Genomic DNA, 111,252 nt, shown 5'->3' with positions numbered 1-111,252 from the left:
GCCACGCTGCCGCCGCGCGAACTGGCGTCAGGTCTGGCGGAAGTTATTAAATACGGCATCATTCTTGATGGTGATTTTTTCCAGTGGCTGGAGCAAAATCTTGATGCTCTGCTGGCCCTGGATGAAAAAGCCATGGCTTACTGTATTCGCCGCTGCTGCGAGCTGAAAGCTGAAGTGGTGGCAGCCGATGAACGTGAAACCGGTCTGCGTGCCCTGCTGAATCTCGGCCATACTTTTGGTCATGCCATCGAAGCCCATATGGGGTATGGCAACTGGCTGCACGGTGAAGCGGTGGCGGCTGGCATGGTCATGGCGGCACGTACCGCTGAACGTCTTGGTCAGTTCAGTGCGGCGGATACCGATCGCATCATTGCATTGCTGTTGCGGGCCGGTTTACCGGTGCATGGCCCGGAAAGCATGGCGGCAGAAGCGTATTTGCCGCATATGATGCGTGATAAAAAAGTACTGGCGGGCGAACTGCGTCTGGTGCTACCTCTCGCTATCGGTCGCTCTGAAGTGCGTGCAGGCGTGGCACATGATATGGTGCTGGCTGCAATTAACGATTGTCAGAAATCATTATAATACCCAACGGGTAGAGAAAAGAGTGGTGATGCGGTGCGTCGGATGCGTACCGTTTTACGGAGGAGGCTAAATGGATGAGTTTAAACCGGAAGACGAGTTAAAACCTGATGCCAGTGACCGTCGTCCCACGCGGCCCCGCAAATCGTCGTCTGCGCCAAAAGTAAAAGTACCGGTTTCCCGTCAGCATATGATGATGGGTATCGGGATTCTGGTTCTGTTATTGCTGGTTCTGGGGATTGGCTCGGCGCTGAACGGCCCGGATGAAAGCAAACCCGCGAATACCGCAGGAAATAACAGCGCGGCCCCCGCTTCTGGTGGCGCGGAAAAGAATATTGACCTCTCCGGTTCCACCTCCATGAGTGGCCAGCAGAACGCGACGCCAGCGCCGGAAGGCAGTGCAGCGCAGACTGCCGCGAATACGCCAGCCACTGACAATGGTTCACAATCCATTTCCATGCCCCCTGTGTCCTCAACGCCAACCCAGGCGGCACCAGTGGACACACCGCCAAATCAGCAACGCGTGACCTTACCGGGTGATCTCAACACCGCACTGAATAATCAGCAGGGCCAGGTTGATAACGCCGCACAAGGTGCGCAGGGCAGCAGTTCATTGCCTACGGCACCGGCGACGGTCAGCGGCAGCGGTAAAGCCATTGCTCCGCCGATCGCGCGTGAAGAAAAAACGCGTGCCAGCAGCCCGCGTGAAACGCATCCGACCACGCATAAAACGCCTGCGGCCACCAAACCCGCCGTGCGGGAGAGCAAACCGCAGTCGACGGTCGCGCACAGCGCAGCACCGGTCAGCAGTGGTGCCAGCAAGTCGCTGCCTGCGGGTAATTATACGTTGCAGTTAAGCGGGGCATCGAAAGCGGAAAGCCTGAATGCCTGGGCGAAGAAACAGAATTTGAGCGGCTATCACGTGTATAAAACTACCCGTAATGGTCAGCCCTGGTATGTGCTGGTAAGCGGCTCCTACGCCACACCGGCAGATGCCAAACGCGCGGTCTCTTCGCTGCCAGCCGAAGTGCGGGCGCAGAACCCGTGGGTGAAACCCCTGAGCCAGGTGAAAAAAGAGAGCGAGTAATCATTGTGGGGCCGCGTCACTGTGGCCCCGTTGTAAGCGCAAAGCTGCTGTCGGTATCGCCACAGCCAATAATTAAGATGTAATAACCACGACAGCATGAAAAAAAATCGCGCTTTCCTGAAATGGGCCGGAGGGAAATACCCGCTCCTTGATGACATTCGTCGTCACTTGCCGCAAGGCGACTGCCTGATTGAGCCCTTTGTTGGTGCCGGTTCTGTGTTTCTCAACACGGATTACGACCGCTATCATCTGGCGGATATCAATAGTGACCTGATCAACCTTTACAACATCGTCAAAACGCGCACGACCGAATTTATTGACGATGCGCGTAAGTTATTCACGCCGGAAGTGAACAACGCTGAGTTCTATTACGCGCAGCGGGTGGCTTTTAACGCCAGCCGTGATGTGTATCAGCGGGCTGTGCTGTTTCTGTATCTCAATCGTCACGGTTATAACGGCCTGTGCCGCTACAATTTGCGTGGTGAATTCAATGTGCCTTTTGGCCGTTATCGCAAACCTTATTTTCCTGAAGCGGAACTGCTGTGGTTTGCTGAGCGGGCGCAAAAAGCCACCTTTGTCTGCGAATCTTACGATGTTACTCTGAACCGCGCGCACAAAGGCTCGGTGGTGTATTGCGATCCGCCATATGCACCTTTGTCGGCGACGGCCAATTTTACTGCCTACCACACCAACAGTTTCAGCATGCGTGAGCAGCAGCATCTGGCGGAACTGGCGGCGCAGTTGGCTAACGAGAATCAGATCCCGGTATTGATTTCCAACCACGATACCCTGCTGACGCGTGAGTGGTATCGGAATGCGGTATTACACGTTGTCAAAGCCCGGCGTTCCATCAGCCGAAGCATAAGTGGTCGCACTCAGGTTGACGAACTGCTGGCGCTTTTCCGCTAGCCTGTTTCGTCCGCGACCAACGCATTACGCCAGCTCGCGCTGGTGCACAAAATTGGGAGAATCGGATGAAACAATTTTTACTGGCCCCTTCAATCCTGTCTGCTGACTTCGCCCGTCTGGGAGAAGACACCGCCAAAGCGCTGGCGGCAGGCGGCGATGTGGTGCATTTCGATGTGATGGATAACCACTATGTTCCCAATCTGACGATGGGGCCGATGGTGCTGAAAGCATTGCGCGATTACGGCATCACCGCACCGATCGATGTGCACCTGATGGTAAAACCGGTCGATGAACTGATCCCAGCCTTTGCCAAAGCCGGTGCCAGCTACATTACCTTTCACCCCGAAGCCAGCCAGCATGTTGACCGCACGCTGCAACTGATCAAAGAGCACGGCTGTAAAGCGGGCCTGGTGTTTAACCCGGCAACACCGCTCAGCTATCTCGATTATGTGATGGATAAGCTGGATATCATTCTGCTGATGTCGGTTAACCCGGGCTTTGGCGGTCAGTCTTTCATTCCCGGTACGCTGGATAAACTGCGTCAGGCGCGTCGTCTCATTGATCAGAGCGGCTACGATATCCGTCTGGAAGTGGATGGCGGCGTGAAAATTGACAATATCGGCCAGATCGCCGCTGCCGGTGCAGATATGTTTGTCGCCGGTTCGGCCATTTTTGGTCACCCCGATTACAAAAAAGTGATCGATGCGATGCGTGGCGAACTGGAGAAAGTTAATGGCTCATTTCACTGATATTCGTGCGCTGGCGTTTGATCTGGATGGCACGTTGGTGGACAGTGCGCCGGGTCTGGCGCAAGCCATTGATCATGCCCTGGCTGATTTGCAATTACCGCCAGCGGGCGTAGCCCGTGCCTCAACCTGGATTGGTAACGGTGCCGATGTGATGATGACACGCGCGCTGACCTGGGCGTTGGGGCGCGAACCGCAGGAAAATGAGCAGCGGGATGCACGCACGCTGTTCGACAAGTATTATGCCGAAACTGTGGAAGCGGGCAGTACGCTGTTCCCTCAGGTCAAAGTCACGCTGGCGAAATTAGCGGAAAAGGGCTTGCCGCTGGCGATTGTCACGAATAAGCCGACGCCGTTTGTTGCTCCGCTGTTGGCTTCATTGGGTATTGCCGATTACTTTTCTCTGATTATCGGCGGTGATGATGTGGTAGTGAAAAAACCGCATCCGGCGGCGATTTTCCTCGTACTGGGACGATTTGGTGTGTTACCACAGCAATTGCTGTTTGTTGGTGATTCACGCAATGATATCCTCGCAGCCCAGGCAGCAGGCGTACCGAACATTGGCATGACCTTTGGCTACAACTACGGTGAACCTATCGCCAGCAGCCAACCCGATTTAACACTCGACTCTTTTGACGAACTTTTGCCCGTTCTCGGGCTGTGATTATCAGGACATAAGCATGAGCAAACCCATCGTTTTCAGCGGCGCCCAGCCTTCCGGTGAACTGACCATTGGCAACTACATGGGTGCGCTGCGTCAGTGGGTGCAGATGCAGGATGATTTCCACTGCATTTACTGCATCGTCGATCTGCACGCCATTACCGTGCGCCAGGACCCCGTCGCGCTGCGTAAAGCAACGCTCGATACCCTGGCGTTGTATCTTGCCTGCGGTATCGACCCGAACAAAAGCACCATCTTTGTTCAGTCGCATGTGCCGGAGCACGCGCAGCTAAGCTGGATCCTCAACTGTTACGCCTACTTCGGCGAGTTGAGCCGTATGACGCAGTTCAAAGACAAATCTGCGCGTTATGAAGAAAACATCAACGCCGGTCTGTTCGACTACCCGGTGCTGATGGCGGCCGACATCCTGCTGTATCAGACCAATCAGGTGCCGGTGGGCGAAGATCAGAAGCAGCATCTGGAGCTGAGCCGCGATATCGCCCAGCGTTTCAATGCGCTGTACGGCGACATCTTCAAAGTGCCGGAACCCTTCATTCCGAAATCAGGTGCACGCGTGATGTCACTGCTGGAGCCGACCAAGAAGATGTCGAAGTCCGATGACAACCGCAACAACGTGATCGGCCTGCTGGAAGACCCGAAATCGGTGGTGAAGAAAATTAAGCGTGCGGTCACCGACTCTGAAGAGCCGCCAGTCGTGCGTTACGATATCAAAGAGAAAGCCGGGGTATCGAACCTGCTGGATATCCTCTCGGGCGTGACAGGCAAAACCGTCACTGAGCTTGAGCAGGAGTTTGAAGGCAAGATGTACGGCCACCTGAAAGGTGCCGTTGCAGATGCGGTTTCTGGCATGCTGACCGAATTGCAGGAGCGTTACAACCGCTACCGCAATGATGAAGACTTCCTCAATCAGGTGATGCGTGATGGTGCGGCCAAAGCCCGTGCGCATGCGCAGGAAACGCTGAAGAAGGTGTACGAAGCGGTTGGCTTTGTTGCTCAGCCTTAAGCGCTGGTGTGGTTAAAGTGAAACGGCGGGCCAGATGGTCCGCCGTTGTTGTTTATCAGAACCAGCGTAACTGATCGCGCAATCCCACCACACGGCCCACAATGATCAGCGCCGGGCTGGCGAACTGCTGTGCCAGCGAAGCCAGTTCACCCAGCGTGCCGGTGGCGACGCGCTGTTGCGGGGTGGTGCCGTTTTGCACCAACGCTACCGGCATCTTCGTATCCATGCCATGCGACATCAGTTGGTGCTGAATCTCCGCTGCCTGCGTCAGGCCCATATAAAACACCAACGTCTGCTGCTCAGCAGCCAGTTTTTGCCATTCAATTTCGCCATGTTGCTGCAAATGGCCGGTGACAAAACGCACGCTCTGCGCATGGTCGCGGTGGGTGAGCGGGATGCCACTGTAGGCCGCACAGCCGGAGGCGGCGGTAATTCCCGGCACCACGCTAAACGGGATCTGATGCTGTGCCAGCACTTCCAGTTCCTCCCCCCCACGACCAAAAATAAAGGGATCACCACCTTTGAGGCGCACGACGCGTTTGCCACGCTGTGCCTGCTCCAGCAGCAACTGATTGATCTCCGATTGCGGAACGCAATGGTGTCCGGCGCGTTTGCCGACAAAGATACGCTCGGCATCACGGCGTACCAGGTTAAGGATCGGGTCGGATATCAGGCGGTCATATACCACCACATCCGCCTGCTGGAGATGTTGTAAGCCTTTGAGCGTCAGCAGCCCCGCATCGCCAGGCCCGGCACCAACCAATACCACTTCACCTTGTTGCGACAGCGGCGCATCAAATAGCGTCTCGACCAGCGCCTCCGCGCGGGGATGATCGCCGTTCACCAGTGTTTGCGCCAGGCGGTCGCTGGCAAAGAAACGTTCCCAAAAATGGCGACGCTGGGCCATGCTATGAAAACGCGTTTTCACCCGCTCACGCAGTGAACCGGCCAGGGTGGCTAACTGGCCAAGATGCTGCGGTAACATCGCTTCCAGTTTCTCACGTAGCAGGCGGGCCAGCACCGGTGCGCGACCGCCGCTCGATACGGCGATCATCAACGGCGAACGGTCGACGATAGAGGGCATGATGGCGCTGGCCTGTTCAGGCGCATCAACCAGATTACAAAAAATACGCCGTGCTTCAGCGGCTGCGCCCACCTGTTGATTTACAGCGTCATCATTGGTGGCGGCAATGACCAGCCAACAGTTTGCCAGCCACTCTTCACTGAAGACGCCGGGTAGCAGCACGACTTTCCCTTGTTGCTCCCATTGCTGAAAAGCGGGGGAGAAATCCAGCGCACCAACGTGCAGGTCAGCACCGGCCTCCAACAGCAAGCGCGCTTTGCGTTCCGCGACATCACCGCCGCCGACTAATAAACAGCGTTTGCCCTGAAGACGGCAAAACAGGGGAAAGTAATCCATAGCTCATCCTAAAAAATGACGGCAATAACCCGTAGCAGCGCGATTTATCGCGCAATCCCGTGCGCCGTGCGGGAAATACGCGCGATAAATCGCGCCGCTACGTACCTTGGTGTGCAAAATATTATGCGGATTTCAGTTCGCTGGTCTGGGATGCTGTCCGTGGACGCTGTCCCTGCGGCGTGGCATACCAGTAGCCGAGGCCCATCAGTACCATGCCGGAGAACATATTACCCAGCGTCACCCACAGCAGGTTATGACCGATGCCGGCTAACGTCAGGTCGGCATTATGCTGACCAAACCACGACAACGCAAAGAGTGTCATATTCGCGACAGAGTGTTCATAGCCAGAGGCGATAAACGCCAGCAGGCACCACCAGATAGCAAGGAATTTTGCGCTTCCTTCGGTACGTACCGCCATCCAAATCGCCAGACAAACCAGCCAGTTACACAATGCGCCTTTAAAAAACAATGCGCTGGCTGTTTGCGTGGTTTTCGCCAGCGCGGCGCTGTGCACGAGTGAGCCAGCATTCGGCAGCAATGCGCCAGCGGCGTAGTAATAAATCAGCGCCACGGCCACGGAGCCGATGAAGTTACCCAGCCAGGTTTGTGGCAGTACGCACCACATCTGGCTGGTACGAATGCTGCCCGCTTTGACGCCAATGGTGAGGAACATGGTATGACCGGTAAACAACTCTGAACCGGCGATGATCACCAGCGTCAGTGCCAGTCCAAAGGTCGAACCCATAATCAGCGGACGGTATGCCGGGTCGGCGAGGTTGCCCAGGGTGAAGATCAGGATAATCGCCAGGCCAACGTAGGCACCGGCCATCGCCGAACTGATCCAAAAAGACAATGGGTTGTGTTGAGCGGTACGAGTGATGCGCGCCGCATTGGCGGCGCATTTTTCCAGGGTATCAGTAAACATAAGTATTTCTCAGAAAGTTAGATAATTTTTTCAAATGCAGATTTCGACCTGGCCACGGCTGACGCGCACCGGATAGCTCGCCACCGATCGGCTGTCATCTTCAAGGCAATGGCCATCGCTCAGGCGAAAACGTTGCTTTTTCAGCGGACTGGCAACCCATAGCGCCTGCTGGTGTTCGGCAATGATGCCGCGTGATAGCACGCTGGCTTCGGCGAAGGGATCGATATTGCTCAGGGCGAACAGTTGCTCATCAGCCCGGGGACGGAAGATCGCGATTTGCTGTCCTTGTACCAGCGCACACACGCCAGTGGCGGGCAGGATCTGGTGTAATTCACATACGGCATGCCACTGACTCATACGTCGGCCTCCTCAATCAGGGTGACGGCAATACGCTCAGCGGGACGTGCCGGGCGATGTTGTTCGCGCAGGTTGATGTTTTGTACCAACGGGTCGCGCTGGTGGCTGTTGATAAAGGTAGCGAAGTGCGCCTGCTGGTGCGGGTCGTTGACCGTTGCCGCCCATTCACATTCCGCCAGACCGCGCAGACGCGTCAGTTCATGCTCCAGTTGGTTGTTCAGACCGAGTTTGTCGTCGACGATGACGCTGCGCAGATAATCAATGCCGCCTGCCATATTTTCCAGCCAGACGGAGGTACGTTGCAGGCGGTCACCGGTGCGGATGTAGAACATCATGAAGCGGTCCAGATAGCGCAGCAGCGTATCATTATCGAGGTCAGCAGCCAGTAGGTCGGCATGGCGTGGTTTCATACCACCATTGCCGCACACGTAAAGGTTCCAGCCCTTTTCCGTGGCGATGACCCCCACGTCCTTGCCCTGCGCTTCAGCGCACTCGCGCGTACAGCCGGAGACACCAAACTTCATCTTGTGCGGGGTACGGATGCCTTTGTAGCGGTTCTCCAGCTCAATGCCGAAGCCAAGGCTGTCTCCGACGCCATAGCGGCACCAGGTACTGCCGACGCAGGTTTTCGCCATACGCAGTGCTTTGGCGTAGGCTTGCCCGGTTTCAAACCCTGCGGCGATCAGCTGTGTCCAGATGGCGGGCAGATCGTCGCGCTGTGCGCCGAACAGACCAATACGCTGCGAGCCGGTGATCTTCGTATAGAGACGGTACTGGTGTGCCACTTTGCCAATCGCCATCAACCCTGCGGGGCTAATCTCACCCCCCGGGGAACGCGGGATCACCGAGTAAGTACCATCTTTCTGGATATTGCCGAGGAACAGGTCGTTGCTGTCCTGCAATGGGGTCAGTTGTGGCTTAAGGATGTGTTCATTCCAGCACGAGGCCAGCAATGAACCGACAGTGGGTTTACACACCTCACAACCGTAACCCTGGCCATACTTCGCCAGTAGCGCGTCGAACGAGGTTATCTCTTCCACGCGGATCAGGTGGTACAACTCCTGACGTGACCACGGGAAGTGGGCACACAGGTGATTATTCACCTCGATACCCTGACGGCTCAGCTCGGCGTTTAACACCTGGGTGATCAGCGGAATACAGCCACCGCAGCCGGTGCCCGCACGGGTTTCCGTCTTCAGCGCCGCCACAGTGTGACAGCCATTTTTCACGGCGCTGACGATATCGCCTTTACTGACGTCAAAGCAGGAACAGATCTGCGCGCTGTCCGGCAGCGCATCGACACCGATCGCCGGCTTTTCACCGCTTCCCGCAGGCAGGATCAGCAACTCCGGGCGTTCTGGCAGCGTGATGTTATTTAACGCCAGTTGTAGCAGGTTGCCGTAGTCGCTGGTGTCACCTACCAGCACCGCGCCGAGCAGCGTTTTGTTATCTTCGCTGACGACCAGGCGTTTGTAGATGGATTGCTGCTCGTCGAGCCAGACATAGCTGCGTGCGCCTGGCGTGCGGCCATGCGCATCGCCAATGCCGCCGACATCCACGCCCAGCAGCTTGAGCTTGGCGCTCATATCGGCACCGGTAAAGGTATTGTCGCGGCCCAGTAAGGTGTCGCTGGCAACCTGCGCCATTTTGTAGCCCGGTGCCACCAGGCCAAATATCCGATTCTGCCATGCCGCGCATTCGCCGATGGCGAAGATGGCGGGGTCGCTGGTCCGGCAGCGATCGTCAATGGCGATACCGCCGCGCGGGCCGAGTTGCAGGCCGCACTGCTTCGCCAGCTGATCCTGCGGACGAATACCGGTGGAGAACACAATAAAATCGACGTCCAGCGCGCTGTGATCCTTGAAGTGCAGCGTTTTACCACCGTCGTTGTGGTGGACAATTTCGTGCGTATTCTTACCGGTGTGCACCTGTACGCCCATCTGCTCAATCTTACGGCGCAGCTGTTCGCCACCCTGGCGATCCAGTTGTTCTGCCATCAGCACCGGCGCAAACTCAATGACATGGGTTTCAATGCCAAGGCTTTGTAATGCGCCTGCTGCTTCCAGTCCGAGCAGGCCACCGCCAATCACGGCCCCGCGTTGACTGCGCTGTGCACAGGCTGCAATGGCGTCGAGGTCTTCGATGGTGCGATAAACAAAGCAGTCGCTGCCATCTGCTCCCTGAATCGGTGGGATCCACGGGTAAGAACCGGTGGCGAAGATCAGCGTGTCATAGGGCACAACACGGCCAGTACTGGAATGAATCCGTTGCTTGTCGCGGTCAACCGCAATGGCGCGTTCACCCAGCAGCAGGTTGATCTGATGTTCTTCGTAGTAGCCTGCACTGACCAGCGAAAGCGCTTGCGCGCTATGGTGGGTGAAATAAGCGGATAAGTGGACGCGATCATAGGCGACCCTCGGCTCTTCACAAAAAACGGTGATGGCAAATTGGTTGGGTTCGGCCTTATCAATTAATTCTTCTATGTAGCGGTGGCCGACCATGCCGTTGCCAATAATGACGACCTGATGTTTGCTCATATTTTCCCCAAAATGAAGGTGTATGCGGCTACCTTAGCCGTTACAAGAATGGGGTTATTGATGCATATCAAATACCCTTTTATATACTCATTTCGAGGTATGTTGCTGATATTAAAAACATTCGCTTCTGAGCGGTAAATCGTGCGGCTAAGGGATGTGCAAGGGACAGGTATTGACGCTATTTTAAGATGTCGCGTTTCTACAGGAGAAGGGCATGGCTAAGACGTCGCTGCAATGGATCAACAATCTGCGTTTACCCGGCCAGCAGGGGTTGTGGCAAATCGAAATCGGGCAGGGGAAAATTTCCCGTATTGTGCCCCAGTCAGCCGAGTGCAGCGCCCAGGAAGGTGTACTGGACGCCGAAGGCGGTCTGGCGAGCGCCCCCTTTATTGAACCGCATATTCACCTTGATACCACGCAAACTGCGGGTGAACCGGCATGGAATCAATCCGGCACGCTGTTCGAAGGCATTGAACGCTGGGCCGAGCGTAAGGCGCTGCTCAGCCATGATGATGTGAAACAGCGCGCGAAGCAGACGCTAAAGTGGCAAATCGCCAACGGTATCCAGCATGTGCGTACCCATGTGGATGTCTCGGATCCGACGCTGACCGCGCTGCAAGCCATGCTGGAAGTAAAAGCGGAGATGGCACCCTGGATTGATATCCAGATTGTCGCTTTTCCGCAGGAGGGCATTCTCTCTTATCCCAATGGTGAAGCGCTGCTGGAAGAGGCGCTGCGCCTCGGTGCAGATGTGGTGGGCGCGATACCCCATTACGAATTTACCCGTGAATATGGCGTCGAGTCATTACACAAGGCCTTCGCGCTGGCGAATCGCTATGACCGCCTGGTGGATGTGCATTGTGATGAAATCGATGATGAGCAGTCGCGTTTTGTGGAAACCGTTGCGGCGCTGGCTCATCGCGATGGCATGGGTGGCAGAGTGACCGCCAGCCATACCACGGCGATGCATTCCTATAACAATGCTTACACCTCACGCCTGTTCCGTCTGCTGCGCCTGTCCGGTATCAACTTTGTCGCCAACCCGTTGGTGAATATTCATTTGCAGGGCCGTTTTGACAGCTACCCCAAACGGCGCGGCATTACCCGGGTGAAGGAGCTGCTGGAAGCGAATATCAACGTCTGTTTTGGTCATGATGACGTATTTGATCCCTGGTATCCGCTCGGTACCGCCAGCATGTTGCAGGTGCTGCATATGGGGCTGCATGTCTGCCAGTTAATGGGCTATGAACAGATTGATGCGGGGTTGCAGCTAATCACCACCCATAGCGCCAAAACCATGCAATTGACCGGCTATGGTCTGGAGCCGGGTAATGATGCCAGCCTGATTATCCTGCCAGCAGAAAGCGGATTCGATGCCGTGCGGCGTCAGGTGCCGGTGCGCTATTCGTTGCGTAAAGGTGAGCTGGTGGCGGCAACACAGCCGGCAAGCAGTGAGATCTATCTGGGGGAAGCGGAAGCGGTGACCTTTCGGCGCTGAGAAGCAGGGCGGACTGGCGTCCGCCCATGCAGGTTAGTGCGTAATATGGCCGTGCTGGCGATGTTTGGTGACAAAGCCGAGCAGGACACACATGACAAACACCACAGCATACAAGCCGTTGGCGGTCGCCAGTGCGGCATGCGCACCGCCTTTCGCCACAATCGGACCCGTGACCACAAAGGTCAGCATGGTGCCCACGGTGCCGCAAGTCAGGATAAAGTTGACCAGTTTCGGCGATGAGGCTTTGGTTTGCAGTGAACCCAGGGTGATGATGGTGGTGTAAATGGCGCTGGAGCTGAAGCCGAGGGTCATGATGATCCAGTGCAGCATCGTGGCGTCACTGGTGCTGACAAACCAGTACATCAGCACGGTGGCAATGGCCGCCAGCACCATCAGGATGCGTTGCAGATCGAAGAAGCGCAGCAGGAAGCTGAACACCCACATGCCGACCATATAGGCCGTCCAGAAGTTCCCCACTAACTGACCGGCAGCAGCGATATCCATCCCCATGGTTTTGGTGGCATATTCCGGCACCCAGGAGATAAATCCAAGCTGACCGAGGATGTAGCACAGCGCCGCAATTGACAGGAACAGCACGCCAATGCCCCATTTCTCTTTTTCCGCCGCCTGCGTTTCGGTGTTGTTTTTCAGCACCGGGAACTCAACGCACAGCGCCAGCACAAAGATGGCGATATAAATAACGCCAATGCAGGCGTAGACCCAGTACCACGGCAGGGCGCGTGCCAGCAGGATACCGGCGATGATCGGGAACAGCGTACCGGCCATGCTGAAGAAGGAGTCGGTAAACAGCAGACGTGAACCGCGTTGGCGACCATCATACAAATGGGTGATCAGGAAGGTACCGATCGACATGGTAATGCCGCTCACCACGCCGAGCACAAACATGCACAGCGAGAAGACTGACAGATTATGGCTGGTCATCAGACCAAATACCGCCAGTACCATCAGCACGAAGCCAAAGATCAACTGACGTTTTAACGGCACAATGACCATCAGCCAGGCGTTCAGGAATACCGCGACCAGAATACCGGTATTGAGAAAGGTGAAGGTGTTACTCATTTCTGAGATCGGCAGCTGGAAATACTGTGCAATATTGTCCAGAACCATCCCGGTCACAATCACCAATGCGCCGGTCAGCGCATAAGAGAAAAAGCTGATCCAGGTAAGGCCAATACGATTACGGTTTGTCATGTGGGGGACCTGTTTTGAGCACCGAAGTTGGCAAAAAGTGTCATGAATTGTAAATGCAACTGTGATCTTAATAAACAAAGAGTGAAATATGGTTATCAGATTTCATTAATAGTGTGATTTACATCACGCAAATGATTGCGCAGCGCCGATTCGCGGCGATTTCCCGCTGGCACGTAAATATAGGTAAAACGCTGGCTCTTGTATTACATGCTCTTTACAATCAATCTCGTTTTGAGCTTGCACTTCATGGTAAGGAATCTTTCATGTTTAAACGTACTTTGACAGCGGCGGTTGCCCTGTTAGCGCTCTCATCTGTTTCCGCCTCTGCCCTGGCGGCCAAAGGCGATACTCACGTTCTGCTCACCACCTCTGCGGGTAATATCGAACTCGAACTGAATAATCAGAAAGCCCCGGTGTCGGTGAAAAACTTTGTTGATTACGTCAACAACGGTTTCTACAACAACACCATTTTCCATCGTGTGATCCCTGGCTTCATGGTGCAGGGTGGTGGTTTCACTGCGGATATGCAGCAGAAACAAACCAACGCGCCGATCAAAAACGAGGCAGACAACGGCCTGCGTAACCTGCGCGGCACCATCGCCATGGCGCGTACTGCCGAGAAAGATAGCGCGACCAGCCAATTCTTTATTAACGTCACCGACAATGCCTTCCTCGACCACGGCCAGCGTGATTTCGGTTATGCGGTATTTGGTAAAGTTGTGAAAGGAATGGATGTGGCGGATAAGATTGCTCAGGTACCGACCAAAGATGTGGGTCCGTACCAGAATGTGCCGTCAAAACCGATTGTTATCCTCTCCGCTAAAGTTCTGCCCTGATTTTTCTGCGCGCCATTGCACGATGGCGCCACCTGCCGCTCTCCGGCAAAGCGAATATTTGCTGCTTATACTTAGGGCAAATTGCTTGCCGGAGGCTCTATGACCAGCAAACTGACCGACAAACAGAAAGCCACGCTGTGGCAACAGCGCCGTGCTGCCAGCTATCAAGCCAGCTGCCGTCTGGCGGGCTATACGCTGAGCGAACCGGCTATCACGCTTGAACAGGCCGACGAACGGCTGACCTCGTTGAGGAGGCAATATGGCGGATAACACTTTGGCGGTACGCGATCCCTACCTTTGGCACAACGACAGCGTGCTGAAGAATCGCCTGAACATTCACGATAGCGCCCAACTGCGTAAAGCTGAGCTGGCGTTCAGTGCGGCGCGGCTTGCCACGCTGGATCTGGGGCCGCAGCGCACCGGGATGCCATGGCTGTGTCATATTCATCGCACCCTGTTCCAGGATCTGTATAGCTGGGCCGGTGAGCTGCGCACGGTAGACATCTGGAGCGATGAGACACCCTATTGCCACTGTGCCTACATCGAGAAAGAAGGCAATAACCTGATGAGCGCGCTGGCGGATGAAGAGGGGCTGGCCCATCTGGCGCAGGATGAATTTATCGCACGTCTGGCACATTACTATTGCGAGATTTATGTGCTGCATCCGTTCCGGGCCGGGAATGGCCGTGCACAACGCATCTTCTTCGAGCAACTGGCGTTGCATGCCGGCTATTTGCTGACGTGGGATAAACTGGATCGCGATAACTGGCGTGCGGCGATCCGCGAAGCGGTGGGTGGCGATTTAACCCTGCTGAGTGCGCAGTTTGCAAAAGTGGTAAGTCCTGCCCGGTAAAATGCGTAGAATAGCGGCGGTTTACCGGCCTGAGGGCGCTATGCTGCTGTTAATCGATAATTACGACTCCTTCACCTGGAATCTCTACCAATACTTTTGCCAATTGGGCGCTGACGTCAGGGTGGTGCGCAACGATGCCATCACCCTCGACGAAATGGAGGCGCTGCCGCTTACACATCTGGTAATTTCGCCCGGCCCCTGTACCCCGGATCAGTCCGGCATCTCGCTGGCCGCTATCCGCCACTTTGCGGGCCGTGTGCCGATTCTTGGCGTCTGCCTCGGCCACCAGGCGATTGCTCAGGCCTATGGCGCACAGGTGGTGCGTGCGCGTCAGGTGATGCATGGCAAAACGTCGGCGATTCAGCATAACGACCGCGGCGTATTTCGTGGACTGCATAATCCGCTCAACGTCACCCGCTACCATTCGCTGATTGTGGCACGCGCGACCCTGCCTGCAGAGTTCGAAATCACCGCCTGGAGCCTGCGTGATGGTGAGCCGGATGAGATCATGGGATTTCGTCATAAAACGCTGCCACTCGAAGGGGTACAATTTCACCCGGAAAGTATCCTCAGCGAGCAGGGGCATCAACTGCTGGCGAATTTCCTTAACGGCTAAGTTGTGTTTGCCTTTGTGTGATTTTTTATGCATATTTTGTGATTATAATTTCACGTCAGCTCAACAAATAATCCGATGAGGTAGGCAATGGCAGCAGAAAAGCTAGCGGTAACCCGGGAAACGTTCGATAACGTTATTTTGCCTGTTTATGCACCAGCGCAGTTTGTGCCGGTTAAAGGCAAGGGCAGCCGAGTCTGGGATCAGCAGGGCAAAGAATATATCGATTTCTCCGGCGGCATCGCGGTGACTGCGCTGGGCCATTGTCACCCGGCGCTGGTGGAGACACTGAAAACTCAGGGCGAAACCCTGTGGCACACCAGCAACGTGTTTACCAATGAACCGGCACTGCGTCTGGCGAGCAAGCTGATTGCCGCGACCTTTGCCGAGCGCGTGTTCTTTGGTAACTCCGGTGCCGAAGCCAACGAAGCCGCGTTTAAGCTGGCACGTTACTACGCCTGCAAAAAACACAGCCCGTTCAAAAGCAAAATTATCGCCTTCCACAACGCTTTCCACGGACGCACGTTGTTTACCGTGTCAGTGGGTGGCCAGCCGAAATACTCCGACGGTTTTGGCCCGAAACCGGCTGATATCGTCCACGTCCCTTTCAACGACCTGGCGGCAGTGAAAGCGGTGATCGACGATCACACCTGCGCCATCGTGGTTGAGCCGATTCAGGGCGAGGGCGGTGTTATGCCAGCCACGCCAGAGTTTATGCAGGGTCTGCGCGCCTTATGTGATGAGCACAACGCGCTGCTGGTGCTGGACGAAGTGCAGAGCGGCATGGGGCGTAGCGGTAAGCTGTTCGCTTACGAACATTACGGCATCACCCCAGATATCATCACCACCGCGAAAGCGCTGGGCGGTGGTTTCCCGGTGAGCGCGATGCTGACCACCAATGAAATCGCCTCGGTGATGGCACCCGGCGTGCATGGCACCACCTACGGCGGTAACCCGCTGGCCTGCGCGATTGCTGAAACGGCGCTCGACATCATCAACACCCCTGACGTGCTGGAAGGTGTTGAATCACGTCGTCAGCAGTTTGTTGCAGCCTTGCAAGCGTTGGACAGTAAATTTGACCTGTTCACGGATATTCGTGGTAAAGGTCTGCTGATTGGCGCAGCGCTGAAGCCACAACACGCCAGCAAAGCGCGTGACATTCTGCATGCCGCCGCCGCCGAAGGTCTGATGATTCTGACCGCTGGCAATGATGTGATCCGTTTTGTGCCGTCACTGGTGATTGAACCGACCGATATCGAAGAAGGCATGGCGCGCTTCGCGGTGGCTATCGAGAAGGTGCTGGCGGCGTAATCAGTTTTTCACCCGTAGCCCGGTCAGCCAGCGGCCATGATGTGGTCGCTGGCTCCATGCCAGCGAAGAGATGGTGTGCATCACGTTCAGGTGTTGCAGAATGCGCTTCACATGCTGCTCGACAATCGTTACCGCCCCCTCATTGATGTTTTCCGGCGCTTCCAGAATATTGCTGTCGTTACCGGGGCCATCATGCTCCAGCCGCTGCTGACAGCGTTGTAGCGCGATTTCACAGGATTGCAGATAGCGTTCCGCCAGCTTTGGCGTCAGCATCGTATGCTCGCGTGCCAGGATGGTCATCGCGTTGATGTGTTCGACGATAAACTGGCTGTGCGTCACCCACAGCCGCATATCTTTCAGATACTGGGAATTAAAGCCTGGCTCGGTCATCGCCTGATTCAGCGAGTTAAACATCGCGTTGTGCGCCTGATTGACCTTGATGCGTTGATAAGCCAGTTTCTCCGGTGACTGCTCCGGTCCGAGCAACAGCTGCATGGCTTCCTGATCGGCTTCCAGCGCATCGTGCGCGTTCTTCCGCAACAAGCCGCTCTGCCACTGCGGCCACAGCCAAATCATGCCGCCAAAGGCAATCAGACACCCCATCAGCGTATCCATCATGCGTGGCAGCAGAAACTGTGCGCCATTCAGCGACAGCAATTGCAGCGAATACACCGCTGTCACCGTGAAACCAATCATCGACCAGCCGTAATATTTACGCGTCACCAGATAGCTGGCGAGGGTGATCGCCAGCATAAATAACAGGGTGATGGATTCCGGTACGGCAAAACGCAATGAGGCGGCAGCAATCAACAACCCGGCAAAGGTGCCGAGCGCACGGTGTTGAATCCTCACCCGCGTGGCGCTGTAGCCATTCTGGCTGACGAACATGGTGGTCATCAGAATCCAGTAAGGTTTGGGGATGTTAAAGAACAGCGCCAGCGCGCTGCCAAACATCAGCATCACGGCAAAGCGGGCCGCGGTACGCAAGGCGGGCGATTTCAGCGACAGATAGCTGCGCAGCGCCGGAAAAAACGGCAGGCGGCGTTGGCGATCGGCCATCAGGTCACGGGTATACAGCGGTTTCTGGGTACGCAACACGCGCGCAATGCGGCTGAAATGATACAGACAGAAGTTACCCACCGGATTGTCCGGGTGCTGACGGGCAATTTTTTCCAGCGCACCCAGTTGCTTATCCATTTGAAAACGGTCCGGCAACTGGTGATACAGAATGGCATCGGCCAGCAGACGCAGGCGGGCGGAGATGGTTTTGGCATTCCAGCGAATCACCGCCTCGGCATGGCTTTGCTCCACCAGCTTTTGCACTTCTTCCGGCTGATGCAGGCTAACGGAGATGTGTTCCTGCAAATCCAGCGCCACCTGAAAAGCGCGCGTCAGGCGTTTATGGCTGTTATCCCGGCTGGCCGACAGCATGTGCATTTGCTGATAGCAGGTGGTGATCAGATCCACCGCTTTCTGTTGGCGTGCCAGCAACGGAGGCAGCGCTTTCTCCGGGTCGGTCAACTGGGTCAGCAGGGTATATTTGGCATCGCAATAATCCGCCAGCTCACGGTACAACAGGCTCAGCGACTCGCGCATCGGCTGCTCTTTCCACAGCCAGAACCAGAACCAGTTAAACAGCCCGTACCACAAGGTGCCGCCAATGTAGAGCAGCGGTGGTACCCAGATAGGCATGCGGCCTACCAGGCTCAGGGTAAAGATGGAGGCGATCAGCGTGGCGGGCAGCAAGCGGCCATGCAACGGGCTGATCTCGCCGGTCACACCGACTAATAACGGCAGCACCAGCAGAATCAGCGGCAAGGGGACGTGATAATCCGTCAGCCATTGAATCAGGAAGCTGCCGGTCGCAAACAGGGAACCGCCAATAACCAGGCGTTTGAAGAAACGTTTATGCGGCGTATCAAGACCGGCGATGTTGCAGCAGGCCGGCACTAAGGAAAACAGCAAGCCTTTTTGCAGATCGCCAAACAGCCAGCCGAGAGCCACGGGCAGGCACAGCACCAGCGTTTGCCGCAGGGCGTAGTTAACCTCGGGATGATAGATGATTCGACGCCACATCAGCTCATCGCAGACAAAAACGGCGCGATGCTGCCATCACGCCGTGGGTGAGAAGAAATTAGCGGGTGCCGTAAACGACGATGGTTTTACCATGTGCGGAGATCAGGTTTTGATCTTCCAGCATTTTCAGAATACGGCCAACTGTCTCGCGTGAGCAGCCGACGATCTGACCAATTTCCTGACGGGTGATTTTGATCTGCATCCCGTCCGGGTGGGTCATGGCATCAGGCTGCTTGGCCAGATTGAGCAGCGTCTGCGCAATGCGGCCGGTCACATCAAGGAAGGCAAGGTTGCCTACTTTTTCTGATGTCACCTGCAGGCGACGCGCCATCTGCGCCGAAAGACGCATTAAAATATCCGGGTTTACCTGAATCAGCTGACGGAATTTTTTGTAGGAAATTTCAGCCACTTCGCAGGCAGTTTTCGCTCTAACCCAGGCACTGCGTTCCTGACCTTCTTCAAACAGGCCAAGCTCGCCGATGAAATCCCCCTGATTGAGGTAGGAGAGGATCATCTCTTTGCCTTCTTCATCTTTAATCAGCACCGCAACGGCACCTTTCACGATGTAGTAGAGCGTTTCCGCTTTCTCACCCTGATGAATCAGGGTGCTTTTGGATGGATATTTGTGAATATGGCAATGGGACAGGAACCATTCGAGTGTAGGGTCTGTTTGCGGTTTGCCGAGAACCATTCGCTATTATCCTCTGTTGTAATCGTGCCCAAAACACAGGGGGCAGTTTTCCCTGTCAGGCGGTGAAATCGTAGAGCGCTTCCTGTAAAGGAAAATTATTCGGGTGGACTCTTAAGCCAGGCTTCTGATTCTTCCCGCCTTCGTCTATTGCGACGAAAATATTTTCAGCACTGTTTGTAGCACAGCTTTTGCTAGCTGTCTTCTGTTGTCTCGCTTCAGCAAAAGGGCGATTAGTCTGGATTGCTGTTTCTCAGGTGAAAGCGTACTCTGGCGGCAAATCAGCCGATTCAGGAGAAAGAATAATGCAGGCACGGGTCAAATGGGTGGAAGGGCTTACCTTTCTCGGAGAATCCTCATCAGGTCATCAGATATTAATGGATGGCAATTCGGGCGACAAAGCACCGAGTCCGATGGAGATGGTGCTGATGGCTGCGGGCGGTTGCAGCGCGATTGATGTGGTGTCGATCCTGCAAAAAGGGCGCAATGACGTGGCGGATTGTGAGGTAAAACTGACCTCGGAACGTCGTGAAGAAGCACCACGCATTTTCACACATATCAACCTGCATTTTATTGTCAGCGGCAAAGCGCTGGGCGACAAAGCGGTGGCGCGGGCGGTTGATCTGTCGGCGGAGAAGTATTGCTCGGTGGCGATTATGCTGGGCAAAGGGGTAGAAATTACCCACAGCTATGAGGTGGTTGAACTTTAGCACGAACGTAGCGGCGCGATTTATCGCGCGGATTTTTTCGTGCAGCATGCACGGTCAGGCGATTTATCGCGCCGATTTTTCCCGCAGCGATTCCGGGATCGCGTGATAAATCGCGCCGCTACGAAAAATTTGGCTTACTTGATGCGTTTGCCTTCAATCAGGCGTTGCACCAGCGGCGTCATAATCAGCTCCATCGCCAGCCCCATTTTGCCGCCGGGCACCACCAGGGTGTTCATATGCGAGATAAAGGAATCCTGAATCATCGCCAGCAGGTAAGGGAAGGCAATGCCTTCCAGTCCACGGAAATGGATCACCACAAAGCTTTCATCCAGGGACGGAATTTCACGCGCGGCAAACGGGTTCGACGTGTCGACGGTCGGCACGCGCTGGAAGTTGATGTGGGTACGCGAGAACTGTGGGGTGATGAAGTTGATGTAATCCTCCATCGAACGTACCACCGAATCCATCACCGCTTCGCGTGAATGGCCGCGTTCACTGGTATCGCGCACCAGCTTTTGAATCCACTCAAGGTTAACGATCGGTACCACACCCACCAGTAAATCGACATGCTCAGCCACGTTGTGCTGCTGCGTCACCACGCCGCCATGCAAACCTTCATAGAACAACACATCGGTGTTTTCCGGCAGCGGCTGCCACGGCGTGAAAGTACCGGGCACCTGGTTCCACGGCACGGCTTCGTCATAGGTATGCAGATATTTGCGCGACTGGCCGAGGCCGGTTTTACCGTACTGCTCAAACGTCTGCTCCAGCAGACCAAAATCGTTCGCTTCTGGCCCGAAATAGCTGATATGACGGCCCAGATCGCGCGCTTTGCGGATCGCCATGTCCATTTCCGGGCGCGTATAGCGATGGAAACTGTCACCTTCCAATTCAGCGGCATGCAGATTCAGCTGCTGAAATATTTTGCGGAAGGCGAGGCTGGTGGTGGTGGTTCCGGCACCGCTGGAACCGGTAACGGCAATGATCGGATGCCTGGCTGACATAACAAAGCTCCCTGTGAAATCCGGCGATGAGCATTGTTAGCACGAAAAGCCGGGATGTGCATTAGCCGCGAAATTCACCGCGCGCCATGATATTGACGGTTTCGTGCAGTTCTGACCACACCAGCACCGCGTCACCGCGTTCCAGCTGGCGACGCACATCAGCGACTTTTTGCGCCAGACTGCGCTCCTGTTCACCGTAGTCGGTGCCTTCGCGTAATACAAAGGCTTCAATCAGGTTTTCCAGCGTTTCAGGGTCGAGTTGTTGCCACGGAATAATCACGATCATACATCCAGATAAGTTGATAACCACTGCGGCACACGTTGTTCCAGCCACATTTGCGGTCGCAGCAGCGTTCCGCCGACAAAACCGACATGGCCGCCTTGTTGCGTGAGCTGATATTGAATCGAGGGCGACAGTTGCTCCGGCTGCGGTATCACCGCGTCGGTCATAAAGGGATCGTCTTTGGCGTGAATGATCAGCAGCGGCTTACGCACCCCGGTCAACAGCGGCATGGCGCTGGCCCGATGATAATAGTCACCGGCATCCACGAAACCGTGCGCCCGTGAGGTGACCGCATCGTCAAAGTCACGCAACCGGCGCAGGGCGCGCAGTTCACGTAAATCCACCGGCAGCGTGCCGGGCCAGGCTTTCAGCTTCCGTTTGGCGTTCTTCTTCAGTTGCGTCAGCAGGTAGTGCTGATAAAAACGTGAGAAGCCGTTCTCCAGCTTCTGGCTACAGGGTTCCAGCAGCAGCGGGGCTGAGATGGCAACCGCCGCATCGAGCGGCGCATCACTCCCCTCCAGACCGGTCAGACACGCCAGCATATTACCGCCCAGCGATACGCCGACCGCCGTGGTTGGCACATCCCCCCATTCGCGCTTGAGCCAGCGCAGAAAGTAGCTGGCATCCTCTGTTTCGCCGGAGTGGTAAATCCGATGCAGACGATTCGGTTCGCCGCTACAGCCGCGAAAATGCATCACTACGGCCAGCCAGCCGCGCGCCTGACATGCCTGCATCAGACCGTGAGCATAGGGGCTGTGGAAGCTGCCTTCTAAACCATGGAACAGCACCATGCGGGGTTTATGCGCCGCCTGAGCGGGATTTTCACTCCACGCAAGATCGACAAAATCACCGTCCGGCAAATCGAGTCGCTGCCAGTGTGGGCGCAGGGTGACACGCCGCCTGAGCAGACGCGGCAGCAGAGTTTGCAGGTGCGGATTACGAAAACCGCTAAGAGGAACGAAGTCCTCACTGGGCGGTAAGTCAAAATTACTGTGGTAAACGCTTGTCTGATGCATATCTCGCTGATAGTTTCGATGGGTTTTTTGGCTGTCCTGGGTGAGGAGCACCCTAATCAACATGGAACTGAGTCTGTTTTTGTCAATGCTGGGCTTTCTCTGGGTCGCTGCGATCACGCCAGGGCCTAATAATATGTTACTTACCGCCTCCGCTGCCAACTTTGGCTTTCTGCGCACCTTTCCGTTGTTAATCGGCATCATGATCGGTATGCAGGCGATGCTGCTGATGGTGGCCTTTGGCGTGGGTGGCCTTATCCTACTCTATCCTGCCTTACATCTGGTTCTTAAAATCGCCGGTAGCCTGTATCTGTTGTGGCTGGCGTGGAAAATCGCCACTGCCGAGTATGAGCAACTGGACACCGATTCGGCCCCGCCGGTGCCCACGCCATTCTGGCAGGGTGGCTTATTGCAACTGATCAACCCGAAGGCGTGGCTGATGGCGCTGGGTGCGGTTGCCAGCTTTAGCCTGGCGGGTGCGGCGTATCTGCACTCCGTGGTGGCCATCAGTATTGGTATGGCGCTGGTGAATGTGGTCTCCGGGGTGATCTGGATGGGCTTCGGCTCGTTGATTGGCCGTCTGCTGCGCAGCCCGCGCGCGTGGAAAATCTTTAACCTGGCGATGGGGCTGCTGACCGCCGCCTGCGTGCTGTTGATTTGGCACTGAGTTAACCCGAGGCGCGTGTAACGCGCCTTTTTTCTATTTGCGTATTTTGCATAGTCTTGCCCGATGATTGCCTAAGAACCGATTTTCATTAGGGATAATTTTTAATTCCTTTATGAAACCATTACTGCTGGCGACACTGCACCCAACATAAAAACATTGGGGTGTACGATGATGGCAGTAAAAAAAACCATAACCACATTGGCAGCAGCGCTGGCGTTACTGACCTTCCAGGCGGAGGCGGTTAACGTCACCGTGGCGTACCAGACCTCGGCAGAACCGGCCAAAGTGGCGCAGGCTGATAACACCTTCGCCAAAGAGAGTGGCGCGACCGTAGACTGGCGTAAGTTTGATAGCGGAGCCAGCGTGTTGCGCGCGTTGGCTTCCGGCGATGTTCAGATTGGCAACATCGGTTCCAGCCCACTGGCGGTAGCGGCCACGCAGCAGTTGCCGATCGAGGCTTTCCTGCTGGCTTCGCAACTCGGCAACTCCGAAGCGCTGGTGGTGAAAAAATCCATCAACAACCCCAAAGATCTGATCGGCAAACGTATCGCCGTCCCTTTTATCTCCACTACGCATTACAGCCTGCTGGCAGCGCTTAAGCATTGGGGGATCAAACCCACAGACGTGCAACTGGTGAACCTGCAACCACCGGCGATCATTGCTGCCTGGCAACGGGGTGATATTGATGGCGCTTATGTCTGGGCACCGGCGGTCAACGAACTGGAGAAAGACGGCAAGGTGCTGACTGACTCCTCGCAGGTGGGTAAATGGGGTGCACCGACGCTGGATGTCTGGGTGGTGCGTAAAGATTTTGCCCAGCAGCATCCGGAAATTGTCACCGCCTTTGCCCGCAGCGCGCTGGACGCGCAGAAAGCCTATATCGACAACCCGCAGCAGTGGCTGAAGCAGCCGGATAACCTGAGCAAGCTGTCGCGTCTGAGCGGCGTGCCGGAAGCGCAGGTGCCGGGGCTGGTGGAGGGCAATACCTACCTGACCGCACAGCAGCAGCTGGAGCAGCTCGGCCAGCCGGTGAATAAGGCGATTGTCGATACCGCACACTTCCTGAAAGAGCAGGGCAAGGTACCGGATGCTGCCAGTGATTACAGCAGCTTCGTGACCACCCGCTTCGTTGCCCCCTTAGTGAAATAACCGGAGGTCCTATGCTCAGCATCGCCCATCTGAATGCACGTTACGCCGGACAACCGGCGTTGCAGGATATCAATCTGCAACTGGATCAGCGTGAACTGCTGGTGGTGCTGGGACCGTCGGGCTGTGGCAAAACCACGCTGCTGAACTTAATTGCCGGTTTTTTGCCGCTGGAGTCGGGCAGCATTACGCTGGATGGCAAGCCGGTGAACGGGCCGGGCGCTGAACGTGGCGTGGTGTTTCAGAACGAAGGGCTGTTGCCGTGGCGCAATGTGATCGACAACGTGGCCTTTGGTTTGCAACTGGCGGGAATGGCAAAAGCAGAGCGCCATGCCATCGCCCGTCGCCTGATTCGCAAAGTTGGGCTGGAAGGAGCGGAAAAGCGTTTTATCTGGCAGCTCTCTGGGGGTCAACGTCAGCGCGTGGGGATTGCCCGTGCGCTGGCGGCTGACCCTCAGCTGCTGCTGTTAGATGAACCCTTTGGTGCGCTTGATGCCTTTACCCGTGAGCAGATGCAAACCCTGTTGCTGACGCTGTGGCGTGATACCGGTAAGCAGATCCTGTTGATTACTCACGACATTGAGGAAGCGGTTTTTCTTGCCAGCGAGTTGGTACTGCTGTCACCAGGGCCTGGACGCGTGGTCGAACGGTTGAAACTCGATTTTGGTCAGCGCTTTGCTGATGGTGAGCCTTGCCGCAGCATCAAATCCGACCCGGCGTTTATTGAACGCCGCGAATACGTATTGAATCAGGTATTTGCCCAGCGGGAGGCGTTTGCATGAGCGCATTGATTGATGACAAAGCACGTGCGGCAGGCCGCCGTCGTGGCTTGCGTTGGCCGTTCTCCCGTCAGCTGTCGCTCAGTCTGCTGAGCGTCGCGCTGTTGCTGCTGGTGTGGTGGGGCGTGACGGCGTTGGGCTTGATCGCGCCGCTGTTTCTGCCCGCGCCGCAGCAGGTACTGAAAAAGCTGCTGTTGATTGCCAGCCCGCAGGGCTTTATGGATGCCACATTGTGGCAGCATCTCGGTGCCAGCCTGGCACGCATGCTGGTGGCATTGTTCTTTGCGGCACTGATCGGCATTCCGGTCGGCATTGCGATGGGACTGAGCCCGGCGATCCGTGGGCTGCTTGATCCCTTGATTGAACTCTATCGTCCGGTGCCGCCGCTGGCTTATCTGCCATTGATGGTGATTTGGTTTGGCATTGGTGAAACCTCGAAAATCTTACTGATTTACCTGGCGATTTTCGCGCCAGTCACCTTATCGACGTTGGCAGGGGTGAAAAATGCGCAACAGGTGCGTATCCGTGCTGCGCAGGCGCTGGGTGCGACGCGCTGGCAACTGCTGCGCTGGGTGATTTTGCCGGGTGCGTTGCCGGAAATTCTGACCGGGTTGCGTATTGGTCTTGGCGTGGGGTGGTCAACGCTGGTGGCCGCCGAGCTGATTGCCGCCACCCGTGGCCTCGGTTTTATGGTGCAGTCGGCGGGAGAGTTTCTGGCGACCGATGTGGTGCTGGCGGGCATCCTGGTGATTGCCTTGATCGCTTTTAGTTTAGAACTGGGTCTGCGCGCCTTGCAGCGCCGCCTGACGCCGTGGAATGGAGAACAGCAATGAACGAACGTGTGACTTTTACCGCGCTGGGGCCGAATATCGGTGCGCAGGTAAGCGATGTGGATCTCAGCCGTCCGCTGAGCGATGCGCAATTTGAACAGCTTTATCATGGTCTGCTGCGCCATCAGGTGTTGTTTCTGCGTAATCAGGTGATTACGCCTGAGCAGCAACGTGCGCTGGCGGTGCGTTTCGGCGATCTACATATCCACCCGGTTTACCCTCATGCGCCGGGCGTGGAGGAAATTATCGTGCTGGATACCCATCAGGACAATCCGCCGGATAATGACAACTGGCACACCGATGTCACCTTTATCACCACGCCCCCGGCGATTGCCATTCTGGCGTCGAAACTGCTGCCGGAAAGCGGTGGTGATACCTTATGGGCCAGCGGCATTGCGGCGTATGAGGCGTTATCTGAGCCCTTTAAAACCTTGTTGAGCGGCTTACAGGCCGAGCACGATTTTAAAAAGTCATTCCAGGAGTTCAAATATCGCAAAACCGAGGAAGAGCATCAGCGCTGGCAGCAGGCGGTGGCGAAGCATCCGCCGGTGACGCATCCGGTAATCCGCACCCATCCGGTCAGCGGCCGTAAGGCGCTGTTCGTCAATGAAGGGTTCACCACGCGGTTGATTGGGTTGCAGGAGAAGGAGAGCGATGCGCTATTGAACTTCCTGTTTGCCCACATTACCAAGCCGGAGTTTCAGGTGCGCTGGCGCTGGCAGGAGAATGATGTGGCGATCTGGGATAACCGCGTGACGCAGCATTATGCCAATGCGGATTATTATCCGGCGCGCCGGGTGATGCATCGCGCCACCGTTTTAGGGGATGTCCCGGTTTAACCGATTGTAGCGGCGCGATTTATCGCGCGGTCTTTGCCAGAGTATAAGGTCAAAAGAGCGCGATAAATCGCGCCGCTACGAAATGTGTTCTTAATCAGCAGCCAGCATCTGCTCCAGCTGTTCCTGAGCATCCAGCCACGCCATTTCTACCTCTTCCAGCGCTGATTTACTCTCTGCCTGGCGCTGGAGCGCAGCGGTCAGATCCGCTTTGCGGCTCTGATCATAAATAGCGCTGTCGGACAGCAGTTGCTCAGCTTCACTCAACTGGCTCTGCCACTTCGCCATCTGCTTTTCGAGTTTCTCAATCTCTTTGCGCAGCGGTTGGGTCTGGGCGCGTAGCTCCGCGTCACGGCGTTTCTGATCTTTACGTGCCTGGGCGCTGTTGCCGCTGTCCTGCTTCGGGGCAGCATCCTGTTGTGCCTGCTGTTTTTGCAGATCGCTCAGCCACTGCTGGTAATCTTCGAGATCGCCTTCGAAGATATCCACTTTACGATCGTGCACCAGATAGAGGTCGTCGGTGGTGGCGCGCAGCAGATGACGGTCATGCGAGACCACCACCAGCGCACCTTCAAAATCAATCAGCGCTTCGGTCAGTGCCTGACGCATGTCGAGATCGAGGTGGTTAGTGGGTTCGTCAAGCAGCAGCAGGTTGGGGCGTTGCCAGACGATTAACGCCAGCACCAGACGGGCTTTCTCACCGCCGGAGAAGCGCTCGGTGACTTCACTGACTTTATCGCCCTGGAAGCCAAATCCACCCAGATAATCGCGTAGTTGCTGCTCCAGGGTTTTCGGCGCGATACGTGCCAGATGCTGCAACGGCGACTCATCGGCACGTAAAAATTCCAGCTGATGCTGGGCGAAATAACCCAGCTTGATGCCTTTCGCCAGACCAATTTCACCATCAATCGGGGAAAGCTCACCGGCCAGCAGCTTGATCAGCGTCGATTTACCTGCGCCATTCCGCCCCAGCAGGCCAATACGCGAACCCGGCACCAGGTTAAGTTTGATGGCATCCAGAATGATGCGATCGCCGTAGCCTGCAGTGACTTTTTCCATTTTCAGCAAGGGATTGGGCAGGCTCTCCGGCGGGCGGAAGCTAAAGCTGAACGGGTTATCAACGTGTGCCGGGGCAATCAGTTCCATGCGCTCCAGCATTTTGATCCGGCTCTGCGCCTGTTTGGCTTTGGTGGCCTGCGCGCGGAAACGATCGATATAACTTTGCAGGTGCGCCACTTTTTCCTGCTGGCTCTGATACAGCGCCTGTTGTTGTGCCAGTTTGGCGACGCGCTGGCGTTCAAACGAGCTGTAGTTACCGGTGTACTCAAACATCGTTTGCTGTTCGATGTGGATGATCTTATCCACCACCGGATCGAGGAAGTCGCGGTCATGCGAAATCAGGATCAGCGTGCCTTCGTAACTTTTCAGCCAGCGCTCCAGCCAGATCACCGCATCAAGATCGAGGTGGTTGGTGGGTTCATCGAGCAGCAGCAAGTCGGAACGGCACACCAGCGCCTGGGCCAGGTTAAGACGCATACGCCAGCCACCGGAGAAGTCACTCACCGGGCGCTGGAGTTGCTCCTGACTGAAACCCAGACCGTGCAACAGACTGGAGGCGCGGGCGTGGATACTCCAGGCCTGCACGGCATCGAGCTTGCCATGTAACAACGCGATGGCATTGCCATCATTGCGTGCATTGGCATCGGCTAATTCGGATTCCAGCTGACGATATTCGCGGTTGCCGTCGATAACATATTCCAGCGCGGCTTTACTCAACGCCGGGGTTTCCTGATTGACCCATGCCAACGCCCAGTTGCCCGGGAAGGTGGCGCTACCGGCATCACTGCTCATTTCACCTTTGAGCAGAGATAACAGCGTGGATTTCCCGCAGCCGTTTTTGCCCACCAGGCCGACTTTCTGGCCGGGGTTAATGGTCGCGGTTGCGTTATCCAGCAGCACGTTGGTGCCGCGGCGAATTTGTAACGAGGAGAAGACAATCATAAGCGCCGTATCGTCAGAATATGTTAATTTACTGGCAACATAATTAGATGAACTGTTAGTTGCGTCGAGCATGGTAGCGGAATTCCTGCACGATGACGACGCTTTGGAGGGGAACGATGTCGCAGCCACCCAAAATCCTGCTGCTTTACGCCCATCCGGAATCACAGGATTCGATTGCTAATCGGGTTTTGCTGCAGTCGGCTATGGAACTGGACCACGTCACGGTGCACGATTTATACGCCCACTATCCGGATTTTTTTATCGATATTCACTATGAACAGCAGCTGCTGCGTGAACATCAAATCGTGGTTTTCCAGCATCCGCTTTATACCTACAGCTGCCCGGCGTTGCTGAAGGAGTGGCTGGACCGCGTGTTGTCGCGTGGCTTTGCCAGCGGCGTGGATGGCAATGCGCTGGAAGGCAAGTACTGGCGCAGTGTGGTCACTACCGGTGAGCCGGAAACGGCCTATTCACAGCAGGGACTGAATCGTTACCCGATGAGTGACATTATGCGGCCGTTTGAGCTGACGGCACAGATGTGCCGCATGCACTGGATGACGCCGATGGTGATCTACTGGGCGCGACGCCAGACGCCAGCCGTGCTACGCAATTTTGCCCAGGCTTACAGCGACTGGCTCTCTTCGCCGTTGCCGCAGGGAGGTGCGTAATGGAAGGACAAACGCTGCTTACCGCTGGCGTCATCTATCTGGTGGCGGCGGTGCTGATTGTGCCGATCGCTGCACGCCTAGGGATCGGTGCGGTGCTGGGCTACCTGTTGGCAGGTATCGCCATTGGCCCCTGGGGGCTGGGTTTCATCAGCGATGTGGATGAGATTCTGCACTTCTCCGAACTGGGCGTGGTGTTCCTGATGTTTATCATCGGCCTGGAGCTGAACCCGGCAAAACTCTGGGCGCTGCGGCGGTCGATTTTTGGCGTGGGCGCGGCTCAGGTGCTGATTTCCGCCGCGATTCTCGGTGTTTTGTTGTGGCTGACCGATTTCTCCTGGCAGGCCGCGGTGATTGGCGGTATTGGTCTGGCGATGTCATCCACGGCGATGGCGTTGCAGTTGATGCGTGATAAAGGCATGAACCGCAGCGAGGCCGGGCAGCTCGGCTTCTCGGTATTGCTGTTCCAGGATCTGGCGGTGATCCCGGCACTGGCGCTGGTGCCCTTGCTGGCCGGTGGCGACAGCGGTCATGTGGACTGGTTAAAAGTCGGGATGAAGGTGCTGGCGTTTGCCGGGATGCTGGTTGGCGGCCGTTTTCTGTTGCGTCCGATTTTCCGCTTTATTGCGGCGTCTGGCGTCCGGGAAGTCTTTACGGCGGCATCGCTGTTGTTGGTGCTCGGTTCGGCGCTGTTTATGGATGCTCTGGGCCTGTCGATGGCGCTGGGCACGTTTATTGCCGGTATCCTGCTGGCGGAAAGTGAGTATCGTCATGAACTCGAAGTAGCAATCGAACCGTTTAAAGGTTTGTTGCTGGGGCTGTTCTTTATCTCCGTCGGCATGGCGCTTAATCTCGGCGTGCTCTACACCCACATCGTCGAAATTTTACTTGGCGTGGTGATTCTGGTGGTGGTGAAAATCCTGGTGCTGTACGTGCTGGCGCGGGTGTATGGCCTGCGCAGCTCGGAGCGTCAGCAGTTCGCCGGGGTGCTGAGTCAGGGCGGTGAATTTGCCTTTGTGTTGTTCTCTGCGGCGGCGTCGGCGAAGCTGTTCAGTGGCGACCAGCTACCGTTGCTGCTGGTGACGGTGACCTTGTCGATGATGACCACGCCATTGCTGATGCAGGGGGTTGATCGCCTGCTGGCGCATCGCTTTAATGAGCCGGAAGACGATAGCGAGAAGCCGTTTGTTGAAGATGATCAGCCGCAGGTGATTGTGGTCGGCTTTGGTCGTTTTGGTCAGGTAGTGGGACGTTTGTTGATGGCGAATAACAAACGCATCACGGTGCTGGAACGCGATATCTCGGCCGTCAGCCTGATGCGCAAATATGGCTACAAGGTTTATTATGGTGATGCGACCGAACTGGAGCTGCTGCGTGCGGCGGGGGCCGCGACGGCACAATCGATCGTTATCACCTGTAATGAACCGGAAGATGCCATGACCATTGTGCATCTCTGCCAGCAGCATTTCCCACAGCTGAAGATTCTGGCGCGGGCGCGTGGTCGTGTGGAAGCGCACGAGCTGTTGCAGGCAGGCGTGACGCTGTTCTCGCGTGAAACCTTCTCCAGTGCGCTGGAATTGGGGCGCAAGGCGCTGATTTCTCTGGGTATGCATCCGCATCAGGCGCAGCGCGCGCAACATCATTTCCGCCGTCTGGATATGCGTATGCTGCGCGAACTGGTGCCAAACCAGAGCGACAGCGCGACCGTTTCCCGCGTGCGGGAGGCGCGGCGCGAGCTGGAGGATATCTTCCAGCGCGAAATGCAGCATGAAAAACGTCAGTTTGATGGCTGGGATGATGAGTAACTACACTTACCTTATCCGTTTTTGACGGGCAGGAATCAGAATGCGTAAACGTTTTATTGCCGGTGCGGTATGCCCGCACTGTCAGCAGAAGGACACGCTGGCGATGTGGCGTGAAAACAATGTGGATGTGGTGGAATGCGTGAAATGCGGGCACCAGATGCGTGAAGCTGATAAGCAGGTGCGCGATCAGGTGCGGAGTCAGGAGCAGGTGATCGGCATTTTTCATCCCGAGTAGCGTGATGGCGCAGCTTTTTTTAAGCTTAAACTTACAGCGGGATTGAATTCCGCTACAATCGGCGCCATTAACGCTGAGCAGTATGCGGCATTGCGTTGTCAGCATCCTCAGTCTTGAACCTTTCTGGTTGGTGTTTTTGCTCGCAAAAATGGACCAATGAGACGGGATTCGCAGTTCTCAACGGTTAGGAGATATCATGAAAGTAGCAAAAGACCTGGTGGTGAGCCTGGCGTATCAGGTTCGTACCGAAGACGGTGTGTTGGTTGACGAGTCACCGGTGAGTGCACCGTTGGATTATCTGCACGGTCATGGTTCCCTGATTTCTGGTCTGGAAAAAGCGCTGGAAAATCATGAGCCAGGCGACAAGTTTGACGTGCATATCCCGGCAAACGACGCTTACGGTCAGTATGATGACAACCTGGTACAACGCGTACCGAAAGACGTGTTCATGGGCGTGGACGAGCTGCAGGTAGGTATGCGCTTCCTGGCGGAAACCGATCAGGGTCCGGTACCGGTTGAAATCACTGAAGTTGAAGACGAGCACGTGGTGGTTGATGGTAACCACATGCTGGCCGGTCAGAACCTGAACTTCAACGTTGAAGTGGTGGCGATTCGTGAAGCGACGCCGGAAGAGCTGGCGCACGGCCACGTTCACGGTGAGCACGGTCATCACCACGATCATGATCATGATCACGACCACGATCATGATCACGGCCATGGCGGCTGCGGCGGCCACGGCGGTTGCGGTTGCAACCACTAAGCATTGCAGGGCCACCTTCGCGGTGGCCTTTTCTTTAGTAGTGCGGCGGCGGGGTTTCTTCTGATTGCGAGGCAATCATGGACGGCGCAGCAGCCTTGACCTTATCCACCAGCAAACGCACCTGTTCGCGCAGTTTGCTCATTTCCAGCTCATGCTGAACCACCGTCTGATTGAGTTGATCAATGGTGTGTTCCTGAAAAGCCAGCTTGCTCTCCAGCGCCTCAAGGCGTTGCTCCCATTCTGCTTGTTCCATCATCTCTCCTCATAGAACGGTGCTTGCGTATTGCGGGCGAGATTCTACGGTGTTTTGCTTTAGAATCGTCTGGTTTTTTGCGGAAATCCGCCAGGGTGCTTGAATATGGACATTATGCCACCATCTCTGATGAAACTTCCTGATGCAAAAAAGGTCAGAGGTTGACCGGATAATTACGTTGTGGGAGTGTTCGCCGCTGCCACGTAAAGTTATAGTGTGGGCCACAGTCCGCAATGATTCCCGGGGCGAGAGGCTTCGGTTTTGGAGAAAGGATGAAATCACTGTTTAAAGTCACATTGTTAGCTACCACCATGGCCATCGCACTGAATGCACCGCTGGCTATGGCAGCAGAAGCGACCACTGCGCCGACCGATGCTGCTCAGGCAGCGCCGCAGGCACCGAAAAATGCTGCCTTCAAAAATGAAGATCAGCAATCAGCCTATGCGCTGGGCGCCTCTCTGGGTCGCTACATGGACAACTCTCTGAAGGAACAAGAGAAACTTGGCATCAAGCTGGACAAACAGCAGCTGATTGCGGGTGTTCAGGACGCATTCGGCGGCAAGAGCAAACTCTCTGACGAAGAGATCGAGCAAACCCTGCAGGCTTTCGAAGGCCGTGTGAAGGGCGCTGCTCAGGCGAAGATGGAAAAAGACGCGAAAGAGAATGCGGATAAAGGCACCGCTTTTGCTGACAAATTTGCCAAAGAGAAGGGCGTGAAGAAAACCGAATCCGGCCTGCTGTATCAGGTTGAGAAAGAAGGTACTGGCGACGCACCGAAAGACAGCGACACCGTTGTCGTGAACTACAAAGGCACCCTGATTGACGGTACGGAGTTCGATAACTCCTATACCCGTGGCGAGCCGCTGTCATTCCGTCTGGACGGCGTTATTCCGGGCTGGACCGAAGGTCTGAAGCACGTGAAGAAAGGCGGTAAGATCAAGCTGGTCATCCCACCGCAGTTGGCCTACGGTAAAAACGGCGTGCCGGGTATTCCGGCGAACTCAACGCTGGTGTTTGATGTCGAGCTGCTTGATATCAAACCGGCGCCGAAAGCCGATGACAAAGCACAGGCTCCGGCCGCTGCTGATAAGAAAGCGCAGTAATCTGCCTACCGCCGCCTTAGTGCGGCGGTTTCATTTCTGATGGATGACAAAGCTCTGGCATAACCCGACGACATTTGCCAGACTAACGCCTGCACAACTACTACTATCAAAATGAGTCTGCCCCAGAGCTGCCGACAGGCTCCAGCCATTTAGGGTGATGTCTTCGATGTCTAATCCATTCAATCCCGGTGAACTGACTGACTTCGATTTACTGGAGCAACGTCCGTTTGAGCAAGCAGACTACGATATCCTGAAATCCTATGAGGCTGTCGTTGATGGCCTGGCGATGCTGATTGGCTCGCACTGTGAAATCGTGTTGCATTCACTGGAAGATTTAAAATGCTCTGCGGTGCGCATTGCCAATGGTGAGCATACCGGACGTAAAGTCGGATCGCCGATTACCGATCTGGCGCTGCGCATGCTGCACGATATGCACGGCGCGGACAGCAACGTCTCGAAAGCCTACTTTACCCGCGCCAAAAGTGGCGTGCTGATGAAGTCGGTGACGATTGCAATTCGTAATCGCCAACAGCGGGTTATTGGCCTGCTGTGTATCAACATGAATCTTGATGTGCCTTTCTCGCAGATTATGTCGACCTTTATGCCGCCGGAGATGCAGCAGGTTGACTCCAACGTGAACTTTGCCAGCTCGGTAGAAGACCTGGTGATGCAAACGCTGGAGTTCACCATTGAGGAAGTGAGCGCCGATCGCAACGTCTCCAACAATGCCAAAAATCGTCAGATTGTGCTCAACATGTACGAGAAGGGTATTTTCGATATTAAAGACGCGATTAACCAGGTGGCCGATCGCCTCAATATCTCTAAGCACACGGTGTATCTCTACATTCGTCAGTTTAAGAGCGGCGATTTTCAGGGACAGGATCGTTAATGCGCTACACCCTGCTGGTTACCGGCCCGGCTTACGGCACCCAACATGCCAGCAGCGCGTTGCTGTTCGCCCGTGCGTTGTTACAAGCCGGGCATCAGCTGGAAAGTGTGTTTTTCTATCGTGAAGGCGTGCTGAACGCCAACCAGTTGACGGCACCGGCCAGTGATGAAGTGGATGTGGTGCGTGAGTGGCAGCAACTCCAGCAGACGCATGGTGTGGCGTTGAATATTTGCGTGGCAGCAGCGCTACGACGTGGTGTCGTTGACGCACAGGAAGCCGCGCGCTTACAACTGGCAGGCAGCAATCTGCAACCGGGGTTCGTTTTAAGCGGTCTGGGTGCGTTGGCGGAAGCCTCACTCACCTGTGACCGTCTGGTGCAATTCTGATGAACCGTGTGGCTTTTCTTTTTACTCAGTCTCCCCATGGCAGCAGTGCTGGCAGGGAAGGGCTGGATGCGGTACTGGCAACCGCTGCGCTCAGCGAAGATATTGCGCTGTTTTTCATTGGCGACGGGGTACTGCAACTGAATTGCGACCAGCAGCCCGAACCGATTCTGGCGCGCAACTATATTGCCACCTTTGGGGTGCTGGCGCTTTACGATATTGACCAGTGTTTTATCTGTGAGGCGTCACTGCGTACCCGTGGACTGACCGCGACGTCACCCCGGGTGATGAATGCCGAAGTGCTGGACGCCGTAACGCTGCGCCAGAAACTGGCGACGTATCACCGCATCATTCGTTTCTGAGACTTCATCATGCTGTACACCCTTATGCACTCACCCTGGCAATGCGATATCGATACCTTACTGCTGCTATTGGCGGATCAGGACGACTTGCTGCTGCTCCAGGATGGTGTGACGGCCGCGTTGTCCGATAGTGCCATGCTGCAAAAGTTGCAAAATACCCCGGCAAAACTCTGGGTGTTGCAGGAAGATGTGGTGGCACGCGGGCTGTCTGCACAAATTTCGACCAGCGTAACCTGTGTGGACTATACTGAATTCGTTGCTTTAACGGCGAAGCACCAGCAGCAAATAGCCTGGTAGTACGCTAAAACCTGGTTATTTCTTGACACCCTTTTGACACAGCCCTAAAATTCTGCCTCCTCGTAGTAATACGAGGCGATTTATTACGTGTTTACGAAGCAAAAGCTAAAGCAAATCCAGGAGCTATTTAATGGCAACAGTTAACCAGCTGGTTCGCAAACCACGCGTCCGCAAAGTTGCAAAGAGCAACGTGCCGGCGCTGGAAGCTTGCCCGCAAAAACGTGGTGTTTGTACTCGTGTGTACACCACTACCCCGAAAAAACCTAACTCAGCGCTGCGTAAAGTTTGCCGTGTGCGTCTGACCAACGGTTTCGAAGTGACTTCCTACATCGGTGGTGAAGGTCACAACCTGCAGGAGCACTCCGTGATCCTGATCCGTGGCGGTCGTGTTAAAGACCTGCCAGGTGTGCGTTACCACACCGTTCGTGGCGCGCTGGACTGCTCAGGTGTTAAAGACCGTAAGCAGGCTCGCTCCAAGTATGGCGTGAAGAAGCCAAAGGCTTAATGGTTCTCCGTTAAGTAAGGCCAAACGTTTTAACTTAAATGTCAAACTAAACTCGTAGAGTTTTGGACAATCCTGAATTAACAACGGAGTATTTCCATGCCACGTCGTCGCGTCATTGGTCAGCGTAAAATTCTGCCGGATCCTAAGTTCGGATCAGAGCTGCTGGCTAAATTTGTAAATATCCTGATGGTAGATGGTAAAAAATCTACCGCTGAATCAATCGTTTATACCGCTCTTGAGACCCTGGCTCAGCGTTCTGGTAAAAACGAGCTGGAAGCCTTTGAAGTAGCCCTCGAAAACGTACGTCCGACTGTCGAAGTTAAGTCACGTCGCGTTGGTGGTTCTACCTATCAGGTACCAGTAGAAGTCCGTCCGGTTCGTCGTAATGCTCTGGCAATGCGTTGGATCGTAGAAGCTGCTCGTAAACGCGGTGATAAATCTATGGCTCTGCGCCTGGCGAACGAACTTTCTGATGCTGCAGAAAACAAAGGTACTGCAGTTAAGAAACGTGAAGACGTTCACCGCATGGCAGAAGCCAACAAGGCGTTCGCTCACTACCGCTGGTAACAGCCACGTAGTTGTTGTTAAACCAGCGGGCGCTCAAACGGCCAACCCGCTGGGGTCGACTAACTTTGAACGTCCGAAAAACCGAGGAATAAAATGGCTCGTACAACACCCATTGCGCGCTACCGTAACATCGGTATCAGTGCACACATCGACGCCGGTAAGACTACTACTACCGAGCGTATCCTGTTCTACACCGGTGTTAACCACAAAATCGGTGAAGTACACGATGGCGCAGCAACAATGGACTGGATGGCACAGGAGCAGGAGCGTGGTATTACCATCACCTCCGCAGCGACTACTGCGTTCTGGTCAGGTATGGCTAAGCAGTTTGAGCCGCACCGCATCAACATCATCGACACCCCGGGACACGTTGACTTCACCATCGAAGTAGAACGTTCCATGCGTGTGCTCGACGGCGCAGTAATGGTTTACTGTGCAGTAGGTGGCGTGCAGCCGCAGTCTGAAACCGTATGGCGTCAGGCTAACAAATACAAAGTTCCGCGTATTGCGTTCGTTAACAAAATGGACCGCATGGGTGCGAACTTCCTGAAAGTTGTAGGTCAGATCAAAACCCGTCTGGGCGCGAACCCGGTTCCGCTGCAGCTGGCTATCGGTGCAGAAGAGAACTTCACCGGTGTTGTTGACCTGATCAAAATGAAAGCTATCAACTGGAACGATGCTGACCAGGGTACTACCTTCGTTTACGAAGATATCCCGGCTGACATGCAGGACCTGGCTGAAGAATGGCGTTCAAACCTGATCGATTCTGCTGCCGAAGCTTCTGAAGAGCTGATGGACAAGTACCTGGGCGGCGAAGAGCTGACCGAAGAAGAGATCAAAGGCGCTCTGCGTCAGCGCGTACTGAACAACGAGATCATCCTCGTGACCTGTGGTTCTGCATTTAAGAACAAAGGTGTTCAGGCGATGCTGGATGCGGTTGTTGAGTTCCTGCCAGCTCCGACCGACGTACCGGCAATTAACGGTATGCTGGACGATGGTAAAGATACTCCGGCTGAGCGTCACGCTAGCGATGATGAGCCTTTCTCTGCACTGGCGTTCAAAATCGCAACTGACCCGTTCGTGGGTAACCTGACGTTCTTCCGCGTGTACTCTGGTGTAGTTAACTCCGGTGACACCGTACTGAACTCAGTAAAATCTGCGCGCGAGCGTTTTGGCCGTATCGTTCAGATGCACGCCAACAAGCGTGAAGAGATCAAAGAAGTTCGTGCGGGCGACATCGCTGCAGCAATCGGTCTGAAAGACGTGATCACCGGTGATACCCTGTGTGATCCGAACGCGCCGATCATCCTGGAGCGTATGGAGTTCCCTGAGCCGGTAATCTCTATCGCCGTTGAGCCGAAAACCAAAGCTGACCAGGAAAAAATGGGTCTGGCTCTGGGTCGTCTGGCGAAAGAAGACCCGTCATTCCGCGTATGGACTGACGAAGAGTCTAACCAGACCATCATCGCTGGTATGGGTGAGCTGCACCTCGACATCATCGTTGACCGCATGAAGCGTGAATTCAACGTTGAAGCGAACGTGGGCAAACCGCAGGTTGCTTACCGCGAAGCGATTCGCGCCAAAGTTACCGATATCGAAGGTAAACACGCCAAGCAGTCTGGTGGTCGTGGTCAGTACGGTCATGTCATCATCGACATGTACCCGCTGGAGCCGGGCTCAAACCCGAAAGGCTACGAGTTTGTCAACGATATCAAAGGTGGTGTGATTCCTGGCGAATACATCCCTGCGGTTGACAAAGGTATCCAGGAACAGCTGAAATCAGGTCCGCTGGCTGGTTATCCGGTAGTTGATCTGGGTGTTCGTCTGCACTTCGGTTCATACCACGATGTTGACTCCTCAGAACTGGCATTTAAACTCGCAGCTTCTATTGCCTTTAAAGATGGCTTTAAGAAAGCGAAGCCGGTACTGCTTGAGCCGATCATGAAGGTTGAAGTTGAGACGCCGGAAGAGAACACTGGTGACGTCATCGGTGACTTGAGCAGCCGTCGTGGTATTCTGCGCGGTCAGGAATCCAACGTAACTGGCGTTGTGATTCACGCTGAGGTTCCGCTGTCTGAAATGTTCGGATACGCGACTCAGTTGCGTTCTCTGACCAAAGGCCGTGCTTCTTACTCCATGGAGTTCCTGAAGTACGATGATGCGCCGAACAACGTCGCTCAGGCCGTTATTGAAGCTCGTGGCAAATAAGGCTACGGTTTAAAAATTGTGAACTGATGCCTTCATCACTGATGAAGGCATAACGTAAGGATTATCGCCATGGCGAAAGAGCAATTTCAACGTAACAAACTGCACGTAAACGTGGGCACCATCGGTCACGTTGACCACGGTAAAACCACCCTGACTGCTGCAATCACCACCGTACTGGCTAAAACCTACGGCGGCCAGGCTCGTGCATTCGACCAGATCGACAACGCGCCGGAAGAGAAAGCTCGTGGTATCACCATCAACACTTCTCACGTTGAATACGAAACCCCGACTCGCCACTACGCGCACGTTGACTGCCCGGGCCACGCCGACTACGTGAAAAACATGATCACCGGTGCTGCTCAGATGGACGGCGCAATCCTGGTTGTTGCTGCGACTGACGGCCCGATGCCGCAGACCCGTGAGCACATCCTGCTGGGTCGTCAGGTAGGCGTTCCGTACATCATCGTGTTCCTGAACAAATGTGACATGGTTGATGACGAAGAGCTGCTGGAACTGGTTGAGATGGAAGTTCGTGACCTGCTGTCACAGTACGACTTCCCGGGCGACGACACGCCGATCGTGCGTGGTTCAGCTCTGAAAGCGCTGGAAGGCGACGCAGAGTGGGAAGCGAAGATCGTTGAGCTGGCTGGTCACCTGGATACTTACATCCCGGATCCGGTTCGTGCAATCGACCTGCCGTTCCTGCTGCCGATCGAAGACGTATTCTCAATCTCTGGCCGTGGTACTGTAGTAACCGGTCGTGTAGAGCGCGGTATCGTTAAAGTTGGCGACGAAGTAGAAATCGTTGGTATCAAAGCGACTGCGAAATCAACCTGTACTGGCGTTGAAATGTTCCGCAAACTGCTGGATCAGGGTCAGGCGGGTGAAAACTGTGGTGTTCTGCTGCGTGGTATCAAGCGTGAAGACATCCAGCGTGGTCAGGTACTGGCTAAGCCGGGCACCATCAAGCCGCACACTCAGTTCGAATCAGAAGTGTACGTACTGTCTAAAGACGAAGGCGGCCGTCATACTCCGTTCTTCAAAGGCTACCGTCCTCAGTTCTACTTCCGTACTACTGACGTAACTGGTTCAGTAGAACTGCCGGAAGGCGTAGAGATGGTAATGCCGGGCGACAACATCAAAATGGTTGTAACCCTGATTCACCCGATCGCCATGGACGAAGGTCTGCGCTTCGCAATCCGCGAAGGCGGCCGTACCGTTGGTGCGGGCGTTGTTGCTAAAGTTATCGCTTAATTGCGCTGACGCAGAGGGCTACCCCGGTAGTCCTCTGAGCACGAAAAGAAGAGCACTTCGGTGCTCTTTTTTTTTGTTCCCATTTTCCCATTTGGCTGCGTAATCCCACACAAACTCCAGGTTTGAAATAAAAACCATTCTCATTTACACTTTGATCAGAAAATGTACCGGAGCCTGTAGTAAATGTACGTCTGCCTGTGTAATGCCGTGAGTGATAAAACCCTCCGCGAAGTAGTCCGCCGCTATCAGCCCAAATCTATTCAGCATTTGCGCCAACTGGTTCCTATTGGTAAACAGTGTGGCAAATGTATCCGTGCCGCACGTGAAATCATGGATGACGAGCTCCAGCAGGTGCCGCTGTATAAAGAGATCGCCTGATTCACCGCCTGGCAATGGAATAACCACAAAAACTGTCGCGTTTTTTTGACTTCTTTTTATCCGCATCTACGCTCTTATTAACTGGAAGCGGAGGAAGCGAAATGAAGGGCGACACTAAAATCATAAATCATCTCAACAAATTGCTGGGGAATGAGCTGGTTGCTATCAACCAGTACTTTCTTCATGCACGTATGTTCAAAAACTGGGGTCTGATACGCCTCAATGATGTGGAGTATCACGAGTCCATTGATGAAATGAAACATGCGGACAAGTACATTGAACGCATTCTGTTTCTTGAAGGGATTCCCAACTTACAGGATCTTGGCCGGTTACGGATTGGTGAGGATGTGCCGGAAATGCTGCAATCTGACCTGACGCTGGAGCTGGAAGGGGCGAAGGATTTGCGCGAAGCCATCGCCTATGCTGACAAAGTCCACGATTACGTCAGCCGCGATATGATGATTGAAATTCTTGCCGACGAAGAACACCACATTGACTACCTGGAGACCGAGCTGGAACTGATCAACAAAATCGGGATTCAGAATTACCTACAGGCACAAATCAAAGAAGAGGGTGACAGCTAAGCAGATTCCTTCCCAGGTTATGCCCGGCCCGCCGCGTTCTGTGATCGCTGCGGGCTTTTCTTTTCCTGCCAACTCCTTTTCTGGTTAAAAACGCATCATGGGTTGCTTCCTGAACAGATTTGCGTATAATGCGCGGGCCTGCCGATATTGGTTGGCGCGATTCGAGCAGAATCGCAGGTGGTTGTAAGCTAGGCCGCCTGACAATACTCCCAATTGGGGAGTTATATGCTGAACGATTACACTCCTCCATCAATCGTAATGGGTGTGGGTAGTAATTTTTTTCGTTTATAAAATGTTTGGAGCCTTGGTCTCATGTCGAACCAAAGAATCCGTATCCGTCTTAAAGCGTTTGATCATCGCCTGATCGATCAATCAACCGCGGAAATCGTTGAGACTGCCAAGCGCACTGGTGCGCAGGTACGTGGTCCGATCCCGCTGCCGACTCGCAAAGAGCGCTTCACCGTTCTGATCTCTCCGCACGTTAACAAAGATGCGCGTGATCAGTACGAAATCCGCACTCACAAGCGTCTGGTAGACATCGTTGAGCCAACTGAAAAAACCGTTGATGCTCTGATGCGTCTGGATCTGGCTGCCGGTGTTGACGTGCAGATCAGCCTGGGTTAATCAGGTCATCGAGCGATTGAGAGGTTGATACAATGAGTGGTTTAGTCGGTAAAAAAGTGGGCATGACCCGCATCTTCACTGAAGATGGCGTTTCAATCCCAGTAACCGTTATTGAAGTTGAAGCAAACCGCGTTACCCAGGTGAAAACTCTGGAGAACGATGGTTACCAGGCGATCCAGGTTACCACCGGTGCTAAAAAAGCTAACCGTGTGACCAAACCTGAAGCTGGTCATTTTGCTAAAGCTGGCGTTGAAGCTGGTCGTGGCCTGTGGGAATTCCGCACCGAAGGTGAAGAATACTCTGTTGGTCAGAACATCAGTGTTGAAATCTTCGCTGAAGTGAAAAAAGTAGACGTAACCGGCACCTCTAAAGGTAAAGGTTTCGCAGGTACCGTTAAGCGCTGGAACTTCCGTACCCAGGACGCGACACACGGTAACTCCTTGTCTCACCGCGTACCGGGTTCTATCGGTCAGAACCAGACTCCGGGCAAAGTGTTCAAAGGCAAGAAAATGGCTGGTCAGCTGGGTAATGAGCGCGTAACCGTTCAGAGCCTGGAAGTAGTACGTGTTGACGCTGAGCGCAACCTGCTGCTGGTGAAAGGTGCAGTTCCGGGTGCGACCGGTAGCGACCTGATCGTTAAACCGGCTGTGAAGGCGTAAGGGGATAGCAATGGAATTAGTATTGAAAGACGCGCAGAGCGCGCTGACTGTTTCCGAAACTACCTTCGGTCGTGATTTCAACGAAGCGCTGGTTCACCAGGTTGTTGTTGCCTACGCTGCTGGTGCTCGTCAGGGTACTCGTGCGCAGAAAACTCGTGCTGAAGTAACGGGTTCAGGCAAAAAGCCTTGGCGTCAGAAAGGCACCGGCCGTGCGCGTTCAGGTTCTATCAAGAGCCCGATCTGGCGTTCAGGTGGCGTGACCTTCGCTGCGCGTCCGCAGGACCACAGTCAAAAAGTTAACAAAAAGATGTACCGCGGCGCGCTGAAAAGCATCCTGTCCGAGCTGGTACGTCAGGACCGTCTGATCGTTGTCGAATCATTCTCTGTTGAAGCACCGAAAACCAAGCTGCTGGCACAGAAACTGAAAGACATGGCGCTGGAAGACGTGCTGATCATCACCGGCGAACTGGATGAGAATCTGTTCCTGGCTGCGCGTAACCTGTACAAGGTTGACGTGCGCGATGCAGCAGGTATCGACCCAGTTAGCCTGATCGCCTTCGACAAAGTCGTTATGACTGCTGAAGCAGTTAAGCAAGTTGAGGAGATGCTGGCATGATCCGTGAAGAACGTCTGCTGAAAGTACTGCGCGCGCCGCACGTATCTGAAAAAGCATCTACCGCGATGGAAAAAACCAATACCATCGTTCTCAAAGTTGCTAAAGACGCGACCAAAGCAGAGATCGTTGCTGCTGTTGAGAAACTGTTCGAAGTAGAAGTTAAAGACGTAAACACCCTGGTTGTTAAGGGTAAAGTTAAGCGTCACGGACAGCGTATCGGTCGTCGTAGCGACTGGAAAAAAGCTTACGTCACCCTGAAAGAAGGCCAGAACCTGGACTTCGTCGGCGGCGCTGAGTAAGTCGGAGGAGAAAGACAATGGCAGTTGTTAAATGTAAACCGACATCTCCGGGTCGTCGTCACGTAGTTAAAGTGGTCAACCCTGAGCTGCACAAGGGCAAACCTTTTGCTCCGTTGCTGGAAAAAAACAGCAAATCCGGTGGTCGTAACAACAATGGTCGTATCACTACCCGTCATATCGGTGGTGGTCACAAGCAGGCTTACCGTATTGTTGACTTCAAACGCAACAAAGATGGTATCCCGGCAGTTGTTGAGCGTCTTGAGTACGATCCGAACCGTTCTGCGAACATCGCACTGGTTCTGTACAAAGATGGCGAGCGCCGTTACATCCTGGCCCCTAAAGGCCTGAAAGCTGGCGACCAGATTCAGTCTGGCGTTGATGCTGCGATCAAAGCGGGTAACACCCTGCCGATGCGTAACATCCCAGTGGGTTCTACCGTTCACAACGTAGAAATGAAACCAGGCAAAGGCGGTCAGATTGCTCGCTCAGCTGGTGCTTACGTGCAGATCGTTGCGCGTGAAGGTTCCTACGTTACCCTGCGTCTGCGTTCAGGTGAAATGCGTAAAGTCGAAGCTGACTGCCGCGCAACTCTGGGCGAAGTCGGTAACGCTGAGCACATGCTGCGCGTTCTGGGTAAAGCCGGTGCAACTCGTTGGCGCGGTGTTCGTCCTACCGTTCGCGGTACTGCGATGAACCCAGTCGATCACCCGCACGGTGGTGGTGAAGGTCGTAACTTTGGTAAGCACCCGGTAACTCCGTGGGGCGTTCAGACCAAAGGTAAGAAGACCCGTAGCAACAAGCGTACTGATAAATTTATCGTACGTCGCCGTAGCAAATAATTTTAGAGGATAAGCCATGCCACGTTCTCTCAAGAAAGGTCCTTTTATTGACCTGCACTTGCTGAAGAAGGTAGAGAAAGCGGTGGAAAGCGGAGACAAGAAGCCCCTGCGCACCTGGTCCCGTCGTTCAACGATCTTCCCTAACATGATCGGTTTGACCATCGCTGTCCATAATGGTCGTCAGCACGTTCCTGTCTTTGTTTCCGACGAAATGGTCGGCCACAAGCTGGGTGAATTTGCACCGACACGTACTTATCGCGGCCACGCTGCTGATAAGAAAGCCAAGAAGAAATAAGTAGGAGGAAGAGATGGAAACTATTGCTCAACATCGCCATGCTCGTTCTTCTGCTCAGAAGGTTCGCCTCGTTGCTGACCTGATTCGCGGTAAGAAAGTGTCGCAGGCTCTGGATATTCTGACTTACACCAACAAGAAAGCGGCTGTACTGGTTAAGAAAGTCCTGGAATCTGCCATTGCTAACGCCGAACACAACGATGGCGCTGATATCGACGATCTGAAAGTTGCGAAAATTTTCGTAGATGAAGGCCCAAGCATGAAGCGCATTATGCCTCGTGCAAAAGGTCGTGCAGATCGCATCCTGAAGCGCACCAGCCACATTACTGTGGTTGTGTCCGATCGCTGAGACTCTGGAGACTAGCAATGGGTCAGAAAGTACATCCTAATGGTATTCGCCTGGGTATTGTAAAACCATGGAACTCTACCTGGTTTGCGAACACCAAAGAATTCGCTGACAACCTGGACAGCGATTTTAAAGTACGTCAGTTCCTGACTAAAGAACTGGCAAAAGCGTCTGTATCACGCATCGTTATCGAGCGTCCGGCTAAGAGCATCCGTGTGACCATTCACACCGCTCGTCCGGGTATCGTTATCGGTAAGAAAGGTGAAGACGTTGAGAAACTGCGTACGGTCGTCGCGAATATCGCTGGCGTTCCTGCACAGATCAACATCGCTGAAGTCCGTAAACCGGAACTGGACGCGAAACTGGTAGCTGACAGCATCACTTCACAGCTGGAGCGTCGTGTGATGTTCCGTCGTGCTATGAAGCGTGCAGTTCAGAACGCCATGCGTCTGGGCGCGAAGGGTATTAAAGTTGAAGTTAGCGGCCGTCTGGGCGGCGCGGAAATCGCACGTACCGAATGGTACCGCGAAGGTCGCGTACCGTTGCACACTCTGCGTGCTGACATTGACTACAACACCTCTGAAGCGCACACCACTTATGGTGTAATCGGCGTTAAGGTATGGATCTTCAAAGGTGAGATCCTGGGTGGTATGGCTGCTGTTGAACAACCGGAACCGGCTGCTCAACCTAAAAAGCAGCAGCGTAAAGGCCGTAAGTAAGGAGAGTCGCTGATGTTACAACCAAAGCGTACGAAATTCCGTAAAGTGCACAAAGGCCGTAACCGCGGTCTGGCGCAGGGTACGGATGTTAGCTTCGGTACTTTCGGTCTGAAAGCTGTTGGCCGTGGTCGTCTGACTGCACGTCAGATCGAAGCAGCACGTCGTGCTATGACCCGTGCAGTTAAGCGTCAAGGTAAGATCTGGATCCGTGTATTCCCGGACAAACCGATCACCGAGAAGCCGCTGGAAGTGCGTATGGGTAAAGGTAAGGGTAACGTGGAGTATTGGGTTGCCCTGATCCAGCCTGGTAAAGTCCTGTATGAAATGGACGGCGTACCGGAAGAGCTGGCCCGTGAAGCATTCAAGCTGGCAGCAGCAAAACTGCCTATCAAAACCACCTTTGTAACTAAGACGGTGATGTAATGAAAGCAACTGAGCTGCGTGAAAAAAGCGTTGAAGAGCTGAACGCTGAGCTGCTTAACCTGCTGCGTGAGCAGTTTAACCTGCGCATGCAGGCAGCATCTGGCCAACTGCAGCAGACCCATCTGCTGAAGAATGTGCGCCGTGATGTTGCACGTGTTAAGACTTTACTGACTGAGAAGGCGGGTTCGTAATGACCGATAAAATCCGTACTCTGCAAGGTCGTGTTGTTAGTGACAAAATGCAGAAATCTGCAGTTGTTGCTATCGAGCGTTTCGTGAAGCACCCGATCTACGGTAAATTCATTAAACGTACGACTAAGCTGCACATCCACGACGAGAACAACGAATGCGGTATCGGTGACGTGGTTGAAATCCGCGAATGCCGTCCGCTGTCCAAGACTAAGTCCTGGACTCTGGTTCGCGTTGTAGAGAAAGCGGTTCTGTAATAGAATCCTCTTCCTCTAAAAAATAAGATGAACGGCTCTCGCGAGCCGTTCATTTTTTCTACCCATATGCAGGAACCGGTGTTATAATGCCGCGCCCTCAATTATGGGGCTTTTTAACGACCTGAGGTTTTGGGTCCCGAAGTAGTAGTTGACATTAGCGGAGCACTAAAATGATCCAAGAACAGACTATGCTGAACGTCGCCGACAACTCCGGTGCACGTCGCGTAATGTGTATCAAGGTTCTGGGTGGCTCGCACCGTCGCTACGCAGGCGTCGGCGATATCATCAAAGTTACCATCAAGGAAGCAATTCCTCGTGGTAAGGTGAAAAAAGGTGATGTCCTGAAGGCGGTAGTGGTGCGCACCAAGAAGGGTGTTCGTCGCCCGGACGGTTCTGTCATTCGCTTCGATGGCAACTCATGCGTTATTTTAAACAATAACTCTGAGCAGCCTATCGGAACGCGTATTTTTGGGCCGGTAACTCGTGAACTTCGTACTGAAAAGTTCATGAAAATTATCTCTCTGGCACCAGAAGTACTCTAAGGAGCGAACAATGGCAGCGAAAATCCGTCGTAACGACGAAGTTATCGTGCTTACCGGCAAAGACAAAGGTAAGCGCGGTAAAGTAAAGAACGTCCTGACTTCTGGTAAAGTCATCGTTGAAGGTATCAACCTGGTTAAGAAACACTCTAAGCCGGTACCGGCTCTGAACCAACCAGGTGGCATCGTTGAAAAAGAAGCCGCTATTCAGGTTTCTAACGTTGCAATCTTCAATGCGGCAACCGGCAAGGCTGACCGTGTAGGCTTTAGATTCGAAGACGGCAAAAAAGTCCGTTTCTTCAAGTCTAACAGCGAAACTATCAAGTAATTTGGAGTAGTACGATGGCGAAACTGCATGATTACTACAAAGACGAAGTAGTCCAGAAACTCATGACTGAGTTCGGCTACAATTCTGTCATGCAAGTCCCTCGGGTCGAGAAGATCACCCTGAACATGGGTGTTGGTGAAGCGATCGCTGACAAGAAACTGCTGGATAACGCAGCAGCTGACCTGGCAGCAATCTCCGGTCAAAAACCGCTGATCACCAAAGCACGCAAATCAGTTGCAGGCTTCAAAATCCGTCAGGGCTATCCGATCGGCTGTAAAGTAACTCTGCGCGGCGAGCGCATGTGGGAGTTCTTTGAGCGCCTGATCACTATTGCTGTACCGCGTATCCGTGACTTCCGTGGCTTGTCTGCGAAGTCTTTCGACGGTCGTGGTAACTACAGCATGGGCGTTCGTGAGCAGATCATCTTCCCAGAAATCGACTACGACAAAGTCGATCGCGTTCGTGGTTTGGATATTACCATTACCACTACTGCGAAATCTGATGATGAAGGCCGTGCTCTGCTGGCTGCCTTTGACTTCCCGTTCCGCAAGTAAGGTAGGGTTACTTCATGGCTAAGCAATCTATGAAAGCACGCGAAGTTAAGCGTGTGAAATTAGCAGACAAGTTCTTCGCAAAACGCGCTGAACTGAAAGCGATCATTTCTGATGTGAACGCTTCTGACGAAGATCGTTGGGATGCCGTTCTCAAGCTGCAGAGTCTGCCGCGTGATTCCAGCCCTTCACGTCAGCGTAACCGCTGCCGTCAAACAGGTCGTCCGCACGGTTTCCTGCGGAAGTTTGGGTTGAGCCGTATCAAGGTCCGTGAAGCCGCAATGCGCGGTGAAATCCCGGGTCTGAAAAAGGCAAGCTGGTAATTGTCACCATTTGAATCACGGGAGTAACACAGATGAGCATGCAAGATCCGATCGCGGATATGCTGACCCGTATCCGTAACGGTCAGGCCGCGAACAAAGTTGCGGTCTCTATGCCTTCCTCCAAGCTGAAAGTGGCAATTGCCAACGTGCTGAAGGAAGAAGGCTATATTCAAGATTTTAAAATCGAAGGCGACATCAAGCCGGAACTGGAACTGACTCTTAAGTATTTCCAGGGTAAAGCTGTTGTAGAAAACATTCAGCGTGTTAGCCGTCCAGGTCTGCGCATCTATAAGAAAAAAGATGAGCTGCCAAAAGTAATGGCTGGTCTGGGCATCGCTGTAATTTCTACATCTAAAGGTGTTATGACTGATCGTGCAGCGCGCCAGGCTGGTCTTGGTGGCGAAATTATCTGCTACGTAGCGTAATCGGAGGAAAACATGTCTCGTGTTGCAAAAGCACCTGTCGTTGTTCCTGCCGGCGTAGAGGTAAAACTCAACGGTCAGGAAATTTCGATCAAAGGTAAAAACGGCGAGCTGACTCGTACTATCAACCAAGCTGTTGAAGTTAAGCATGCAGACAACGCCCTGACTTTCGCTCCGCGCGAAGGTTATGCGGATGGTTGGGCACAGGCAGGTACTGCTCGTGCGCTGCTGAACGGCATGGTTATTGGTGTTACCGAAGGCTTCACCAAGAAGCTGCAATTGGTTGGTGTTGGTTATCGTGCAGCTGTAAAAGGCAACTCTGTGAGTCTGGCCCTGGGCTTCTCTCACCCTGTTGACCATGCACTGCCGGCTGGCATCACTGCCGAATGCCCAACTCAGACTGAAATCGTGCTGAAAGGCGCTGATAAGCAGCTGATTGGTCAGGTTGCAGCTGATCTGCGCGCCTACCGTCGTCCTGAGCCTTACAAAGGCAAGGGTGTTCGTTACGCCGACGAAGTCGTGCGTACCAAAGAGGCTAAGAAGAAGTAAGGTAACACTATGGATAAGAAATCTGCTCGTATCCGTCGTGCGACCCGTGCACGTCGCAAGCTCAAAGAGCTGGGTGCTACTCGCCTGGTGGTACATCGTACCCCGCGTCACATTTACGCACAGGTAATCGCCCCGAACGGTTCCGAAGTTCTGGTTGCTGCTTCTACTGTAGAAAAAGCTATCGCTGAACAACTGAAGTATACCGGTAACAAAGACGCCGCTGCAGCTGTAGGTAAAGCTCTGGCTGAGCGCGCTATCGAAAAAGGCATCAAAGATGTTTCTTTCGACCGTTCCGGTTTCCAATATCATGGTCGCGTCCAGGCACTGGCAGATGCTGCTCGTGAAGCTGGCCTTCAGTTCTAAGGTAGAGGTCTAAGATGGCACACATCGAGAAACAAGCTGGCGAACTGCAGGAAAAACTGATCGCGGTAAACCGTGTATCTAAAACTGTTAAAGGTGGTCGTATTTTCTCCTTCACAGCTCTGACTGTGGTAGGTGATGGTAACGGTCGCGTCGGTTTTGGTTACGGCAAAGCGCGTGAAGTCCCAGCAGCGATCCAGAAAGCGATGGAAAAAGCCCGTCGCAATATGATTAACGTCGCGCTGACGCACGGCACCCTGCAGCACCCGGTTAAAGGTGCGCACACGGGTTCTCGTGTGTTCATGCAGCCGGCTTCTGAAGGTACCGGTATCATCGCCGGCGGTGCAATGCGCGCCGTTCTGGAAGTCGCTGGAGTTCATAACGTTCTGGCTAAAGCGTATGGTTCCACCAACCCGATCAACGTGGTTCGTGCAACTATCGACGGCCTGGGCAACATGAAGTCTCCGGAAATGGTCGCTGCCAAGCGTGGTAAATCCGTTGAAGAAATTCTGGGGTAATCACGATGGCGAAGACTATTAAAATTACACAAACCCGTAGCTCAATCGGCCGCCTGCCTAAGCATAAAGCCACTCTGGTTGGCCTGGGTCTGCGTCGTATTGGTCACACCGTAGAGCGTGAAGACACGCCGGCAGTACGCGGTATGATCAACGCGATTTCCTACATGCTGAAAGTGGAGGAGTAAGAGATGCGTTTAAACACTCTGTCTCCGGCCGAAGGGTCTAAACACGCTTCTAAGCGTCTGGGTCGTGGTATCGGTTCTGGCCTCGGTAAAACCGGCGGTCGTGGTCACAAAGGTCAGAAGTCTCGTTCTGGCGGTGGCGTGCGTCGCGGTTTCGAGGGTGGTCAGATGCCTCTGTACCGTCGTCTGCCGAAATTCGGTTTCACCTCTCGCAAAGCAATGGTCACTGCAGAAGTTCGTCTGTCTGACCTGGCGAAAGTTGAAGGCGGTATTGTTGACCTGAACACGCTGAAAGCAGCAAACATTGTCGGTGTTCAGATTGAATTTGCGAAAGTGATTCTGTCTGGTGAAGTTTCTGCACCGGTAACGGTTCGCGGTCTGCGTGTCACCAAAGGTGCTCGTGCTGCAATCGAAGCTGCTGGCGGTAAAATCGAGGAATAAGTAGCAGATGGCAAAGCAACCGGGATTAGATTTTCAAAGTGCCAAAGGTGGCTTTGGTGAACTGAAGCGCAGACTTTTGTTTGTTATCGGTGCACTGATTGTCTTCCGTATTGGCTCTTTTATTCCGATCCCTGGTATCGATGCCACTGTACTTGCCAAACTGCTTGAGCAACAGCGTGGCACCATCATTGAAATGTTCAACATGTTCTCTGGTGGTGCTCTCAGTCGTGCCTCAATCTTCGCGCTGGGTATTATGCCGTACATTTCGGCCTCTATTATTATCCAGCTGCTGACGGTGGTTCATCCAGCGTTAGCGGAGATTAAGAAAGAAGGGGAGGCTGGCCGTCGTAAGATTAGCCAGTACACCCGTTATGGCACGCTGGTTCTGGCCGTATTCCAGTCGATCGGTATTGCTACCGGTCTGCCGAATATGCCTGGAATGCAGGGCCTGGTAATTAATCCAGGCTTTGCCTTCTATTTTACCGCTGTTGTGAGTCTGGTTACCGGGACAATGTTCCTGATGTGGCTGGGCGAACAGATTACTGAACGTGGTATCGGTAACGGTATTTCGATCATTATCTTCGCAGGTATTGTTGCGGGACTCCCGCCGGCCATTGGCCATACCATCGAGCAAGCGCGGCAAGGCGACCTGCACTTCCTTCTGTTGCTGTTGGTTGCAGTTCTCGTATTTGCAGTGACCTTCTTCGTTGTTTTCGTAGAACGTGGTCAACGCCGCATTGTGGTGAACTACGCTAAGCGTCAGCAAGGTCGTCGTGTTTATGCTGCACAGAGCACACATTTACCGTTGAAAGTGAATATGGCAGGGGTTATCCCGGCAATCTTCGCTTCCAGCATTATCCTGTTCCCGGCGACGATAGCATCCTGGTTCGGGGGCGGTACCGGTTGGAACTGGCTGACAACAATTTCGCTGTATTTGCAGCCAGGACAGCCGCTTTATGTGCTACTCTATGCGACTGCAATCATCTTCTTCTGTTTCTTCTATACGGCGTTGGTGTTCAACCCGCGTGAAACAGCAGATAACCTGAAGAAGTCTGGTGCATTCGTACCGGGAATTCGTCCGGGAGAGCAAACGGCGAAGTATATCGATAAAGTAATGACACGTCTGACCTTAATCGGCGCACTGTATATTACTTTTATTTGCCTGATCCCGGAGTTCATGCGTGATGCCATGAAGGTTCCCTTCTACTTTGGCGGTACTTCACTGCTCATCGTAGTGGTTGTCATCATGGACTTTATGGCTCAAGTGCAAACTCTGATGATGTCGAGTCAGTACGAGTCTGCATTGAAGAAAGCTAACCTGAAAGGCTACGGCCGTTAATTCAGGCGCTTGAGAAGTTACGGAGAGTAAAAATGAAAGTTCGTGCTTCCGTCAAGAAATTATGTCGTAACTGCAAAATCATCCGTCGCGACGGCGTCGTGCGTGTGATTTGCAGCGCCGAGCCTAAGCATAAACAGCGCCAGGGCTGATTTTCTCACATATTTTTCTTGCAAAGTCGGGTTGAGCTGGCTAGATTAGCCAGCCAATCTTTTGTATGTCGATGCGTTTCCATTTGAGTATCCTGAAAACGGGCTTTTCAGCATGGTTCGCATTTATTTAATTATAGGAGTGCATAGTGGCCCGTATAGCAGGCATTAACATTCCTGATCAAAAACACACCGTTATCGCATTAACTTCGATTTTCGGTATCGGCAAAACCCGTTCTAAAGCCATCTGTGCTGAAACGGGCATCGCTGAAAATGTTAAGATCAGTGAGCTGTCTGAAGAACAAATTGATCAGCTGCGTGATGCAGTTGCGAAATTCGTTGTAGAAGGTGATCTGCGCCGTGAAATCACCCTGAGCATCAAGCGTCTGATGGACCTTGGTTGCTACCGTGGTTTGCGCCATCGTCGTGGTCTGCCAGTACGCGGTCAGCGTACCAAGACCAACGCACGTACCCGTAAGGGTCCGCGTAAACCGATCAAGAAATAATCGGGGTGAGTAAATAATGGCAAAGGCACCAGTTCGTGCACGTAAACGTGTAAGAAAGCAAGTCTCAGATGGCGTGGCTCACGTCCATGCTTCTTTTAACAACACCATCGTTACCATCACTGATCGTCAGGGTAACGCACTGGGTTGGGCAACCGCCGGTGGTTCCGGTTTCCGCGGTTCACGTAAATCTACTCCGTTTGCTGCTCAGGTCGCTGCAGAGCGCTGTGCAGAAGCCGTGAAAGATTACGGTATTAAGAACCTGGAAGTTATGGTTAAGGGTCCGGGTCCGGGTCGCGAATCAACTATTCGTGCTCTGAACGCCGCTGGTTTCCGCATCACTAACATTACTGATGTGACTCCGATCCCTCACAACGGTTGTCGTCCGCCGAAAAAACGTCGCGTATAACGCCTCGTTTTTAGGATAGTTGGAGAAAGAAAATGGCAAGATATTTGGGTCCTAAGCTCAAGCTGAGCCGTCGTGAGGGCACTGACTTATTCCTTAAGTCTGGTGTTCGCGCGATCGATTCCAAGTGCAAAATTGAACAAGCCCCTGGTCAGCATGGTGCGCGTAAACCGCGTCTGTCTGATTACGGCGGTCAGTTACGTGAAAAACAGAAAGTTCGTCGTATCTACGGCGTGCTGGAACGTCAGTTCCGTAACTACTATAAAGAAGCAGCGCGTCTGAAAGGCAACACCGGTGAAAACCTGTTAGCTCTGCTGGAAGGTCGTCTGGATAACGTAGTTTACCGTATGGGTTTTGGTGCCACTCGTGCAGAAGCACGTCAGCTGGTTAGCCACAAATCTATCCTGGTGAACGGCCGCGTTGTTAACATCGCTTCTTATCAGGTATCTCCGAATGATGTCGTAAGCATCCGTGAGAAAGCCAAAAAGCAATCTCGCGTGAAGGCCGCTCTGGAGCTGGCTGAGCAGCGTGAAAAGCCAACCTGGCTGGAAGTTGATGCGACTAAGATGGAAGGTGTGTTCAAGCGTATTCCTGAGCGTACTGATCTGTCTGCGGACATTAACGAACACCTGATCGTCGAGCTTTACTCTAAGTAAAGCTTAGTACCAAAGAGAGGACACAATGCAGGGTTCTGTGACAGAGTTTCTAAAACCGCGCCTGGTAGATATCGAGCAAGTGAGTTCGACGCACGCCAAGGTGACCCTTGAGCCGTTAGAGCGTGGCTTTGGCCATACTCTTGGCAACGCACTGCGCCGTATTCTGCTTTCTTCCATGCCGGGTTGCGCGGTGACCGAGGTTGAGATTGATGGCGTGCTCCACGAGTACTCCACCAAAGAGGGCGTACAGGAAGATATCCTGGAAATCCTGCTTAACCTGAAAGGGCTGGCGGTAAGAGTTCAGGGTAAAGATGAAGTCATCCTGACCCTGAATAAATCTGGCATTGGCCCTGTGACTGCAGCCGACATTACCCACGACGGTGATGTCGAAATCGTCAAGCCGCAGCATGTGATCTGCCACCTGACCGATGAAAACGCATCTATTAGCATGCGTATCAAAGTTCAACGTGGTCGTGGTTATGTGCCGGCTTCTGCCCGAATTCATTCGGAAGAAGATGAGCGCCCAATCGGCCGTCTGTTAGTAGACGCTTGCTACAGCCCTGTAGACCGTATTGCCTACAATGTTGAAGCAGCGCGTGTTGAACAGCGTACCGACCTGGACAAGCTGGTCATCGAAATGGAAACCAACGGCACAATCGATCCTGAAGAGGCGATTCGTCGTGCGGCAACCATCCTGGCAGAACAACTGGAAGCTTTCGTTGACTTACGTGATGTACGTCAGCCGGAAGTGAAAGAAGAGAAACCAGAATTCGATCCGATCCTGCTGCGCCCTGTTGACGATCTGGAATTGACTGTCCGCTCTGCTAACTGCCTTAAGGCAGAAGCTATCCACTACATCGGTGATCTGGTACAGCGTACCGAGGTTGAGCTGCTTAAAACGCCTAACCTGGGTAAAAAATCTCTTACCGAGATTAAAGACGTGCTGGCCTCACGTGGTCTGTCTCTGGGCATGCGCCTGGAAAACTGGCCGCCGGCAAGCATCGCTGATGAATAACCCGATCACAGGTTAAGGTTTCACTGAGAAGGATAAGGTCATGCGCCATCGTAAGAGTGGTCGTCAACTGAACCGTAACAGCAGCCATCGTCAGGCTATGTTCCGCAACATGGCTGGTTCTCTGGTTCGTCATGAGATCATTAAGACGACTCTGCCGAAAGCCAAAGAGCTGCGTCGCGTAGTTGAGCCGCTGATTACTCTTGCCAAGACCGACAGCGTAGCTAATCGTCGTCTGGCATTCGCCCGCACTCGTGATAACGAGATCGTGGCAAAACTGTTTAACGAGCTGGGCCCGCGTTTCGCGAGCCGTGCCGGTGGTTACACTCGTATTCTGAAGTGTGGCTTCCGTGCTGGTGACAACGCTCCGATGGCATACATCGAGCTGGTTGATCGTCCAGAAGCTCAAGCAGAAGCTGCTGCAGAGTAATTTGCAGTAACGTAAAAAACCCGCTTCGGCGGGTTTTTTATTGCCTGTCGTTTCTTCCCATTTTCTCCCCTTCCGCTATGCTGATGGCAGTTATCCCTGTCAGGAGCGCCTCATGTGGCTAATTGACCAACTTGCAGAACAACATATCCTTGCCGCTCAGGAAAAAGGTGAACTGAGCAATTTGCGTGGCGAGGGTGCACCATTGCTACTGGAAGATGACAGCGGTGTACCGGAAGAGCTGCGTATGGGCTATCGGCTGTTAAAAAATGCCGGTTTTCTGCCGCCAGAGCTGGAGATGCGGCGTGAAGCTCTGGAAGTAAAAGATCTGCTACGCGAGTTGGACCCTGACGATCATCAGGCCCGAGAGTTGGCGAAAAAACTGAGCTTACTGGAACTGAAACTGCGCCAGGCAGGGATGAGTACGGCGTTCCTGCAAGGAGAGTATCGTGAGGCGATTAAGCAGCATCTGGGGCAGGAGAAATAATATGTATCGTATTGGGCAGTTGGCGAAGATGGCTGATGTTACTCCTGACACCATCCGCTTTTATGAAAAGCAGCAAATGATGGATCATGAGGTGCGCACAGAAGGCGGATTCCGTTTATATAGCGATGATGACTTGCAGCGTCTGCGCTTTATCCGTTACGGACGTCAGTTAGGTTTTAGCCTTGATGCAATTCGTGGATTGCTGTCGATCCGTATCGATCCCGAACATCACACTTGCCAGGAATCAAAAGCCATTGTGGCGAAGCGTCTTGATGAAGTCAGCAGCATGATTGTGGAGCTTCAAACGATCCAGCGCTCGCTGCAACGTCTGTCTGAAACCTGTTGTGGTGATCTCCATAGCAGCGCCTGCTGCTCAATTCTCGAAGCGCTGGAGAAGGGGGAAGAACCGCAACCCGAAATTTGTTGTAGCAAGGATTGTAATTAACGCGAATAGGCCTATAGTTGCGCAGTCAATCATTGGAGGAAATATGAGCCGTTATCAGCATCAAAAAGGGCAGATCAAAGACAACGCCATCGAGGCGCTATTGCACGACCCGCTGTTTCGCCAGCGTATTGAGCAGAATCAGAAAGGGAAAGGCAGCTATCGGCGTAAAGACAAACACGCGAAGCGGGGTAACTGGGAGGCCAGTGGTAAGCAAAGCAGTTTACCACTGGCCTTCTGGTTTTAAGGATAAAAAAACCGCCTGTCCAGGCGGTTTTCTCTATCAGATTTTGGTGTTTTGTTGCTTCAGCAGGTCACGAATTTCCGTCAATAACAGTTCTTCATTCGTCGGTTTCGGATCGGCTTTCTCTACTTCTTTTTTCTTGTACAGTTTATTCATCAATTTGATGGCGATAAAAATGGCCAATGCGACGATAACGAAATCAAAAATGCTTTGAATAAAGACACCGTATTCCATTACGACGGCAGGGGCTGTGCCTTCCGCAGGTTTTATGATCCACTTGAACTGTTTAAAATCCACCCCGCCAATCAGTAACCCCAGCGGCGGCATAATAATATTAGCCACCAGCGATGAAACAATCTTGCCAAACGCGGCACCGATAATTACACCAACTGCGAGGTCAACCACGTTACCGCGCATCGCAAAATCACGAAACTCTTTGAAAAAACTCATTGTTATCTCCTTGCCTTGGCCAATGCCTAAAGTCTAACAAACCTTTTAACATTTGCCATTACAACAAAGGATTAAACTGGATTATCACGACGGGCAATAAAATCTTGCCCGCAATGATTAAAGGAAGAAGGGGCTTGGCTGGAACAGCCGTTCCACATCGGGCACAAATTTCTTATCAGTCAGGAACATAATCACGTGGTCGCCTTGCTCAATGCGAACATTATCATTGGCAATAATGACTTCATCGCCACGAACCACAGCGCCAATGATGGTGCCTGGCGGCAATTTAATATCTTCGATCAAACGTCCAACGACGCGTGAAGTGGTTTCTTCACCGTGGGCGATCGCTTCGATCGCTTCGGCAATACCACGACGTAACGAGGAGACGCCAACAATGTCTGCTTTACGCACATGGCCGAGCAACGCAGAAATGGTGGCTTGCTGAGGTGAAATGGCGATATCGATCACGCTGCCCTGCACCAGATCGACATAGGCACGGCGCTGGATCAACACCATGACTTTTTTCGCCCCCATTTTTTTCGCCAGCATCGCTGACATGATGTTGGCTTCATCATCGTTGGTGACCGCAATAAACAGATCGATTTGATCGACATGTTCTTCAGCCAGCAACTCCTGATCGGAAGCATCACCATAGAATACAATCGTATCCTGTAGCTGTTCTGCCAGTTCTGCTGCGCGCTGTGGATTTCGTTCGATCAGTTTTACGCTGTACTGCTTTTCCAGCCGTTGTGCCAGGCCAAAGCCGATATTACCGCCCCCCACCAGCATGATGCGTTTGTACGGTTTTTCCAGCCGCTGCATCTCACTCATTACGGCGCGGATATGCTGGCTGGCGGCGATAAAGAAGACTTCATCACCGGCTTCAACGATCGTCGAACCCTGCGGGCGAATGGGACGATCCTGACGAAAGATCGCCGCCACACGTGTGTCAATATGCGGCATATGCTCGCGCAGAATGGAGAGTGGGTTACCGACTAATGGACCGCCGTAATACGCTTTCACCACGGCGAGGCTCACTTTGCCTTCGGCAAAATTCACCACCTGCAACGCCCCCGGATATTGGATCAGACGGTAAATATTGTCGATCACCAGTTGTTCTGGCGAGATCAAATGGTCAATAGGGACGGCTTCCGGTACGAACAACTTCTCAGCATCACGCAGATAATCAGCCGCACGGATACGCGCGATACGGTTGGGGGTATTGAATAAGGAGTAAGCGATCTGACAAGCGATCATATTGGTTTCGTCAGAGCTGGTGACCGCCACCAACATGTCAGCATCTTCCGCACCGGCTTCACGCAGGATTCGGGGATGAGAACCATGCCCGTGCACCACGCGCAGATCGAATTTGTCCTGCAACTGACGTAAACGCGTGGGATCGCTATCCACGACGGTAATGTCGTTGTTCTCACCGACCAGGTTTTCTGCGAGGGTTCCGCCGACCTGCCCGGCACCAAGGATTATAATTTTCATCGCGATAAGCTCTTGTCAGATTGCGCTGTACTATTTTTTCATCAGCTTAGCGTAGAAGAAACCATCCCCGCCATCCGTTGCGGGAAACACCTGCCAACCATTTTCCTGACCATGCGGTAACGCCTCAGCAATCGCATCGGGATGGGTAGCCAGGAAAGCCGTGATCTGCTGATGATTCTCTTCCGGCAGAACTGAACAGGTAGCATAAAGCAAAGTGCCGCCACTTTTCAGTCGTGGCCAAACTGCATGGAGAATCTCACGTTGCAGGCTGGCCAGTTCGGCGATATCACGATCGCGCCGCAGCCATTTGATGTCGGGATGGCGACGGATCACGCCCGTTGCTGAGCAGGGCGCATCCAGCAGAATGCGGTCAAATTGCTTATCACCACACCATTCAGCCGGGGTGCGGCCATCGCCCTGACGCACATCTGCCTGCATGCCGAGGCGTTGCAGGTTCTCTCTCACGCGGGTCAGGCGCTGTTCGTCAATATCGACGGCAAGCACGGCAGCCTGCGGTGCAATTTCGAGGATATGGGTGGTTTTGCCGCCGGGAGCGGCACACAGGTCGAGTATGGATTCACCATTTTGTGGCTCAAGCAGCAAAGCACAGCGTTGTGCGGATAAATCCTGCACGGTCACCCAACCTTGATCGAAACCTGGCAGTTGGCCGACTGCGGTTGGTGCCTCCAGACGCAGCGAATCAGGAGCATCCCCGACAAAGGCGCTTTTTTCGGTCTCTTCAAGCAGCGCCAACCAGGTGTCGCGGGGGTGATGCTGACGGTTGACGCGCAGCCACATCGGCGGTCGCTGATTGTTGGCTTCGACAATTTGCTGCCACTGTTCTGGCCACGCTGTTTGCAAACGTTTCAGCAACCAAGCTGGATGCAGATGGCGCTGTGTCCCCTGATCGACCTCAGCAACCAGCGCTTCCTGCTGTCGCTGGAACTGGCGTAGCACACCGTTGAGTAAGCCTTTCAGGTTTGCACGTTTTAACACTTCCGCACCCGCCACGGTTTCAGCTAATGCAGCATGCGGAGGGACGCGGGTATAAAGCAACTGATACAAGCCGACCATAATGAGGTAATGGAGAACGCGCTGCTTCCCGGTTAAAGGACGCTCCATCAACTTGCTAATTAATGCTTCGAGCTGGGGCAAGGTGCGCATAACGCCAAAGCAGAGTTCTTGCAGCAGCGCCCCGTCTTTATCGGACAGGCTTTTTTGGGCACCGGGCAATATGGCGCTGAGCGATTCGCCTTTATCTACTACGCGTTCAATCAATTGCGCGGCGAGGCTACGCAGGTTTGTGTTTTTTTTCATGCGATTCATTCATTAAACAAAAAGCCCGGTATTAACCGGGCTACGGGATCAGGCCAGAATGCTACCAGGCGTGAACCATTCACGGCGTGAGTTAAGCAGATCCTGTGCGGACATGGCTTTTTTGCCGGCAGGCTGGAGCGAAAGCAGGTTCAGAACACCGTCAGCGGTTGCAATCTGGATACCTTGCTTATCGGCGTGGAGTATTTCGCCGGGCTGTTTGGCCTGATGCGGTAACACACTGGCTTGCCAGACTTTCACCGGTTGATCATCAACCATGAAATAGCTCATCGGCCAGGGATTAAAGGCGCGAATGCAGCGCTCAAGTTGCGCGGCGGAAAGCGTCCAGTCGAGGCGAGCTTCTTCTTTACTCAGTTTCTCGGCGTAGCTGACCAGCGCTTCATCCTGTTTTTCTGGCTGTGCGCTGCCAGTGGCCAGTTGCTCCAGCGTTTTGAGCATTCCTTCAGGACCGAGCTGCGCCAGCTTGTCATACAGCGTGGCACTGGTGTCCTGTTGGGTAATCGGGCAGGCGAGTTTATGCAGCATATCGCCGGTATCCAGACCGACATCCATTTGCATGATGGTCACACCGGTTTCCGCATCGCCAGCCCAGAGGGAACGCTGGATCGGCGCGGCACCACGCCAGCGCGGCAGCAAGGAGCCGTGGACGTTGATACATCCCAGCCGCGGCATATCCAACACCGCTTTCGGTAAAATCAGACCGTAAGCGACCACCACCATCACATCGGCCTGCAATGCAGCAACCAACTGCTGATTATCTTCCGGTTTGAGCGACTTAGGCTGGAAAACCGGTACATCATGCGCCTGCGCCAACACTTTTACCGGGCTGGGCGTGAGTTTGTTGCCGCGTCCGGCAGGACGATCGGGCTGGGTAAAAACGCCAACCACCTGATGCTCAGAAGCAAGCAGCGCGTCAAGATGACGCGCTGCAAAGTCAGGTGTACCGGCAAAGATGATTTTTAACGGTGCAGACACAGTTCAACCTTCTGTTTGCACTCAGGATGCGCGTGCATTCTGGCGTGCCAGTTTTTCCAGTTTCTGTTTAATGCGCTGGCGTTTCAGCGGGGACAGATAATCAATAAACAGTTTGCCATCGAGATGGTCGATTTCGTGCTGAATACAGATCGCCAGCAGGCCATCAGTTTCCAGTTCGAAGCTATTACCGTCACGATCTTGGGCACGGACTTTCACCCACTCAGCACGGGGGACAAAAGCACGCTGCTCAGGGATGGAGAGGCAACCCTCTTCAATACCGGTTTCGCCGCCTTTTTCCAGCAATTCTGGGTTAATCAGCACCAGACGTTCTTCACGGCTTTCTGACACATCAATGACGATGATGCGTTGATGAATATCCACCTGAGTCGCCGCCAGGCCAATGCCTTCTTCGGCGTACATTGTTTCAAACATGTCGTCGACGATGCGCTGTACCCCGGCGTCTACGGTTTTTACCGGCGCCGCGATTTTGCGAAGACGATCATCAGGGAAATGTAATACCTGCAAAACTGACATAAATTTCCAGATCTGTATGCGTTAAAGAAAAGATTACTGCCTCATATTGTAGACTTTTTGGGGCATGATTGACAGCATTCCACGGCATCAAGGCACAGGTCGAACAGGGAGTGAGACGTGGATAAAATTGAGTGGATGCTCAGGCTGGCTAATGTGAAAGGTCTTGGTGGTCATCAGCTTCTCCGTCTGGTGAACATGCTACATAGCACCCGGCATATCGATGATGATTTTCTGACGGCACAGCGGTTGAATGAAACGCAGCGAAAACAATTCAATACGCTCTGCCCACGGCAACTGATGCGAACCCAGCGATGGCTGGAAAATCCACAACATCAGCTGCTTTCTGTTCTGGATAATGCTTACCCATCAGCATTAGCGGAAATCAGCCGCTTCCCGCCATTGTTATATGTGATGGGCAATGCCGCAGCCTTGCATACCCCGCAACTCGCCATCGTCGGCAGTCGTCAATGTTCGCATTATGGCAGGGAGTGGGGGGATTGGTTTTCACAGCAGTTAGCTGCGCAAGGGTTAACCATCACCAGCGGGTTGGCGCGGGGAATTGACGGCATTGCGCATCGGGCGGCGCTTAATGCCGGTGGTAAAACCGTCGCAGTGTTGGGTAGTGGGCTGAAACACCTCTATCCCAAAATCCATCAGAAACTGGCGCAGGAGATCATCAGCAACGACGGTGCCCTGGTCTCGGAATTTCCGTTGGATACGCCTCCCTATGCCGCTCATTTTCCCCGCCGCAATCGTATCATTAGTGGTTTAAGTCTCGGGGTGTTGGTGGTGGAAGCGTCGCTGAAAAGCGGGTCGCTGGTCACGGCACGCTATGCGCTGGAACAAAATCGTAATGTCTATGCGTTACCGGGTTCTTTGGGGAGTGAGGGCAGCGCAGGAACACACTGGCTGATACAGCAAGGCGCACTACTGGTCGCCCATCCTGATCATATTCTCGACGATCTCCATTCGACCCTGAACTGGCTACCTGCAACTCAACCAGAAACAATATATTCACAAGACAGTGACGATGTTCCATTGCCATTTGCGGACGTGTTGGCTAACGTAGGAGATGAGGTTACACCTGTTGACGTCGTCGCTGAACGTGCCGGCCAACCTGTGCCAGTTATCTCAGCCCAGTTGCTGGAGCTGGAGTTAGCAGGATGGATCGCAGCTGTACCCGGCGGCTATGTCCGATTAAGGAGGGCATGCCATGTTCGACGTACTTATGTACTTGTTTGAAACCTATATCCATAACGAAGCCGAGATGCGCGTTGACCAGGATAAATTGACCGATGATTTAACCGATGCCGGTTTTCATCGTGAAGATATCTATAATGCGTTGAACTGGCTTGAGAGACTGGCTGATTACCAGGATGGCCTGGTCGCGCCGGTGTTACTGGCGAATGATCCGCTCTCAATGCGTATCTACACGGATGAAGAGAGCCAGCGTTTAGATGCTGAATGTCGCGGTTTTATTTTGTTCCTGGAGCAGATCCAGGTGCTGAATATGGAAACGCGCGAAATGGTTATCGAACGAGTGATGGCCCTCGATACCCTCGATTTCGATCTGGAAGATCTCAAATGGGTGGTGCTGATGGTGCTGTTTAACATCCCTGGATGTGAAAACGCTTACCAGCAGATGGAAGAACTGTTATTCGACGTCAATGAAGGTATGCTGCATTAATTTGCGATTAATGCATCGGGTTATATGAGTAAATCAGCACTATTTACCGTGCGTAAACACGACCCCTGCCCCGCTTGCGGGGCAGAATTAGTGATACGTGCCGGCAAACATGGCCCATTCCTTGGGTGCGTAAACTATCCAACCTGCGACTACATTCGCCCGCTGAAAAGCTTGGGTGATGGTCATATCGTTAAAGTGCTGGAGGGCCATGCCTGTCCACAATGTGGTGCTGATAAGGTGCTACGCCAGGGGCGGTTTGGTATGTTTGTTGGCTGTAGCCACTATCCAGAATGTGATTACACTGAAACGATCGATAAGCCTGATGAGACAGCTATCGCTTGTCCCCAGTGCCAGAGTGGGAAGTTGGTGCAGCGCCGTTCGCGCTATGGCAAAACGTTTCATTCCTGCGATCGTTATCCAGACTGTCAGTTTGCTGTGAATGCCACGCCGGTTGAAGGCGTCTGCTCACACTGTCAGTTCCCGCTATTAATCGAAAAGAAAACCGCGCAGAGCATGAAACGTTTCTGCGCCAGTAAACGCTGCGGCAAACCCGTAGTGCAGGACAACTGATTATCATGACGCAAGAACACGCTTTACCGGGAAGTCTCGATTTCTGTATTGAACAGCTGCAGCAGCAGGCGGTGATCGCTTATCCAACGGAGGCGGTCTTTGGTCTGGGATGTGACCCGGATAGTGAACATGCGGTGATGTCACTGCTGGCATTGAAACAACGCCCGGTAGAGAAAGGATTGATCCTGATTGCGGCGGATTATGCTCAGCTTGAGCCGTATGTCGCCGATCAGGAACTGTCGGTGGTGCAGCGTGAGCGAATGTTTGCCAGCTGGCCAGGACCGGTGACTTATGTCGTCCCGGCATCACCGCACACGCCACGCTGGTTAACCGGGCGTTTTGATTCGCTGGCGATCCGCGTTAGCGATCATCCTGATGTGCAGGCGTTGTGTCGACGTTTTGGTAAACCACTGGTTTCAACCAGTGCCAATCTCTCCGGTGAGCCACCTTGTCGCACCGCAGCGGAGGTCGCCCAGCAATTTGGCGTGGCGTTCCCGGTGCTGGTAGGTGCAACCGGTGGCCGTCTCAATCCTTCAGAAATCCGCGATGTTATCAGCGGCGAACTTATCCGTCAGGGCTAATTTATGGACAACTTTGCCGTTTTTGGTAATCCAATCGCGCACAGCAAATCGCCTTTTATCCATCGTCTGTTTGCAGAACAAACCGGTATCGACCATCGCTATGGTCGGGTGTGCGCGCCCCTGGATGGTTTCCCGCAGGCAATCAGTGAGTTTTTTGCGGCGGGCGGAAAGGGAGCCAACGTGACGTTGCCCTTCAAAGAGCAGGCGTGGGAGTTTGCTGATGAGCTCAGTGAACGCGCTGCGCTTTCTGGGGCGGTCAATACATTGAAGAAAGATGCACAGGGTCAGATTATTGGTGATAACACCGATGGTATTGGCCTACTGAGCGATCTTGAACGGTTGCAGATGATCATGCCGGGTGATCGTGTTTTGCTGGTGGGAGCCGGTGGCGCAGCGCGCGGCGTGATCTTGCCTCTGCTTTCATTAGGATGTTCAGTCACGGTCACGAACAGAACGGTCGAAAAGGCTGAGTTGCTGGCAGAGATCTTCCGCCACAGTGGTGCCATTCATGCCTGCGGCTTCGAGCATCTGGCGGGTCAATCATTTGATCTGATTGTGAACGCCACCTCCAGCGGGGTGGAGGGGAAGGTGCCGCCATTACCGGTTTCATTGATTACTCACTCTACCCGCTGCTATGACATGTTCTATCAACCGGGCCTGACGCCATTTTTGCTTTGGTGCCAGCAGCAGGGCGCGCGGCAACTCGCCGATGGGTTAGGGATGCTGGTGGGGCAGGCAGCACATGCTTTTCAGTTATGGCACGGTGTCATGCCAGAGATCACGCCTGTCATTGCGCAGTTAAAAGAAGCGATGCAAGCGTGAATCAGGCTATCCAGTTCCCCGATCGCGAAGAGTGGGATCAGAATCGTCAGGCGGTATGCTTCCCGGCACAAGTCAACGGTATGGGGTTAATGTGTGCAATTTCTTCAGATGCACTGCATGACCGATTCGGTGCAGGGGAAGCGATGGCGCTATTTAGCGCCAATCGCTGGGATCTGGAAGATGAAGCCGAACAGCTTATCCTCAACGACGAGGTTGATAATCAAGGCTGGGTCTGGCTCTCCTGAGCGAGATAATCATTTTTCCAACCAACGTAGTTGTTTGCCGAATAACGCAGTCCTTCGATCTCTGCTTCATTAAGAGGGCGAATTTGCTTCACCGGGCTACCTAAATAAAGGTAGCCACTCTCCAGGCGTTTGCCGGGCGGGACCAGACTACCTGCACCAATCATCACATCTTCTTCTACTATTACGCCGTCCAGCAGAATCGAACCCATACCCACCAGCACACGATCGCCGATCGTACAGCCATGCAACATGGCTTTGTGGCCGACGGTAACGTCTTCGCCAATCACCAGCGGGTAGCCTGGCGGATTGCTGGCTGATTTATGCGTGACATGAAGTACGCTGCCATCCTGAATGTTAGTGCGCGCGCCAATGATCACCTGATTCACATCACCGCGAATGGCGACCAGTGGCCAGATGCTGACATCGTCTCCCATGATGACATCACCAACCACCACACTGCTTTTATCGATCATTACCCGATCGCCAGTTTGTGGGTAGCTGCTTTTATAGGGACGTAAGGCTGTAGACATGATCTTTCTCCTTTTACTCATTTATCCCTAGCCTGAGCGCGATCAGGGCGACAGACAAGCTGATTTTTGAGCGGATCGTTCGTGATCTCGGCAGAAAGGATGAAAACTCGCCAGTCGAATAAAAAGATCGAAAAAAGGGGTTGTGCAAAAAATTCGGATCCCTATAATGCGCCTCCACTGACACGGCAAAGCGGCAACGCAGACGGTCAGCGAGGGACGAAGTGATTCATCCCGCCAGAGAAAAATCTCGAAAAAGAGATTGACTCTGAAGGAGGAAAGCGTAATATACGCCACCTCGCGACAGACGGTTAACCCGCTGGTCGCACTGCTCTTTAACAATTTATCAGACAATCTGTGTGGGCACTCGCAGGATTGATATCAAAAGTCTACGGACTTAAAAAATATCAAGTCTCAAGAGTGAACACGTAATTCATTACGAAGTTTAATTCTTTGAGCATCAAACTTAAATTGAAGAGTTTGATCATGGCTCAGATTGAACGCTGGCGGCAGGCCTAACACATGCAAGTCGAACGGTAGCACAGAGGAGCTTGCTCCTTGGGTGACGAGTGGCGGACGGGTGAGTAATGTCTGGGGATCTGCCCGATGGAGGGGGATAACTACTGGAAACGGTAGCTAATACCGCATAACGTCGCAAGACCAAAGTGGGGGACCTTCGGGCCTCACACCATCGGATGAACCCAGATGGGATTAGCTAGTAGGTGGGGTAATGGCTCACCTAGGCGACGATCCCTAGCTGGTCTGAGAGGATGACCAGCCACACTGGAACTGAGACACGGTCCAGACTCCTACGGGAGGCAGCAGTGGGGAATATTGCACAATGGGCGCAAGCCTGATGCAGCCATGCCGCGTGTATGAAGAAGGCCTTCGGGTTGTAAAGTACTTTCAGCGGGGAGGAAGGTGTTGAGGTTAATAACTTCAGCAATTGACGTTACCCGCAGAAGAAGCACCGGCTAACTCCGTGCCAGCAGCCGCGGTAATACGGAGGGTGCAAGCGTTAATCGGAATTACTGGGCGTAAAGCGCACGCAGGCGGTCTGTCAAGTCGGATGTGAAATCCCCGGGCTTAACCTGGGAACTGCATTCGAAACTGGCAGGCTAGAGTCTTGTAGAGGGGGGTAGAATTCCAGGTGTAGCGGTGAAATGCGTAGAGATCTGGAGGAATACCGGTGGCGAAGGCGGCCCCCTGGACAGAGACTGACGCTCAGGTGCGAAAGCGTGGGGAGCAAACAGGATTAGATACCCTGGTAGTCCACGCTGTAAACGATGTCGACTTGGAGGTTGTGCCCTTGAGGCGTGGCTTCCGGAGCTAACGCGTTAAGTCGACCGCCTGGGGAGTACGGCCGCAAGGTTAAAACTCAAATGAATTGACGGGGGCCCGCACAAGCGGTGGAGCATGTGGTTTAATTCGATGCAACGCGAAGAACCTTACCTGGCCTTGACATCCACGGAATTCGGCAGAGATGCCTTAGTGCCTTCGGGAACCGTGAGACAGGTGCTGCATGGCTGTCGTCAGCTCGTGTTGTGAAATGTTGGGTTAAGTCCCGCAACGAGCGCAACCCTTATCCTTTGTTGCCAGCGATTCGGTCGGGAACTCAAAGGAGACTGCCGGTGATAAACCGGAGGAAGGTGGGGATGACGTCAAGTCATCATGGCCCTTACGGCCAGGGCTACACACGTGCTACAATGGCGCATACAAAGAGAAGCGACCTCGCGAGAGCAAGCGGACCTCATAAAGTGCGTCGTAGTCCGGATTGGAGTCTGCAACTCGACTCCATGAAGTCGGAATCGCTAGTAATCGTAGATCAGAATGCTACGGTGAATACGTTCCCGGGCCTTGTACACACCGCCCGTCACACCATGGGAGTGGGTTGCAAAAGAAGTAGGTAGCTTAACCTTCGGGAGGGCGCTTACCACTTTGTGATTCATGACTGGGGTGAAGTCGTAACAAGGTAACCGTAGGGGAACCTGCGGTTGGATCACCTCCTTACCTGAAGATGCTTTCCTTCGAAGTGCTCACACAGATTGTCTGATGAAAACGTAATGAGCAAGACGGCTGCGAAGTCGTGACACTTCATGTGTCCCCTTCGTCTAGCGGTTAGGACTCCGCCCTTTCACGGCGGCAACAGGGGTTCGAATCCCCTAGGGGACGCCACTTGCTTGGTGACAGGTGAAAGGTGTCGCTGCTCAGTATCTCAAAACTGGCTTACGAGTCATGTTTGAGATATTTGCTCTTTAACAATCCGGAACAAGCTGAAAATTTGAAACGACACGTTGTTTCATTTCTCCGTAATAAGAAATGAAAGCGATGTGTTCGAGTCTCTCAAATGCTTGCAGTCTGCATGCGTGAAAACGTCTGTGGGTTGTGAGGTTAAGCGACTAAGCGTACACGGTGGATGCCCTGGCAGTCAGAGGCGATGAAGGACGTGCTAATCTGCGAAAAGCGTCGGTAAGGTGATATGAACCGCTACAGCCGACGATGTCCGAATGGGGAAACCCAGTGCACTTGTGCACTATCGTTAACTGAATACATAGGTTAACGAGGCGAACCGGGGGAACTGAAACATCTAAGTACCCCGAGGAAAAGAAATCAACCGAGATTCCCCCAGTAGCGGCGAGCGAACGGGGAACAGCCCAGAACCTGAATCAGTTTGTGTGTCAGTGGAAGCGTCTGGAAAGTCGCAGGGTACAGGGTGATACTCCCGTACACGAAGATACACATACTGTGAGTTCGATGAGTAGGGCGGGACACGTGGTATCCTGTCTGAATATGGGGGGACCATCCTCCAAGGCTAAATACTCCTGACTGACCGATAGTGAACCAGTACCGTGAGGGAAAGGCGAAAAGAACCCCGGCGAGGGGAGTGAAACAGAACCTGAAACCGTGTACGTACAAGCAGTGGGAGCCTACTTGTTAGGTGACTGCGTACCTTTTGTATAATGGGTCAGCGACTTATATTCTGTAGCAAGGTTAACCGTATAGGGGAGCCGCAGGGAAACCGAGTCTTAATTGGGCGTTAAGTTGCAGGGTATAGACCCGAAACCCGGTGATCTAGCCATGGGCAGGTTGAAGGTTGGGTAACACTAACTGGAGGACCGAACCGACTAATGTTGAAAAATTAGCGGATGACTTGTGGCTGGGGGTGAAAGGCCAATCAAACCGGGAGATAGCTGGTTCTCCCCGAAAGCTATTTAGGTAGCGCCTCGTGAATTCATCTCCGGGGGTAGAGCACTGTTTCGGCTAGGGGGGCCATCCCGGCTTACCAACCCGATGCAAACTACGAATACCGGAGAATGTTATCACGGGAGACACACGGCGGGTGCTAACGTCCGTCGTGAAGAGGGAAACAACCCAGACCGCCAGCTAAGGTCCCAAAGTCATGGTTAAGTGGGAAACGATGTGGGAAGGCCCAGACAGCCAGGATGTTGGCTTAGAAGCAGCCATCATTTAAAGAAAGCGTAATAGCTCACTGGTCGAGTCGGCCTGCGCGGAAGATGTAACGGGGCTAAACCATGCACCGAAGCTGCGGCAGCGACACTATGTGTTGTTGGGTAGGGGAGCGTTCTGTAAGCCGTTGAAGGTGGACTGTGAGGTCTGCTGGAGGTATCAGAAGTGCGAATGCTGACATAAGTAACGATAAAGCGGGTGAAAAGCCCGCTCGCCGGAAGACCAAGGGTTCCTGTCCAACGTTAATCGGGGCAGGGTGAGTCGACCCCTAAGGCGAGGCTGAAAAGCGTAGTCGATGGGAAACAGGTTAATATTCCTGTACTTGGTGTTACTGCGAAGGGGGGACGGAGAAGGCTAGGTTATCCGGGCGACGGTTGTCCCGGTTTAAGCGTGTAGGCATGTGTACCAGGCAAATCCGGTGCGCTTTATGCTGAGGCGTGATGACGAGCCACTACGGTGGTGAAGTAACTGATGCCCTGCTTCCAGGAAAAGCCTCTAAGCTCCAGGTAACACGAAATCGTACCCCAAACCGACACAGGTGGTCAGGTAGAGAATACCAAGGCGCTTGAGAGAACTCGGGTGAAGGAACTAGGCAAAATGGTGCCGTAACTTCGGGAGAAGGCACGCTGGCATTAGGTGAAGGGACTTGCTCCCGGAGCTGAAGCCAGTCGAAGATACCAGCTGGCTGCAACTGTTTATTAAAAACACAGCACTGTGCAAACACGAAAGTGGACGTATACGGTGTGACGCCTGCCCGGTGCCGGAAGGTTAATTGATGGGGTTATCCGTAAGGAGAAGCTCTTGATCGAAGCCCCGGTAAACGGCGGCCGTAACTATAACGGTCCTAAGGTAGCGAAATTCCTTGTCGGGTAAGTTCCGACCTGCACGAATGGCGTAATGATGGCCAGGCTGTCTCCACCCGAGACTCAGTGAAAATTGAAATCGCTGTGAAGATGCAGTGTACCCGCGGCAAGACGGAAAGACCCCGTGAACCTTTACTATAGCTTGACACTGAACATTGAGCCTTGATGTGTAGGATAGGTGGGAGGCTTTGAAGCGTGGACGCCAGTCTGCGTGGAGCCAACCTTGAAATACCACCCTTTAATGTTTGATGTTCTAACGTAGGCCCGTAATCCGGGCTGCGGACAGTGTCTGGTGGGTAGTTTGACTGGGGCGGTCTCCTCCCAAAGTGTAACGGAGGAGCACGAAGGTTGGCTAATCCTGGTCGGACATCAGGAGGTTAGTGCAATGGCATAAGCCAGCTTGACTGCGAGAGTGACGGCTCGAGCAGGTGCGAAAGCAGGTCATAGTGATCCGGTGGTTCTGAATGGAAGGGCCATCGCTCAACGGATAAAAGGTACTCCGGGGATAACAGGCTGATACCGCCCAAGAGTTCATATCGACGGCGGTGTTTGGCACCTCGATGTCGGCTCATCACATCCTGGGGCTGAAGTAGGTCCCAAGGGTACGGCTGTTCGCCGTTTAAAGTGGTACGCGAGCTGGGTTTAGAACGTCGTGAGACAGTTCGGTCCCTATCTGCCGTGGGCGCTGGAGAATTGAGGGGGGTTGCTCCTAGTACGAGAGGACCGGAGTGAACGCACCACTGGTGTTCGGGTTGTCATGCCAATGGCATTGCCCGGTAGCTAAGTGCGGAAAAGATAAGTGCTGAAAGCATCTAAGCACGAAACTTGCCCCGAGATGAGTTCTCCCTGACCCCTTGAGGGTCCTGAAGGGACGTTGAAGACGACGACGTTGATAGGCCGGATGTGTAAGTGCAGCGATGCATTGAGCTAACCGGTACTAATGACCCGTGAGGCTTAACCTTACAACGCCAGAGGCGTTTTGAGTTGAGAGACGCAAAGAATTTTCAGCATTGTTCGAACGGATTGATTCGTATGGCCTGTGAGGGCGGTGCGGATAAACAGAATTTGCCTGGCGGCTGTAGCGCGGTGGTCCCACCTGACCCCATGCCGAACTCAGAAGTGAAACGCCGTAGCGCCGATGGTAGTGTGGGGTCTCCCCATGCGAGAGTAGGGAACTGCCAGGCATCAATTTAAGTGTGCTGATATGGCTCAGTTGGTAGAGCGCACCCTTGGTAAGGGTGAGGTCCCCAGTTCGACTCTGGGTATCAGCACCAGTTATGGCATGAGTTCGGATTCAAAAGAATTTGCCTGGCGGCTGTAGCGCGGTGGTCCCACCTGACCCCATGCCGAACTCAGAAGTGAAACGCCGTAGCGCCGATGGTAGTGTGGGGTCTCCCCATGCGAGAGTAGGGAACTGCCAGGCATCAATTAGTGAAGAAGCCCTGAACGAAAGTTCAGGGCTTTTTTACGTCCAAATCCCGTAGCGGCGCGATTTATCGCGCAGGTTTTACGTGAAGCGGCCTGAAAACCCGCGCGATAAATTACGCCGCTACACCATCAGGCAATAAAAAACCCCCTGCCTGAGCAGAGGGTCGGTAAAGCATCGACAGCGACTTTGTTTAGTGAATAACCTGCGACAGGAACGCGCGTGTACGTTCTGATTTAGGATTGGCAAAGAACTCCTGCGGTGGCGCTTGCTCAACAATCTCACCGCGATCCATAAAGATCACCCGGTCAGCTACGGTACGTGCAAAGCCCATCTCATGGGTCACGCACAGCATGGTCATGCCATCTTCTGCCAAACCAATCATGGTATCGAGAACTTCTTTTACCATTTCCGGGTCAAGAGCAGAGGTAGGTTCGTCAAACAGCATGATTTTGGGTTTCATGCAGAGCGAACGGGCAATGGCTACGCGTTGTTGCTGACCACCGGACAGCTGCCCCGGGAATTTATGTGCATGTTCTGCAATACGCACACGTTGCAGGTAATGCATCGCCAGTTCTTCCGCTTCTTTCTTTGGCATCTTACGCACCCAAATCGGTGCCAGGGTGCAGTTCTGCAACACAGTCAGGTGCGGGAAAAGATTGAAGTGCTGGAATACCATGCCGACTTCGGTTCTTACACGTTCAATATTGCGCACATCATCATTCAAATGGATACCATCGACAACGATACGGCCCTGCTGATGTTCTTCCAGATGGTTAATGCAGCGAATGGTCGTGGATTTTCCTGAACCTGACGGACCACACAGGACGATACGTTCACGCGGTTTGACCTGCAGATTGATATCTTTCAGCACGTGGAATTGGCCATACCATTTATTCACGTTTTCGAGCGTAATCATCATTGCGTCAGCAGAATTATTCATAGATTGTGTCATGTAAAACCTCAGTGCGATTTACGCCCGGTGTGAAAACGCTTCTCCAGGTACTGGCTATAGCGCGACATACTAAAACAGAAAATCCAGTAAACGAGGGCAGCAAAGACATAGCCTTCAGTCGACATCCCAAGCCATGTGGGGTCAACGGTTGCCTGCTGCACGCTACTGAAAAGATCGAACAGGCCAATGATGATCACCAGACTGGTATCTTTAAACAGCGCGATAATGGTGTTTACCAGGCCAGGAATGGTGAGTTTGAGCGCTTGTGGCAGAATCACCAGAATCTGTGTTTTCCAGTAACCCAGCGCCAGTGATTCAGCCGCTTCATACTGACCTTTGGGTAACGCTTGTAAGCCGCCGCGTACCACTTCCGCCACATAGGCAGACTGGAACAAAATCACCCCGACCAGGGCGCGTACCAACTTATCGATGGTCGTGCCTTCTGCCATAAACAGCGGCAGCATCACTGATGACATAAACAGCACGGTAATCAGCGGTACGCCACGCCAGAACTCGATAAAAATCACCGAAAGCGTGCGCACGACAGGCATCTTTGAACGACGTCCCAGCGCCAGCAAAATACCCAATGGCAAAGCACCGGCGATCCCGACCGACGCGATAATCAGCGTCAGCGTCAGGCCACCCCACTGGCGTGTCTCGACACGATCGAGGCCCAAATAGCCACCATACATCAGGAACCAAACGATGATCGGATAGGCTACTGCCCAGCAAGCGATGTAACGGCCACGATGCGGCATCGATTTGATGAACATCGGGATAATGGAAAGCAAGCCAATCACCAGCGCCAGATTGATACGCCAGCGCAGCTCATGCGGGTACAGCCCATACATAAACTGACCAAAGCGTGCATGGATAAACACCCAGCAGGCACCCTCTTTGGTACAGTCAGCACGGGTTGAGCCTATCCAGTTGGCCTGGAAGACCAGCCAGTTCAGCGCTGGCGGAATCACACTCCAGATAATCCAGAAGCAAAGCAGCGTCAGCAGCGTGTTAAACCAGCTGGAGAACAGGTTTTTACGTGCCCAACCCCAGGCTTTGCTGACGGGATTGGTTGGCACCGGCGGTGTTTCATGTGTGGTAACAGACATAATAATCCCGTTCTCTTAACGCTCAACCAGCGCGATTTTGCGGTTGTAGAGGTTCATCAGCAGTGAAATGACCAGGCTAATGATCAGGTAGACCGCCATCGTGATCGCAATCGTCTCAATGGCCTGACCCGTCTGGTTCAGCACCGTACCGGCAAACAGCGACACCATATCTGGATAACCGATGGCCGCAGCCAGTGAAGAGTTCTTCACGATGTTGAGATACTGACTGGTCAGCGGTGGAATAATCACGCGCATGGCCTGAGGAATGATGACCTGACGCATGGTGACGGGGTTCGGCAAACCGAGCGAGCGTGCGGCTTCATTCTGGCCATGCGGCACCGACTGAATACCTGAACGAATCACTTCCGCGATAAACGAAGAGGTATAAATCGACAACGCCAACGTCAGCGACGCCAGTTCAGGAATCATCACGAAACCACCACGGAAGTTAAATCCGCGCAGTTCCGGCACATCCCAATGTGTCGCTGCGCCGAACATTGCGTGGGCAATCAGCGGAAACAGAATGATCATCGCAGCAGCAATGGGCCAGGTACGACGTAGCTGACCGGTTTTAAGCTGGTGCTTACGGTTAAAGCGGAACAGTCCCACGCTACCGGCAATCGCCAGCAGCAGTGCGATGACAAACGGCCATGTGCCAGGGGCATACGTCGGCCACGGAATATAAAGTCCGCGGTTACTGACAAAGGCCAGATCAAAGGCATTCAAGGCCTGGCGCGGACCGGGTAAATTACGCAGCACCGCAAAGTACCAGAAGAAGATTTGCAGCAGCGGCGGAATATTACGGAACGTCTCGATATAAATCGTGGAGAGCCTGCGCAGCAGCCAGTTATCTGACAGACGTGCGAGACCGATAAAGAATCCGAGGATAGAAGCGAAAACAATACAGAGCGCGGAAACCAGCAGGGTGTTGGTTAACCCCACCATAAACACGCGCGCGTAGGTATCTCCCTCGGTGTAATCAATCAGGTGCTGCACGATACCGAAGCCGGCACTGCGCTCCAGAAAGCCGAAACCTGATGTGATGCCACGATTGGCCAGGTTGATCACTGTGTTGTGGATGAGATATCCCACCACAGCGAACACGGCCACAATCGCGACAATCTGGTAAAGCCAGGCGCGAACCGTAGGATTACCGAACGAAAAATCCCTTTTTACGGTTGGGCGTTGTGACATGTTGAAACCTCAGTGAAGAAAACGCATTGGGCACCGCAGGGTGCGGTGCCCGACTGGAAGGCAGAATTAACGTACCGGCGGAGCGTACTGGATACCGCCCTGATTCCAGAGCGCATTTTGACCACGCGCGATTTTCAGAGCACTGTCTTTACCGACGTTGCGGTCAAAGCTTTCCTGGTAGTTACCCACCTGTTTGATGATGTTGAATGCCCACTTGTTGTCGAGTTTCAGGTCTTTACCGAAGTCGCCTTCCGCACCCAGCAGGTGAGCCATGTCCGGGTTAGACGGTTTGGCCGCCAACTGGTCAACGTTTTTAGAGTTGATACCCATCTCTTCCGCATTCAGCATGGCGTACAGGGACCATTTAACGATGGTGAACCAGTCATCATCACCACGACGTACCACCGGGCCCAGCGGCTCTTTGGAGATCACTTCCGGCAGAACGATAAATTCGTCTGGTTTGCCCAGCTTGATACGCAGCGCATACAGCTGAGACTGGTCAGAAGCCAGGGTATCACAGCGGCCGCTGTCGAGCGCTTTAGCGGATTCGTCAGAGCGGTCGAAAGTCACTGGCGTGTACTGCATGTTGTTGGCTTTGAAGTAATCCGCCACGTTCAACTCGGTATCGGTACCGGCCTGGATACATACCGTGGCACCGTCCAGTTCTTTCGCGCTTTTGAGACCGGCTTTTTTATGGGTCAGGAAGCCGATGCCGTCGTAGTAGTTCACGCCCGCGAACAGGAAGCCCATGCCGCCATCGCGTGAAGAAGTCCAGGTGGTGTTACGGGACAGAATGTCCACTTCACCTGATTGCAGTGCGGTGAAACGCTCTTTAGCGGTCAGCGGGGTGTATTTCACCTTGCTGGCATCGCCAAATACGGCAGCTGCAGCAGCACGGCAGACGTCAACGTCGATACCGGTGAATTTGCCGCTGGCATCTGCATAAGAGAAGCCTGGCAGGCCATCACTGATACCGCACTGAACAAACCCTTTCTTCTTAATTGCATCCAACGTGGTGCCTGCATGCGCTTGCTGAGCAACAGCGAACAGAGAAGCTGCAGCGACCAGGGTGGAGAGCATCATCTTTTTCATAAAGCATCCTGTGTGGCGAGATCGTGTTGTTATGTGGTTGCATTGCACACTTTTAAGTGCGCTTTTCCTGTCTGTGGCGGTCAGCCATTCCAGACTCTGCAAAGCTGATGCCAGGTTTGCAGAATCCTGAATTCATTAGAAAGATCTCTTCATAACCTGAAGCATTCAGAAAGTTCCGACTACTATCGCGCACCAAAAGGAAGCAAAGCGAGTCGCCTCGATCACAAACAGTGCAAAAAGTTTCACTATATGGAAGCAGTGTGAGCGGGGACGCAGGACAAAATGTATGAATTTGCAGATTTGCGGCTGAATCAGTTCAGGATCACATGGGCAGGGGGCTGACGGGCAAAGAGGTGGGGGAAAGTCGAGGAAAGCTGAGCCAAAATGGGACATTCAGCGCCGGGATTTCGCGGTGGAATATCACCGGAGCAATTGCAACTAATGTTACCATTATGGTGACAATTGTTTCATGCGTTGTTAACGGCGGGAAACAGAAACAAAAACGCCAGCCCGAGGGCTGGCGTTATCGCAGCAACAAACTGAAATCAGTTCATGCCGTATTTTTTCAGCTTCTTACGCAGAGTACCACGGTTGATACCCATCATCAGAGCTGCACGGGTCTGGTTGCCACGGGTGTACTGCATCACCATGTCCAACAGAGGCTGCTCGACTTCAGCCAGTACCAGTTCATACAGGTCACTAACATCCTGACCGTTCAGTTGAGCAAAATAGTTCTTCAGTGCCTGTTTAACCGAATCACGCAGAGGCTTTTGCGTCACCTGATCCTGTGAGTTAACGGTAGAAACGGTCAGTACGTCAGAATTTACGCGTTGTTCGAACATAGTTCTTTCAGCTCTTTATTTCGTTTACGCAAGATTTTCGAAGTATGCCTCCAACGCCTCCAGCTGTTCGCTGGCATCCTCTATGGCGTTGAATGTGCGCCGAAACTGGTCATCAGGGGCATTTTCCTGCAAATACCAGGAAACGTGTTTTCGGGCAATACGGTATCCCTTGCGCTGACCGTAAAAGTCGTGCAGCTCCCGTATGTGTCCAATCAGCATATGCTTCACTTCAGCCAGCGGCTTCGGTGCCAGCAGCTCCCCTGTGTCCAGATAATGCTGGATTTCCCGGAAGATCCACGGTCTTCCCTGAGCAGCGCGACCGATCATCAGAGCATCGGCTCCTGTATAATCGAGCACTGCTCTGGCTTTATGCGGGTCAGTAATGTCTCCATTCGCGATAACCGGAATGGAAACGCTCTGCTTAACTGTCCGAATGCTGTCGTATTCAGCTTGCCCTTCAAACAAACAGGCGCGAGTGCGTCCATGTATGGTGAGGGCCTGAATGCCACAGCGTTCAGCCAATTGGGCAATCTCTACACAATTACGATTTTCTTTGTCCCAGCCAGTGCGAATCTTCAGCGTAACGGGCACATCAACTGCATTCACCACCGCGGTGAGAATAGACTCAACCAGTTGCGGATGTTGCAGCAGCGCAGAACCCGCCATCTTACGATTCACTTTCTTCGCCGGACAGCCCATGTTGATGTCAATGACCTGAGCACCTGACGCCACATTAATGCGCGCGGCAGCCGCCATTTCATCGGGATCACAACCGGCTATTTGCACGGCACGAATACCGGGCTCGTCACTATGCACCATACGCAAACGGGATTTGTCACTGGCCCATACTTCCGGGTTTGATGACAACATCTCGGAGACTGTCATGCCAGCGCCGTTCTCATAACACAAGGTGCGAAATGGCTTGTCGGTAACCCCGGCCATAGGCGCAGCGATGAGTCGATTACGTAGCTGATGATGTCCAATGCGCATGAAAAAGAAGTGACCCTAACTGTTCGCAAGGCGGCGTATATTACGCATTTTTTCACGAAGATGAAAGGCCAAACTTTGAACAATTAGCAGGTAAAGATCAAGGAAATCGGGCCGATCAGCAACAACTATAAGAAATACCTATATTATTCAGATAATTAAAAAAATACGCTGAAATTGTGAACAAAAGTTTTTCTGAAAACTTGAGCCAAATCACAACATAAAAAACGCCACATCACCGGATTCGCAAGAGATGTGGCGGGACGTCAAGGATGAAGGGGACTAATTATGCGGTATCAACGACGCACGCCGGTGATGCGGCACCACTCTTCTTTTTCGGCTACCGGGTCGAGGGCAAAGCGCTCGGTATAGGCTTCACACACGCTTTCTGCCTGGCTGGCCAGCACGCCCGATAAGCCCAGGTGTCCACCGGCTTTCGGCAATACGCTGATTAACGGCGCTAACTCGCGCAGCGGGCCGGCAAGAATATTGGCGACCACCACATCTGCCTGCAAATTCTCTGGCTGCTGATGCGGTAAATACAGCGCCAGACGATCGGCCACGCCGTTGCGTTCCGCATTATCGCGGCTGGCCTGAATGGCCTGCGGATCGATATCAATCCCGATCGCCTGGGCTGCGCCGAGTTTCAGGGCAGCGATAGCCAGAATGCCGGAACCACAGCCGAAATCGATCACGGTTTTGCCCTGCAAATCGAGACCATCCAGCCAGCTCAGGCACAGCGCTGTGGTCGGGTGTGTACCGGTGCCAAACGCCAGACCGGGATCGAGCATCACGTTGACGGCGTTCGGATCGGGCACTTCACGCCAACTCGGACAGATCCATAAACGCTCGCCGAAACGCATTGGGTGGAAATTATCCATCCATTCGCGCTCCCAGTCTTTGTCTTCGATCTGCTCGATCTTATGACGGAAACCCTGACCAAGCAGCGGGTGCTGACTCAGTTCCGCGACCACACCGTCCATGTCAGTTTCGGCATCAAACAGGCCGATTACATCGGTATCGCCCCACAACAGCGTTTCGCCCGGCAGCGGTTCGTAAACCGGGTTATCGTGGGTATCCTGAAAGGTCACGGATACCGCGCCGCTCTCCATCAGGGCATCACTCAGGGTCTCAGCGTGCTCACCCGAGCTGTTAATTTTGATTTGAATCCACGGCATAGCGTTTCTCTTTATTCCAGGGCCGCGTCAGGTTCATCAGACGCGGTGCCAAACAGATTACCTACCAGGAAGGCCAGCAGGCTAAGGATCAGGGAAGGAACGATAGGGTGGAAGCCCCATAGCTCCAGTTTCAGGCTGGCAAGCAGCGTGTAGCATGCGGCACCGACCACCATGCCGCTGATCGCACCGGCAGCGTTGGCGCGCTGCCAATACAGACCGAGCACCAGCGGCCACAGGAACACCGCTTCCAGGCCACCAAAGGCCAGCAGGTTCAGCCAGATGATCATATCCGGTGGGTTCCACGCCGCCAGCAGCAGCAGGATGCCCAGCACGAAGGTGATGGTGCCAGAAAGCAGCCGCAGGCGTGCCTCATTCTCGCTGTGTTGTGGCGCGATGCGCAGATACAGATCTTTGATCAGGGTAGCGGAGGATTGTAGCAGCTGCGCGTTAATGGTCGACATGATGGCTGCCATTGGTGCGGCAAGAAAGATCCCGGCGGCCATCGGTGGCAACACGGTGATCATCAAGGTTGGGATCACCCGATCGGGGATCGTCAGATCCGGGATGATCGCCCGGCCAAGTGCACCAGCCAGATGCATCCCCAGCATCAGGATCACCACCACGATGGTGCCGAGGATAATACCGCGATGCATCGCTTTGCTGTCTTTGTACGAGATACAGCGCACGGCGGTGTGCGGCAGGCCAATCACACCAAAACACACCAGCACGGCAAACGAACTCAGGAAGGTGGGAGTGATGACATTACCCACCCCTTCCGGTGATACCAGCTGTGGATCGATAGTGCGCAGTTTGGTGACTGCCGTTTCCAGCCCGCCGGCTTGATGGATCACCGCAAACAGCAGCAGGAAAGTCCCTATCAGCATCACCAGCCCCTGCATCGCGTCATTCAGAACGCTGGCGCGAAAGCCACCCACCGCGGTATAGAGCGCGATGGTGCCGCCAAAAATCAACAGTCCGGTATCGTAGGGAATCCCTGCGGCGGTTTCCAGCAGACGTGCGCCGCCAATAAACTGCACCGTCATCGCACCGATAAACGCCGTCAGCAGGCTCAGACTCGCCAGCCAAATCAGTAGTGGGCTGCGATAGCGACCATACAACATGTCATTCAGCGTCACGGCATTATAGCGGCGTGCCAGGATGGCAAATTTTTTGCCCAGTACCCCGAGCGACAGCCAGACTGCGGGCACCTGAATCATCGCCAGCAACACCCAGCCGAGACCATATTTGTAGGCCGCACCGGGGCCACCAATAAATGAGCTGGCGCTGATATAGGTGGCGGTGATGGTCATCGCCAGCACAAAGCCGCCCATCGAGCGATTGCCAAGAAAATATTCGGTCAGGAAGTTACCCTGACGCTGCTTGCGCATAGCAAAAACGGATAATCCCGCGATCAGCACCAGATAGGCCAGCAGGGGTAAAATGATTTCACTTTCCATCGTTGTCCTCCAGTGACATATCGCGGAAAACCACGCGCACCATCAACCAGCACAACACAATGAACAACACGGGAGCAAACAGGCAGGAGAGTTCAAACCAGCGCGGCAGCCCGGTGATACCGGAGGCGTCGCCACCCAGCCAGGCGGAAAGCCCCCACACAGCGAGATACGCCAGCGCCAGATACAACGCCCAGCGCGCCTCTTTATTCGCTTGCACAAAACGCCAATCCATCATGCAACCTCAAAGGCAACAAAAATGAAAAAGGCCGGTTTAACCGGCCTCAAAGGATCTCTGCGCGACAAGGATTACTCTTGCAGGCCGAGTTTTTTCTCCAGGTAGTGGATATTGGTGCCACCCTGCTGGAAGTTTTCGTCGGACATGATTTTCATCTGCAGCTCGACGTTGGTCTTGATGCCGTCGATGATCAGTTCCGCCAGCGCATTCTTCATGCGTGCAATTGCCACGTCACGGTTTTCACCGTAGGTGATCAGCTTGCCGATCATGGAGTCGTAGTACGGCGGCACGCTGTAACCGGCATAGATATGCGATTCCCAGCGCACACCGAAACCACCCGGTGCGTGAAAGCGCGTGATCTTGCCCGGACTCGGCAGGAAGGTGTTCGGATCTTCGGCGTTGATACGGCATTCCACCGCATGACCACGGATCACCACGTCTTCCTGACGGATCGACAGCGGCTGACCGGCAGCAATACGCAGCTGTTCCTTGATCAGGTCAACACCGGTGATCATCTCAGTGACCGGGTGTTCTACCTGAATACGGGTGTTCATCTCAATGAAGTAGAACTCGCCGTTTTCGAACAGGAACTCGAAAGTCCCCGCACCGCGGTAGCCGATATCCACACAGGCTTTGGCACAGCGGTCGCCGATAAAGCTACGCAGTTCCGGGGTAATGCCCGGTGCCGGCGCTTCTTCCACCACTTTCTGGTGACGGCGCTGCATTGAGCAGTCGCGCTCCGCCAGATAGATGGCGTTGCCCTGGCCGTCAGCCATGACCTGAATCTCGATGTGGCGCGGATTCTCAAGGTATTTTTCCATGTAGACCATGTCGTTGTTGAAAGCCGCTTTGGCTTCCGCTTTCGTCATGTTGATGGATTGCTCAAGATCCTTGTCGCTGCGCACCACGCGCATACCACGACCACCACCGCCGCCGGAGGCTTTGATGATCACCGGGTAACCGATGCGTTTGGCGAAGGCACGGTTTTTATCCATGTCTTCCGTCAGCGGGCCGTCAGAACCGGGTACGGTCGGGACACCCGCTTTTTTCATCGCGGTGATCGCCGACACTTTGTCACCCATCAGGCGGATGGTGTCCGCTTTCGGGCCGATAAAGATAAAGCCGGAGCGCTCAACCTGCTCGGCAAAATCGGCGTTCTCAGACAGGAAGCCATATCCCGGATGGATCGCTACCGCGCCGGTGATTTCGGCGGCGGAGATCAGGGCCGGAATATTGAGGTAACTTTTGACCGACTGCGCCGGGCCGATGCAGACAGTTTCATCTGCCAGCAGCACGTGCTTCAGGTCACGGTCCGCCGTGGAGTGCACCGCCACAGTCTTGATGCCCAGCTCTTTACAGGCACGCAGAATGCGCAGCGCAATCTCACCGCGGTTAGCAATGACAATTTTATCCAGCATGGTTCGCCTCGTTATTCGATGACAACCAGCGGCTCGTCAAATTCAACCGGCTGGCCACTTTCCACCAGAATCGCTTTCACCACGCCGGATTTATCGGCTTCGATCTGGTTCATCATTTTCATCGCTTCAACGATGCACAGGGTGTCGCCAACGTTAACTTTCTGGCCGACTTCGATAAAGGCTTTCGCATCCGGGCTTGGGGTGCGATAGAAGGTGCCGACCATCGGTGAACGCACGATGTGGCCACTGATTTCCGGCTTAGCAGCTTCAGCCGCTACCGGCGCGGCAGCCGGGGCAACCGCAGCGGCCAGAGGAGCCATCTGAGGTGCAGGTGCAGCATAAGCCTGCTGCATAATAGGATAACCGACATTGGCAGGTGAACGGCTGATGCGAACGGACTCTTCGCCCTCAGAGATTTCCAGCTCAGCGATGCCGGACTCTTCAACCAGTTCGATCAGTTTCTTAATTTTACGAATATCCATGAGTGTGGTTCCGTACTCTGTTTAATTGGAATGTGTCAGGCGTTTGACCGCCGTTTGTAAAGCCCACGAGTATCCATCAGCGCCAAGTCCACAAATGACGCCAGCAGATACATCGGAAAGATAGGAGTGGTGGCGGAACGGTTCGCGGGCATGCACGTTCGTGAGATGCACCTCGATAAAAGGAATGCTCACCGCCAGCAGGGCATCACGCAGCGCGACGCTGGTGTGCGTGAACGCAGCAGGATTGATGATGATGTAATCCACATTGCCTCTGGCCTCATGGATACGATCGATCAACTGAAACTCTGCGTTCGATTGCAAATGACTCAATTTCACATGGTGCTGATCAGCCTGTTGCGTCAGATCGCCGACAATTTGCGCCAGCGTGGTGTGACCATACTTCTCAGGCTCGCGCGTTCCCAACAGGTTCAGGTTGGGTCCGTTCAAAAGCAGTATGTGAAATTTGTGCGCCATCTTGCTGCTATCTCCCGCAATTATTCAGGCATCGCGTAAAATACCGCGACATTCTTGCTTTGTCACTCTTCGGAGTGAAAAAGAAGACGTGTCTTGCAATAAAGCCGGGCATTATATCCGTTTCGTCGCAATTCGCAGCAAAATACTGGTCTTATCTGCGAAGATGATCGGATGCGGCCTGAAGGCCACACCTTTTAACAGAAATGGCAGCAGGAAGACAACCTTGCAGGGATTATCTGGACAGTAGTTTTCGCAACTTATTGTAACGCCAGCCTAACAGCAGCAGAGCCAACAGGGCATAGATCAGCGGCTGCGGAGACAAGACTTTAACTGACCAAAGATAGTGAATGGGGGCGAGGATCGCCACCAGATAGATACCATTGTGCAGCGTTTGCCAGCGTCGTCCCAGTTTGCGTTGGGCACGTTGAAAGGAGGTGATAGCCAGGGCGAACAGGATCACCCAGCAAATAATCCCCAGCGTAAGATAGGGGCGGGAAACCAGTTCACTGCCGAGTAATCGCAGATTATCGACGCCAAGTTCCAGCAGATAATAGCTGGTCAGATGCAAACAGGCCCAGGCGAAGCACCACAGGCCCAACAGACGGCGGGTACGAATCAACAGCGGTTGTTTGGTATAGCGGGTCAGCGGGCTGACCAACAGCGTCGCCAGCAACAATTTCAGCGCCATTCTGCCGGTAAAATGCTGGATATCTTTCGCCGGATCGGCGCTTAACCAACCCTGATTAGCAGCGAAAAACAGCCAGACAAACGGCAAAAAGGCCGCCAGGTGCAACACCACTTTCAGCCAGGTGATATGGCGTAATGTCAGACGCACTCAATAGTTCTCCCGTAAATCCAGCCCGTGATATAGCGAGGCCACCTCTTTGGCATAGCCGTTAAACAGCAACGTTGGCTGACGTTCAACCTTCAAAATGCCGCCCGGACCGATAAAACGTTCCGTGGCCTGTGACCAGCGTGGATGATCAACATGTGGGTTAACGTTGGCATAAAAGCCATATTCATTGGCGGCGATCTGGTTCCAGGTGGTGGGCGGCTGATCGTGCGTCAGGGTAATTTTGACAATCGATTTAATGCCTTTGAAACCGTATTTCCACGGCACCGTCAGGCGTATCGGTGCGCCATTTTGCGGTGGCAATGCCTTACCATATACGCCAGTGCTGAGCAGAGTGAGGGGATGCATGGCTTCATCCATACGCAGCCCTTCGACATAGGGATAGTCCAGCCCACCACCAATAAAGCGATCTTTCTGGCCTGGCATTTGGTCCGGCGCGTACAACGTCTGGAAGGCGACAAAGCGAGCATTGCTGGTGGGTTCAGCCAGTTTCAGCAGTTTATTCAGTTCAAACCCCACCCAGGGGATCACCATTGACCAGGCTTCTACGCAGCGCATGCGATAAATGCGTTGCTCCATCGCAAAACGCTTAAAGATGTCATCCATATCCAGCGTGATGGGTTTGGCGACTTCCCCTTCAATACGCAATTGCCAGGGATCGGTCTTCAACGTTCCGGCATTGGCTGCCGGATCGGCCTTATCCAGACCAAATTCGTAGAAGTTATTGTAGCCCGCGACTTTGTCATAAGGTGTCAGCGGCAAATCGGCCTGCCAGGCGGGCGGTTTGCTGAATTGCAGGGCTTTACCGGCAGGGGCTGGTGGGCGATCGTTACCTTTAAACCAGCTCAGCACATCGGCTTGTGCGATACCCGGCAGACTGGCCGCCACGGCACCCAGCCCGAGCGCTTTCAGCACCTGGCGACGTTGCATATTAAAGATGCTTTCTGGCGTGACATCGGCTTCAGAAAGGGAATGCTTCGGCTTCATGGAATTCTCCGGCGGCATAAATAAAGCAAGCATGATCAACCCCTGCACAGCACGCCAGTAAGTGCGAAAAAATGTGAAATTTCCTGGCTACGCTTATTTTGAGAATAGGACGAAAAAAAATCTGCGAAAGTCTGATGACCGATGTTTGTCGTTATACTCGCCTCAGTCAGTACAGCGATGTCGGCTGAACGCTGTTTCAGACGGTGATTTATGCTATTTTGCTCAGGTTTGCGCCAGTGAGGCGTGTGCAGACGGTTCTTTTCCATTCATAACCGCAGTGATACAGGCACAGGGATGCGATTAACCACGAAGTTTTCTGCGTTTATTACATTATTAAGCTTACTGGCGATGTTGTTGATGCTGGTGGGCTGCGCTTTTAGTTTTATCTGGCTGTCTCAGCAACGCGTTGAAACTCGTGTTCAAACCCTGGCGACCGAAGTCGACAAAGCCCTGCTCACCCAGTCGCCGCAGGATCTGACGCAATGGCTGACGCGCCTGATGCCGGTGATCAACGCCGAACAACTCGAATTACACAACGGCGACCGCACGCTGTTCCGCCTCGCCCGTCATGAAAATCCCATGCTGGAAGATGAGCCAAACCGCTTTATTCAGTTTGATCTGCCAATGGTGCATTCATCGGGTCTGTCGCTGCGCGTGGTGGTACTGGATCCGGCGAAAACTTGGTTCCGCTCCTTCACGGGTGCCTATACCTTAATTGTTATTTTTAGCGTGGTGCTGATCATGGCCTCGCTGTTGGTGATGACGCACCGTTGGCTGAACCGTCACTGGCGCAATATGGAACGGCTGGAAGCGCGGTCGGAGCGTATTCTGGCGGGCGATCGTCAGTCGCGCGAAGGGGGAGAAGCAGAGTGGCCGCCGAAGGCCAGCCATGCTATCGATTTGTTGCTGCACGATTTGCGTGAAGCGGGCGAGCAGCGCCTGCGCATCGACACCTTAATTCGCACCTTTGCTGCTCAGGACTCGCGGACCGGGCTGAACAATCGTTTGTTTTTCGATAACCAACTGGCGACCCTGTTGGAAGATCAGGAAGATGTCGGTACGCATGGCGTGGTGATGATGGTACGTTTGCCGGATCTTGAAACGCATCATGAAACGCTCGGCCCGGCCCTGGCCGAAGAGTACCTTTTTGACCTCATCAATATGTTGTCGACCTTTGTGTTGCGTTATCCTGGCGCGCTGCTGGCGCGTTATTTCCGCAGCGACTTCGCGGTGCTGTTACCGCACCGTACCCTTAAAGAAGCCAACAGCATTGCCGATCAACTGATCAATGCGGTGGATTCTTTGCCGCCGATGCGCATGGTCGATCGTGACGATCTCATTCACATCGGTATCAGCGCATGGCGGAGCGGGCAAAGCGTGCCGCAGGTCATGGAAAATGTGGAGATGGCGACGCGCCGCGCCGCGTTGCAGGGTGGCAACAACTGGTCAATCGGCGAGGGCAATCCGCTGGATATGGGACGTGGCAGCGTGCGCTGGCGCACCTTGCTGGAAAATACCCAAAGCCGTGGTGGGCCACGCCTGTATCAGAAACCGGCCGTGTTGCTGGACGGCAAAGTCCATCACCGCGAGATGCTGGCACGCATCTTTGATGGTGATAAAGAAGTGGTTTCGGCGGAGTTTATGCCGCTGGTGCAGCAGTTGGGGATGGCCGAGAGCTGGGACCGCCAGATGGTGACCCGTATCGCCGCGTTATCTGAGGTGTGGCCGGATGAAACGCTGGCGCTGCCGGTGAATATTGATTCACTGGTGCAGCGATCTTTTCAGCGCTGGCTGCAAAAACTTTTGCTGCAGTGCAGTAAATCGCAAAGAAAACGCTTTTTATTTGAACTTGCCGAGGCGGATGTTTGTCAACACATCAACCGTTTAGTGCCGGTTTTCAAAATGCTAAGTGCGTTTGGTTGTCGCATCGCCGTCAACCAGGCGGGATTAACTGTGGTAAGCAGCGCCTACATTAAGCAGTTTCCCGTTGAGCTGATCAAACTGGACCCGGGTCTGGTGCGCAATATTGAACGGCGCACGGAAAATCAGCTGTTTGTGCAAAGTCTGCTGGAGGTGTGTAAATCCACGCCAACACAGGTGTTTGCGGCGGGTGTCCGCACCCGTGCAGAGTGGCAAACGCTGGCAGGGCTTGGCGTCGCCGGAGGGCAGGGCGATTTCTTTGCCCCGTCTTTGCCGGTGAACAGTAACGTGAAAAAGCATTCACAACGTTACCGGATATAACGCTTCAGCGCCTGATCACAACGCTGATAGTTGTTTCCAGGTGTAAACGTGAAGTTTCTCGATCTCCAGCACAATGGGAAATGTTAGATTTTATGTCCAGAATCGCCCGTGCTGGCTGGGCGAATCGCTGTAAAAGCGGCGGCTTAGCGCCGTTTATCGTTAGCTAACCGTGGCATACAATGCTGTAAAATTTAGCTAGCACATTTTTTCACCGAAGCGGAACGTTTTTGCGCCTTGTAGCGGCTTCGCGTGGTTGGTAAAGTAGGCGGATTTTATTTTCCGCCCCCAGCTTGCAGGATTATCCCTTAGTATGTTTAAAAAATTTCGTGGCATGTTTTCCAATGACTTGTCCATTGACTTGGGTACCGCGAATACCCTGATTTACGTAAAAGGACAAGGCATCGTGCTAAACGAGCCTTCCGTGGTTGCCATTCGTCAGGACCGTGCCGGCTCCCCAAAGAGCGTTGCCGCCGTTGGTCATGACGCTAAACAGATGCTTGGTCGTACTCCGGGCAATATCGCGGCTATTCGGCCGATGAAAGACGGCGTGATCGCTGACTTCTTCGTGACCGAGAAAATGCTGCAGCACTTTATCAAACAGGTGCATAGCAACAGCTTTATGCGCCCCAGCCCACGTGTGCTGGTGTGTGTGCCGGTGGGTGCAACCCAGGTTGAACGCCGCGCTATCCGTGAATCTGCGCAGGGTGCAGGTGCACGCGAAGTATTCTTGATTGAAGAACCGATGGCTGCGGCGATCGGTGCTGGTCTGCCGGTTTCTGAAGCAACCGGGTCGATGGTGGTTGATATCGGTGGTGGTACCACTGAAGTGGCCGTCATCTCGCTGAACGGCGTGGTTTACTCCTCTTCTGTTCGTATTGGTGGTGACCGCTTCGATGAAGCTATCATTAATTATGTCCGCCGCAACTATGGCTCGCTGATCGGTGAAGCGACCGCTGAGCGTATTAAGCATGAGATTGGTTCTGCGTATCCGGGCGATGAAGTGCGCGAAATCGAAGTGCGCGGTCGTAACCTGGCTGAAGGTGTGCCACGCGGCTTTACGCTGAACTCCAATGAAATCCTGGAAGCGTTGCAGGAACCACTGACCGGCATCGTGAGCGCGGTAATGGTGGCGCTGGAGCAGTGCCCGCCAGAACTGGCCTCCGACATTTCCGAGCGCGGTATGGTGCTGACGGGGGGGGGCGCATTGCTGCGTAACCTCGATCGCCTGCTGATGGAAGAGACCGGTATTCCGGTGGTCGTGGCTGAAGATCCACTGACCTGCGTAGCGCGTGGCGGTGGTAAAGCGTTGGAAATGATCGACATGCACGGCGGCGATTTGTTCAGCGAGGAGTAAATCCTCATCGGCTGTGACCCTGGTCAAATTGCGCAGGGAGTTAGCGCCTGAACCCAACTTCATTCGGCTGCAGGGGTGCGCGTAAGCGACGCATCTGCAGTTTGAAGGAGGGGATATGACTATGATGCGTCCAGCCATGGAGGCGCAGGTCTTACTACCCGCGCTTCTTCCCAGATGTCGAGGAACACGCAGATTTTATGAAGCCGATTTTTAGCAGGGGGCCATCCCTGCAGTTGCGCCTTTTTCTGGCAGTCATTGTGGCTATCGCGATTATTATCGCTGACAGCCGCGTGGGCTCCTTTTCCCAGATTCGCAACTACCTGGACACCTCGGTCAGTCCCTTTTACTTCCTGGCAAACGGGCCAAGAGAGCTGCTTGACGGCGTCTCTGCCACGCTGGCTTCCCGGCAGCAGCTGGAGCAGGAAAATAAAGCACTGCGCCGTGAACTCTTCCTGAAAAACAGCGACCTGCTCATGCTGGGGCAATACAAGCAGGAAAACGCGCGTCTGCGCGAGCTGCTCGGCTCACCGCTGCGTCAGGATGAACACAAAATGGTGACGCAGGTGATCTCCACTGGCACCGACCCTTATACCGATCAGGTGGTTATCGATAAAGGTAGCGTCAACGGCGTTTACGAAGGCCAGCCGGTGATCAGTGACAAAGGTGTTGTCGGTCAGGTCGTGGCGGTAGGTCAGGTGACCAGCCGCGTGCTGCTGATCTGTGATGCTTCCCATGCGCTGCCCATCCAGGTACTGCGTAACGATATCCGCGTGATTGCGGCCGGTAACGGCTGTAATGAAGACCTGCAACTTGAGCATTTGCCGGGCAACATCGACATTCGCGTCGGTGATGTGCTGGTAACCTCGGGTCTGGGTGGGCGCTTCCCGGAAGGCTATCCGGTAGGTGTGGTGTCGTCAGTGAAAGTGGATACGCAGCGTGCGTACACCATTATTCAGGCGCATCCGACGGCGGGCTTACAGCGTCTGCGCTATCTGCTGCTGCTGTGGGGTGCCGATCGTAACGGTGATATGCCAATGGCACCAGATGAAGTGCATCGTGTCGCTAATGAACGTTTGATGCAGATGATGCCGCAGGTCTTGCCGCCAGCCGGTGAGATGGGGCCACCTGCACCGGCCAGTCAACAGATGGGACCACCCGCGCCAGCCAGCAATGGCAGCAGTTCGCAGGTAACACCGGCGAACTCGCGTGGAGGCCAGCCTTGAGTAGCTATCGCAGCCAGGGCCGATGGGTTATCTGGCTGTCCTTCCTGATTGCCCTTATCCTGCAAATCATGCCTTGGCCCGAACAAATCTATATGTTCAGGCCATCATGGTTGTTGCTGATCCTGATTTATTGGGTCCTGGCGCTGCCACACCGGGTGAATGTCGGTACTGGCTTCGTGCTGGGTGCCATCATGGATCTGGTGGCCGGTTCGACGCTGGGTGTGCGCGCGCTGGCGTTGAGTATCATCGCTTATCTGGTCGCCTTTAAATTCCAGCTTTTCCGTAACTTAGCATTGTGGCAGCAGGCATTAATGGTTATGGTGCTATCGCTGGCGGTGGATGTTATTGTTTTCTGGGCGGAATTTTTGGTGATCAATGTCTCCTTTCGTCCAGAAATCTTCTGGAGTAGCGTTGTCGACGGCATTCTCTGGCCCTGGCTATTCTTATTAATGAGAAAGATTCGCCGTCAGTTCGCTGTTCAGTAAGGAAAACTATGATAACCCTGTACCTGGCTTCCGGTTCACCGCGTCGACGTGAGCTGTTGACGCAGCTTGGCTTGCAATTTGAACGTCTGATCACTGAGGTGGAAGAACAGCGTCAGCCGGAAGAGGCCGCTGAGGCTTATGTCTGCCGTCTGGCGCGGGACAAAGCCCGGGCGGGTGTCAAGGTTGCCCCGCAGGATTTGCCGGTACTTGGTGCTGACACCATCGTGGTTTTGAATGGCGAAGTGCTGGAAAAACCACGTGATGCCGCCCATGCTCAGCAGATGCTGAGCAAACTTTCCGGGCAGACGCATCAGGTCATGACGGCAGTGGCGCTGGCCGATGGTCAGCGACAACTGGATTGTCTGGTGGTGACAGACGTGACTTTTCGCAAGATCACGGCAGAAGAAATTGCGCACTATATCACCAGTGGCGAACCGATGGATAAAGCCGGCGCTTACGGAATACAGGGCATTGGCGGGAACTTTGTCCGCAAAATTAATGGAAGCTATCACGCAGTGGTGGGGCTGCCGCTGGTTGAGACCGGCGAGTTACTCAGCAATTTCCAGTCGCTGCGTGCGCTAAGGGGACAAGATGACGGCTGAATTGCTGGTAAATGTGACACCCTCTGAAACGCGCGTCGCCTATATTGATGGCGGCATTTTGCAGGAAATCCACATCGAGCGCGAAGCGCGCCGTGGCATAGTGGGTAACATCTACAAAGGACGCGTCAGCCGTGTGCTACCCGGCATGCAGGCGGCGTTTGTCGACATCGGCCTCGAAAAAGCGGCTTTTCTGCACGCTTCCGATATCATGCCGCACACCGAGTGTGTCGCCGGTGATGAGCAAAAGAATTTCAGCGTGCGCGATATTGCCGAACTGGTGCGCCAGGGGCAAGACTTAATGGTGCAGGTGGTGAAAGACCCGCTTGGCACCAAAGGCGCACGCCTGACCACCGATATTACCCTGCCTTCACGCTATCTGGTTTTTATGCCAGGGGCTTCACACGTTGGCGTGTCTCAGCGTATTGAAAGCGAAGCCGAACGCGAGCGCCTGAAAGCGGTGGTGGCCGCCTACTGTGATGACCTTGGTGGCTTTATCATCCGTACCGCCGCAGAAGGCATTGGCGAGGAGGAGCTGGCGCAGGATGCGGCATTCCTCAAACGGTTGTGGACCAAAGTCAGTGAACGCAAAAAGCGTAACCAGACGCGTTGCCTGCTGTATGGCGAACTGGCGCTGGCGCAGCGTGTGTTACGTGATTTCGCCGGTGCTGCGCTGGATCGTATCCGCGTAGACTCGCGTTTGACCTGCGATCTGCTGGTGGAATTCACCGGTGAATATATTCCAGAGATGGCCAGCAAGCTGGAGCTGTACAGCGGCAAACAGCCGATCTTTGATCTCTACGATGTGGAGAACGAGATCCAGCGTTCGCTTGATCGTAAAGTGGAGCTGAAATCCGGCGGTTATCTGATCATCGATCAGACCGAAGCGATGACCACCATCGATATCAATACCGGGGCGTTTGTCGGCCATCGCAATCTGGACGAAACCATTTTCAATACCAACATCGAAGCCACGCAGGCGATTGCGCGCCAGCTGCGACTGCGTAATCTCGGCGGCATTATCATTATCGACTTCATCGATATGAGTAATGATGACCATCGTCGCCGGGTGCTGCATTCGCTGGAAAGCGCGTTGAGCAAAGATCGGGTCAAAACCGGCATCAACGGTTTCTCTGCGCTCGGCCTGGTCGAGATGACGCGTAAACGCACGCGGGAGAGCATCGAGCATGTACTGTGCGCTGATTGCCCGGTGTGTAAAGGACGTGGCACGCTGAAAACGGTAGAAACCGTCTGCTACGAGATCATGCGTGAGATTGTGCGCGTGCATCATGCGTATGATTCAGACCGTTTCCTGGTGTACGTGTCACCGGCAGTGGGAGAAGCGCTGAAAAGCGATGAGTCCCATGCACTGGCCGAAGTGGAGATCTTCGTCGGCAAACAGGTAAAAGTTCATGTTGAGCCGCTCTACAATCAAGAGCAGTTTGACGTGGTGATGATGTAATTTTCTTGTTAATGCTGGCCTTGCACGACGTTTTGTCATGGAATCGGACTAAAAATAGCCCCTTTTTTGGGGTAACATGCGCTTTCGTCCCGATTGTTCCGCACTGATAACGGTCAGGGCTTGAGAGGTATTGATCCGTAATCCAGCGGAAGACAAGGAGAGGTGTGTGAGGCGGTTGCCGAGGATTTTGTTACTGCTGCTCGCCACAATCATCGTTATTGTGGCGCTGCTGGTCAGCGGGCTGCGCCTCGTCATGCCGCATCTCAATAGCTACCGCAGCGACATTTTGCAGGCCGTATCCCGCGTGACTGGCGTGCCGGTGCAGGCCAGTGAGTTGCAGGGGCGTTGGGAAAACTTCGGTCCCACGTTACAAATACGCGATCTGCAGGTTTCCCTGAAAGATCAGGGACAAATGAGCATTGGCCGTGTCAATCTGGCGTTGAACATCTGGCAGTCTCTGCTTCAGGGGCGCTGGCAGTTCCGTGATCTCACTTTCTGGCAGATGCATGTCGAACTTAACCGGCAGCTACTGACCAGCGATGAACAGAAAAACAGCTTCAAGCCCACGCAAATCAACGAACTTTTCCTGCGGCAGTTCGACCATTTCGACCTGCGCGACAGCAGCATTCGTTTTCTCACGCCCTCCGGGCAACACGCTGAACTGGCGATCCCCCGTCTCACCTGGCTGAACGAAAAAACACGCCATCGCGCGGAAGGCGAAGTGAGCCTGTCCAGTTTTACCGGGCAGCATGGTGTGGTGCAGGTTCGTCTTGACCTCAGTGACAACAATGGCCTGCTGGATGCCGGTCGTATCTGGATGCAGGCGGATGATGTCGATGTGCGTCCGTGGATTGGACGCTGGCTGCGTGATAACACCAGCCTTGAAAGCGCGCGTTTCAGCCTTGCGGCGTGGGTAAACCTGCGCGATGGCGATGTCTATGCTGGCGATTTACTGCTACGCCAGGGCGGGGCGCGCTGGCGGGGTGAGCAGGGTGACCACCAGTTGCAGGTTGATGGGTTAACGGCCCACCTGTCCCGTTTCCAGAATGGCTGGATGGTATCTGTGCCGCAAACCCGTCTCAGCACCGATGGTGTCGCCTGGGAGCCGGGACATTTCTCACTGTTGTGGAAACCGGAAGATAAGCAGCTACTTGGGGCGAATAACGCACCGGAAATTCGTGTGCGCGCGACCCAGCTGGATCTGCAACGTCTGGCACCGCTGGTGCCCTTGTTCCAGCCACTCTCTCCGGCGATGTTTGATAACTGGCGGGCGCTACAGCCGCAAGGCCACATTGATGCGCTGGCGCTGGATATTCCGTTGCAGCAGCCAGAGCAGACCCGCCTGCAAGCCACATGGCGCGATCTAAGCTGGCAGCACTGGGAGTTGCTACCCGGCATCAGCAATCTGAGTGGCAGTGCCAGCGGCAGCCTGAGTAATGGGATGCTGGATGTGGCGATGGGGCAGGCGGAAGTGCCTTACGGCGACATGTTCCAGGCGCCATTACAAATTCAGCAGGTTACCGGCAAGCTTAACTGGCGACATGATGACCAGGGCCTGACGTTGGATGGTCATCAACTGGATGTGAAGGCGCGTTCGCTGTGGGCGCGCGGCGATTTTGTGTATCAGCAAAATCTCGGCAAAGCCCCGCGTCTCGATATTCTGGCGGGTATTCGTGTTACCGATGCGGGCGATGCATGGCGTTATTTCCCGGAACCGCTGATGGGCCATGGCCTGACCCACTATCTGAGCGATGCCATCAAAGGTGGCAAGGTGGATAACGCCACCTTGTTGTTCGCGGGTGATCCGACACTGTTCCCGTTCCGCCATAACGACGGCATGTTTGAGGTGTGGGTGCCATTACGTCAGGCCACCTATCAATTCCAGCCCGGTTGGCCGGCGATCAACAATCTCGACATTGATCTCGACTTCGTCAATGACGGCCTGTGGATGAAGGCTGAACAGGCGAAACTGGGTGAGGTGGACGCGCGCAATATCAGTGCGATCATCCCGGATTACCTGAAAGAGAAGCTGATTATTGACGGCGATCTGAGCGGTGAGGGCAAGCAAATTGCCGATTACTTCGAGCAAACGCCGCTGAAACCAACGCTGGGGGCCGCTCTGCAACAATTGCAGATTAAGGGCAACGTGCGTGGGCGTCTTAACCTCGACATTCCGCTGGATGGCGAGCTGGTTCATGCCAGCGGCAATGTGGTGATGAATAATAACAGTTTATATATCAAACCGTTAAAAACCACACTGCATAACCTCACCGGACGCTTTCGCTATAACAACGGCAACCTGGACAGTGAGGAAATGCAGGCAAACTGGTTTGGACAGCCGGTAGGCGTCAGCTTCAGTACGCAGGAGAATCCGAACGACTTTGGCGTCAACGTGAAGTTGCTGGGAGACTGGCCGCTGGCAAAACTGAAGATGCTGCCCGCGACCGTGACCAGCCAATTAAGCGGCAACCTCGCGTGGCAGGGTAATGTCGACATCACCCTGCCGCATAAGGGGGGGGCCAGCTACAAGGTTGACCTGAAAGGTGACGGCAAAGAGGTGAGCAGTCACTTACCAGCACCGCTTGATAAGAAAGCGGGTGCGGCGATGCCGATGACGATTTCGGCCAGTGGTAATCTGAACGGATTCGAACTGAGTGGTAGCGTATTGGATCACCATCGGTTTAACAGTCGCTGGTTGCTGGAACCTCAGCTGCGGGTCGATCGCGGTATCTGGCTCAACGATACGAAAACCACACCGAAGCTGCCGGACAAGCGCGGCATGGTGCTGAATTTGCCGGAAATTGACGGTGAAGCCTGGATGGGGCTGCTGGCGGGCGCAGGCGGTGCACGCAATGCGCAGGGCGAGACCAATGTCGGAGGGGCGCTGCTGCCGGGTGATGTCACGCTGCATACACCGGCGCTGACTCTCGCGGGTCAGCAATGGCATGACCTCAACGCCACAGTGACCCAAGGGCCAACCGGCAATACTCAGGTGCAGCTGGAGAGCCGCGAAGCTCGGGGTAGCCTCAACACCGCCCAGCAAGGTCCGTGGCAGCTCGCGCTCAGCTACCTGTATTACAATCCTGAATGGGCAGGAAAAGAGGGTGAGACTGCATCACCTTTCAGTGACAACACCACCATCAACTTCGCCAACTGGCCCGCCCTGCAACTGAGCTGTCAGGAGTGCTGGCTGCGTGGGCAGAAATTCGGTCATATGCAGGCGCTGCTGCAACCCCGTGGCGATACGTTAGCACTCACTAACGGATCGGTAGACACCGGCAGTTCCAAGCTGAGTATCAATGGCGAGTGGGTGAATAAGCCGGGTGAACAGCGCACGTCTCTGAAAGGGACGCTGAGTGGCAACAACATCAACGATGCGACCAATTGGTTTGGCGTGAATACCCCACTGCGCGATGCCCCCTTTAAAATCGACTACGATTTGCACTGGCGTTCTGCGCCGTGGCAACCTTCAGAGCCGACGCTGAGTGGCACGCTGAAAAGCCATTTTGGCAAAGGCCAGATCGCTGATGTGAATACGGGTCGCGCCGGACAACTGCTGCGTTTAATGAGTTTTGACGCGCTGCTGCGTAAATTGCGTTTCGATTTCAGTGACACCTTCAGTCAGGGCTTCTTTTTCGATTCCATTAACGGCACGGCATGGATTGAAAATGGCGTGATGCACACCGATAACCTGTTGGTGGATGGTCTGGAAGCGGATATCGCGATGCAGGGCAAGGTCGATCTGGTGAAACGCGAGATCGATATGGAAGCGGTGGTGGCACCAGAAATTTCGGCTTCCGTGGGGGTGGCGACGGCGTTTGTTATCAACCCGGTGGTGGGCGCGGCGGTGTTTGCTGCCAGTAAAGTGCTGGGGCCACTGTGGAGTAAAATTTCGCTATTGCGTTACCACATCAGCGGGCCACTGGATAAGCCGGAAATCAATGAAGTGCTACGCAAACCACGCGAAAACGACAAGAAGTGAATTTGACGCCGTCGGGGAATTGCCGCAGGCTATGAAATATCTGAGCGTAAAATGAGTGAGAAACGATGACTCTGAATCTGGTAAGTGAGCAGTTGCTAACTGCGAACAGCATTAATCAGCAGGACCTTTTTTCCCTGTTAGGGCAGCTTTCAGAACGTCGTCTGGACTATGCCGATCTCTATTTTCAGTCCAGCTTCCACGAATCTTGGGTGCTGGAAGACAAAATTATTAAAGACGGCTCGTACCATATCGATCAGGGCGTGGGCGTCCGGGCGGTCAGCGGTGAAAAAACCGGTTTTGCTTATGCAGACCAGATCACCCTGAATGCCTTGCGCCAGTCGGCGGAAGCCGCACGCAGCATTGTACGCGAACAAGGTAATGGCAAAGCCCATACCCTCTCGGCAGTTATCAACCGTTCACTGTATGCACCGGTCAATCCGCTGGATAGCCTGACGCGTGAAGACAAAATTGCCCTGCTGCATCGTGTTGATAACGTGGCGCGTGCCGCCGATCCTCGTGTCCAGGAAGTGAATGCCAGCCTGACCGGGGTGTACGAACAAGTGCTGGTGGCGGCGACCGATGGCACGCTGGCCGCAGATGTGCGTCCGCTGGTGCGTCTGTCGATCAGTGTGCAGGTAGAAGATCAGGGTAAACGTGAACGTGGCTCCAGCGGCGGCGGTGCACGTACTGGTTATGAATTCTTCCTCGCCGATGAAAGCGGAGAGGTGCGTGCGGATGCGTGGGCGCGTGAAGCGGTGCGTATGGCGCTGGTTAACCTCTCGGCGGTTGCGGCACCGGCGGGCACACTGCCGGTGGTGCTGGGCGCTGGCTGGCCGGGTGTGTTGCTGCACGAAGCGGTTGGACACGGGCTGGAAGGCGACTTTAACCGTCGTGCGACCTCGGTGTTCAGCGGCAAAATGGGCCAGTTGGTCGCATCTGAATTGTGTACTGTGGTGGATGACGGCACTATCGAAGGTCTGCGCGGTTCACTGGCGGTGGACGATGAAGGCGTACCAGGACAGTACAACGTGTTGATTGAAAACGGTGTGCTGAAAGGCTACATGCAGGACAAGCTCAATGCGCGTCTGATGGGCGTCAACCCTACCGGCAATGGTCGCCGTGAGTCTTATGCACATCTGCCGATGCCGCGTATGACCAATACCTACATGCTGGCCGGGAAATCCACCCCGCAGGACATCATTGCCAGCGTGGAGTATGGCCTGTATGCCCCGAACTTTGGTGGCGGTCAGGTGGATATCACCTCCGGTAAGTTCGTGTTCTCCACGTCAGAAGCCTATCTGATTGAGAACGGCAAAGTGACCAAACCGGTGAAAGGGGCCACGCTGATTGGTTCCGGTATCGAAGCCATGCAGCAGATCTCCATGGTTGGTAACGACCTGGCGCTGGATAAAGGCGTGGGTGTCTGCGGTAAAGAGGGGCAGAGCGTGCCGGTGGGCGTAGGCCAGCCGACATTGAAGCTCGATAAACTCACCGTCGGCGGAACCGCCTGATTCGGTACTGATTCGTGGCGGCGCGATTTATCGCGCGGATTTTTCCAGACGGCGGCACCTTGCTCCGTCTGGCTTGCGCAATAAATTGCGCCGCTACAGTCCATGCGAGACTTATGCTCAGTTTTTACGGTGCTGCTGATACTGGCGCGCCACCCGTTTGAAATATTCAGTCAGATAGTCGATACACACCTGCACTTTCAGCGGCAGCTTATCTTTTTCGGTATACAGAGCATACACCGGTCTGGGAGCCGACTGGTATTGCGTAAACAGGATATCGATCTCACCGGTGTTGATCTCGTTAATCACCCACATCAACGGTACATAGGCGATACCGCACCCGGCTTTCAGCCAGCGGATCAGCGTCAGCGAATCATTAGTGACAAAGCGCCCCTGCGGCGTCAAACGCGTTACCAGCCCTTCCGGGGCAATTAACTCAAAGGTGTTGTCCGGTCGCACGCTATATTCCAGCCACGAAAAATTATCGATCTCGCCCGGTTTTTCCGGCGTGCCGTGCTGTGCCAGAAAGCTTTTGGCGGCGCACACGACCATCGGCATCGCCCCCAGGCGGCGCGAGAACAGATTTGAGTCCTGCAACTCACCTACGCGTATCACCAGATCCAGCCCGTTGGCGATCAAATCCGGTGCCGGAATACCGGTCACTAAATTGACGCTAAGACCTGGATATTCGCGTAACATATCGCTGGTCATATCGGCGAGGACATTTTGCGCCATTGTCGACGAACTGCCGATACGTAAAATACCAATGGGCGTGTTGTTGAAGGCATACAGTTGCTCGTGCACCTGCATCGCCTCTGCCAACATACGGCGACAGCCCTGATAATAGATTCTGCCCGCTTCGGTCAGGCCAATGCTTCGGGTACTGCGATTCAACAGCTTGACCTGTAGCTCATCTTCCAGTTTCGCGACTATCTGGCTAATCGACGAAACACTAAGATGAAGCTGACGTGCCGCGGCGGTAAAGGAACCTAATTCAACCACTTTGGCGAAGATGGACATGCCTTTAAGTCGTTCCATTGTTTACTCTGGCTAAAAAGTGATTTAGCTCACAATATGTAGATAACGTATAGTCAAGCGCGTTACTATACGCACGCTGGGTCATTTCACCGCACCTTAACACGGCAGTGAATCTGCCTGTGTTTGTCAGATGATACGCTATGATTAGCTCAAACGGCCTGAATGTTGCCATCAGTCTACCCGTCATCCCATTATCATCAACCCGTCGTGCTCTGTGGCGTATGGGCAGGTATCGGTGCAATCCGGCAAGGTCGAACTAAGGAACCGAAATGAGTGTGCTTCCGGTATTTGTCGTATTTGGGCTGTCTTTCCCGCCCATCTTCATTGAACTGATTGTTTCACTGGCGCTGTTCTGGCTGGTGAAACGCGTGCTGACGCCCAGCGGATTGTATGATCTGGTTTGGCATCCGGCACTTTTTAACACAGCGCTTTATTGCTGTGTGTTTTACCTTGTATCCCGTTTATTCGTCTGAGGTTTTAAGTGAAAGCGCTAATAAGAAAAATCGCGCGCTACGCGATTACTCTCCTGCTGGTTGTCGTCGCTATCGTGATCATCTTCCGCGCCTGGGTGTTCTACACCGAATCCCCGTGGACGCGTGATGCTAAATTCTCTGCCGATGTCGTGGCGATCTCGCCGGATGTGACCGGCCTGATCACCGATGTGCCGGTCCGTGATAACCAACTGGTGAAGAAGGGCGACACCCTGTTTGTGGTCGACCGTCCGCGTTACCAGAAGGCTCTGGATGAAGCGCAGGCCGATGTCGAGTACTATCAGGCGGTCGCCAACGAAAAACGTCGTGAAGCGGCGCGCCGTAATCAGCTTGGCACCAGCGCGATGTCGCGTGAAGCCATCGACCAGGCCAACAACGACCTGACCACCACCGAGCATCAATTGGCGAAAGCCATTGCGACGCGCGATCTGGCGGCCATCGACCTGGATCGTACCACCATTAAGGCACCGTCTGACGGCTGGGTGACGAACCTCAACGTCTATCAGGGCGAGTTCATTACCCGTGGCTCCGTCGCCGTGGCGCTGGTACAGCAACATACGTTCTACGTACTGGCCTACATGGAAGAAACCAAGCTGGATGGCGTGCGCCCGGGCTTCCGTGCGGAAATCACCCCGCTGGGTAGCAATACCGTATTGCGCGGCACCGTCGACAGCATTGCGGCTGGCGTTACCGACAGCAGCAGCACCAATGACAGCAAAGGCATGGCCACGGTTGATTCCAATCTGGAGTGGGTACGTCTGGCACAGCGTGTACCGGTGCGTATTCATCTCGACGATCAGCCTGGCAACCGCTTCCCGGCAGGCACCACCGCTACCGTGGTGATTACCGGCGAGAAAGATCGTGAGACGCAAGCCTCACCGATGAGCAAACTGTTTAATCGCCTGCGTGAGTTTGGTTAAGAGGGCGATATGATTGAGTTTCTGCGTTTCCCGGTGAAGCTGACGTTTGCGCTGGTAGCGGCGCTGATCATCGGCTTCCACTTCAATCTGGAAACGCCGCGCTGGGCGGTGATGACCGCCGGGATTGTGGCGGGTGGCACCGCCTTTGTCGCCGGAGGAGATCCCTACTCCGGCGCGCTGCGCTATCGCGGCATTCTGCGTATTATCGGCACCTTCATTGGCTGTATTGCGGCGCTGACCATTATGATCGCCACCGTGCGCGCCCCGGTGGTGATGTTGCTGTTGTGCTGCCTGTGGGCCGGTCTTTGTGTCTGGCTCTCCTCGCTGATCAAAGTCGAAAACTCCTATGCGCTGGGGCTGGCGGGTTACACTGCGCTGATTATCGTCGTCACCGCCGATGCCAGTGGCGGGCTGACGCTGGCACCGCAGTTTGCGGTTGAGCGTTGTAGCGAAATCGTGCTGGGTATTCTGTGTGCCATTCTGGCGGATATGATTTTCTCGCCCCGTTCGATTAAAAAAGTGATCGATCAGGAAGTGGATTCACTGCTGGTAGCGCATTACAAGCTGCTGCAACTCTGTGTGGCGCACGGCGATAAAGACGAAGTCGACAAAGCCTGGAGCGCGCTGGTGCGTCGCACCACGGCGCTGAACACCATGCGCAGTCAGTTGATGATGGAATCATCGCGCTGGAAAAACAGCAGCCGCCGTTTGCAGATGCTGAACACCCTGTCGTTAACATTGATTACTCAGGCGGCTGAAACCTTCCTGATTCAGAATTCCCGTCCGGACTACATTCCGCCGCAGTATCGCCTGCTGATCGAGAAAGAGGTCAAAAGCGTTGATGACGTGCACAAGCGCATGAAAATTATGCGCCGGGTGATTGGCGTCAGCAGCAAAACCACGCCGCTGACGTTAGCGAGCTGGGTTGGGGCGGCCACGGAATACTTGTTGTTGATTAATGGTGTCAGGAGCAACAGCCGCATCACCACGCTGGAAGAGGGGATTCTGCAACGTGAAGTGGTGATTCAGGCGCGTTCTGCCGAAACTCACCATGCCATGATTAATGGCGTGCGTACCTTTGCCGCGACAGCGATTGGCTCGCTTTTCTGGCTGTACACCGGCTGGACCTCTGGCAGTGGCTGTATGGTCATGCTGGCGGTCATCACCGCGCTGGCGATGCGTACCCCGAATCCGTTGATGATGGCGAAAGATTTCCTCTACGGTATGACGGTGGCGGTGCCACTGGGTGCGCTCTACTTTATCTACGTTCTGCCTTCGACCCAGCAAAGCATGCTATTGCTGTGCATCGCCATTGGCCTGCTGGGCTTTATTGGTGGCATCTTTGTACAACGCCGACAGTTGGGAACGCTGGGGGCGTTGATCGGCACCATCAACGTGTTGGTGCTGGATAACCCAATGAAGTTCGAGTTCAACGTGTTTCTCGACAACGTATTGGGTCAGGTGATTGGGTGTTTTGTGGCGATGATGGTGATTTTGCTGATTCGTGATAAATCAAAAGCCCGTACCGGTCGTAAGCTGCTGAATCGCTTTATGTATGCCGCAGTGGCAGCGATGACCACCAATCAGGCGCGCCGTCGTGAGAACCATTTGCCCGCGCTATATCAGCAGCTGTTTATGCTGCTCAATCTGTTCCCCGGTGATATCAATAAATACCGTATCGCGCTGACACTGATCATCGGCCATCAACGCTTACGTAATGCAGAGGTGCCGATCAATGCGGATCTCTCGGCGTATCACCGCCAGCTGCGATCCACCGCTGACCAGGTGATCTCGACGCGGAGTGATGATAAGCGGCGTGTCTATTTTGAGCAGTTGTTACGTGAGCTGGATGTCTATCAGGAGAAACTCCAGCACTACGCGGCCCCCGTCAGTGTGACGGAGCCGGTGAAGCGTCTTGCCACGATGCTGAGTAAGTACCAGAACACCTTGATTCAAATCTAAAACGAGCCACCGTTTGCGACGGTGGCTCACTCGCACCAAACCCACCGGTAATGCCATCTATACTTTCCTGACGGGATGCAAACTGTCAGGGGAAGAGGACATCCACTTCTCCCGCAGCAACACAATCATTTCAACGCAGGCTACCCGGTCTAATGGGCAGTGGTACAGAAAAGAGAGTCGTCATGATGAGAATCGAACGTTTTGATTTCGATGAAATCGTCGATCAGGCGCACTTCTTCCGCCAGTTTAGCGACCGTTTTGCGCTGGCGGATCTGGCGATTACTGATTTGGATGATCTCTGGCAAGTGGTGACCGGCGATCAACTGCCGTTGCCGCTGGAGATTGAGTTTATTCACTTAGGATCAGGACAGAAACGTCGCTATGGGGCGTTGATTTTGCTGTTTGATGAGGCAGAAGAGGAGCTGGATGGTCAGCTCCGCTTTAATGTGAAGTGACGTAAAAAGGGCCCCGGCGAGCGGGGCCAAAGGGTTCGTCAAGCAGTTGACGAGGAATTACTTATACAGTTCAGCAGTGATGTGATAGTTGTCGCCGGTACGGGCTTCAATCACTTTATAGGCGCTGGCACCCTGTTCATCGGCTTTCTGTGACAGCTGAGCACGATAATCCATTGGTGCACCGGCAGTACCACTGATGGTTACTGTCCCCGCAGGCTGCATATTCTGAGCCTGTTCCGCAGTGACCAGCTGTGCCGCAGAGGCACCAAAGGTCAACAGTGAGAGCAGGCTAGCGGTTGCGATGGTTGCTTTGATTTTCATTCGTGGTCTCCTCATTACAATCAACAACCTGCGGTAATAAGTGGGTAGCGGGTCGTCGATGCATATCCAGGCGTCGCTCGGACGCCGGATAATCATTTATCGATTATTTGTACAGTTCAGCAGTGACGTGGTAGGTGTCATTCTGATTGTTTTCAATGATGCGGTAGTGGCTGGCACCCTGAGCATCGGCTTTCGCTGACAGCTCCTGACGGATGTTGTTCTGGTCGCCATCACGGCCGCTGACGCTGATGGTTTGGTTCAGCGGTTGCAGATTCATGGTGTCTGCCTGTTCATTGGTAATCAGGCTGGCAGCGCTGGCACCGAAAGAAAGAACGGAAGCCAGGCTCAGAACTGCGATAGATAATTTAGTTTTCATGATTCACTCTCCTGAATTTGGGTGGACAACCTGAGCGCAATCGCATCTCAAATGGGTTGTCATTCACATTGCGTCTTGTTTCGGCGAACTTATTTATAAAGTTCAGCAGTCGCGTGATAGGTGTTGTCATTACGCGCTTCGATTACGCGGTAAGCTTTAGCACCTTGCTGATCTGCTTTTTCGCTCAATTGCTGATGGATATCCATCGGTGAACCAGCCGTGCCGCTGACACTGATGGTGCCGGCCGGTTGCAGATTCATGGCCTGATCGGCGTTGATAGAATCTGCGGCGAAAGCGCCAAATGACAGGGCAGATAGAATGCTCAGGGTTGCGATAGTAGTTTTAACTTTCATGATTATTTCCTCGTCGTCTGTTTTTTCTCTTTTTGTTTGGTGTGATTTGCATCACGAAAAGAAGTATAGATCTAATCACCCATGAAATTAATATTCTGCTAATAATGTTTGGTTGTTATTCTTTGTCCTTATGACAACTTTTAATAACTGAGTGTTATAAAAACCGCCTGGTTTCTGCCCAATGCCTGTTAATTACATGTAAAAACAATGGGCTATGTCATTTTATCTTTCTGTGCGAAATATGGCGGTTGATCCCGCTGGCTGGTGCGCCGTGAGTGGCTTATATGGCTGAGCTTGGTATGTAAAGCAGTGTAAAATAGCGCGAAAGGTTAAGCAGGATAAAAGGTCCTACCAATTGTTACAGAGCGTGAGAACCACGAGGAATATGCTTAATACATTGTTTCTGGTGGATTTTAGCTTAAGCGAGGCGACGAGAAGAGAAGATGTGCGAGTTGTTACCGGCAGGTAATCTGCCGGTAGCAAGCAGGGTTTTATAGCTCTTGTTCGAATAACATCAGCACAGCGTCATGCAGCTGCTTAACGGTGAACGCGCGCGCGGGGGTAATAAAGATGGTGTCATCACCTGCGATCGTGCCGAGGATACCTTCGGCTTTGCCCAGTGAATCCAGCAGGCGGGCGATGAGCTGTGCGGCACCCGGGCTGGTATGAATCACCACCAGAGCATCGTTGTAGTCGATATCCAGCACCAGATTCTTCAGCGGGCTGGTGGTGGTCGGCACACCCAGCTCAGCTGGCAGGCAGTAAACCATCTCCATTTTCGCATTGCGCGTGCGTACCGCACCAAACTTGGTAAGCATACGAGAAACTTTTGACTGATTGATGTTCTCGAAGCCGTCTTCCTGTAACGCCTGCACAATTTCGCCCTGAGAGCTGAATTTCTCTTCTTTCAGGAGGGCTTTGAACGCCTTAACCAGGTCGTCTTGCTTAGATGGGTTTCGCATAGGTTACCAATAAAAAGAGGGATGCGTAGGGCAATAGGCCCATGCAGATAAATTATTATGCATTTAAATGAATTTTTATGCAATAAACAGGTGAGTATTTCGCCAGGGATGTTTGCGAGGGCGGCGATCATAACAGAGATTTACCGCTACGCCAAAATCGCGGTATGGCGCGCAAAAGCGAAGGTTGCAATGTTGTTATATTATTGAAGTGGTAACAACAAAATGATTGATCATTGCCGACCCTGTCTTCTGGCTGCGACCTATGATCATTCAGGCGACTTCTGAAGTGTGGATGTCTCGGGAGCCGTATTGCGGCGTCAGTGTTAGTAGCGCGACGGGTATTGTCGCTATCGCCTGAGAAGTTGATTAAACTCGTAACCCGATGGAAATCCGGCAGATCTCTGCCCCACCTTAATAAGGAGTCCAGGATGAAAGTTGCCGTTCTCGGTGCCGCTGGTGGTATTGGCCAGGCGCTAGCACTGTTGCTCAAGACCCAATTACCCGCAGGTTCAGCCCTTTCGCTATATGACATCGCCCCGGTTACACCGGGTGTGGCTGTGGATCTCAGCCACATTCCTACTGCCGTAAAAGTTGAGGGTTTTAGTGGTGAAGATGCCACGCCCGCGCTGAAGGGAGCCGATGTGGTGCTGATTTCCGCCGGAGTGGCACGTAAACCCGGCATGGACCGCGCCGATCTCTTTAACGTTAACGCCGGTATTGTGCGTAACCTGATTGAGCAGGTGGCAAGTACTGCGCCCAAGGCCCTGATTGGCGTGATCACCAACCCGGTTAACACCACGGTGGCGATTGCGGCGGAAGTGCTGAAGAAAGCCGGGGTGTATGACAAAAATCGCCTGTTTGGGGTCACCACGCTGGATATTATTCGCGGCAACACCTTTGTTGCGGCGTTAAAAGGTAAGCAACCGGGCGAGATTGAGGTGCCGGTAGTCGGGGGGCATTCTGGCGTCACCATTCTGCCGCTGTTGTCGCAGGTTAAAGGCGTGAGTTTCAGTGAGCAGGAAGTTGTGGATCTCACCAAACGTATCCAAAACGCGGGTACTGAAGTGGTAGAAGCAAAAGCCGGTGGCGGCTCAGCAACGTTGTCGATGGGGCAGGCCGCGGCCCGCTTCGGTCTGTCGCTGGTACGCGCCTTACAGGGCGATGCTAACGTGGTGGAATGTGCTTATGTGGAGGGCGATGGTGAATACGCACGCTTCTTCTCACAGCCTCTGCTGCTGGGGAAAACCGGGATCATCGAACGCCGTCCTATCGGGACGCTTAGCCCCTTTGAGCAGCAGGCGTTAACCGGCATGCTGGACACGCTGAAAAAAGATATCGCCCAGGGCGAAGAGTTTGTGAAATAAACCGACCAGGTGCGCATCCACTGCGCACCTCATTTTTATAACCCACCCGACTTATAATTACGTGCCGCAGGTGCGCCATTGCTGGCCGGGCTTTTCTTGCCCACGGTTTCCATACGTACCTGGAAGGGCGGGAAAGGCATTTCGATGCCGTGCTCGGCGAAGCCATGCAAAATCAGCTGATGCAGTTCATGACGCAGCGGCATGCGGTGTCCCATCTCGGCAGCATACACACGCAGTTCAAACAGCTGGATACCTTGTTGCAGATCGACGAGGAACACATCCGGGGCGGGCATATCCAGTACATAAGTACAACGCTCAGCCGCTTGTTTCAGGATCAGGGTGACTTCATCGCTATTGACCCCAGCCGGTGCCGGAATGGTCAATACCACACGCGTTACCGAATCAGACAGCGACCAGTTAACAAATTGCTCGGTAATAAAGGCCTTATTCGGCACGATAATCTCTTTGCGATCCCAGTCGGTAATGGTGGTCGCGCGGGTGTTGATGCGGGTGATACTGCCGGTGAGATCGCGGATGGTAACGGTATCGCCGATACGAATCGGTTTTTCAAACAGGATAATCAGGCCGGAAATAAAGTTGGCAAAAATCTCCTGTAAGCCAAAGCCTAAACCGACACCGAGTGCGGCGACCAGCCATTGCAGCTTCGCCCATTCAATGCCAATCATTGAGAAGCCAATCAGTCCGCCAATCAGCATCAGGATATATTTGGTCAGCGTGGTGATGGCATAACCGGTGCCAGGCGTCAGACTCAGGTGCTGCAACAGCGCCAGCTCGAGGAGCGCAGGCATGTTCCGCACCAGTTGGGTGGTAATAATCAATACCAGAACGGCGATCAGAATCGATCCGAGGGTAATCGGCTGAATGCTCTCCACCCCCTGTACCGTGGTACTGACATCCCACAGACGAATATTTTCGAGGAAACCAAACGCCGAGTGTATCTCTGACCACAGCACAATCACTGACACCAGGGCGATCAGCGTCAGTATCGAACGTACCAGCCGCAATGACTGGGCGCTGATAGCGTCAAGATCGATGACCGGTTCATCTGCTTCCACCCCTTCGTTGCTGCCGGCGGCTTGTTCTTTGTCTTCTTCACTGCGCGCGCGGTTGGCCAGCATATCGGCACGGCGCTGACGGGCGCGATCAAAGGCAATACGCCGACGTTGGATTAGCATCCAGCGCCGAACAATATGGTAAATCACCAGCAGGAAGAACCAGATCCCGACCGAGGTTTCCAGACGCGCCAGCAACGCCTGCGCTGTTGCCAGATAGCCGATGCAGGATGCGAACGCCGCGACCAGGGGAATGGCGATCATCAGGTTCCACAGAATACGGTTGATAAAATTATCACCGTTGCCTTCTTTATCCAGATACAGCGGAATACCGGCGCGTTTCAGGCTGACCGTCACGATGCTCAGTGCCCCGCAAATCAGGATGAAACACAACCTGCCGAGCGTTGATGAGAACTCACGGTCTTCCAGGTTAGCGAAAGCGATGAGCAGCATGATCAGCGGTACAATCAGGCCAACGGTCAGCGAGTAATAACGCATTGCACGCGCCACGCGTGCCTGGGGCCAACGGAAGTGCACCACAAACAGGCCATTCGGACGGGCAAAGGAGGCGCTGATCATAAACGCCCACAGCAGCGGCAGCGTGGCGGTAATACCATCGCCAATCGCCACGGCAATCGGGTAGGGCCAGGCTTCCTGCAAACCGTAGCCGAGGGCGGCCCATAACACCGGAATCGGTACAGCCACCAGAATCGACCAGAACACCGTGCGCAGCGTCAGACCGAAGTGATCCTGTGTCACCTTGCCGACCTTGCTGGCAGCCCGGGCGAGAAACGCATGGTAGTGACGGCGTGAACTGATGCTGAAGCCAACCAGCAACACGGCACCCAAAATCGGTAACACTGTTTCTTTACTGGTAAACATCATCGCCAGGGCTTTGCCCAACTGACCCAGTGTGTCGAGCGACAGCAGACGCGCCAGCGCCTGTGCGGTATCCATCGGGAAACTCAGGTCAACCGTACTGACATCAGCGGTCCAGAACAGATAACGATGGGTGGCATCGCGCACTTCCGTAAGTGCATCCTGCAACTGGGTGTTGGAAACTTTAAGTTTGGTAATTTCCAGAATCAGCGTATCGCAGCCGGAAATTAATGAGTTGAGCAGCTCGCGCTGGGTTTTCAACTGGGCTTCCAGAATGCGGCTCTGTTCACTGGTGAACGGCGTGCCATCATCCTGTTTCTCTTTGCGCAATTCCTGCTGACGCTCAAGTAAATCCTCATAACGCAGCCGTTGGACGCGCAGCTGAGCCATTTCGTTATCAATCTGCTGCGATTTAGGCATATCAGGCAAACGAGCCACTTGGGCGCGTAGCGCTTCACCCAGCAGATTCGATGCACCGAGCCACTGCGATTGCTCGCGCAGGGTGCTCAGCGCCTGACGGACCTGTAAAGTTTGATTGGTGGCCAGGCGTTGCTGTGAAGCGACCAAATCCATGCGTTGTGCTTGCTGGTTAAGGTCAGCAGACAATTCACGGTTGACGCGGAATTGTTCGCTAATGGCGCTGGGCAGATCGCCGCTGTTTTCCGCCAGTTGCTCGGTACGTTCCAGAGCTTGTTCAGCTTCACGCTGGCGCTGATTATTCAGTTGATTGCGCAGCGCTTGCAGATAATTGTCCAGTTGCGTGGCCTGGCGCTGATGCACCTCGGCACGCATCCGTGCCAATTCCTGGCGGTTATTGGCGGACAGCTGCGCCAGTTCCAGTTCATCAACGCGCGCTTTGTTGGCGGCGTTTTCCGCCTGACGTGCGTAAATCTGCGCCTGTTCCTGGGGCGTAGTAGCGGTTGACGCGCCCTGTACCCGACGATCGCTCTCCGTCATGGCCCGGCGCGCTTCGGTTTGTTGCTGCGGTAACTGTGACAGCGAATCGCTGATCTCACGCGCCCGATCTTGTTCCTGCTGTGCCTGACGCCCCTCTTCCAGCAGCTGACTGCTGACCTGCAAAATTTCCTGATCCAGCTCGGTGCTGCTCATATTATTGCGCACCGTTTTGCTGCTATCACTGGTCATGCTGGCGAGTTGCTGGCGTAGCTCGCGCGCCAGACGTGGGAAGTCGTCAATCACCTGCTGATACTGCTTTGCCCGTTCCAGCGAATCATCACGTTCAGCGAGGAAATTCAGTGCCGTTTCCAGCGTCTGGATTTGCTCAGTTTGGGCAGGGGAGCTTTTCGCAGATTTGACGGCGTCCAGCTCCTGTTTCAGGTCACTGGCTTGTGGCACGGTGGCCGCGAAAACAGGGCTGCTGAGCCACAGGCTCAGCAGCAGGATCAGAAAGGCACGCACAGGGAGTTGTCCTGTTAGTCGGCGAGTGGGGTGGCTGCACCCTGCTGCGGCAGAGCAATGGCCAGTGGCTGGCCGAGACGGGTTTTGCTCTCCGCTTCCAGGCTTTCAGCCAGTTTGACGCGCTTAGGTGCAAACAGGTTGATCACGGTGGAACCCAGCTTGAAGCGTCCCATTTCCTGGCCCTTCAGCAGCACCACAGCGCCATCATGATCGGCTGCCGGATAGCGCCAGCGCTTAATCACCCCTTCACGCGGCGGGGTGATGGTTCCGGCCCAAACGGTTTCGATACTACCAACAATAGTCGCACCGACCAGAATCTGCACCATCGGACCATGATCGGTATCGAACACACAAATCACGCGCTCGTTACGCGCAAACAGGTTGGGGATGTTGCGCGCGGTCAGCGGATTGACGGAGTAGAGATCGCCCGGCACGTAGATCATTTCGCGCAGGATACCGTTACACGGCATATGCACCCGGTGATAATCACGCGGCGCGAGGTAGGTGGTGACAAACTCACCGTCCTGGAACTGCTCCGCCAACGTATCATCGCCTGCCAGCAAAGCCTGCAAGCTGTAGTAGTGGCCTTTGGCCTGAAAGATCTGATCCCCTTCAATACGACCTAACTGACTGATAGCACCATCGGCAGGCAGAGCCAGCAGGGTGGCATCGGGGTCGATCGGGCGCGCGCCCTCTTTTAACGGACGGACGAAGAAGTCATTAAAGGTGCGATAGCTGGCGGTGTCTGGTTTGCTGGCTTCCGCCATGTCCACTTTGTAGTACCAGACAAAAATATCGATGACCGCTTTGGTCAGCCAGCCACCACGACGACTGGCACCCCAACCGGCAAGTTCGGTCAGTCCTTTCTTAGGCAGAATATGATTCAGGCCGAGCTTAAAACGATCAAACACCTTAGCCTCCTGGCTTTATTACACATCGTTTATACAAAAGGGGGCGGATTGTAGCAGCGCCCCGGTCAGTTGGCGAATGTGCCGTTATATACCTGTCATACTTCGAGTTACCGCGCGTTGACTGCGCTCGAAAGATGTTGGGTATACCCGTTAATCTTCGCTGGCGGAAAAGTTTTTACGCGTTTTTACCTGCGCCATGCTTTCCAGAATTCGGTGGTAGTTATCGAAGCGGGATACGTCGATGGTGCCGTTGTCTACCGCTTCACGAATGGCGCAGCCGGGATCGTTGCCGTGTTTACAGTCGCGAAACTTACAATCACCCAGAAACTCACGGAATTCGACAAATCCACGGGTGATTTGTTCCGGCTCCAGATGCCACAAACCAAATTCGCGTACCCCCGGGGAATCAATCACATCGCCACCATGCGGGAAATGGTACAGGCGTGCCGCGGTGGTGGTGTGCTGGCCGAGTCCGGAGACATCCGACACATCGTTAGTCAGGATCTCATCACCTGCAACATCGAGGCCCAGCAGGGCATTCAGCAGGCTGGATTTGCCGACACCGGACTGTCCGGCAAAAATGCTGATGCGCCCGGTCAAGGCGGCTTCCAGTTCGTCGAGGCCATTTTTGGCGCGGCTGGACACCATCAGCACGCGGTAACCAATGTGACGGTAAATCTCCATCTGTTCGTCAACAAAGGCGCGTGCGTCGTCATCCAGCAGATCGGTTTTGTTCAACACCAGCAGCGGCTCGATCCCCAGGGTTTCACTGGCGACCAGATAACGATCGATAATATTGAGTGACAACTCGGGCAGGATCGCCGACACGATAATGATCTGATCGATATTGGCGGCGATCGGTTTCACGCCGTCGTAGAAGTCGGGGCGCGTCAAGACGCTGGTGCGATCGTATACCGCCTCGACGATCCCTTTGCCGCCGTTCTCATTGGCTGCGCGCCACACAACGCGATCGCCGGTCACCAGCGAGCGAATGGTGCGGCGGATATTGCAGCGATGCACCTCGCCGCTGCTGTCTTCAACGTCTGCGTGCATGCCGAAGCGGCTGATCACCACGCCATCGGTAGGCTCCCCAAACAGGCTATCATCCGGTTCCGGTTTCTCGTTCCGTTGCTTCAGACGACGCTCGTGGTTGGCGCTTACGCGACGTTGTTGACCCTTCGACAGTTTATTTTTGCTCACGCATCCTCTCATGCTTTCGCCAGGCTTCGCCCCGCTGGGCAAAACGTCTATGATACACCTTAATTTAGTGTAATGACGACTTTGGCAACGGGCGGAAAATGCATGACAGCTGGAAATGAAAACAATCTGATTTGGATCGACCTCGAAATGACCGGGCTGGATCCAGAGCGCGATCGCATCATTGAGATCGCCACGCTGGTGACGGATGCCAATCTGAATATCCTGGCGGAAGGGCCGGTGATGGCGGTGCATCAATCTGATGCGCAGCTGGCGCTGATGGATGACTGGAATGTGCGTACCCATACCAATAGCGGTCTGGTGGATCGTGTGAAGGCCAGTCAGTTTGACGATCACGCCGCTGAACTGGCGACCATCGAATTTCTCAAACAGTGGGTGCCTGCCAATACCTCGCCGATTTGTGGCAACAGCATCGGCCAGGATCGTCGCT

124 protein-coding genes, 2 tRNA genes and 4 rRNA genes (2 of these 130 cut by a window edge) are annotated in these 111,252 nt (G+C 54.0%); 90 read left to right on the top strand and 40 right to left on the bottom strand.

Annotation, left to right across the window (positions count from 1 at the left end; all coding sequences use genetic code 11):
* The 6 genes from aroB to trpS all read left to right on the top strand — a co-directional run.
* Positions 1–582, top strand: the 3' portion of a protein-coding gene (gene aroB, locus PAT9B_RS18600) for a 3-dehydroquinate synthase (RefSeq protein WP_013510813.1). 510 nt of this gene lie to the left of the window's left edge; only the last 582 of its 1,092 coding nucleotides appear in the window; its start codon lies off the left edge, out of view; its stop codon occupies positions 580–582.
* A gap of 70 nt (positions 583–652) precedes the next feature.
* On the top strand, positions 653–1,666 hold the full coding sequence (locus PAT9B_RS18595; RefSeq protein ID WP_013510812.1) for an SPOR domain-containing protein: 1,014 nt from the start codon (positions 653–655) through the stop codon (positions 1,664–1,666).
* Positions 1,667–1,762: 96 nt separating this feature from the next.
* The gene (gene dam, locus PAT9B_RS18590; RefSeq protein WP_013510811.1) at positions 1,763–2,575 is read left to right on the top strand and encodes an adenine-specific DNA-methyltransferase; all 813 of its coding nucleotides are present in this window, start codon (positions 1,763–1,765) and stop codon (positions 2,573–2,575) included.
* Positions 2,576–2,640: 65 nt separating this feature from the next.
* Complete coding sequence (gene rpe / locus PAT9B_RS18585) at positions 2,641–3,324, top strand: ribulose-phosphate 3-epimerase (protein WP_013510810.1); 684 nt, start codon at positions 2,641–2,643, stop codon at positions 3,322–3,324.
* Positions 3,308–3,985 (top strand): phosphoglycolate phosphatase, encoded by a 678-nt coding sequence (locus tag PAT9B_RS18580; protein ID WP_013510809.1) that lies wholly within the window; start codon positions 3,308–3,310, stop codon positions 3,983–3,985. Before rpe ends, PAT9B_RS18580 begins: the two co-directional genes overlap by 17 nt.
* A gap of 16 nt (positions 3,986–4,001) precedes the next feature.
* Positions 4,002–5,006, top strand: coding sequence for a tryptophan--tRNA ligase (trpS, locus tag PAT9B_RS18575; RefSeq protein WP_013510808.1), 1,005 nt, complete (start codon positions 4,002–4,004; stop codon positions 5,004–5,006).
* Positions 5,007–5,061: 55 nt separating this feature from the next.
* On the opposite strand, the gene cysG is transcribed toward trpS, so the two are convergent.
* From cysG to nirB, 4 genes are all read right to left on the bottom strand, one after another.
* Positions 5,062–6,426 (bottom strand): siroheme synthase CysG, encoded by a 1,365-nt coding sequence (gene cysG, locus PAT9B_RS18570; protein ID WP_013510807.1) that lies wholly within the window; start codon positions 6,424–6,426, stop codon positions 5,062–5,064.
* A gap of 121 nt (positions 6,427–6,547) precedes the next feature.
* A complete protein-coding gene (nirC, locus tag PAT9B_RS18565) occupies positions 6,548–7,351 on the bottom strand; it encodes a nitrite transporter NirC (protein ID WP_013510806.1) in 804 nt (267 codons plus the stop codon).
* Between the two features lie 30 nt (positions 7,352–7,381).
* On the bottom strand, positions 7,382–7,708 hold the full coding sequence (nirD, locus tag PAT9B_RS18560; protein WP_013510805.1) for a nitrite reductase small subunit NirD: 327 nt from the start codon (positions 7,706–7,708) through the stop codon (positions 7,382–7,384).
* On the bottom strand, positions 7,705–10,245 hold the full coding sequence (gene nirB / locus PAT9B_RS18555; protein WP_013510804.1) for a nitrite reductase large subunit NirB: 2,541 nt from the start codon (positions 10,243–10,245) through the stop codon (positions 7,705–7,707). The genes nirD and nirB overlap by 4 nt, the downstream gene beginning before the upstream one ends.
* Before the next feature lie 214 nt (positions 10,246–10,459).
* Between nirB and PAT9B_RS18550 the strand changes: the two genes are divergently transcribed.
* Positions 10,460–11,743 (top strand): cytosine deaminase, encoded by a 1,284-nt coding sequence (locus PAT9B_RS18550; RefSeq protein WP_013510803.1) that lies wholly within the window; start codon positions 10,460–10,462, stop codon positions 11,741–11,743.
* A gap of 33 nt (positions 11,744–11,776) precedes the next feature.
* Here PAT9B_RS18550 and tsgA read toward each other — a convergent pair whose 3' ends face one another.
* A complete protein-coding gene (gene tsgA / locus PAT9B_RS18545) occupies positions 11,777–12,955 on the bottom strand; it encodes an MFS transporter TsgA (protein WP_013510802.1) in 1,179 nt (392 codons plus the stop codon).
* 263 nt (positions 12,956–13,218) lie between these two features.
* Here tsgA and ppiA point away from each other — a divergent pair, with 263 nt between their 5' ends.
* From ppiA to PAT9B_RS18525, 5 genes are all read left to right on the top strand, one after another.
* Positions 13,219–13,791, top strand: a complete 573-nt coding sequence (gene ppiA, locus PAT9B_RS18540; protein WP_013510801.1) for a peptidylprolyl isomerase A — start codon at positions 13,219–13,221, stop codon at positions 13,789–13,791.
* A 99-nt stretch (positions 13,792–13,890) separates the two neighbouring features.
* The gene (locus PAT9B_RS29820) at positions 13,891–14,061 is read left to right on the top strand and encodes a YhfG family protein (protein WP_013510800.1); all 171 of its coding nucleotides are present in this window, start codon (positions 13,891–13,893) and stop codon (positions 14,059–14,061) included.
* Positions 14,051–14,644, top strand: coding sequence for a putative adenosine monophosphate-protein transferase Fic (locus tag PAT9B_RS18535; RefSeq protein WP_013510799.1), 594 nt, complete (start codon positions 14,051–14,053; stop codon positions 14,642–14,644). Before PAT9B_RS29820 ends, PAT9B_RS18535 begins: the two co-directional genes overlap by 11 nt.
* Positions 14,645–14,684: 40 nt before the next feature.
* Complete coding sequence (locus tag PAT9B_RS18530; RefSeq protein ID WP_013510798.1) at positions 14,685–15,260, top strand: aminodeoxychorismate synthase component II; 576 nt, start codon at positions 14,685–14,687, stop codon at positions 15,258–15,260.
* A gap of 87 nt (positions 15,261–15,347) precedes the next feature.
* On the top strand, positions 15,348–16,568 hold the full coding sequence (locus PAT9B_RS18525) for an aspartate aminotransferase family protein (protein ID WP_013510797.1): 1,221 nt from the start codon (positions 15,348–15,350) through the stop codon (positions 16,566–16,568).
* Here the strand turns inward: PAT9B_RS18525 and PAT9B_RS18520 are convergent, their stop codons facing one another.
* A complete protein-coding gene (locus PAT9B_RS18520) occupies positions 16,569–18,644 on the bottom strand; it encodes a YccS/YhfK family putative transporter (protein WP_013510796.1) in 2,076 nt (691 codons plus the stop codon). It abuts the gene before it with no gap.
* 58 nt (positions 18,645–18,702) lie between these two features.
* Positions 18,703–19,335 (bottom strand): cAMP-activated global transcriptional regulator CRP, encoded by a 633-nt coding sequence (gene crp / locus PAT9B_RS18515; protein ID WP_013510795.1) that lies wholly within the window; start codon positions 19,333–19,335, stop codon positions 18,703–18,705.
* Positions 19,336–19,637: 302 nt separating this feature from the next.
* On the opposite strand from crp, the gene PAT9B_RS18510 reads away from it, so the two are divergent.
* The gene (locus PAT9B_RS18510; RefSeq protein ID WP_013510794.1) at positions 19,638–20,042 is read left to right on the top strand and encodes an OsmC family protein; all 405 of its coding nucleotides are present in this window, start codon (positions 19,638–19,640) and stop codon (positions 20,040–20,042) included.
* A 134-nt stretch (positions 20,043–20,176) separates the two neighbouring features.
* On the opposite strand, the gene PAT9B_RS18505 is transcribed toward PAT9B_RS18510, so the two are convergent.
* The 3 genes from PAT9B_RS18505 to PAT9B_RS18495 form a co-directional block, all read right to left on the bottom strand.
* The gene (locus tag PAT9B_RS18505; protein WP_013510793.1) at positions 20,177–21,046 is read right to left on the bottom strand and encodes a phosphoribulokinase; all 870 of its coding nucleotides are present in this window, start codon (positions 21,044–21,046) and stop codon (positions 20,177–20,179) included.
* 61 nt (positions 21,047–21,107) lie between these two features.
* Entirely contained in the window at positions 21,108–21,326 is a 219-nt protein-coding gene (locus PAT9B_RS18500; protein ID WP_041526013.1) for a YheU family protein, read from the bottom strand.
* 2 nt (positions 21,327–21,328) lie between these two features.
* Entirely contained in the window at positions 21,329–22,345 is a 1,017-nt protein-coding gene (locus PAT9B_RS18495; protein WP_013510791.1) for a hydrolase, read from the bottom strand.
* Positions 22,346–22,406: 61 nt separating this feature from the next.
* Between PAT9B_RS18495 and PAT9B_RS18490 the strand changes: the two genes are divergently transcribed.
* The 5 genes from PAT9B_RS18490 to tauD all read left to right on the top strand — a co-directional run bounded on the left by PAT9B_RS18490 (position 22,407) and on the right by tauD (position 26,603).
* Entirely contained in the window at positions 22,407–23,009 is a 603-nt protein-coding gene (locus PAT9B_RS18490; protein ID WP_013510790.1) for a LysE family translocator, read from the top strand.
* 168 nt (positions 23,010–23,177) lie between these two features.
* Complete coding sequence (gene tauA / locus PAT9B_RS18485) at positions 23,178–24,158, top strand: taurine ABC transporter substrate-binding protein (RefSeq protein ID WP_013510789.1); 981 nt, start codon at positions 23,178–23,180, stop codon at positions 24,156–24,158.
* A gap of 11 nt (positions 24,159–24,169) precedes the next feature.
* Complete coding sequence (tauB, locus tag PAT9B_RS18480; RefSeq protein ID WP_013510788.1) at positions 24,170–24,937, top strand: taurine ABC transporter ATP-binding subunit; 768 nt, start codon at positions 24,170–24,172, stop codon at positions 24,935–24,937.
* Positions 24,934–25,767: a taurine ABC transporter permease TauC gene (tauC, locus tag PAT9B_RS18475; protein WP_013510787.1), complete on the top strand. Its 834-nt coding sequence runs from the start codon at positions 24,934–24,936 to the stop codon at positions 25,765–25,767. Before tauB ends, tauC begins: the two co-directional genes overlap by 4 nt.
* On the top strand, positions 25,764–26,603 hold the full coding sequence (gene tauD / locus PAT9B_RS18470; protein ID WP_013510786.1) for a taurine dioxygenase: 840 nt from the start codon (positions 25,764–25,766) through the stop codon (positions 26,601–26,603). The genes tauC and tauD overlap by 4 nt, the downstream gene beginning before the upstream one ends.
* Positions 26,604–26,693: 90 nt before the next feature.
* Here the strand turns inward: tauD and PAT9B_RS18465 are convergent, their stop codons facing one another.
* The gene (locus PAT9B_RS18465; protein WP_041526012.1) at positions 26,694–28,601 is read right to left on the bottom strand and encodes an ABC transporter ATP-binding protein; all 1,908 of its coding nucleotides are present in this window, start codon (positions 28,599–28,601) and stop codon (positions 26,694–26,696) included.
* Between the two features lie 116 nt (positions 28,602–28,717).
* On the opposite strand from PAT9B_RS18465, the gene kefG reads away from it, so the two are divergent.
* The 4 genes from kefG to slyD all read left to right on the top strand — a co-directional run bounded on the left by kefG (position 28,718) and on the right by slyD (position 32,066).
* Positions 28,718–29,269 carry a glutathione-regulated potassium-efflux system ancillary protein KefG gene (gene kefG, locus PAT9B_RS18460; RefSeq protein WP_013510784.1) on the top strand — a complete coding sequence of 184 codons (552 nt, stop codon included), beginning with the start codon at positions 28,718–28,720 and terminating at the stop codon, positions 29,267–29,269.
* A complete protein-coding gene (kefB, locus tag PAT9B_RS18455) occupies positions 29,269–31,071 on the top strand; it encodes a glutathione-regulated potassium-efflux system protein KefB (RefSeq protein WP_013510783.1) in 1,803 nt (600 codons plus the stop codon). Before kefG ends, kefB begins: the two co-directional genes overlap by 1 nt.
* Positions 31,072–31,105: 34 nt before the next feature.
* Positions 31,106–31,306 (top strand): YheV family putative zinc ribbon protein, encoded by a 201-nt coding sequence (locus PAT9B_RS18450; RefSeq protein WP_150105801.1) that lies wholly within the window; start codon positions 31,106–31,108, stop codon positions 31,304–31,306.
* A 196-nt stretch (positions 31,307–31,502) separates the two neighbouring features.
* A complete protein-coding gene (slyD, locus tag PAT9B_RS18445) occupies positions 31,503–32,066 on the top strand; it encodes a peptidylprolyl isomerase (RefSeq protein WP_013510781.1) in 564 nt (187 codons plus the stop codon).
* A 34-nt stretch (positions 32,067–32,100) separates the two neighbouring features.
* Here slyD and PAT9B_RS18440 read toward each other — a convergent pair whose 3' ends face one another.
* Complete coding sequence (locus PAT9B_RS18440) at positions 32,101–32,319, bottom strand: protein SlyX (RefSeq protein ID WP_013510780.1); 219 nt, start codon at positions 32,317–32,319, stop codon at positions 32,101–32,103.
* A gap of 272 nt (positions 32,320–32,591) precedes the next feature.
* Between PAT9B_RS18440 and fkpA the strand changes: the two genes are divergently transcribed.
* From fkpA to PAT9B_RS18230, 42 genes are all read left to right on the top strand, one after another.
* Positions 32,592–33,422: an FKBP-type peptidyl-prolyl cis-trans isomerase gene (fkpA, locus tag PAT9B_RS18435; RefSeq protein ID WP_013510779.1), complete on the top strand. Its 831-nt coding sequence runs from the start codon at positions 32,592–32,594 to the stop codon at positions 33,420–33,422.
* A gap of 166 nt (positions 33,423–33,588) precedes the next feature.
* Positions 33,589–34,311: a transcriptional regulator gene (locus tag PAT9B_RS18430; RefSeq protein ID WP_013510778.1), complete on the top strand. Its 723-nt coding sequence runs from the start codon at positions 33,589–33,591 to the stop codon at positions 34,309–34,311.
* Positions 34,311–34,697 carry a sulfurtransferase complex subunit TusD gene (tusD, locus tag PAT9B_RS18425; RefSeq protein ID WP_013510777.1) on the top strand — a complete coding sequence of 129 codons (387 nt, stop codon included), beginning with the start codon at positions 34,311–34,313 and terminating at the stop codon, positions 34,695–34,697. The genes PAT9B_RS18430 and tusD overlap by 1 nt, the downstream gene beginning before the upstream one ends.
* Positions 34,697–35,056, top strand: coding sequence for a sulfurtransferase complex subunit TusC (gene tusC / locus PAT9B_RS18420; RefSeq protein ID WP_013510776.1), 360 nt, complete (start codon positions 34,697–34,699; stop codon positions 35,054–35,056). Before tusD ends, tusC begins: the two co-directional genes overlap by 1 nt.
* A gap of 9 nt (positions 35,057–35,065) precedes the next feature.
* Positions 35,066–35,353 (top strand): sulfurtransferase complex subunit TusB, encoded by a 288-nt coding sequence (tusB, locus tag PAT9B_RS18415; RefSeq protein ID WP_013510775.1) that lies wholly within the window; start codon positions 35,066–35,068, stop codon positions 35,351–35,353.
* A 130-nt stretch (positions 35,354–35,483) separates the two neighbouring features.
* Entirely contained in the window at positions 35,484–35,858 is a 375-nt protein-coding gene (rpsL, locus tag PAT9B_RS18410; RefSeq protein ID WP_003852912.1) for a 30S ribosomal protein S12, read from the top strand.
* Positions 35,859–35,954: 96 nt separating this feature from the next.
* Positions 35,955–36,425, top strand: a complete 471-nt coding sequence (gene rpsG, locus PAT9B_RS18405) for a 30S ribosomal protein S7 (protein ID WP_013510774.1) — start codon at positions 35,955–35,957, stop codon at positions 36,423–36,425.
* Between the two features lie 93 nt (positions 36,426–36,518).
* Positions 36,519–38,633: an elongation factor G gene (gene fusA / locus PAT9B_RS18400; RefSeq protein ID WP_013510773.1), complete on the top strand. Its 2,115-nt coding sequence runs from the start codon at positions 36,519–36,521 to the stop codon at positions 38,631–38,633.
* A gap of 69 nt (positions 38,634–38,702) precedes the next feature.
* Positions 38,703–39,887 (top strand): elongation factor Tu, encoded by a 1,185-nt coding sequence (gene tuf, locus PAT9B_RS18395; RefSeq protein ID WP_013507398.1) that lies wholly within the window; start codon positions 38,703–38,705, stop codon positions 39,885–39,887.
* A gap of 183 nt (positions 39,888–40,070) precedes the next feature.
* Positions 40,071–40,265 (top strand): bacterioferritin-associated ferredoxin, encoded by a 195-nt coding sequence (gene bfd / locus PAT9B_RS18390; RefSeq protein WP_013510772.1) that lies wholly within the window; start codon positions 40,071–40,073, stop codon positions 40,263–40,265.
* A gap of 101 nt (positions 40,266–40,366) precedes the next feature.
* The gene (bfr, locus tag PAT9B_RS18385) at positions 40,367–40,849 is read left to right on the top strand and encodes a bacterioferritin (protein WP_013510771.1); all 483 of its coding nucleotides are present in this window, start codon (positions 40,367–40,369) and stop codon (positions 40,847–40,849) included.
* 312 nt (positions 40,850–41,161) lie between these two features.
* The gene (gene rpsJ, locus PAT9B_RS18380) at positions 41,162–41,473 is read left to right on the top strand and encodes a 30S ribosomal protein S10 (RefSeq protein WP_006120582.1); all 312 of its coding nucleotides are present in this window, start codon (positions 41,162–41,164) and stop codon (positions 41,471–41,473) included.
* A 32-nt stretch (positions 41,474–41,505) separates the two neighbouring features.
* Positions 41,506–42,132 (top strand): 50S ribosomal protein L3, encoded by a 627-nt coding sequence (gene rplC, locus PAT9B_RS18375; protein ID WP_013510770.1) that lies wholly within the window; start codon positions 41,506–41,508, stop codon positions 42,130–42,132.
* Between the two features lie 10 nt (positions 42,133–42,142).
* On the top strand, positions 42,143–42,748 hold the full coding sequence (rplD, locus tag PAT9B_RS18370) for a 50S ribosomal protein L4 (RefSeq protein WP_013510769.1): 606 nt from the start codon (positions 42,143–42,145) through the stop codon (positions 42,746–42,748).
* Positions 42,745–43,047 (top strand): 50S ribosomal protein L23, encoded by a 303-nt coding sequence (rplW, locus tag PAT9B_RS18365; protein WP_010618574.1) that lies wholly within the window; start codon positions 42,745–42,747, stop codon positions 43,045–43,047. Before rplD ends, rplW begins: the two co-directional genes overlap by 4 nt.
* 17 nt (positions 43,048–43,064) lie before the next feature.
* Positions 43,065–43,886 (top strand): 50S ribosomal protein L2, encoded by an 822-nt coding sequence (gene rplB, locus PAT9B_RS18360; RefSeq protein WP_013510768.1) that lies wholly within the window; start codon positions 43,065–43,067, stop codon positions 43,884–43,886.
* Between the two features lie 16 nt (positions 43,887–43,902).
* Positions 43,903–44,181 (top strand): 30S ribosomal protein S19, encoded by a 279-nt coding sequence (gene rpsS / locus PAT9B_RS18355; protein WP_001138115.1) that lies wholly within the window; start codon positions 43,903–43,905, stop codon positions 44,179–44,181.
* A 13-nt stretch (positions 44,182–44,194) separates the two neighbouring features.
* Entirely contained in the window at positions 44,195–44,527 is a 333-nt protein-coding gene (gene rplV, locus PAT9B_RS18350) for a 50S ribosomal protein L22 (RefSeq protein ID WP_007891659.1), read from the top strand.
* 17 nt (positions 44,528–44,544) lie between these two features.
* A complete protein-coding gene (rpsC, locus tag PAT9B_RS18345) occupies positions 44,545–45,243 on the top strand; it encodes a 30S ribosomal protein S3 (RefSeq protein ID WP_009087585.1) in 699 nt (232 codons plus the stop codon).
* 12 nt (positions 45,244–45,255) lie between these two features.
* Positions 45,256–45,666, top strand: a complete 411-nt coding sequence (rplP, locus tag PAT9B_RS18340; RefSeq protein ID WP_002438716.1) for a 50S ribosomal protein L16 — start codon at positions 45,256–45,258, stop codon at positions 45,664–45,666.
* Complete coding sequence (rpmC, locus tag PAT9B_RS18335; RefSeq protein WP_013510767.1) at positions 45,666–45,857, top strand: 50S ribosomal protein L29; 192 nt, start codon at positions 45,666–45,668, stop codon at positions 45,855–45,857. Before rplP ends, rpmC begins: the two co-directional genes overlap by 1 nt.
* Entirely contained in the window at positions 45,857–46,111 is a 255-nt protein-coding gene (gene rpsQ / locus PAT9B_RS18330; protein WP_013510766.1) for a 30S ribosomal protein S17, read from the top strand. Before rpmC ends, rpsQ begins: the two co-directional genes overlap by 1 nt.
* Before the next feature lie 170 nt (positions 46,112–46,281).
* Entirely contained in the window at positions 46,282–46,653 is a 372-nt protein-coding gene (gene rplN, locus PAT9B_RS18325) for a 50S ribosomal protein L14 (RefSeq protein WP_013510765.1), read from the top strand.
* A gap of 10 nt (positions 46,654–46,663) precedes the next feature.
* Positions 46,664–46,978, top strand: coding sequence for a 50S ribosomal protein L24 (gene rplX / locus PAT9B_RS18320; protein WP_013510764.1), 315 nt, complete (start codon positions 46,664–46,666; stop codon positions 46,976–46,978).
* Positions 46,979–46,992: 14 nt separating this feature from the next.
* Positions 46,993–47,532, top strand: a complete 540-nt coding sequence (gene rplE, locus PAT9B_RS18315; RefSeq protein WP_013510763.1) for a 50S ribosomal protein L5 — start codon at positions 46,993–46,995, stop codon at positions 47,530–47,532.
* 14 nt (positions 47,533–47,546) lie between these two features.
* Positions 47,547–47,852, top strand: a complete 306-nt coding sequence (gene rpsN / locus PAT9B_RS18310) for a 30S ribosomal protein S14 (RefSeq protein WP_006120592.1) — start codon at positions 47,547–47,549, stop codon at positions 47,850–47,852.
* 32 nt (positions 47,853–47,884) lie between these two features.
* On the top strand, positions 47,885–48,277 hold the full coding sequence (gene rpsH, locus PAT9B_RS18305; protein ID WP_013510762.1) for a 30S ribosomal protein S8: 393 nt from the start codon (positions 47,885–47,887) through the stop codon (positions 48,275–48,277).
* A gap of 12 nt (positions 48,278–48,289) precedes the next feature.
* Positions 48,290–48,823, top strand: a complete 534-nt coding sequence (rplF, locus tag PAT9B_RS18300) for a 50S ribosomal protein L6 (protein WP_013510761.1) — start codon at positions 48,290–48,292, stop codon at positions 48,821–48,823.
* Positions 48,824–48,832: 9 nt separating this feature from the next.
* Entirely contained in the window at positions 48,833–49,186 is a 354-nt protein-coding gene (gene rplR / locus PAT9B_RS18295; protein WP_013510760.1) for a 50S ribosomal protein L18, read from the top strand.
* Between the two features lie 14 nt (positions 49,187–49,200).
* Positions 49,201–49,701 (top strand): 30S ribosomal protein S5, encoded by a 501-nt coding sequence (gene rpsE / locus PAT9B_RS18290; protein WP_013510759.1) that lies wholly within the window; start codon positions 49,201–49,203, stop codon positions 49,699–49,701.
* A gap of 5 nt (positions 49,702–49,706) precedes the next feature.
* The gene (gene rpmD, locus PAT9B_RS18285; protein ID WP_013510758.1) at positions 49,707–49,886 is read left to right on the top strand and encodes a 50S ribosomal protein L30; all 180 of its coding nucleotides are present in this window, start codon (positions 49,707–49,709) and stop codon (positions 49,884–49,886) included.
* Positions 49,887–49,889: 3 nt separating this feature from the next.
* A complete protein-coding gene (rplO, locus tag PAT9B_RS18280) occupies positions 49,890–50,324 on the top strand; it encodes a 50S ribosomal protein L15 (RefSeq protein ID WP_013510757.1) in 435 nt (144 codons plus the stop codon).
* Between the two features lie 7 nt (positions 50,325–50,331).
* Positions 50,332–51,663, top strand: a complete 1,332-nt coding sequence (secY, locus tag PAT9B_RS18275) for a preprotein translocase subunit SecY (protein WP_013510756.1) — start codon at positions 50,332–50,334, stop codon at positions 51,661–51,663.
* A 32-nt stretch (positions 51,664–51,695) separates the two neighbouring features.
* On the top strand, positions 51,696–51,812 hold the full coding sequence (gene rpmJ, locus PAT9B_RS18270) for a 50S ribosomal protein L36 (RefSeq protein WP_004160566.1): 117 nt from the start codon (positions 51,696–51,698) through the stop codon (positions 51,810–51,812).
* Positions 51,813–51,958: 146 nt separating this feature from the next.
* A complete protein-coding gene (gene rpsM / locus PAT9B_RS18265) occupies positions 51,959–52,315 on the top strand; it encodes a 30S ribosomal protein S13 (protein ID WP_013510755.1) in 357 nt (118 codons plus the stop codon).
* A gap of 16 nt (positions 52,316–52,331) precedes the next feature.
* Positions 52,332–52,721 carry a 30S ribosomal protein S11 gene (gene rpsK, locus PAT9B_RS18260; RefSeq protein WP_004160563.1) on the top strand — a complete coding sequence of 130 codons (390 nt, stop codon included), beginning with the start codon at positions 52,332–52,334 and terminating at the stop codon, positions 52,719–52,721.
* 32 nt (positions 52,722–52,753) lie between these two features.
* The gene (rpsD, locus tag PAT9B_RS18255; protein ID WP_013510754.1) at positions 52,754–53,374 is read left to right on the top strand and encodes a 30S ribosomal protein S4; all 621 of its coding nucleotides are present in this window, start codon (positions 52,754–52,756) and stop codon (positions 53,372–53,374) included.
* A gap of 25 nt (positions 53,375–53,399) precedes the next feature.
* Positions 53,400–54,389 carry a DNA-directed RNA polymerase subunit alpha gene (gene rpoA, locus PAT9B_RS18250; protein WP_007891688.1) on the top strand — a complete coding sequence of 330 codons (990 nt, stop codon included), beginning with the start codon at positions 53,400–53,402 and terminating at the stop codon, positions 54,387–54,389.
* Positions 54,390–54,429: 40 nt separating this feature from the next.
* A complete protein-coding gene (rplQ, locus tag PAT9B_RS18245) occupies positions 54,430–54,816 on the top strand; it encodes a 50S ribosomal protein L17 (protein WP_003850180.1) in 387 nt (128 codons plus the stop codon).
* Positions 54,817–54,928: 112 nt separating this feature from the next.
* Complete coding sequence (locus tag PAT9B_RS18240; protein ID WP_013510753.1) at positions 54,929–55,300, top strand: DnaJ family domain-containing protein; 372 nt, start codon at positions 54,929–54,931, stop codon at positions 55,298–55,300.
* Between the two features lies 1 nt (position 55,301).
* A complete protein-coding gene (gene zntR / locus PAT9B_RS18235) occupies positions 55,302–55,745 on the top strand; it encodes a Zn(2+)-responsive transcriptional regulator (RefSeq protein WP_013510752.1) in 444 nt (147 codons plus the stop codon).
* A gap of 43 nt (positions 55,746–55,788) precedes the next feature.
* Positions 55,789–55,989: an alternative ribosome-rescue factor A gene (locus tag PAT9B_RS18230; protein ID WP_013510751.1), complete on the top strand. Its 201-nt coding sequence runs from the start codon at positions 55,789–55,791 to the stop codon at positions 55,987–55,989.
* A 36-nt stretch (positions 55,990–56,025) separates the two neighbouring features.
* On the opposite strand, the gene mscL is transcribed toward PAT9B_RS18230, so the two are convergent.
* From mscL to def, 5 genes are all read right to left on the bottom strand, one after another.
* Positions 56,026–56,436 carry a large-conductance mechanosensitive channel protein MscL gene (gene mscL / locus PAT9B_RS18225; protein ID WP_013510750.1) on the bottom strand — a complete coding sequence of 137 codons (411 nt, stop codon included), beginning with the start codon at positions 56,434–56,436 and terminating at the stop codon, positions 56,026–56,028.
* Positions 56,437–56,553: 117 nt separating this feature from the next.
* A complete protein-coding gene (trkA, locus tag PAT9B_RS18220; RefSeq protein ID WP_013510749.1) occupies positions 56,554–57,930 on the bottom strand; it encodes a Trk system potassium transporter TrkA in 1,377 nt (458 codons plus the stop codon).
* A 30-nt stretch (positions 57,931–57,960) separates the two neighbouring features.
* Positions 57,961–59,247, bottom strand: coding sequence for a 16S rRNA (cytosine(967)-C(5))-methyltransferase RsmB (gene rsmB / locus PAT9B_RS18215; RefSeq protein ID WP_013510748.1), 1,287 nt, complete (start codon positions 59,245–59,247; stop codon positions 57,961–57,963).
* Positions 59,248–59,295: 48 nt separating this feature from the next.
* Complete coding sequence (fmt, locus tag PAT9B_RS18210) at positions 59,296–60,240, bottom strand: methionyl-tRNA formyltransferase (RefSeq protein ID WP_013510747.1); 945 nt, start codon at positions 60,238–60,240, stop codon at positions 59,296–59,298.
* Positions 60,241–60,261: 21 nt separating this feature from the next.
* Positions 60,262–60,774, bottom strand: coding sequence for a peptide deformylase (def, locus tag PAT9B_RS18205; RefSeq protein WP_013510746.1), 513 nt, complete (start codon positions 60,772–60,774; stop codon positions 60,262–60,264).
* Positions 60,775–60,891: 117 nt separating this feature from the next.
* On the opposite strand from def, the gene dprA reads away from it, so the two are divergent.
* The 6 genes from dprA to PAT9B_RS18175 are packed head-to-tail and all read left to right on the top strand — an operon-like array spanning position 60,892 to position 64,679.
* On the top strand, positions 60,892–62,016 hold the full coding sequence (gene dprA / locus PAT9B_RS18200; protein ID WP_013510745.1) for a DNA-protecting protein DprA: 1,125 nt from the start codon (positions 60,892–60,894) through the stop codon (positions 62,014–62,016).
* The gene (smg, locus tag PAT9B_RS18195; protein ID WP_013510744.1) at positions 61,988–62,461 is read left to right on the top strand and encodes a DUF494 family protein Smg; all 474 of its coding nucleotides are present in this window, start codon (positions 61,988–61,990) and stop codon (positions 62,459–62,461) included. Before dprA ends, smg begins: the two co-directional genes overlap by 29 nt.
* A gap of 24 nt (positions 62,462–62,485) precedes the next feature.
* Positions 62,486–63,031, top strand: a complete 546-nt coding sequence (locus tag PAT9B_RS18190) for a type I DNA topoisomerase (protein ID WP_013510743.1) — start codon at positions 62,486–62,488, stop codon at positions 63,029–63,031.
* Between the two features lie 5 nt (positions 63,032–63,036).
* Positions 63,037–63,612 carry an L-threonylcarbamoyladenylate synthase type 1 TsaC gene (gene tsaC / locus PAT9B_RS18185; protein WP_013510742.1) on the top strand — a complete coding sequence of 192 codons (576 nt, stop codon included), beginning with the start codon at positions 63,037–63,039 and terminating at the stop codon, positions 63,610–63,612.
* Between the two features lie 3 nt (positions 63,613–63,615).
* The gene (gene aroE / locus PAT9B_RS18180) at positions 63,616–64,434 is read left to right on the top strand and encodes a shikimate dehydrogenase (RefSeq protein WP_013510741.1); all 819 of its coding nucleotides are present in this window, start codon (positions 63,616–63,618) and stop codon (positions 64,432–64,434) included.
* A complete protein-coding gene (locus PAT9B_RS18175; protein ID WP_013510740.1) occupies positions 64,431–64,679 on the top strand; it encodes a DUF1488 domain-containing protein in 249 nt (82 codons plus the stop codon). The genes aroE and PAT9B_RS18175 overlap by 4 nt, the downstream gene beginning before the upstream one ends.
* Here PAT9B_RS18175 and PAT9B_RS18170 read toward each other — a convergent pair.
* A complete protein-coding gene (locus tag PAT9B_RS18170) occupies positions 64,655–65,209 on the bottom strand; it encodes a gamma carbonic anhydrase family protein (RefSeq protein WP_013510739.1) in 555 nt (184 codons plus the stop codon). The two genes, PAT9B_RS18175 and PAT9B_RS18170, sit on opposite strands and share 25 nt — an antisense overlap.
* A gap of 465 nt (positions 65,210–65,674) precedes the next feature.
* Between PAT9B_RS18170 and PAT9B_RS18165 the strand changes: the two genes are divergently transcribed.
* The 6 genes from PAT9B_RS18165 to rrf (PAT9B_RS18140) all read left to right on the top strand — a co-directional run bounded on the left by PAT9B_RS18165 (position 65,675) and on the right by rrf (PAT9B_RS18140) (position 70,960).
* A 16S ribosomal RNA gene (locus PAT9B_RS18165) occupies positions 65,675–67,216 on the top strand.
* Positions 67,217–67,306: 90 nt separating this feature from the next.
* Positions 67,307–67,381: transfer RNA gene (locus PAT9B_RS18160), tRNA-Glu, on the top strand.
* 214 nt (positions 67,382–67,595) lie between these two features.
* Positions 67,596–70,499: ribosomal RNA gene (locus PAT9B_RS18155) — 23S ribosomal RNA — on the top strand.
* Positions 70,500–70,605: 106 nt separating this feature from the next.
* Positions 70,606–70,721: ribosomal RNA gene (gene rrf / locus PAT9B_RS18150) — 5S ribosomal RNA — on the top strand.
* 14 nt (positions 70,722–70,735) lie between these two features.
* Positions 70,736–70,811 (top strand) — tRNA-Thr (locus PAT9B_RS18145).
* Between the two features lie 33 nt (positions 70,812–70,844).
* Positions 70,845–70,960 (top strand): 5S ribosomal RNA (gene rrf, locus PAT9B_RS18140).
* The 16S, 23S and 5S rRNA genes sit together here with 2 tRNA genes alongside, the layout of an rRNA operon.
* Positions 70,961–71,156: 196 nt before the next feature.
* Here the strand turns inward: rrf (PAT9B_RS18140) and PAT9B_RS18135 are convergent.
* The 14 genes from PAT9B_RS18135 to msrP all read right to left on the bottom strand — a co-directional run bounded on the left by PAT9B_RS18135 (position 71,157) and on the right by msrP (position 84,226).
* Positions 71,157–71,918: an amino acid ABC transporter ATP-binding protein gene (locus PAT9B_RS18135; protein ID WP_013510738.1), complete on the bottom strand. Its 762-nt coding sequence runs from the start codon at positions 71,916–71,918 to the stop codon at positions 71,157–71,159.
* A gap of 8 nt (positions 71,919–71,926) precedes the next feature.
* Positions 71,927–73,027, bottom strand: coding sequence for an amino acid ABC transporter permease (locus tag PAT9B_RS18130; protein WP_013510737.1), 1,101 nt, complete (start codon positions 73,025–73,027; stop codon positions 71,927–71,929).
* 15 nt (positions 73,028–73,042) lie between these two features.
* A complete protein-coding gene (locus PAT9B_RS18125) occupies positions 73,043–74,221 on the bottom strand; it encodes an amino acid ABC transporter permease (protein WP_013510736.1) in 1,179 nt (392 codons plus the stop codon).
* A 66-nt stretch (positions 74,222–74,287) separates the two neighbouring features.
* Entirely contained in the window at positions 74,288–75,313 is a 1,026-nt protein-coding gene (locus tag PAT9B_RS18120) for an amino acid ABC transporter substrate-binding protein (protein WP_013510735.1), read from the bottom strand.
* 545 nt (positions 75,314–75,858) lie between these two features.
* On the bottom strand, positions 75,859–76,155 hold the full coding sequence (fis, locus tag PAT9B_RS18115; RefSeq protein ID WP_003855228.1) for a DNA-binding transcriptional regulator Fis: 297 nt from the start codon (positions 76,153–76,155) through the stop codon (positions 75,859–75,861).
* A 24-nt stretch (positions 76,156–76,179) separates the two neighbouring features.
* Positions 76,180–77,145 (bottom strand): tRNA dihydrouridine synthase DusB, encoded by a 966-nt coding sequence (dusB, locus tag PAT9B_RS18110; protein ID WP_013510734.1) that lies wholly within the window; start codon positions 77,143–77,145, stop codon positions 76,180–76,182.
* A gap of 293 nt (positions 77,146–77,438) precedes the next feature.
* Positions 77,439–78,320, bottom strand: coding sequence for a 50S ribosomal protein L11 methyltransferase (gene prmA, locus PAT9B_RS18105; RefSeq protein ID WP_013510733.1), 882 nt, complete (start codon positions 78,318–78,320; stop codon positions 77,439–77,441).
* An 11-nt stretch (positions 78,321–78,331) separates the two neighbouring features.
* Positions 78,332–79,777, bottom strand: coding sequence for a sodium/pantothenate symporter (panF, locus tag PAT9B_RS18100; RefSeq protein ID WP_013510732.1), 1,446 nt, complete (start codon positions 79,775–79,777; stop codon positions 78,332–78,334).
* A complete protein-coding gene (locus tag PAT9B_RS18095) occupies positions 79,767–80,009 on the bottom strand; it encodes a YhdT family protein (RefSeq protein WP_013510731.1) in 243 nt (80 codons plus the stop codon). Before PAT9B_RS18095 ends, panF begins: the two co-directional genes overlap by 11 nt.
* Before the next feature lie 74 nt (positions 80,010–80,083).
* Entirely contained in the window at positions 80,084–81,430 is a 1,347-nt protein-coding gene (accC, locus tag PAT9B_RS18090; protein ID WP_013510730.1) for an acetyl-CoA carboxylase biotin carboxylase subunit, read from the bottom strand.
* Between the two features lie 11 nt (positions 81,431–81,441).
* Positions 81,442–81,912 (bottom strand): acetyl-CoA carboxylase biotin carboxyl carrier protein, encoded by a 471-nt coding sequence (gene accB, locus PAT9B_RS18085; RefSeq protein ID WP_013510729.1) that lies wholly within the window; start codon positions 81,910–81,912, stop codon positions 81,442–81,444.
* A gap of 21 nt (positions 81,913–81,933) precedes the next feature.
* The gene (gene aroQ, locus PAT9B_RS18080; protein WP_013510728.1) at positions 81,934–82,386 is read right to left on the bottom strand and encodes a type II 3-dehydroquinate dehydratase; all 453 of its coding nucleotides are present in this window, start codon (positions 82,384–82,386) and stop codon (positions 81,934–81,936) included.
* Positions 82,387–82,618: 232 nt separating this feature from the next.
* Positions 82,619–83,221 carry a protein-methionine-sulfoxide reductase heme-binding subunit MsrQ gene (msrQ, locus tag PAT9B_RS18075; RefSeq protein ID WP_013510727.1) on the bottom strand — a complete coding sequence of 201 codons (603 nt, stop codon included), beginning with the start codon at positions 83,219–83,221 and terminating at the stop codon, positions 82,619–82,621.
* Complete coding sequence (gene msrP / locus PAT9B_RS18070) at positions 83,222–84,226, bottom strand: protein-methionine-sulfoxide reductase catalytic subunit MsrP (protein WP_013510726.1); 1,005 nt, start codon at positions 84,224–84,226, stop codon at positions 83,222–83,224.
* 294 nt (positions 84,227–84,520) lie between these two features.
* Here msrP and csrD point away from each other — a divergent pair, with 294 nt between their 5' ends.
* The 8 genes from csrD (at position 84,521) to tldD (ending at position 97,083) form a co-directional block, all read left to right on the top strand.
* Positions 84,521–86,467 (top strand): RNase E specificity factor CsrD, encoded by a 1,947-nt coding sequence (gene csrD / locus PAT9B_RS18065; RefSeq protein ID WP_013510725.1) that lies wholly within the window; start codon positions 84,521–84,523, stop codon positions 86,465–86,467.
* 310 nt (positions 86,468–86,777) lie between these two features.
* Entirely contained in the window at positions 86,778–87,821 is a 1,044-nt protein-coding gene (gene mreB, locus PAT9B_RS18060) for a rod shape-determining protein MreB (RefSeq protein ID WP_003855260.1), read from the top strand.
* Between the two features lie 197 nt (positions 87,822–88,018).
* On the top strand, positions 88,019–89,044 hold the full coding sequence (gene mreC, locus PAT9B_RS18055) for a rod shape-determining protein MreC (protein ID WP_013510724.1): 1,026 nt from the start codon (positions 88,019–88,021) through the stop codon (positions 89,042–89,044).
* The gene (gene mreD / locus PAT9B_RS18050; RefSeq protein ID WP_013510723.1) at positions 89,041–89,529 is read left to right on the top strand and encodes a rod shape-determining protein MreD; all 489 of its coding nucleotides are present in this window, start codon (positions 89,041–89,043) and stop codon (positions 89,527–89,529) included. The genes mreC and mreD overlap by 4 nt, the downstream gene beginning before the upstream one ends.
* An 8-nt stretch (positions 89,530–89,537) precedes the next feature.
* Positions 89,538–90,131, top strand: coding sequence for a nucleoside triphosphate pyrophosphatase (locus tag PAT9B_RS18045; RefSeq protein WP_013510722.1), 594 nt, complete (start codon positions 89,538–89,540; stop codon positions 90,129–90,131).
* Positions 90,121–91,590: a ribonuclease G gene (gene rng, locus PAT9B_RS18040; protein ID WP_013510721.1), complete on the top strand. Its 1,470-nt coding sequence runs from the start codon at positions 90,121–90,123 to the stop codon at positions 91,588–91,590. Before PAT9B_RS18045 ends, rng begins: the two co-directional genes overlap by 11 nt.
* 166 nt (positions 91,591–91,756) lie before the next feature.
* Positions 91,757–95,572 carry an AsmA2 domain-containing protein YhdP gene (gene yhdP / locus PAT9B_RS18035; RefSeq protein WP_013510720.1) on the top strand — a complete coding sequence of 1,272 codons (3,816 nt, stop codon included), beginning with the start codon at positions 91,757–91,759 and terminating at the stop codon, positions 95,570–95,572.
* A 65-nt stretch (positions 95,573–95,637) separates the two neighbouring features.
* Entirely contained in the window at positions 95,638–97,083 is a 1,446-nt protein-coding gene (gene tldD / locus PAT9B_RS18030; RefSeq protein ID WP_013510719.1) for a metalloprotease TldD, read from the top strand.
* A gap of 117 nt (positions 97,084–97,200) precedes the next feature.
* On the opposite strand, the gene aaeR is transcribed toward tldD, so the two are convergent.
* The gene (gene aaeR / locus PAT9B_RS18025; RefSeq protein ID WP_013510718.1) at positions 97,201–98,118 is read right to left on the bottom strand and encodes an HTH-type transcriptional activator AaeR; all 918 of its coding nucleotides are present in this window, start codon (positions 98,116–98,118) and stop codon (positions 97,201–97,203) included.
* A gap of 269 nt (positions 98,119–98,387) precedes the next feature.
* Between aaeR and aaeX the strand changes: the two genes are divergently transcribed.
* The 4 genes from aaeX (at position 98,388) to PAT9B_RS18005 (ending at position 101,946) form a co-directional block, all read left to right on the top strand.
* Positions 98,388–98,591, top strand: coding sequence for a p-hydroxybenzoic acid efflux pump operon protein AaeX (gene aaeX / locus PAT9B_RS18020; protein WP_013510717.1), 204 nt, complete (start codon positions 98,388–98,390; stop codon positions 98,589–98,591).
* Between the two features lie 8 nt (positions 98,592–98,599).
* Complete coding sequence (gene aaeA / locus PAT9B_RS18015) at positions 98,600–99,529, top strand: p-hydroxybenzoic acid efflux pump subunit AaeA (protein WP_013510716.1); 930 nt, start codon at positions 98,600–98,602, stop codon at positions 99,527–99,529.
* Positions 99,530–99,538: 9 nt separating this feature from the next.
* The gene (gene aaeB / locus PAT9B_RS18010; protein ID WP_013510715.1) at positions 99,539–101,491 is read left to right on the top strand and encodes a p-hydroxybenzoic acid efflux pump subunit AaeB; all 1,953 of its coding nucleotides are present in this window, start codon (positions 99,539–99,541) and stop codon (positions 101,489–101,491) included.
* Between the two features lie 185 nt (positions 101,492–101,676).
* Positions 101,677–101,946 (top strand): hypothetical protein, encoded by a 270-nt coding sequence (locus PAT9B_RS18005; protein ID WP_041526011.1) that lies wholly within the window; start codon positions 101,677–101,679, stop codon positions 101,944–101,946.
* 57 nt (positions 101,947–102,003) lie between these two features.
* Here the strand turns inward: PAT9B_RS18005 and yhcN (PAT9B_RS18000) are convergent, their stop codons facing one another.
* The 4 genes from yhcN (PAT9B_RS18000) to argR form a co-directional block, all read right to left on the bottom strand.
* Positions 102,004–102,267: a peroxide/acid stress response protein YhcN gene (yhcN, locus tag PAT9B_RS18000; protein WP_013510713.1), complete on the bottom strand. Its 264-nt coding sequence runs from the start codon at positions 102,265–102,267 to the stop codon at positions 102,004–102,006.
* 103 nt (positions 102,268–102,370) lie between these two features.
* Positions 102,371–102,643: a YdgH/BhsA/McbA-like domain containing protein gene (locus tag PAT9B_RS17995; protein WP_013510712.1), complete on the bottom strand. Its 273-nt coding sequence runs from the start codon at positions 102,641–102,643 to the stop codon at positions 102,371–102,373.
* Positions 102,644–102,732: 89 nt separating this feature from the next.
* Positions 102,733–102,996 carry a peroxide/acid stress response protein YhcN gene (gene yhcN / locus PAT9B_RS17990; RefSeq protein ID WP_013510711.1) on the bottom strand — a complete coding sequence of 88 codons (264 nt, stop codon included), beginning with the start codon at positions 102,994–102,996 and terminating at the stop codon, positions 102,733–102,735.
* Between the two features lie 491 nt (positions 102,997–103,487).
* Complete coding sequence (argR, locus tag PAT9B_RS17985) at positions 103,488–103,958, bottom strand: transcriptional regulator ArgR (protein WP_013510710.1); 471 nt, start codon at positions 103,956–103,958, stop codon at positions 103,488–103,490.
* Between the two features lie 428 nt (positions 103,959–104,386).
* Between argR and mdh the strand changes: the two genes are divergently transcribed.
* On the top strand, positions 104,387–105,322 hold the full coding sequence (gene mdh, locus PAT9B_RS17980) for a malate dehydrogenase (RefSeq protein WP_013510709.1): 936 nt from the start codon (positions 104,387–104,389) through the stop codon (positions 105,320–105,322).
* A gap of 35 nt (positions 105,323–105,357) precedes the next feature.
* Here mdh and mscM read toward each other — a convergent pair whose 3' ends face one another.
* The 3 genes from mscM to rsgA form a co-directional block, all read right to left on the bottom strand.
* Entirely contained in the window at positions 105,358–108,693 is a 3,336-nt protein-coding gene (gene mscM / locus PAT9B_RS17975) for a miniconductance mechanosensitive channel MscM (RefSeq protein ID WP_013510708.1), read from the bottom strand.
* A 14-nt stretch (positions 108,694–108,707) separates the two neighbouring features.
* Positions 108,708–109,604 (bottom strand): archaetidylserine decarboxylase, encoded by an 897-nt coding sequence (asd, locus tag PAT9B_RS17970; RefSeq protein WP_013510707.1) that lies wholly within the window; start codon positions 109,602–109,604, stop codon positions 108,708–108,710.
* Positions 109,605–109,754: 150 nt separating this feature from the next.
* Positions 109,755–110,804 (bottom strand): small ribosomal subunit biogenesis GTPase RsgA, encoded by a 1,050-nt coding sequence (gene rsgA / locus PAT9B_RS17965; protein ID WP_041525860.1) that lies wholly within the window; start codon positions 110,802–110,804, stop codon positions 109,755–109,757.
* Positions 110,805–110,906: 102 nt separating this feature from the next.
* Between rsgA and orn the strand changes: the two genes are divergently transcribed.
* On the top strand, positions 110,907–111,252 hold the 5' portion of the coding sequence (orn, locus tag PAT9B_RS17960) for an oligoribonuclease (protein ID WP_013510705.1). It continues 203 nt past the right edge of the window; the window shows 346 of its 549 coding nt (coding positions 1–346); its start codon is at positions 110,907–110,909; the stop codon falls past the right edge of the window.

The sequence above is a fragment of the Pantoea sp. At-9b genome (assembly GCF_000175935.2).
Classification (GTDB): Bacteria; Pseudomonadota; Gammaproteobacteria; order Enterobacterales; family Enterobacteriaceae; genus Pantoea.
Note: the sequence above shows the minus strand (reverse complement) of the source record. Positions and strands in the feature narration are given on the sequence as shown.

Bases quoted from the DNA above. Each gene is read 5' to 3' on its own strand.
- rpmD (WP_013510758.1), top strand. From the start codon at position 49,707: ATGGCGAAGACTATTAAAATTACACAAACCCGTAGCTCAATCGGCCGC.
- PAT9B_RS18535 (WP_013510799.1), top strand. From the start codon at position 14,051: ATGGCGGATAACACTTTGGCGGTACGCGATCCCTACCTTTGGCACAAC.
- aaeB (WP_013510715.1), top strand. From the start codon at position 99,539: ATGATTGAGTTTCTGCGTTTCCCGGTGAAGCTGACGTTTGCGCTGGTA.
- tusB (WP_013510775.1), top strand. From the start codon at position 35,066: ATGCTGTACACCCTTATGCACTCACCCTGGCAATGCGATATCGATACC.
- PAT9B_RS18495 (WP_013510791.1), bottom strand. From the start codon at position 22,345: ATGCATCAGACAAGCGTTTACCACAGTAATTTTGACTTACCGCCCAGT.
- ppiA (WP_013510801.1), top strand. From the start codon at position 13,219: ATGTTTAAACGTACTTTGACAGCGGCGGTTGCCCTGTTAGCGCTCTCA.
- PAT9B_RS18490 (WP_013510790.1), top strand. From the start codon at position 22,407: ATGGAACTGAGTCTGTTTTTGTCAATGCTGGGCTTTCTCTGGGTCGCT.
- fusA (WP_013510773.1), top strand. From the start codon at position 36,519: ATGGCTCGTACAACACCCATTGCGCGCTACCGTAACATCGGTATCAGT.
- rplR (WP_013510760.1), top strand. From the start codon at position 48,833: ATGGATAAGAAATCTGCTCGTATCCGTCGTGCGACCCGTGCACGTCGC.
- PAT9B_RS18240 (WP_013510753.1), top strand. From the start codon at position 54,929: ATGTGGCTAATTGACCAACTTGCAGAACAACATATCCTTGCCGCTCAG.
- PAT9B_RS18550 (WP_013510803.1), top strand. From the start codon at position 10,460: ATGGCTAAGACGTCGCTGCAATGGATCAACAATCTGCGTTTACCCGGC.
- kefB (WP_013510783.1), top strand. From the start codon at position 29,269: ATGGAAGGACAAACGCTGCTTACCGCTGGCGTCATCTATCTGGTGGCG.
- tldD (WP_013510719.1), top strand. From the start codon at position 95,638: ATGACTCTGAATCTGGTAAGTGAGCAGTTGCTAACTGCGAACAGCATT.
- PAT9B_RS29820 (WP_013510800.1), top strand. From the start codon at position 13,891: ATGACCAGCAAACTGACCGACAAACAGAAAGCCACGCTGTGGCAACAG.
- dam (WP_013510811.1), top strand. From the start codon at position 1,763: ATGAAAAAAAATCGCGCTTTCCTGAAATGGGCCGGAGGGAAATACCCG.
- tuf (WP_013507398.1), top strand. From the start codon at position 38,703: ATGGCGAAAGAGCAATTTCAACGTAACAAACTGCACGTAAACGTGGGC.
- csrD (WP_013510725.1), top strand. From the start codon at position 84,521: ATGCGATTAACCACGAAGTTTTCTGCGTTTATTACATTATTAAGCTTA.
- rsmB (WP_013510748.1), bottom strand. From the start codon at position 59,247: ATGAAAAAAAACACAAACCTGCGTAGCCTCGCCGCGCAATTGATTGAA.
- rplV (WP_007891659.1), top strand. From the start codon at position 44,195: ATGGAAACTATTGCTCAACATCGCCATGCTCGTTCTTCTGCTCAGAAG.
- rpsH (WP_013510762.1), top strand. From the start codon at position 47,885: ATGAGCATGCAAGATCCGATCGCGGATATGCTGACCCGTATCCGTAAC.
- tsgA (WP_013510802.1), bottom strand. From the start codon at position 12,955: ATGACAAACCGTAATCGTATTGGCCTTACCTGGATCAGCTTTTTCTCT.
- PAT9B_RS18130 (WP_013510737.1), bottom strand. From the start codon at position 73,027: ATGTCTGTTACCACACATGAAACACCGCCGGTGCCAACCAATCCCGTC.
- rpsS (WP_001138115.1), top strand. From the start codon at position 43,903: ATGCCACGTTCTCTCAAGAAAGGTCCTTTTATTGACCTGCACTTGCTG.
- tusC (WP_013510776.1), top strand. From the start codon at position 34,697: ATGAACCGTGTGGCTTTTCTTTTTACTCAGTCTCCCCATGGCAGCAGT.
- rpsC (WP_009087585.1), top strand. From the start codon at position 44,545: ATGGGTCAGAAAGTACATCCTAATGGTATTCGCCTGGGTATTGTAAAA.
- rpsK (WP_004160563.1), top strand. From the start codon at position 52,332: ATGGCAAAGGCACCAGTTCGTGCACGTAAACGTGTAAGAAAGCAAGTC.
- PAT9B_RS17995 (WP_013510712.1), bottom strand. From the start codon at position 102,643: ATGAAAACTAAATTATCTATCGCAGTTCTGAGCCTGGCTTCCGTTCTT.
- rpmC (WP_013510767.1), top strand. From the start codon at position 45,666: ATGAAAGCAACTGAGCTGCGTGAAAAAAGCGTTGAAGAGCTGAACGCT.
- dusB (WP_013510734.1), bottom strand. From the start codon at position 77,145: ATGCGCATTGGACATCATCAGCTACGTAATCGACTCATCGCTGCGCCT.
- PAT9B_RS18595 (WP_013510812.1), top strand. From the start codon at position 653: ATGGATGAGTTTAAACCGGAAGACGAGTTAAAACCTGATGCCAGTGAC.
- rpsQ (WP_013510766.1), top strand. From the start codon at position 45,857: ATGACCGATAAAATCCGTACTCTGCAAGGTCGTGTTGTTAGTGACAAA.
- rplC (WP_013510770.1), top strand. From the start codon at position 41,506: ATGAGTGGTTTAGTCGGTAAAAAAGTGGGCATGACCCGCATCTTCACT.
- rpsN (WP_006120592.1), top strand. From the start codon at position 47,547: ATGGCTAAGCAATCTATGAAAGCACGCGAAGTTAAGCGTGTGAAATTA.
- rplP (WP_002438716.1), top strand. From the start codon at position 45,256: ATGTTACAACCAAAGCGTACGAAATTCCGTAAAGTGCACAAAGGCCGT.
- PAT9B_RS18580 (WP_013510809.1), top strand. From the start codon at position 3,308: ATGGCTCATTTCACTGATATTCGTGCGCTGGCGTTTGATCTGGATGGC.
- PAT9B_RS18045 (WP_013510722.1), top strand. From the start codon at position 89,538: ATGATAACCCTGTACCTGGCTTCCGGTTCACCGCGTCGACGTGAGCTG.
- fis (WP_003855228.1), bottom strand. From the start codon at position 76,155: ATGTTCGAACAACGCGTAAATTCTGACGTACTGACCGTTTCTACCGTT.
- rplB (WP_013510768.1), top strand. From the start codon at position 43,065: ATGGCAGTTGTTAAATGTAAACCGACATCTCCGGGTCGTCGTCACGTA.
- tsaC (WP_013510742.1), top strand. From the start codon at position 63,037: ATGACGCAAGAACACGCTTTACCGGGAAGTCTCGATTTCTGTATTGAA.
- PAT9B_RS18530 (WP_013510798.1), top strand. From the start codon at position 14,685: ATGCTGCTGTTAATCGATAATTACGACTCCTTCACCTGGAATCTCTAC.
- PAT9B_RS18120 (WP_013510735.1), bottom strand. From the start codon at position 75,313: ATGAAAAAGATGATGCTCTCCACCCTGGTCGCTGCAGCTTCTCTGTTC.
- bfr (WP_013510771.1), top strand. From the start codon at position 40,367: ATGAAGGGCGACACTAAAATCATAAATCATCTCAACAAATTGCTGGGG.
- nirB (WP_013510804.1), bottom strand. From the start codon at position 10,245: ATGAGCAAACATCAGGTCGTCATTATTGGCAACGGCATGGTCGGCCAC.
- PAT9B_RS18465 (WP_041526012.1), bottom strand. From the start codon at position 28,601: ATGATTGTCTTCTCCTCGTTACAAATTCGCCGCGGCACCAACGTGCTG.
- msrP (WP_013510726.1), bottom strand. From the start codon at position 84,226: ATGAAGCCGAAGCATTCCCTTTCTGAAGCCGATGTCACGCCAGAAAGC.
- tauD (WP_013510786.1), top strand. From the start codon at position 25,764: ATGAACGAACGTGTGACTTTTACCGCGCTGGGGCCGAATATCGGTGCG.
- rplE (WP_013510763.1), top strand. From the start codon at position 46,993: ATGGCGAAACTGCATGATTACTACAAAGACGAAGTAGTCCAGAAACTC.
- aaeX (WP_013510717.1), top strand. From the start codon at position 98,388: ATGAGTGTGCTTCCGGTATTTGTCGTATTTGGGCTGTCTTTCCCGCCC.
- aroQ (WP_013510728.1), bottom strand. From the start codon at position 82,386: ATGGCGCACAAATTTCACATACTGCTTTTGAACGGACCCAACCTGAAC.
- PAT9B_RS18525 (WP_013510797.1), top strand. From the start codon at position 15,348: ATGGCAGCAGAAAAGCTAGCGGTAACCCGGGAAACGTTCGATAACGTT.
- accB (WP_013510729.1), bottom strand. From the start codon at position 81,912: ATGGATATTCGTAAAATTAAGAAACTGATCGAACTGGTTGAAGAGTCC.
- PAT9B_RS18005 (WP_041526011.1), top strand. From the start codon at position 101,677: ATGAGAATCGAACGTTTTGATTTCGATGAAATCGTCGATCAGGCGCAC.
- accC (WP_013510730.1), bottom strand. From the start codon at position 81,430: ATGCTGGATAAAATTGTCATTGCTAACCGCGGTGAGATTGCGCTGCGC.
- rpmJ (WP_004160566.1), top strand. From the start codon at position 51,696: ATGAAAGTTCGTGCTTCCGTCAAGAAATTATGTCGTAACTGCAAAATC.
- PAT9B_RS18135 (WP_013510738.1), bottom strand. From the start codon at position 71,918: ATGACACAATCTATGAATAATTCTGCTGACGCAATGATGATTACGCTC.
- rng (WP_013510721.1), top strand. From the start codon at position 90,121: ATGACGGCTGAATTGCTGGTAAATGTGACACCCTCTGAAACGCGCGTC.
- aaeR (WP_013510718.1), bottom strand. From the start codon at position 98,118: ATGGAACGACTTAAAGGCATGTCCATCTTCGCCAAAGTGGTTGAATTA.
- PAT9B_RS18230 (WP_013510751.1), top strand. From the start codon at position 55,789: ATGAGCCGTTATCAGCATCAAAAAGGGCAGATCAAAGACAACGCCATC.
- PAT9B_RS18430 (WP_013510778.1), top strand. From the start codon at position 33,589: ATGTCTAATCCATTCAATCCCGGTGAACTGACTGACTTCGATTTACTG.
- slyD (WP_013510781.1), top strand. From the start codon at position 31,503: ATGAAAGTAGCAAAAGACCTGGTGGTGAGCCTGGCGTATCAGGTTCGT.
- crp (WP_013510795.1), bottom strand. From the start codon at position 19,335: ATGGTTCTCGGCAAACCGCAAACAGACCCTACACTCGAATGGTTCCTG.
- smg (WP_013510744.1), top strand. From the start codon at position 61,988: ATGTTCGACGTACTTATGTACTTGTTTGAAACCTATATCCATAACGAA.
- rpsG (WP_013510774.1), top strand. From the start codon at position 35,955: ATGCCACGTCGTCGCGTCATTGGTCAGCGTAAAATTCTGCCGGATCCT.
- mreB (WP_003855260.1), top strand. From the start codon at position 86,778: ATGTTTAAAAAATTTCGTGGCATGTTTTCCAATGACTTGTCCATTGAC.
- zntR (WP_013510752.1), top strand. From the start codon at position 55,302: ATGTATCGTATTGGGCAGTTGGCGAAGATGGCTGATGTTACTCCTGAC.
- PAT9B_RS18190 (WP_013510743.1), top strand. From the start codon at position 62,486: ATGAGTAAATCAGCACTATTTACCGTGCGTAAACACGACCCCTGCCCC.
- mscL (WP_013510750.1), bottom strand. From the start codon at position 56,436: ATGAGTTTTTTCAAAGAGTTTCGTGATTTTGCGATGCGCGGTAACGTG.
- cysG (WP_013510807.1), bottom strand. From the start codon at position 6,426: ATGGATTACTTTCCCCTGTTTTGCCGTCTTCAGGGCAAACGCTGTTTA.
- nirD (WP_013510805.1), bottom strand. From the start codon at position 7,708: ATGAGTCAGTGGCATGCCGTATGTGAATTACACCAGATCCTGCCCGCC.
- rpsD (WP_013510754.1), top strand. From the start codon at position 52,754: ATGGCAAGATATTTGGGTCCTAAGCTCAAGCTGAGCCGTCGTGAGGGC.
- nirC (WP_013510806.1), bottom strand. From the start codon at position 7,351: ATGTTTACTGATACCCTGGAAAAATGCGCCGCCAATGCGGCGCGCATC.
- kefG (WP_013510784.1), top strand. From the start codon at position 28,718: ATGTCGCAGCCACCCAAAATCCTGCTGCTTTACGCCCATCCGGAATCA.
- panF (WP_013510732.1), bottom strand. From the start codon at position 79,777: ATGGAAAGTGAAATCATTTTACCCCTGCTGGCCTATCTGGTGCTGATC.
- fkpA (WP_013510779.1), top strand. From the start codon at position 32,592: ATGAAATCACTGTTTAAAGTCACATTGTTAGCTACCACCATGGCCATC.
- aroE (WP_013510741.1), top strand. From the start codon at position 63,616: ATGGACAACTTTGCCGTTTTTGGTAATCCAATCGCGCACAGCAAATCG.
- secY (WP_013510756.1), top strand. From the start codon at position 50,332: ATGGCAAAGCAACCGGGATTAGATTTTCAAAGTGCCAAAGGTGGCTTT.
- rplW (WP_010618574.1), top strand. From the start codon at position 42,745: ATGATCCGTGAAGAACGTCTGCTGAAAGTACTGCGCGCGCCGCACGTA.
- PAT9B_RS18510 (WP_013510794.1), top strand. From the start codon at position 19,638: ATGCAGGCACGGGTCAAATGGGTGGAAGGGCTTACCTTTCTCGGAGAA.
- PAT9B_RS18520 (WP_013510796.1), bottom strand. From the start codon at position 18,644: ATGTGGCGTCGAATCATCTATCATCCCGAGGTTAACTACGCCCTGCGG.
- mreC (WP_013510724.1), top strand. From the start codon at position 88,019: ATGAAGCCGATTTTTAGCAGGGGGCCATCCCTGCAGTTGCGCCTTTTT.
- rplQ (WP_003850180.1), top strand. From the start codon at position 54,430: ATGCGCCATCGTAAGAGTGGTCGTCAACTGAACCGTAACAGCAGCCAT.
- PAT9B_RS18505 (WP_013510793.1), bottom strand. From the start codon at position 21,046: ATGTCAGCCAGGCATCCGATCATTGCCGTTACCGGTTCCAGCGGTGCC.
- def (WP_013510746.1), bottom strand. From the start codon at position 60,774: ATGTCAGTTTTGCAGGTATTACATTTCCCTGATGATCGTCTTCGCAAA.
- PAT9B_RS18170 (WP_013510739.1), bottom strand. From the start codon at position 65,209: ATGTCTACAGCCTTACGTCCCTATAAAAGCAGCTACCCACAAACTGGC.
- rplN (WP_013510765.1), top strand. From the start codon at position 46,282: ATGATCCAAGAACAGACTATGCTGAACGTCGCCGACAACTCCGGTGCA.
- yhcN (WP_013510713.1), bottom strand. From the start codon at position 102,267: ATGAAAATCAAAGCAACCATCGCAACCGCTAGCCTGCTCTCACTGTTG.
- rplD (WP_013510769.1), top strand. From the start codon at position 42,143: ATGGAATTAGTATTGAAAGACGCGCAGAGCGCGCTGACTGTTTCCGAA.
- yhcN (WP_013510711.1), bottom strand. From the start codon at position 102,996: ATGAAAGTTAAAACTACTATCGCAACCCTGAGCATTCTATCTGCCCTG.
- rpsJ (WP_006120582.1), top strand. From the start codon at position 41,162: ATGTCGAACCAAAGAATCCGTATCCGTCTTAAAGCGTTTGATCATCGC.
- trpS (WP_013510808.1), top strand. From the start codon at position 4,002: ATGAGCAAACCCATCGTTTTCAGCGGCGCCCAGCCTTCCGGTGAACTG.
- prmA (WP_013510733.1), bottom strand. From the start codon at position 78,320: ATGCCGTGGATTCAAATCAAAATTAACAGCTCGGGTGAGCACGCTGAG.
- bfd (WP_013510772.1), top strand. From the start codon at position 40,071: ATGTACGTCTGCCTGTGTAATGCCGTGAGTGATAAAACCCTCCGCGAA.
- tauB (WP_013510788.1), top strand. From the start codon at position 24,170: ATGCTCAGCATCGCCCATCTGAATGCACGTTACGCCGGACAACCGGCG.
- PAT9B_RS18095 (WP_013510731.1), bottom strand. From the start codon at position 80,009: ATGGATTGGCGTTTTGTGCAAGCGAATAAAGAGGCGCGCTGGGCGTTG.
- argR (WP_013510710.1), bottom strand. From the start codon at position 103,958: ATGCGAAACCCATCTAAGCAAGACGACCTGGTTAAGGCGTTCAAAGCC.
- rplO (WP_013510757.1), top strand. From the start codon at position 49,890: ATGCGTTTAAACACTCTGTCTCCGGCCGAAGGGTCTAAACACGCTTCT.
- mdh (WP_013510709.1), top strand. From the start codon at position 104,387: ATGAAAGTTGCCGTTCTCGGTGCCGCTGGTGGTATTGGCCAGGCGCTA.
- PAT9B_RS18440 (WP_013510780.1), bottom strand. From the start codon at position 32,319: ATGGAACAAGCAGAATGGGAGCAACGCCTTGAGGCGCTGGAGAGCAAG.
- rpsE (WP_013510759.1), top strand. From the start codon at position 49,201: ATGGCACACATCGAGAAACAAGCTGGCGAACTGCAGGAAAAACTGATC.
- rpe (WP_013510810.1), top strand. From the start codon at position 2,641: ATGAAACAATTTTTACTGGCCCCTTCAATCCTGTCTGCTGACTTCGCC.
- tauC (WP_013510787.1), top strand. From the start codon at position 24,934: ATGAGCGCATTGATTGATGACAAAGCACGTGCGGCAGGCCGCCGTCGT.
- tusD (WP_013510777.1), top strand. From the start codon at position 34,311: ATGCGCTACACCCTGCTGGTTACCGGCCCGGCTTACGGCACCCAACAT.
- PAT9B_RS18125 (WP_013510736.1), bottom strand. From the start codon at position 74,221: ATGTCACAACGCCCAACCGTAAAAAGGGATTTTTCGTTCGGTAATCCT.
- rpsL (WP_003852912.1), top strand. From the start codon at position 35,484: ATGGCAACAGTTAACCAGCTGGTTCGCAAACCACGCGTCCGCAAAGTT.
- rplX (WP_013510764.1), top strand. From the start codon at position 46,664: ATGGCAGCGAAAATCCGTCGTAACGACGAAGTTATCGTGCTTACCGGC.
- trkA (WP_013510749.1), bottom strand. From the start codon at position 57,930: ATGAAAATTATAATCCTTGGTGCCGGGCAGGTCGGCGGAACCCTCGCA.
- tauA (WP_013510789.1), top strand. From the start codon at position 23,178: ATGATGGCAGTAAAAAAAACCATAACCACATTGGCAGCAGCGCTGGCG.
- rpoA (WP_007891688.1), top strand. From the start codon at position 53,400: ATGCAGGGTTCTGTGACAGAGTTTCTAAAACCGCGCCTGGTAGATATC.
- rplF (WP_013510761.1), top strand. From the start codon at position 48,290: ATGTCTCGTGTTGCAAAAGCACCTGTCGTTGTTCCTGCCGGCGTAGAG.